Origin of the sequence: Streptomyces sp. NPDC002032 (assembly GCF_042890765.1) — a bacterium.
Taxonomy (GTDB): domain Bacteria; phylum Actinomycetota; class Actinomycetes; order Streptomycetales; family Streptomycetaceae; genus Streptomyces.
Genome location: NZ_JBIASM010000011.1, coordinates 1 through 109,048, shown reverse-complemented (window position 1 = coordinate 109,048; position 109,048 = coordinate 1). Strand labels below are relative to the sequence as shown.

General features: G+C 74.3%; 112 protein-coding genes and 5 pseudogenes (1 of these 117 cut by a window edge). 43 read left to right on the top strand and 74 right to left on the bottom strand.

Features of this window, described 5'->3' with window-relative positions:
* Both ACFYYT_RS24825 and ACFYYT_RS24820 read left to right on the top strand, forming a co-directional pair.
* Positions 1-67, top strand: the 3' portion of a protein-coding gene (locus ACFYYT_RS24825) for an ATP-grasp domain-containing protein (protein WP_351825206.1). Its footprint begins 2,492 nt before the window's first position; the window shows 67 of its 2,559 coding nt (coding positions 2,493-2,559); its start codon lies beyond the left edge, outside the window; it ends in the stop codon at positions 65-67.
* A complete protein-coding gene (locus tag ACFYYT_RS24820) occupies positions 64-1,377 on the top strand; it encodes an MFS transporter (RefSeq protein WP_351825209.1) in 1,314 nt (437 codons plus the stop codon). Before ACFYYT_RS24825 ends, ACFYYT_RS24820 begins: the two co-directional genes overlap by 4 nt.
* Positions 1,378-1,462: 85 nt before the next feature.
* Here the strand turns inward: ACFYYT_RS24820 and ACFYYT_RS24815 are convergent, their stop codons facing one another.
* From ACFYYT_RS24815 to ACFYYT_RS24800, 4 genes are all read right to left on the bottom strand, one after another.
* The gene (locus tag ACFYYT_RS24815; RefSeq protein WP_351825212.1) at positions 1,463-2,587 is read right to left on the bottom strand and encodes a hypothetical protein; all 1,125 of its coding nucleotides are present in this window, start codon (positions 2,585-2,587) and stop codon (positions 1,463-1,465) included.
* A gap of 253 nt (positions 2,588-2,840) precedes the next feature.
* Complete coding sequence (locus ACFYYT_RS24810) at positions 2,841-3,275, bottom strand: hypothetical protein (protein WP_351825215.1); 435 nt, start codon at positions 3,273-3,275, stop codon at positions 2,841-2,843.
* 87 nt (positions 3,276-3,362) lie between these two features.
* Positions 3,363-4,211, bottom strand: coding sequence for an aldo/keto reductase (locus ACFYYT_RS24805; RefSeq protein ID WP_351825218.1), 849 nt, complete (start codon positions 4,209-4,211; stop codon positions 3,363-3,365).
* A gap of 128 nt (positions 4,212-4,339) precedes the next feature.
* Positions 4,340-4,735 carry a MerR family transcriptional regulator gene (locus tag ACFYYT_RS24800; RefSeq protein WP_351825332.1) on the bottom strand — a complete coding sequence of 132 codons (396 nt, stop codon included), beginning with the start codon at positions 4,733-4,735 and terminating at the stop codon, positions 4,340-4,342.
* A gap of 116 nt (positions 4,736-4,851) precedes the next feature.
* Between ACFYYT_RS24800 and ACFYYT_RS24795 the strand changes: the two genes are divergently transcribed.
* Positions 4,852-5,517 (top strand): class II aldolase/adducin family protein, encoded by a 666-nt coding sequence (locus ACFYYT_RS24795; RefSeq protein WP_351825221.1) that lies wholly within the window; start codon positions 4,852-4,854, stop codon positions 5,515-5,517.
* Positions 5,514-6,002, top strand: a complete 489-nt coding sequence (locus tag ACFYYT_RS24790) for a carboxymuconolactone decarboxylase family protein (RefSeq protein ID WP_351825224.1) — start codon at positions 5,514-5,516, stop codon at positions 6,000-6,002. The genes ACFYYT_RS24795 and ACFYYT_RS24790 overlap by 4 nt, the downstream gene beginning before the upstream one ends.
* Here the strand turns inward: ACFYYT_RS24790 and ACFYYT_RS24785 are convergent.
* Positions 5,992-6,648 (bottom strand): maleylpyruvate isomerase N-terminal domain-containing protein, encoded by a 657-nt coding sequence (locus tag ACFYYT_RS24785; protein WP_351825227.1) that lies wholly within the window; start codon positions 6,646-6,648, stop codon positions 5,992-5,994. The two genes, ACFYYT_RS24790 and ACFYYT_RS24785, sit on opposite strands and share 11 nt — an antisense overlap.
* 9 nt (positions 6,649-6,657) lie before the next feature.
* The gene (locus tag ACFYYT_RS24780; RefSeq protein ID WP_351825230.1) at positions 6,658-7,650 is read right to left on the bottom strand and encodes an LLM class flavin-dependent oxidoreductase; all 993 of its coding nucleotides are present in this window, start codon (positions 7,648-7,650) and stop codon (positions 6,658-6,660) included.
* A 248-nt stretch (positions 7,651-7,898) separates the two neighbouring features.
* On the opposite strand from ACFYYT_RS24780, the gene ACFYYT_RS24775 reads away from it, so the two are divergent.
* Positions 7,899-8,615: an intradiol ring-cleavage dioxygenase gene (locus ACFYYT_RS24775; protein WP_351825233.1), complete on the top strand. Its 717-nt coding sequence runs from the start codon at positions 7,899-7,901 to the stop codon at positions 8,613-8,615.
* A gap of 46 nt (positions 8,616-8,661) precedes the next feature.
* Here ACFYYT_RS24775 and ACFYYT_RS24770 read toward each other — a convergent pair whose 3' ends face one another.
* The gene (locus tag ACFYYT_RS24770; protein ID WP_351825236.1) at positions 8,662-9,666 is read right to left on the bottom strand and encodes an aldo/keto reductase; all 1,005 of its coding nucleotides are present in this window, start codon (positions 9,664-9,666) and stop codon (positions 8,662-8,664) included.
* 189 nt (positions 9,667-9,855) lie between these two features.
* On the opposite strand from ACFYYT_RS24770, the gene ACFYYT_RS24765 reads away from it, so the two are divergent.
* Positions 9,856-10,842 (top strand): PQQ-binding-like beta-propeller repeat protein, encoded by a 987-nt coding sequence (locus ACFYYT_RS24765; RefSeq protein ID WP_351825239.1) that lies wholly within the window; start codon positions 9,856-9,858, stop codon positions 10,840-10,842.
* Between the two features lie 85 nt (positions 10,843-10,927).
* On the opposite strand, the gene ACFYYT_RS24760 is transcribed toward ACFYYT_RS24765, so the two are convergent.
* The 4 genes from ACFYYT_RS24760 to ACFYYT_RS24745 all read right to left on the bottom strand — a co-directional run bounded on the left by ACFYYT_RS24760 (position 10,928) and on the right by ACFYYT_RS24745 (position 15,713).
* Positions 10,928-13,036 carry a PE-PGRS family protein gene (locus ACFYYT_RS24760; protein WP_388609271.1) on the bottom strand — a complete coding sequence of 703 codons (2,109 nt, stop codon included), beginning with the start codon at positions 13,034-13,036 and terminating at the stop codon, positions 10,928-10,930.
* A 303-nt stretch (positions 13,037-13,339) separates the two neighbouring features.
* Positions 13,340-14,359: a hypothetical protein gene (locus tag ACFYYT_RS24755; RefSeq protein ID WP_351825245.1), complete on the bottom strand. Its 1,020-nt coding sequence runs from the start codon at positions 14,357-14,359 to the stop codon at positions 13,340-13,342.
* A gap of 11 nt (positions 14,360-14,370) precedes the next feature.
* On the bottom strand, positions 14,371-14,964 hold the full coding sequence (locus ACFYYT_RS24750) for a toxin-antitoxin system, toxin component (protein WP_351825248.1): 594 nt from the start codon (positions 14,962-14,964) through the stop codon (positions 14,371-14,373).
* Between the two features lie 110 nt (positions 14,965-15,074).
* Positions 15,075-15,713, bottom strand: a complete 639-nt coding sequence (locus ACFYYT_RS24745) for a helix-turn-helix transcriptional regulator (protein WP_351825251.1) — start codon at positions 15,711-15,713, stop codon at positions 15,075-15,077.
* 202 nt (positions 15,714-15,915) lie between these two features.
* On the opposite strand from ACFYYT_RS24745, the gene ACFYYT_RS24740 reads away from it, so the two are divergent.
* Entirely contained in the window at positions 15,916-16,131 is a 216-nt protein-coding gene (locus tag ACFYYT_RS24740) for a hypothetical protein (RefSeq protein WP_351825254.1), read from the top strand.
* Positions 16,132-16,172: 41 nt separating this feature from the next.
* On the opposite strand, the gene ACFYYT_RS24735 is transcribed toward ACFYYT_RS24740, so the two are convergent.
* A complete protein-coding gene (locus ACFYYT_RS24735; RefSeq protein ID WP_351825257.1) occupies positions 16,173-16,967 on the bottom strand; it encodes a hypothetical protein in 795 nt (264 codons plus the stop codon).
* 158 nt (positions 16,968-17,125) lie between these two features.
* On the opposite strand from ACFYYT_RS24735, the gene ACFYYT_RS24730 reads away from it, so the two are divergent.
* Positions 17,126-17,446, top strand: coding sequence for a CPCC family cysteine-rich protein (locus ACFYYT_RS24730; protein ID WP_351825260.1), 321 nt, complete (start codon positions 17,126-17,128; stop codon positions 17,444-17,446).
* Here ACFYYT_RS24730 and ACFYYT_RS24725 read toward each other — a convergent pair.
* Entirely contained in the window at positions 17,341-17,805 is a 465-nt protein-coding gene (locus ACFYYT_RS24725) for a hypothetical protein (RefSeq protein ID WP_388609341.1), read from the bottom strand. The genes ACFYYT_RS24730 and ACFYYT_RS24725 overlap by 106 nt on opposite strands.
* Before the next feature lie 94 nt (positions 17,806-17,899).
* Between ACFYYT_RS24725 and ACFYYT_RS24720 the strand changes: the two genes are divergently transcribed.
* A complete protein-coding gene (locus tag ACFYYT_RS24720) occupies positions 17,900-18,370 on the top strand; it encodes a hypothetical protein (protein WP_351825336.1) in 471 nt (156 codons plus the stop codon).
* 366 nt (positions 18,371-18,736) lie between these two features.
* Positions 18,737-19,417, top strand: a complete 681-nt coding sequence (locus ACFYYT_RS24715) for a hypothetical protein (protein ID WP_351825266.1) — start codon at positions 18,737-18,739, stop codon at positions 19,415-19,417.
* Between the two features lie 677 nt (positions 19,418-20,094).
* Here the strand turns inward: ACFYYT_RS24715 and ACFYYT_RS24710 are convergent.
* From ACFYYT_RS24710 to ACFYYT_RS24690, 5 genes and pseudogenes are all read right to left on the bottom strand, one after another.
* On the bottom strand, positions 20,095-20,502 hold the full coding sequence (locus ACFYYT_RS24710) for an SgcJ/EcaC family oxidoreductase (RefSeq protein ID WP_351825268.1): 408 nt from the start codon (positions 20,500-20,502) through the stop codon (positions 20,095-20,097).
* Between the two features lie 70 nt (positions 20,503-20,572).
* Positions 20,573-21,193, bottom strand: a complete 621-nt coding sequence (locus ACFYYT_RS24705) for a DUF4352 domain-containing protein (protein ID WP_351825271.1) — start codon at positions 21,191-21,193, stop codon at positions 20,573-20,575.
* Between the two features lie 116 nt (positions 21,194-21,309).
* A complete protein-coding gene (locus tag ACFYYT_RS24700) occupies positions 21,310-22,440 on the bottom strand; it encodes a 2Fe-2S iron-sulfur cluster-binding protein (RefSeq protein WP_351825274.1) in 1,131 nt (376 codons plus the stop codon).
* A 12-nt stretch (positions 22,441-22,452) separates the two neighbouring features.
* Positions 22,453-22,638, bottom strand: a pseudogene (locus ACFYYT_RS24695) (molybdopterin dinucleotide binding domain-containing protein); the annotation flags it as partial.
* A 499-nt stretch (positions 22,639-23,137) separates the two neighbouring features.
* Positions 23,138-24,829: pseudogene (locus ACFYYT_RS24690) on the bottom strand (molybdopterin-dependent oxidoreductase); the annotation flags it as partial.
* A 190-nt stretch (positions 24,830-25,019) separates the two neighbouring features.
* Here ACFYYT_RS24690 and thpR point away from each other — a divergent pair.
* Positions 25,020-25,640, top strand: a complete 621-nt coding sequence (gene thpR, locus ACFYYT_RS24685) for an RNA 2',3'-cyclic phosphodiesterase (protein WP_351825277.1) — start codon at positions 25,020-25,022, stop codon at positions 25,638-25,640.
* 151 nt (positions 25,641-25,791) lie between these two features.
* On the opposite strand, the gene ACFYYT_RS24680 is transcribed toward thpR, so the two are convergent.
* Genes ACFYYT_RS24680 through ACFYYT_RS24665 form a run of 4 tightly spaced genes read right to left on the bottom strand, consistent with a single transcriptional unit; the run spans position 25,792 to position 28,683 of the window.
* On the bottom strand, positions 25,792-26,304 hold the full coding sequence (locus tag ACFYYT_RS24680; protein WP_351825280.1) for a hypothetical protein: 513 nt from the start codon (positions 26,302-26,304) through the stop codon (positions 25,792-25,794).
* Positions 26,305-26,306: 2 nt separating this feature from the next.
* Positions 26,307-26,798 carry a hypothetical protein gene (locus tag ACFYYT_RS24675; protein WP_351825283.1) on the bottom strand — a complete coding sequence of 164 codons (492 nt, stop codon included), beginning with the start codon at positions 26,796-26,798 and terminating at the stop codon, positions 26,307-26,309.
* 47 nt (positions 26,799-26,845) lie between these two features.
* The gene (locus ACFYYT_RS24670; protein WP_351825286.1) at positions 26,846-28,177 is read right to left on the bottom strand and encodes a hypothetical protein; all 1,332 of its coding nucleotides are present in this window, start codon (positions 28,175-28,177) and stop codon (positions 26,846-26,848) included.
* Positions 28,178-28,185: 8 nt separating this feature from the next.
* Positions 28,186-28,683, bottom strand: a complete 498-nt coding sequence (locus ACFYYT_RS24665) for a hypothetical protein (protein WP_351825289.1) — start codon at positions 28,681-28,683, stop codon at positions 28,186-28,188.
* 201 nt (positions 28,684-28,884) lie between these two features.
* On the opposite strand from ACFYYT_RS24665, the gene ACFYYT_RS24660 reads away from it, so the two are divergent.
* Entirely contained in the window at positions 28,885-29,718 is an 834-nt protein-coding gene (locus ACFYYT_RS24660) for a class I SAM-dependent methyltransferase (protein WP_351825292.1), read from the top strand.
* A gap of 33 nt (positions 29,719-29,751) precedes the next feature.
* On the opposite strand, the gene ACFYYT_RS24655 is transcribed toward ACFYYT_RS24660, so the two are convergent.
* Entirely contained in the window at positions 29,752-30,225 is a 474-nt protein-coding gene (locus ACFYYT_RS24655) for a hypothetical protein (protein WP_351825295.1), read from the bottom strand.
* A 462-nt stretch (positions 30,226-30,687) separates the two neighbouring features.
* On the opposite strand from ACFYYT_RS24655, the gene ACFYYT_RS24650 reads away from it, so the two are divergent.
* From ACFYYT_RS24650 to ACFYYT_RS24640, 3 genes are all read left to right on the top strand, one after another.
* On the top strand, positions 30,688-31,020 hold the full coding sequence (locus ACFYYT_RS24650; RefSeq protein WP_351825298.1) for a MazG-like family protein: 333 nt from the start codon (positions 30,688-30,690) through the stop codon (positions 31,018-31,020).
* A gap of 81 nt (positions 31,021-31,101) precedes the next feature.
* Positions 31,102-31,554, top strand: a complete 453-nt coding sequence (locus ACFYYT_RS24645) for a helix-turn-helix domain-containing protein (protein ID WP_351825301.1) — start codon at positions 31,102-31,104, stop codon at positions 31,552-31,554.
* A gap of 40 nt (positions 31,555-31,594) precedes the next feature.
* Entirely contained in the window at positions 31,595-31,963 is a 369-nt protein-coding gene (locus tag ACFYYT_RS24640; RefSeq protein WP_351825304.1) for a DUF4180 domain-containing protein, read from the top strand.
* A 164-nt stretch (positions 31,964-32,127) separates the two neighbouring features.
* On the opposite strand, the gene bla is transcribed toward ACFYYT_RS24640, so the two are convergent.
* The 3 genes from bla to ACFYYT_RS24625 form a co-directional block, all read right to left on the bottom strand.
* Complete coding sequence (bla, locus tag ACFYYT_RS24635; protein WP_351825307.1) at positions 32,128-33,054, bottom strand: class A beta-lactamase; 927 nt, start codon at positions 33,052-33,054, stop codon at positions 32,128-32,130.
* Positions 33,055-33,196: 142 nt separating this feature from the next.
* On the bottom strand, positions 33,197-34,063 hold the full coding sequence (locus ACFYYT_RS24630; RefSeq protein ID WP_351825310.1) for a serine protease: 867 nt from the start codon (positions 34,061-34,063) through the stop codon (positions 33,197-33,199).
* Positions 34,064-34,183: 120 nt separating this feature from the next.
* The gene (locus tag ACFYYT_RS24625; RefSeq protein WP_351825334.1) at positions 34,184-34,645 is read right to left on the bottom strand and encodes a DUF6194 family protein; all 462 of its coding nucleotides are present in this window, start codon (positions 34,643-34,645) and stop codon (positions 34,184-34,186) included.
* A 61-nt stretch (positions 34,646-34,706) separates the two neighbouring features.
* Here ACFYYT_RS24625 and ACFYYT_RS24620 point away from each other — a divergent pair, with 61 nt between their 5' ends.
* A complete protein-coding gene (locus ACFYYT_RS24620) occupies positions 34,707-35,507 on the top strand; it encodes a MerR family transcriptional regulator (RefSeq protein ID WP_351825313.1) in 801 nt (266 codons plus the stop codon).
* A 421-nt stretch (positions 35,508-35,928) separates the two neighbouring features.
* Here ACFYYT_RS24620 and ACFYYT_RS24615 read toward each other — a convergent pair whose 3' ends face one another.
* On the bottom strand, positions 35,929-36,405 hold the full coding sequence (locus ACFYYT_RS24615; RefSeq protein WP_351825315.1) for a hypothetical protein: 477 nt from the start codon (positions 36,403-36,405) through the stop codon (positions 35,929-35,931).
* 386 nt (positions 36,406-36,791) lie between these two features.
* On the opposite strand from ACFYYT_RS24615, the gene ACFYYT_RS24610 reads away from it, so the two are divergent.
* The gene (locus ACFYYT_RS24610; protein WP_351825316.1) at positions 36,792-38,654 is read left to right on the top strand and encodes a M1 family aminopeptidase; all 1,863 of its coding nucleotides are present in this window, start codon (positions 36,792-36,794) and stop codon (positions 38,652-38,654) included.
* A gap of 122 nt (positions 38,655-38,776) precedes the next feature.
* Complete coding sequence (locus tag ACFYYT_RS24605) at positions 38,777-39,499, top strand: hypothetical protein (protein ID WP_351825317.1); 723 nt, start codon at positions 38,777-38,779, stop codon at positions 39,497-39,499.
* Positions 39,500-39,507: 8 nt separating this feature from the next.
* On the opposite strand, the gene ACFYYT_RS24600 is transcribed toward ACFYYT_RS24605, so the two are convergent.
* The 8 genes from ACFYYT_RS24600 to ACFYYT_RS24565 all read right to left on the bottom strand — a co-directional run bounded on the left by ACFYYT_RS24600 (position 39,508) and on the right by ACFYYT_RS24565 (position 49,658).
* The gene (locus tag ACFYYT_RS24600; RefSeq protein WP_351825318.1) at positions 39,508-40,173 is read right to left on the bottom strand and encodes a peptidoglycan recognition family protein; all 666 of its coding nucleotides are present in this window, start codon (positions 40,171-40,173) and stop codon (positions 39,508-39,510) included.
* A gap of 99 nt (positions 40,174-40,272) precedes the next feature.
* Positions 40,273-41,700 (bottom strand): GH1 family beta-glucosidase, encoded by a 1,428-nt coding sequence (locus ACFYYT_RS24595; RefSeq protein ID WP_351825320.1) that lies wholly within the window; start codon positions 41,698-41,700, stop codon positions 40,273-40,275.
* A 103-nt stretch (positions 41,701-41,803) separates the two neighbouring features.
* Positions 41,804-42,721, bottom strand: a complete 918-nt coding sequence (locus ACFYYT_RS24590) for a carbohydrate ABC transporter permease (RefSeq protein WP_351825322.1) — start codon at positions 42,719-42,721, stop codon at positions 41,804-41,806.
* Positions 42,718-43,680 (bottom strand): sugar ABC transporter permease, encoded by a 963-nt coding sequence (locus ACFYYT_RS24585; protein ID WP_351825324.1) that lies wholly within the window; start codon positions 43,678-43,680, stop codon positions 42,718-42,720. Before ACFYYT_RS24585 ends, ACFYYT_RS24590 begins: the two co-directional genes overlap by 4 nt.
* A 103-nt stretch (positions 43,681-43,783) precedes the next feature.
* Positions 43,784-45,094 carry an extracellular solute-binding protein gene (locus tag ACFYYT_RS24580; protein ID WP_351825326.1) on the bottom strand — a complete coding sequence of 437 codons (1,311 nt, stop codon included), beginning with the start codon at positions 45,092-45,094 and terminating at the stop codon, positions 43,784-43,786.
* Between the two features lie 235 nt (positions 45,095-45,329).
* Positions 45,330-46,373, bottom strand: coding sequence for a LacI family DNA-binding transcriptional regulator (locus ACFYYT_RS24575; RefSeq protein WP_351825328.1), 1,044 nt, complete (start codon positions 46,371-46,373; stop codon positions 45,330-45,332).
* A gap of 165 nt (positions 46,374-46,538) precedes the next feature.
* Positions 46,539-47,975 carry a cellulose binding domain-containing protein gene (locus ACFYYT_RS24570; protein ID WP_351825330.1) on the bottom strand — a complete coding sequence of 479 codons (1,437 nt, stop codon included), beginning with the start codon at positions 47,973-47,975 and terminating at the stop codon, positions 46,539-46,541.
* 57 nt (positions 47,976-48,032) lie between these two features.
* On the bottom strand, positions 48,033-49,658 hold the full coding sequence (locus ACFYYT_RS24565; RefSeq protein ID WP_388609338.1) for a beta-N-acetylhexosaminidase: 1,626 nt from the start codon (positions 49,656-49,658) through the stop codon (positions 48,033-48,035).
* A 418-nt stretch (positions 49,659-50,076) separates the two neighbouring features.
* Between ACFYYT_RS24565 and ACFYYT_RS24560 the strand changes: the two genes are divergently transcribed.
* The gene (locus ACFYYT_RS24560) at positions 50,077-50,928 is read left to right on the top strand and encodes a GntR family transcriptional regulator (protein ID WP_388609253.1); all 852 of its coding nucleotides are present in this window, start codon (positions 50,077-50,079) and stop codon (positions 50,926-50,928) included.
* 139 nt (positions 50,929-51,067) lie between these two features.
* A complete protein-coding gene (locus tag ACFYYT_RS24555) occupies positions 51,068-51,439 on the top strand; it encodes a VOC family protein (protein ID WP_351829906.1) in 372 nt (123 codons plus the stop codon).
* A gap of 31 nt (positions 51,440-51,470) precedes the next feature.
* Here the strand turns inward: ACFYYT_RS24555 and ACFYYT_RS24550 are convergent, their stop codons facing one another.
* Entirely contained in the window at positions 51,471-51,884 is a 414-nt protein-coding gene (locus ACFYYT_RS24550) for a ribonuclease domain-containing protein (protein ID WP_351829909.1), read from the bottom strand.
* Positions 51,885-52,103: 219 nt separating this feature from the next.
* Between ACFYYT_RS24550 and ACFYYT_RS24545 the strand changes: the two genes are divergently transcribed.
* The gene (locus ACFYYT_RS24545) at positions 52,104-52,358 is read left to right on the top strand and encodes a hypothetical protein (RefSeq protein WP_351829911.1); all 255 of its coding nucleotides are present in this window, start codon (positions 52,104-52,106) and stop codon (positions 52,356-52,358) included.
* Positions 52,359-52,419: 61 nt separating this feature from the next.
* On the opposite strand, the gene ACFYYT_RS24540 is transcribed toward ACFYYT_RS24545, so the two are convergent.
* Both ACFYYT_RS24540 and ACFYYT_RS24535 read right to left on the bottom strand, forming a co-directional pair.
* Positions 52,420-52,809 carry a VOC family protein gene (locus ACFYYT_RS24540; protein ID WP_351829912.1) on the bottom strand — a complete coding sequence of 130 codons (390 nt, stop codon included), beginning with the start codon at positions 52,807-52,809 and terminating at the stop codon, positions 52,420-52,422.
* 69 nt (positions 52,810-52,878) lie between these two features.
* The gene (locus tag ACFYYT_RS24535; protein ID WP_351829914.1) at positions 52,879-53,049 is read right to left on the bottom strand and encodes a hypothetical protein; all 171 of its coding nucleotides are present in this window, start codon (positions 53,047-53,049) and stop codon (positions 52,879-52,881) included.
* A 149-nt stretch (positions 53,050-53,198) separates the two neighbouring features.
* Here ACFYYT_RS24535 and ACFYYT_RS24530 point away from each other — a divergent pair, with 149 nt between their 5' ends.
* Positions 53,199-53,924, top strand: coding sequence for a ribonuclease H (locus tag ACFYYT_RS24530; protein ID WP_351829917.1), 726 nt, complete (start codon positions 53,199-53,201; stop codon positions 53,922-53,924).
* 114 nt (positions 53,925-54,038) lie between these two features.
* On the opposite strand, the gene ACFYYT_RS24525 is transcribed toward ACFYYT_RS24530, so the two are convergent.
* Entirely contained in the window at positions 54,039-55,022 is a 984-nt protein-coding gene (locus ACFYYT_RS24525) for an aldo/keto reductase (protein ID WP_351829920.1), read from the bottom strand.
* A 115-nt stretch (positions 55,023-55,137) separates the two neighbouring features.
* On the opposite strand from ACFYYT_RS24525, the gene ACFYYT_RS24520 reads away from it, so the two are divergent.
* Positions 55,138-55,770, top strand: coding sequence for a TetR family transcriptional regulator (locus ACFYYT_RS24520; RefSeq protein ID WP_351829923.1), 633 nt, complete (start codon positions 55,138-55,140; stop codon positions 55,768-55,770).
* 19 nt (positions 55,771-55,789) lie between these two features.
* On the opposite strand, the gene ACFYYT_RS24515 is transcribed toward ACFYYT_RS24520, so the two are convergent.
* Positions 55,790-56,164, bottom strand: a complete 375-nt coding sequence (locus ACFYYT_RS24515) for an STAS domain-containing protein (RefSeq protein ID WP_351829926.1) — start codon at positions 56,162-56,164, stop codon at positions 55,790-55,792.
* Between the two features lie 142 nt (positions 56,165-56,306).
* On the opposite strand from ACFYYT_RS24515, the gene ACFYYT_RS24510 reads away from it, so the two are divergent.
* Positions 56,307-56,828 carry a DUF4232 domain-containing protein gene (locus ACFYYT_RS24510; protein ID WP_351829928.1) on the top strand — a complete coding sequence of 174 codons (522 nt, stop codon included), beginning with the start codon at positions 56,307-56,309 and terminating at the stop codon, positions 56,826-56,828.
* Positions 56,829-56,893: 65 nt separating this feature from the next.
* Here ACFYYT_RS24510 and ACFYYT_RS24505 read toward each other — a convergent pair whose 3' ends face one another.
* Complete coding sequence (locus ACFYYT_RS24505) at positions 56,894-57,505, bottom strand: nucleoside/nucleotide kinase family protein (protein ID WP_351829931.1); 612 nt, start codon at positions 57,503-57,505, stop codon at positions 56,894-56,896.
* A 370-nt stretch (positions 57,506-57,875) separates the two neighbouring features.
* Positions 57,876-61,568 (bottom strand): hypothetical protein, encoded by a 3,693-nt coding sequence (locus ACFYYT_RS24500; RefSeq protein ID WP_351829934.1) that lies wholly within the window; start codon positions 61,566-61,568, stop codon positions 57,876-57,878.
* A gap of 89 nt (positions 61,569-61,657) precedes the next feature.
* Between ACFYYT_RS24500 and ACFYYT_RS24495 the strand changes: the two genes are divergently transcribed.
* Entirely contained in the window at positions 61,658-62,509 is an 852-nt protein-coding gene (locus tag ACFYYT_RS24495) for a GNAT family N-acetyltransferase (protein WP_351829937.1), read from the top strand.
* 15 nt (positions 62,510-62,524) lie between these two features.
* Here ACFYYT_RS24495 and ACFYYT_RS24490 read toward each other — a convergent pair.
* Positions 62,525-62,671, bottom strand: a pseudogene (locus ACFYYT_RS24490) (MBL fold metallo-hydrolase); the annotation flags it as partial.
* A 574-nt stretch (positions 62,672-63,245) separates the two neighbouring features.
* Between ACFYYT_RS24490 and ACFYYT_RS24485 the strand changes: the two are divergent.
* Positions 63,246-64,364, top strand: a complete 1,119-nt coding sequence (locus tag ACFYYT_RS24485) for a mechanosensitive ion channel family protein (protein WP_351829939.1) — start codon at positions 63,246-63,248, stop codon at positions 64,362-64,364.
* 47 nt (positions 64,365-64,411) lie between these two features.
* Here ACFYYT_RS24485 and ACFYYT_RS24480 read toward each other — a convergent pair whose 3' ends face one another.
* A complete protein-coding gene (locus ACFYYT_RS24480) occupies positions 64,412-64,843 on the bottom strand; it encodes a VOC family protein (protein WP_351829941.1) in 432 nt (143 codons plus the stop codon).
* 178 nt (positions 64,844-65,021) lie between these two features.
* Between ACFYYT_RS24480 and ACFYYT_RS24475 the strand changes: the two genes are divergently transcribed.
* Entirely contained in the window at positions 65,022-65,585 is a 564-nt protein-coding gene (locus ACFYYT_RS24475) for a hypothetical protein (RefSeq protein WP_388609245.1), read from the top strand.
* 73 nt (positions 65,586-65,658) lie between these two features.
* Here ACFYYT_RS24475 and ACFYYT_RS24470 read toward each other — a convergent pair whose 3' ends face one another.
* On the bottom strand, positions 65,659-66,525 hold the full coding sequence (locus tag ACFYYT_RS24470; RefSeq protein WP_351831000.1) for a hypothetical protein: 867 nt from the start codon (positions 66,523-66,525) through the stop codon (positions 65,659-65,661).
* 179 nt (positions 66,526-66,704) lie between these two features.
* On the opposite strand from ACFYYT_RS24470, the gene ACFYYT_RS24465 reads away from it, so the two are divergent.
* The gene (locus ACFYYT_RS24465) at positions 66,705-68,222 is read left to right on the top strand and encodes a glutamate synthase subunit beta (protein ID WP_351830998.1); all 1,518 of its coding nucleotides are present in this window, start codon (positions 66,705-66,707) and stop codon (positions 68,220-68,222) included.
* Positions 68,223-68,258: 36 nt separating this feature from the next.
* On the opposite strand, the gene ACFYYT_RS24460 is transcribed toward ACFYYT_RS24465, so the two are convergent.
* The 4 genes from ACFYYT_RS24460 to ACFYYT_RS24445 all read right to left on the bottom strand — a co-directional run bounded on the left by ACFYYT_RS24460 (position 68,259) and on the right by ACFYYT_RS24445 (position 71,361).
* Positions 68,259-68,759 carry a hypothetical protein gene (locus tag ACFYYT_RS24460; protein ID WP_351830996.1) on the bottom strand — a complete coding sequence of 167 codons (501 nt, stop codon included), beginning with the start codon at positions 68,757-68,759 and terminating at the stop codon, positions 68,259-68,261.
* A 139-nt stretch (positions 68,760-68,898) separates the two neighbouring features.
* The gene (locus tag ACFYYT_RS24455; protein ID WP_351830993.1) at positions 68,899-70,719 is read right to left on the bottom strand and encodes a phosphodiester glycosidase family protein; all 1,821 of its coding nucleotides are present in this window, start codon (positions 70,717-70,719) and stop codon (positions 68,899-68,901) included.
* A gap of 73 nt (positions 70,720-70,792) precedes the next feature.
* A complete protein-coding gene (locus tag ACFYYT_RS24450; protein WP_351831003.1) occupies positions 70,793-71,167 on the bottom strand; it encodes a PhzF family phenazine biosynthesis protein in 375 nt (124 codons plus the stop codon).
* Entirely contained in the window at positions 71,167-71,361 is a 195-nt protein-coding gene (locus tag ACFYYT_RS24445) for a hypothetical protein (RefSeq protein ID WP_351830990.1), read from the bottom strand. The genes ACFYYT_RS24450 and ACFYYT_RS24445 overlap by 1 nt, the downstream gene beginning before the upstream one ends.
* 158 nt (positions 71,362-71,519) lie before the next feature.
* Between ACFYYT_RS24445 and ACFYYT_RS24440 the strand changes: the two genes are divergently transcribed.
* Entirely contained in the window at positions 71,520-71,723 is a 204-nt protein-coding gene (locus tag ACFYYT_RS24440) for a helix-turn-helix domain-containing protein (RefSeq protein ID WP_351830987.1), read from the top strand.
* Between the two features lie 99 nt (positions 71,724-71,822).
* Positions 71,823-72,218, top strand: coding sequence for a response regulator (locus ACFYYT_RS24435; protein ID WP_351830985.1), 396 nt, complete (start codon positions 71,823-71,825; stop codon positions 72,216-72,218).
* Between the two features lie 3 nt (positions 72,219-72,221).
* Here ACFYYT_RS24435 and ACFYYT_RS24430 read toward each other — a convergent pair whose 3' ends face one another.
* Positions 72,222-74,639, bottom strand: coding sequence for a family 20 glycosylhydrolase (locus ACFYYT_RS24430; protein WP_388609239.1), 2,418 nt, complete (start codon positions 74,637-74,639; stop codon positions 72,222-72,224).
* Positions 74,640-74,855: 216 nt separating this feature from the next.
* Between ACFYYT_RS24430 and ACFYYT_RS24425 the strand changes: the two genes are divergently transcribed.
* Entirely contained in the window at positions 74,856-75,761 is a 906-nt protein-coding gene (locus ACFYYT_RS24425; RefSeq protein WP_351827856.1) for an alpha/beta hydrolase, read from the top strand.
* Between the two features lie 12 nt (positions 75,762-75,773).
* On the opposite strand, the gene ACFYYT_RS24420 is transcribed toward ACFYYT_RS24425, so the two are convergent.
* The 3 genes from ACFYYT_RS24420 to ACFYYT_RS24410 all read right to left on the bottom strand — a co-directional run bounded on the left by ACFYYT_RS24420 (position 75,774) and on the right by ACFYYT_RS24410 (position 78,951).
* Complete coding sequence (locus ACFYYT_RS24420; protein WP_351827854.1) at positions 75,774-76,172, bottom strand: DUF4440 domain-containing protein; 399 nt, start codon at positions 76,170-76,172, stop codon at positions 75,774-75,776.
* 69 nt (positions 76,173-76,241) lie between these two features.
* Positions 76,242-77,393 carry a cation diffusion facilitator family transporter gene (locus ACFYYT_RS24415; RefSeq protein ID WP_351827852.1) on the bottom strand — a complete coding sequence of 384 codons (1,152 nt, stop codon included), beginning with the start codon at positions 77,391-77,393 and terminating at the stop codon, positions 76,242-76,244.
* Between the two features lie 97 nt (positions 77,394-77,490).
* Positions 77,491-78,951 (bottom strand): MFS transporter, encoded by a 1,461-nt coding sequence (locus ACFYYT_RS24410; protein WP_385320291.1) that lies wholly within the window; start codon positions 78,949-78,951, stop codon positions 77,491-77,493.
* Positions 78,952-79,052: 101 nt separating this feature from the next.
* Between ACFYYT_RS24410 and ACFYYT_RS24405 the strand changes: the two genes are divergently transcribed.
* The 5 genes from ACFYYT_RS24405 to ACFYYT_RS24385 all read left to right on the top strand — a co-directional run bounded on the left by ACFYYT_RS24405 (position 79,053) and on the right by ACFYYT_RS24385 (position 84,313).
* Positions 79,053-79,931 carry a helix-turn-helix domain-containing protein gene (locus tag ACFYYT_RS24405; protein ID WP_351827849.1) on the top strand — a complete coding sequence of 293 codons (879 nt, stop codon included), beginning with the start codon at positions 79,053-79,055 and terminating at the stop codon, positions 79,929-79,931.
* A gap of 105 nt (positions 79,932-80,036) precedes the next feature.
* Entirely contained in the window at positions 80,037-81,095 is a 1,059-nt protein-coding gene (locus ACFYYT_RS24400) for a methyltransferase (RefSeq protein ID WP_351827847.1), read from the top strand.
* A gap of 149 nt (positions 81,096-81,244) precedes the next feature.
* Positions 81,245-81,895: a hypothetical protein gene (locus tag ACFYYT_RS24395; protein WP_351827845.1), complete on the top strand. Its 651-nt coding sequence runs from the start codon at positions 81,245-81,247 to the stop codon at positions 81,893-81,895.
* Positions 81,896-82,090: 195 nt separating this feature from the next.
* Positions 82,091-82,633, top strand: a complete 543-nt coding sequence (locus tag ACFYYT_RS24390) for an FABP family protein (RefSeq protein ID WP_351827842.1) — start codon at positions 82,091-82,093, stop codon at positions 82,631-82,633.
* 129 nt (positions 82,634-82,762) lie between these two features.
* Positions 82,763-84,313: an alpha/beta hydrolase gene (locus ACFYYT_RS24385; protein ID WP_351827839.1), complete on the top strand. Its 1,551-nt coding sequence runs from the start codon at positions 82,763-82,765 to the stop codon at positions 84,311-84,313.
* Positions 84,314-84,327: 14 nt separating this feature from the next.
* Here ACFYYT_RS24385 and ACFYYT_RS24380 read toward each other — a convergent pair whose 3' ends face one another.
* The 10 genes and pseudogenes from ACFYYT_RS24380 to ACFYYT_RS24335 all read right to left on the bottom strand — a co-directional run bounded on the left by ACFYYT_RS24380 (position 84,328) and on the right by ACFYYT_RS24335 (position 94,856).
* The gene (locus tag ACFYYT_RS24380) at positions 84,328-85,089 is read right to left on the bottom strand and encodes an SDR family oxidoreductase (RefSeq protein WP_351827836.1); all 762 of its coding nucleotides are present in this window, start codon (positions 85,087-85,089) and stop codon (positions 84,328-84,330) included.
* Positions 85,090-85,173: 84 nt separating this feature from the next.
* On the bottom strand, positions 85,174-85,758 hold the full coding sequence (locus tag ACFYYT_RS24375) for a TetR family transcriptional regulator (RefSeq protein ID WP_351827833.1): 585 nt from the start codon (positions 85,756-85,758) through the stop codon (positions 85,174-85,176).
* An 81-nt stretch (positions 85,759-85,839) separates the two neighbouring features.
* A complete protein-coding gene (locus ACFYYT_RS24370; RefSeq protein WP_351827831.1) occupies positions 85,840-86,502 on the bottom strand; it encodes a DUF2278 family protein in 663 nt (220 codons plus the stop codon).
* Positions 86,503-86,594: 92 nt separating this feature from the next.
* A complete protein-coding gene (locus ACFYYT_RS24365) occupies positions 86,595-88,145 on the bottom strand; it encodes an alpha/beta hydrolase (RefSeq protein WP_351827828.1) in 1,551 nt (516 codons plus the stop codon).
* 81 nt (positions 88,146-88,226) lie between these two features.
* A pseudogene (locus tag ACFYYT_RS24360) lies at positions 88,227-88,814 on the bottom strand (amidohydrolase family protein); the annotation flags it as partial.
* On the bottom strand, positions 88,799-89,023 hold the full coding sequence (locus ACFYYT_RS24355) for a hypothetical protein (protein ID WP_351827825.1): 225 nt from the start codon (positions 89,021-89,023) through the stop codon (positions 88,799-88,801). The gene ACFYYT_RS24355 and the pseudogene ACFYYT_RS24360, both read right to left, overlap by 16 nt.
* Positions 89,024-89,110: 87 nt before the next feature.
* Positions 89,111-90,583 carry a multicopper oxidase family protein gene (locus tag ACFYYT_RS24350; RefSeq protein WP_388609227.1) on the bottom strand — a complete coding sequence of 491 codons (1,473 nt, stop codon included), beginning with the start codon at positions 90,581-90,583 and terminating at the stop codon, positions 89,111-89,113.
* A gap of 198 nt (positions 90,584-90,781) precedes the next feature.
* The gene (locus ACFYYT_RS24345; protein WP_351827820.1) at positions 90,782-91,987 is read right to left on the bottom strand and encodes an anhydro-N-acetylmuramic acid kinase; all 1,206 of its coding nucleotides are present in this window, start codon (positions 91,985-91,987) and stop codon (positions 90,782-90,784) included.
* Complete coding sequence (locus tag ACFYYT_RS24340; protein ID WP_351827860.1) at positions 91,984-93,243, bottom strand: MFS transporter; 1,260 nt, start codon at positions 93,241-93,243, stop codon at positions 91,984-91,986. The genes ACFYYT_RS24345 and ACFYYT_RS24340 overlap by 4 nt, the downstream gene beginning before the upstream one ends.
* A gap of 176 nt (positions 93,244-93,419) precedes the next feature.
* A complete protein-coding gene (locus ACFYYT_RS24335) occupies positions 93,420-94,856 on the bottom strand; it encodes an Ig-like domain-containing protein (protein WP_351827817.1) in 1,437 nt (478 codons plus the stop codon).
* Between the two features lie 196 nt (positions 94,857-95,052).
* Here ACFYYT_RS24335 and ACFYYT_RS24330 point away from each other — a divergent pair, with 196 nt between their 5' ends.
* Positions 95,053-95,673 carry an L-threonylcarbamoyladenylate synthase gene (locus tag ACFYYT_RS24330; RefSeq protein ID WP_351827814.1) on the top strand — a complete coding sequence of 207 codons (621 nt, stop codon included), beginning with the start codon at positions 95,053-95,055 and terminating at the stop codon, positions 95,671-95,673.
* 161 nt (positions 95,674-95,834) lie between these two features.
* Here the strand turns inward: ACFYYT_RS24330 and cynS are convergent, their stop codons facing one another.
* The gene (cynS, locus tag ACFYYT_RS24325; RefSeq protein ID WP_351827812.1) at positions 95,835-96,305 is read right to left on the bottom strand and encodes a cyanase; all 471 of its coding nucleotides are present in this window, start codon (positions 96,303-96,305) and stop codon (positions 95,835-95,837) included.
* Between the two features lie 92 nt (positions 96,306-96,397).
* The gene (locus ACFYYT_RS24320) at positions 96,398-97,003 is read right to left on the bottom strand and encodes a carbonic anhydrase (protein ID WP_351827810.1); all 606 of its coding nucleotides are present in this window, start codon (positions 97,001-97,003) and stop codon (positions 96,398-96,400) included.
* Between the two features lie 125 nt (positions 97,004-97,128).
* On the opposite strand from ACFYYT_RS24320, the gene cynR reads away from it, so the two are divergent.
* Positions 97,129-98,064, top strand: coding sequence for a transcriptional regulator CynR (gene cynR / locus ACFYYT_RS24315; RefSeq protein WP_351827807.1), 936 nt, complete (start codon positions 97,129-97,131; stop codon positions 98,062-98,064).
* 16 nt (positions 98,065-98,080) lie between these two features.
* On the opposite strand, the pseudogene ACFYYT_RS24310 reads toward cynR, so the two are convergent.
* A pseudogene (locus ACFYYT_RS24310) lies at positions 98,081-98,215 on the bottom strand (MerR family transcriptional regulator); the annotation flags it as partial.
* A 65-nt stretch (positions 98,216-98,280) separates the two neighbouring features.
* Here ACFYYT_RS24310 and ACFYYT_RS24305 point away from each other — a divergent pair.
* From ACFYYT_RS24305 to ACFYYT_RS24295, 3 genes are all read left to right on the top strand, one after another.
* The gene (locus ACFYYT_RS24305) at positions 98,281-98,910 is read left to right on the top strand and encodes a hypothetical protein (RefSeq protein ID WP_351827804.1); all 630 of its coding nucleotides are present in this window, start codon (positions 98,281-98,283) and stop codon (positions 98,908-98,910) included.
* Positions 98,911-98,998: 88 nt separating this feature from the next.
* Positions 98,999-99,232, top strand: coding sequence for a DUF6296 family protein (locus tag ACFYYT_RS24300; protein WP_351827801.1), 234 nt, complete (start codon positions 98,999-99,001; stop codon positions 99,230-99,232).
* A gap of 127 nt (positions 99,233-99,359) precedes the next feature.
* On the top strand, positions 99,360-100,112 hold the full coding sequence (locus ACFYYT_RS24295; protein ID WP_351827798.1) for a carbonic anhydrase: 753 nt from the start codon (positions 99,360-99,362) through the stop codon (positions 100,110-100,112).
* Here ACFYYT_RS24295 and ACFYYT_RS24290 read toward each other — a convergent pair.
* The 4 genes from ACFYYT_RS24290 to ACFYYT_RS24275 form a co-directional block, all read right to left on the bottom strand.
* Positions 100,061-100,765 (bottom strand): DUF4328 domain-containing protein, encoded by a 705-nt coding sequence (locus ACFYYT_RS24290; protein ID WP_351827795.1) that lies wholly within the window; start codon positions 100,763-100,765, stop codon positions 100,061-100,063. The two genes, ACFYYT_RS24295 and ACFYYT_RS24290, sit on opposite strands and share 52 nt — an antisense overlap.
* A 176-nt stretch (positions 100,766-100,941) precedes the next feature.
* A complete protein-coding gene (locus tag ACFYYT_RS24285) occupies positions 100,942-101,301 on the bottom strand; it encodes a DUF6204 family protein (RefSeq protein ID WP_351827793.1) in 360 nt (119 codons plus the stop codon).
* A 127-nt stretch (positions 101,302-101,428) separates the two neighbouring features.
* Positions 101,429-102,025, bottom strand: coding sequence for a HutD family protein (locus tag ACFYYT_RS24280; RefSeq protein ID WP_351827790.1), 597 nt, complete (start codon positions 102,023-102,025; stop codon positions 101,429-101,431).
* A 156-nt stretch (positions 102,026-102,181) separates the two neighbouring features.
* On the bottom strand, positions 102,182-102,595 hold the full coding sequence (locus ACFYYT_RS24275; protein WP_351827787.1) for a hypothetical protein: 414 nt from the start codon (positions 102,593-102,595) through the stop codon (positions 102,182-102,184).
* Positions 102,596-102,807: 212 nt separating this feature from the next.
* Between ACFYYT_RS24275 and ACFYYT_RS24270 the strand changes: the two genes are divergently transcribed.
* Complete coding sequence (locus ACFYYT_RS24270) at positions 102,808-103,539, top strand: SDR family oxidoreductase (RefSeq protein ID WP_351827784.1); 732 nt, start codon at positions 102,808-102,810, stop codon at positions 103,537-103,539.
* Between the two features lie 99 nt (positions 103,540-103,638).
* On the opposite strand, the gene ACFYYT_RS24265 is transcribed toward ACFYYT_RS24270, so the two are convergent.
* The 4 genes from ACFYYT_RS24265 to ACFYYT_RS24250 all read right to left on the bottom strand — a co-directional run bounded on the left by ACFYYT_RS24265 (position 103,639) and on the right by ACFYYT_RS24250 (position 108,174).
* Entirely contained in the window at positions 103,639-105,375 is a 1,737-nt protein-coding gene (locus ACFYYT_RS24265; RefSeq protein ID WP_351827858.1) for a carbohydrate binding domain-containing protein, read from the bottom strand.
* Between the two features lie 160 nt (positions 105,376-105,535).
* Entirely contained in the window at positions 105,536-106,978 is a 1,443-nt protein-coding gene (locus ACFYYT_RS24260) for a VWA domain-containing protein (RefSeq protein WP_388609217.1), read from the bottom strand.
* Between the two features lie 106 nt (positions 106,979-107,084).
* Positions 107,085-107,288 (bottom strand): cold-shock protein, encoded by a 204-nt coding sequence (locus ACFYYT_RS24255; protein ID WP_030228921.1) that lies wholly within the window; start codon positions 107,286-107,288, stop codon positions 107,085-107,087.
* Between the two features lie 223 nt (positions 107,289-107,511).
* On the bottom strand, positions 107,512-108,174 hold the full coding sequence (locus tag ACFYYT_RS24250; RefSeq protein ID WP_351831805.1) for an NAD(P)-binding domain-containing protein: 663 nt from the start codon (positions 108,172-108,174) through the stop codon (positions 107,512-107,514).
* Positions 108,175-108,404: 230 nt separating this feature from the next.
* Here ACFYYT_RS24250 and ACFYYT_RS24245 point away from each other — a divergent pair, with 230 nt between their 5' ends.
* Positions 108,405-108,872, top strand: coding sequence for a hypothetical protein (locus ACFYYT_RS24245; protein ID WP_351831803.1), 468 nt, complete (start codon positions 108,405-108,407; stop codon positions 108,870-108,872).
* Positions 108,873-109,048 lie beyond the last annotated feature (176 nt).

The window sequence follows — 109,048 nt, the reverse complement described above, 5'->3', positions numbered from 1 at the left end:
CGAACGGCGACTGCGCGCGCTCGGGGAGTGGGTCCGCGAACACAGTGAGATCGGGGACGCACCATGAGCAAGGTCCGCCTGTCGGCGAAGACGCGCTACATGCTCGGCATGGTGGTCGACGCCACCGGTGCCGGCATGTACCTGCCCCTGTCCCTGCTGTACTTCCATCACGTCACCGGGCTCCCGCTGACCCAGGTCGGCACCCTGATGACGGCGGCCGCCGTGATCGGCCTGGTCAGCAACCCGGCGGCGGGCGTCCTGATCGACCGGTTCGGCGCCCGCGCGGTCGTCACCGGCGGATACCTGCTGCGGGCCGCGGGGTTCTGCACGTACCCGCTGGTGGACAACGGCGTCACGATGTTCGCCGTGATCCTGCTGGTCGCGCTCGGCGACACCTCGTACCCGCCCGCGATCCAGTCGTTCATCGCGGAGTTCGTCAAGGGCACGGAGCGGGACAAGCTGCTCGCCGCGCAGCGCAGCCTGCGCAACGCCGGTCTGGGCGTGGGCGGTCTCCTCGCGGGTGCGGTGCTGGCCCTCGGCAGCGACGCGTTCTACTACGTGATCGTGCTCTGCGCGGCCGCCGGTTACGTACTGGCGGCGGTGTGCTTCGGCTCGATCCCGATCCCGAAGGCGACCGGTCCGGCCACCCGGGTCTCCCGCAAGGGCGGCTACCGGCTGGTGGCGCGGAACCGGCCGTTCCTTGGCCTGACCCTGCTCAACGTGCCGACGGCCTTCGGCTACACGGTGCTCGCGGTCGGCATACCGGCATACGTGACCCAGGACCTGGGGGCCTCGACCTCGCTGGTGGGCGTCCTGTACGCGGTCAACACGGTCGGGATCGCGCTGTTGCAGATCCCGGTCACACGGGCCCTGGTCGCCTTCCGCCGCACACGCGCCGTCGCGCTGGGCGCGGTGGTGTTCGCGTCCTCGTTCGTGGCGTTCGCGGTCCTCGCGGCGGTGGGCAACAAGTCGGTGATCCTGATCGGGGTCTTCGTCGCGACGGCGCTGTTCACGGCGGGCGAGCTGATGCACGGCGCCACGGCCTCGGCCCTGTGCGCGCAGGCCGCGCCGGAGGAGACCCGGGGCCGTCACCTCGCGGTCTACCAGCTGTCGTGGGCGGTGCCCAGCGCCCTGGCCCCGGCCGTCCTGACGGCGCTGCTGACCCTGTCGCCGACGGCGATGTGGCTGGTGCTCGCCGTCGGGGCGACGGTCTCGGCCGTGGGCGTCCTGCGCCTGGAGCCCAAGCTTCCGGCGGAGGCGGTCCATCCGCAGCCGCGTCCGGGGCCGGACGCGCCGGCGACCGAGGCGGAGCCCGCCTCCGTATCCGTACCGGTATCCGTGACCGAGCCCGGCACCGCGGCGGCGGCCCGGACCTGACGGCTACGGCCCTGGCCCCCCGCCCACGACTCCGCCCGGACCGCTGTGACGCGGCCCGGGCGGAGTCGTTCCCCTCGTGTACGGGCTACTGCGGGGGCGCGGGCGGGGCGGGCGGGGCGGCCGGGGCGGGGGCCGGAGCCGGTGCCAGGTCCGCGAGGATCGCCTCGGCCAGGCCCTCGCGGCGGATCCGCTGGTCCACGTACAGCAGGCCGCTGACCAGCTGGCCGAAGCCGATCTGGAAGACCTGGCTGACGGCTGCGCCGACGACCGCGAGGAGGGCGGCGGCGACGATGCCGGCGATCAGCCCTCCCGAGGGCCCGCCGCCGTCCTGGGGCTGAGTGATCATGGCCGGGATCAGCGCGAACGTGCCGATGAGGTTGAACGGCAGCTGGATCACCCACGCGACCACCCCGGCGAGCAGGGCACCGACGAGGGTGATGCCGAGGATCCGCCACCCGTCGCCCCGCACGAGCGCGGCCGAGCGGCGCAGCGCGGTGAGCGGACCCGCGTTCTCCAGGACCACGGCGGCCGAGGCGAAGCTGAACCGGACGTTGAGCCAGACCGACAGCGGGAAGGCGATCAGGAGCAGCACGGGCAGGAGCACGAGGAGCAGGGACGCCCCGTCGCGGGAGTCCGTGGCGGCCACCAGCGGCACCCACACCGCCAGGACGACGAGCATCGGCGCGGCGGCCGTCAGGGCGCCGAGGAACACCGCACCGGCGACCGCGGGAGCCCGCCGCAGCGAGGCGCGCCACATCGGGCGGAAGCGGGTGGGGCGGCCCGTCACGGCCTCCTTGAGGACCGCGGGGCAGAGCGCGCAGATCACGGCCATGCCCAGCATGCCGATGACGAGGAGCAGCGCGAACACCGTGGCGCCCGCGACGAGCAGCGGCACGACGTGCTCGGACGCCGGGTCCTCGCCGTACGGCGGGTCGAAGACGGGGTCGAAGTGCTGGTGGACGGCTGCCACGGCGATGCCCACGACGAGGGCCATCACCGGCAGGACGAAGGCCTGCACGGCGAGGACGACCCCGAGGACCGCCTTCCAGTGGCGGCGGAGGGTCTGGAACGCTCCGCCGAGTATGTCCCCGAGGGCGAGCGGCCGCAGCGGGATCACCCCCGGCTGGGGCGCCGCCGGCGCCATGCCTCCCCACTGCGGGGCCCCGGCCCAGCCGCCCCCGTACCCGTGTGGCCCGCTGTTGTGCGTCATGCCTGTGCTCCGTTGCGTCGTCCCCCGATGGAACGCACAACATAACCCGGTTGATCAGGGACATGGCAGCCGCGGGTGGGGTCGGGCCAAGGAGCCGGGGATCACCGCCCCATGGTGTTCATCAGGACGATGGCCGCGATGTTGGCGAGGATGACGCCGATGACACCGATGATCGCCGCCCAGGCCCTCTGCGATTCGTCGAGCTGCACGTGCCGCCTCCTGCGTCACGGCGACGACGGGCCGTTCCCGGTCGTCACCACTTGTCGTGGCAGTTCCAGTGGCCCGGCACCCAGTAGCTGCTCTGGTGGCCGGGGACCCAGTGCTTCTCGTACCAGCCGTGGCTCTTCCAGCCGTGGTGCCACTTGCCCTCGTGCCACGTCTTCTCGTAGTGGCCCCTGACCCAGGTCTTGCCCCAGTGGCCGCGTTCCCAGGTACAGCGGTTGTTGTGGTGGTCCCCCCGGTTCCGGTTGCCGTCGTGGCGGTCGTCCCGGTTGCCGTTGCCGTTGCCGTTGTCGTTCCGGTTGTGGTCGTCGCCGGGGACGGAGGTGACCGGTGAGGAGGCGGTGGACGGGGCCGCGGCCGGTGCGGCCGACGCGCCGCCGGTGGCGCCGAGCGCGGCGCCCCCGGCGACCAGACACGTCGTGGCCACGCCCACGGCGGCGCGGCGGAAGCGGATGGAACGCTTCATGAATCTCATCTCCTACGCCCCCACGGATGACCTGCTGCGGCGCCGTTCGCGTGGAGGGTTGGTAAAACTCATGTAAATGCGTAGAAATTATACATTCAGGACGACACTCCCGAGCCGGCTGACCATCTCCGGGTCGCGGTGGTCGAAGAACAGCGACCTCCCGGTGTCCAGGGCGGCGATGGCTTCCATCTGGTCGTCCGTGAGCCGGAAACCAAAGACGTCGAGGTTCTCCGCCATGCGCTCCGCCCGGACGGACTTGGGGATCACGACCACTCCCCGCTGCACGAGCCAGCGCAGGACGACCTGCGCCACGGACTTGTCGTGCGCGGCGGCGATCCGCGTCAGCACCGGGTGGGTGAAGAGGCCGTTGCGGCCCTCCGCGAACGGGCCCCAGGATTCGATCTGCACCCCGCGCTCGCGCATCAGCTCCTGGTCCGCGGTGCGCTGGTAAAAGGGGTGGGTCTCGACCTGGTTGACGGCCGGGGTGATCTCGTTGTGGTCCATCAGGTCCACCAGCCGGTCCCCGTGGAAGTTGGAGACCCCGATGGCCCGGACGCGGCCCTCGTGCTGGAGCCGCTCCATGGCGCGCCAGGACCCGTACACGTCCCCGTAGGGCTGGTGGATCAGGTACAGGTCGAGGTGGTCCAGGCCGAGCTTGCGCAGGGAGGTCTCGAAGGCCCGCGCGGCCTTCTCCTCCCCGGCGTCGGAGATCCAGAGCTTGGTGGTGACGAAGAGGTCCTCGCGCGGGATGCCGCTGCTGCGGATCGCGCGCCCGACGGCCTCCTCGTTCCCGTACGCGGCCGCCGTGTCGAGGGAGCGGTATCCGGCGGCGAGGGCGTCGGCGACGGCGCGCTCGGTCTCGGCGGGCGGGATCTGGTAGACGCCGAAGCCGAGGACCGGCATGTCGACACCGTTGTTCAGGGTGACGGTCTCCATGGGGGCTCCTTGTTCCGTGTGCGCGGCACGTGACACCGGGCACGTGGCACCCGCGGCGCGGGCGCGTGCACACATACCCGCCCGGCGCCGGCGCCTCCCGGCCGATGCTCCATGTGGACACACCGGGGTCAGCCCGGGCCGCCCCCGGAGGCCGGCGCGTCCCACGACGCCATCTGCTCGCGGAACTTCGGGCACGCCACGATGTCCTCCTCGCCGCACTGGAGGGCGTGGGTCAGGAGCTGGTGCGCGTGGTCGAGGTCGACCATGCGCTGCTCGATCTCGGCGACCTTGTCCCGGATCATCGCCGCTCTGCGCGACCGCTCCTGCTGGAACTCGCGGATCTCGACCAGGGTCAGCCCCGCCTGCTGGCACTTGCGCAGCATCACGATCCGCTGGGCCGCCTCCGGCGGGTAGCGCCGCTGGCCGCTCTGGCGTTCGGGCTGGGGAAGCAGGCCGTGCCGTTCCCAGTAGCGGATGGCCGAGGCCGGCACTCCGGTGATCTCGGCCAGCCGGCCGATGGTCATGCGCACGTCCCGCACCTCCCGCAGTTGACTTGAACCTTAGTTCAAGTTGAAGAGTGGTCGGCACGTGGACAGCGGCGGAAGAGCGGCCGCTGACAACCGAGTTCGGAGATGGCGCGATGACCGAAGAACACCGGGTGAACGAGCGGGCCGAGGAGATCGTCGGAGCCGCCGGGATGCTTTTCGCGGCGGGGGTGATGGCGCACTCCGGGCACGCGAACCTCAGTGCCCGGCTGGACGGCGAGCGGTTCCTGCTGACGCCGGGATTCGTCCGCGGGCTGCGGCCCGGGGACCTGGCGACCGTCAGCCTCGACGGGCGGGTCCTCGGGGGTGAGCTGCGCTCCGTCAGCGCCGAGATCATCGCCATGCACAGCACGGTCTACCGCGCCCGCCCCGACGTGGGCGCGATCATCCACACGCACTCGCCCGCCGCGACGGCCTTCGCCGTGGCCCACCGGCCGCTGCCGTGCCGGACCGAGCCGATGCTCCGCTTCGGTCAGGCCGAAGAGGTGCCGGTGGTGCCGTGGGGGCCGCGCGGGTCGGACGTATCGGTGCGCGGCATCGCCGACGTCCTGGAGCGGCGCCCGACGACCGCCGCCGCCCTGCTGGCCAACCACGGGCTGCTGGTGTTCGGCCCGGACTCGGCGGCCACCGCCCACCTGGTGGTGGCGATCGAGGAGAGCGCCGAGGCGGAGATCGCCGCGGCGGCGATCGGCGGGGCCGTGGACTTCCCGGACGGCGCGCTGGAGGCCGTGCGCGCCTCGATCGCGCGGGTCGCGTCATGACGGACCCCACCCCGGATCCTGCCCCGGATCCTGCCCCGGCTCCGGCCCCGGGCACGGCCTCGCGGGCGGAGGCCGTGCGCGAGCGCTACCGGGCCACGCTCGGAGCCGTCCCGCGCGGTGTCGAGGACCGGCTGCGCCTGGCGCGGGCGTTCGACCGGCTCGCCACCGAGGAGGCGCTCGCGGCGCTGCGCCACATCGTGCTGACCGACAGTCCGCTGGGCGCGCGGGTGCAGCAGCTCGTCCACTTCGGACAGCTCCTCTCCCTCGGCCGGGACCATCCGGCCCGCCTGCACGCCCGGGGTGCGCTGCACGCCGGCGCGACCGTGGCCGACCTCATCGGGGTCGCCGAGACCGCGCTGATCACCTCGGGCGTGCCCGCCTACGCGCTCGGCACGGAGATCGTCGCCGAGCTCGTGGCGGACGTGGCGGAGGCGGCGGATCCGGCCCCGGCGGACGGGAGCGGCCGTACGGCCGTCAGCCGATGACGAAGGGGAGCCGTGGGGCGAGCGGGCCCAGCCGCTCCCTTTCCCCGGCCGTCGGGGCGCGCCGTCCGGTACCGGTCAGCAGGGCGTCCGCGTCGGAGAACGAGGCCGGGAAGGCGGCCCCGGCGATCGTCTCCAGTATCCGCCGGGAGCGGGCGAGCCCCTCGGCGGGCGGTCCGGCCACGCCGGGAAGGTGCGCGACCAGGTCGAGGTGGTGGAGCGTCCACTCCAGGACGTACGCACCGAGGTAGTCCCCGGCGGTGAGGACCATGTCCTGCGTGGCGACGCGGCGTTGTGGGTCCGCGAGTGCGGCCGCGCGGCCGGCGGCGGAACCGACGTCGTCGAGGTGGAACCTCAGCAGCGCCGGGTCCTCGTACGCGGCGGCCAGCCGGACGATCAGCGCGTCCAGCGGGTCGTCGCCGGCCGGCGGGGCCGTCGAGACCTTCCAGTACGTCACCGCGTCGCGGGTCGGTTCCGTGTCGGCGGGGGTGACGAGGGTGATCAGGACGTCCTGGGCGTCGATGACCAGATGGCACACCAGATCCCGGACGAGCCATCCGGCACAGCCCGACGGCCGTGCGAAGTCCTCGTCCAGGAGCCCGGCGACCGCGGCGCGCAACGCCGACCAGGAGCGGGAGAACAGGTCCACGACCGCAAACTAGCAGCCGCCCCCGGACGGCTGCCCCTTGTACTCCTTGATGAGCTGGTGGGAGCGGAGGCGGTCGCCGAGGTCGTAGACGGGCGTGGTCAGCATCAGTTCGTCCGCGCCGGTCTCCCGGACGAGCTGCGCCAGCCGGTGGACGACGGTCTCGGGCGTTCCGACGGCCTGCTGTGCCCGGAAGGCATCCAGCGCCTGCCGCTCGTCCTGCGTGAAGACGTGGGCGGCCGCCTCGGCGGGTGTCGGGAAGGGCGCCTCGCTCAGGCCCTTGAGCAGCCCGGCCTTGATGACGTCCATCGGCCCGATGCGCCACGCCGCCTCCTGCGCCGTCTCCGCGCACACCGTCTCCACGCACAGCAGCACCCGGGGCCGCTCGCACCAGCGGGACGGAGTGAAGTCCGCCCGGTAGCGCTCCAGTACCGCACGGGTGTGGTCCGGGCGGATGTGGTGGGCGACGGCGACCGGCAGGCCGAGCGACGCGGCGAGGCCGGCGCCGGCGGGGCTGGAGGCCAGCAGCCACGGCTCCGGCAGCGGGCCGAGGGCGACCTCGTCCACGAGGAAGGCGAGGATCGCGGCCACGTCGGCCTCGTACTCGGCATCGGTCGTCGGTCCGGCTCCTCGGCGCAGCGCGCGCGCCGTGGCCTCGTCGAAGGTCCCGGGACCGCGGCCGATGCCCAGGTCGATGCGGTCGGGGTGCAGGGCGGCCAGCGTCCCGAACTGCTCCGCCAGCATGAGGGGGGCGTGGTTGGGGGCCAGCACTCCGCCCGATCCGAGGCGGACGGAGGAGGTCGAGGCAGCGGCGTGGGCGGTCAGCACGACCGGGGGGAAAGCGCCGATCGCGGGCGAGTGGTGGTGCTCGGCGTACCAGATCCGGTGGTAGCCCAGCCGTTCCGCTTCCTGCGCGAAGGCGGTGGTGTCCCGCAGGGTGTCCGCGGCCCGGGTGTCCGTCTGGACCATCGCGACTTCGAGTACTGAAAGAGGTATGTCGAGCATGCCGCCAGCATAGGGACCACGCGTCGGGCGGACGGAGCGGTGATCGCTTTCGCGCCACGGAGCGGAGGCCCGGCCGCCGCTCATCCCGCGTGCGTCCCCGTTCGGCGCCGCCCGCCTCGGCCGGGGGGAGGTATCCGGAGCGGGGCGGCGGCGTGTCCGGGCGGACGGGGGCCCGGCTGCGCCACGGTGGGGACCGGCGGCCTGCGCCCCGGCCCCGCCCCAGCCCCGACCCCCGTGAAAGGTTGGCCATGACCGGCGCCGACAGCCCCTCACCCGTGAACTCCCACCGGCGCACGCTGCTGCTGGCCGTCCCGACCACCGCCGTGGCCGCGCTGGCGTCGGCCTGCGCGGGGAGGCGGAGCGGCCCGGAGGCGGCCGGCCGGGCCCCCGCCGGACGGGCGGGGACGCCCGGGCCCTCCGGCCCCTCACCGGCCTGCGTCCTCGCCGCCGAGACGGGAGAGGGCCCGTACTACACGCCGAAGAGCCGGCACCGCTCCGACGTCACGGAAGACCGCGTCGGGGTGCCGCTGCGGCTGGACCTGCACGTCGTACGGGCCTCGAAGGGGTGCGCGCCGCTGGCGGAGGCGGCCGTGGACATCTGGCACGCCGACGCCTCGGGCATCTATTCGCAGGACGGGGCCACCTACCTGCGCGGCACCCAGACCACCGACGGGCAGGGCCGCGTGTCGTTCCGGACCATCGTGCCGGGCTGGTACGCGCACATCGCACCGCACGTGCACTTCAAGGTGCGCACCGGCAAGCGCGCCGAGGTCTCCTCGCAGCTGTTCCTGCCCGAAGAACTGCTGAAAACGATCTACGCGCGCCAGCCGTACTCCCGTCGCAAGGCCCCCGCGCACCCCAACACCCGCGACGACCGCTTCGCCGCCAAGGGCGCCCAGTTGACCCTGAACCCGGTTCCCGACGGCGCCGGATACCGGGCCTCGTTCGTCATCGGCATCGCCTGACGGCCGGCGCCTGCCGGCTGACGTACGAGGGCGGGGCGGCGGTCGGTCAGTTGTTGACGTAGGTGAGGCTCGTCGCGTCGTAGCGGGTGCCCGCGACGTGCGCGGCCGGGGCGGCTGCCTCGATGGCGGCGAGGTCCTCCGGGGACAGCTCGACGCTCAGGGACCCGAGGTTCTCCTCCAGGTAGCGCGGGCGGCGGGTGCCGGGGATCGGTACGACGTCCTCGCCCCGGTGCTGGAGCCAGGCCAGGGCGAGCTGGCCGGCGGTGACTCCCTTCGCCGCCGCCCGTTCCTCCAGCTTCGCGACGATCGCCAGGTTCCGTTCCAGGTTGCCGTCGGCGAAGCGCGGCTGGCTGCGCCGCACGTCCGTCTCGTCCAGGGCCTCGACCGAGCGGTACCGGCCCGTCAGGAAGCCGCGCCCGAGCGGGGAGAAGGGGACGAGACCGATGCCGAGTTCGCGGCAGACCGGGGCGATCTCCGCCTCCAGGTCCCGGGTCCACAGCGACCATTCGCTCTGCAGCGCGGCGATCGGGTGCACCGCGTGCGCCCGCCGGACGGTGCTCGCGCCGGCCTCCGAGAGGCCGAGGTGGCGGACCTTCCCGGCCCGCACCAGCTCCGCCATGGCGCCGACGGTCTCCTCGATCGGCACCCGGGGATCGACGCGGTGCTGGTAGTAGAGGTCGATGTGGTCGACTCCGAGCCTGCGCAGCGACGCCTCGCACGCCTGGCGGACGTAGGCGGCGTCACCCCGGATCCGGGTCGGCTCGCCGAGGCGGTTGGCGAAACCGAACTTCGTGGCCAGCACCACCTCGTCGCGGCGCCCGGCGACGGCCCGCCCGATCAGTTCCTCGTTGTGGCCGCCGCCGTAGAAGTCGGCGGTGTCGAGGAGCGTCACCCCGAGGTCGAGGGCACGGTGGAGGGTCGCGATCGATTGCGCGTCGTCGGAGTCTCCGTAGCCGTGGCTCATGCCCATGCAGCCCAAGCCCTGCGCGGAGACGGCCAGGCCGCCCAGGTGCCGGGTGGGAAGGGGGGAAGTGCGGGAGATGTCGGTCATGCTGCGGACTCCTCGGTCGGGTGCGTCTGATCAGGACGCTAGGTGTTGGAGTGCACTCCATGTCAACGAAAAAAGATGGGCATGTCCCCGGCCACCTCGTGTGGGATGGCGGGCAGGCGGGACGAGGGCCGCCGGTCGGCACGCATCCGGAGGGCCGGGCGTCCGGGCCTCCGGGAGGGGAAGGTCACGATGGACATCACCGTGCGCTGGGAGCGCGAACTGCACCAGCGCGGGGGGCACTCCGCCGTGGTGACGGGCCCGGACTGCGTGGTCCTGCACGAACGGCGCACCAGGCTGGTCTGCCTGGAGCAGGCGGACGGGGCGGTGCGCTGGGACGTGCCCCTCGGCACGTGGCCGCGCGACCTCGTGCTCGCGCGGGACCGGGTCCTGGTGCTGCCGCAGACTCCGGACCGGCTGAGCTGCCTGGACCTGCGGACCGGCGCGGTGCTGTGGAGCACCCCGACGCCCCGATTCACCGGGAACCTCGCGGTCGCCGGGGACACCGTCGTGATCGGCGGCTGGCGCGGGTACACGCCGATGACGGGGCTCGCCCTGGCCGACGGGCACGTACGGTGGACCACCGGGTCGCCGGTGCGCTCCGCACGGCCCCTCCCGTGGGGCGCGGGGCTGCTGACCGGCAGCGGGAGCGAGGTCGTCCTCCTCGACCCCCGTGACGGCGCCGCCCTTACGCGGTGGCGGCTGCCGGAGCCGCTGCGCCCCGGGGACGGCAGGGTGTTCACGGCCCCGCCGGCCGGGGACCGCTTCGTGGCGGTCGCGGGGTGGGCCTCCCTCGTTTCCTTCGGCCCGGGCGCGCGGGAGCCCGAATGGCACGCCGCGTACGAGCCGTTCGCCTGGTTCGGGCACGTCGGGGACGCCGTCTGGATGCACCGGCCCGCCGGCGGGTTCCGCACCGTCGACCCGGTGGACGGGAGCCGCCTGTGGTGCACCGGCACGGGCGTGGGGCAGCAGCTGGTGGCCGGCCCGGTCCCGTACGGCGACGGGTTCCTGGTCGGCTCCGACAACGGCGGCGTGTATGCGCTGGGGCCCGACGGCCGGGCCGTCGCGCGCCGTTCGCTCGGCCGCCGCCTCGACGGCTTGCACCCGGCGGCCGACGGCGGCCTGCTGTTCGCGTCCAGGGGCACCTTCGGCGCGGCCACGGTCACGGTCACCCCGTGAACCCGGCCCCCCTTCGCGGCCGCCCCGCGGGACGCGTTCCGCGCTCCCCCGGCCCGGTCCGGGGACATCGGGCGGACGCGGCGCCCTAGCCGGGGCCGCCGGTCAAGTGGAGGGCCAGCGCCTCCATGACATGGGGCGGGAGGCCGGGGTTGCGAGCGGCGGCGGTGGCCGTGTCCGGGGCGCGGAGGCGGTCGGCGAGGAGGCGGGCGGGGAGGAGGCGCGAGCGCAGAACCGTCGCACGGACGACATCGCTCGGGTCCTCGGCCAGCAGCGCCGCCTCGGCGACGGGCAGGCGGGGGTCCTCGGCGGCCCGGCGGCGGACCTCCGGGTCGCGGTCGCGGGCGAAGCGGGCGACGAGTGCGGCGGAGGACTCCGGGTCGTCGAGCGCGAGTTGCCGCATCCGGCCGTGCGGGTCGTCCGCGTACCGCAGGAGGCCCTCGCGGGGGAAGTTGGGGTGCGTACGGGGGCGCCCCGGGGACGACAGGCTGCCGGTCCACCAGGTCCACACCCGCAACAGCATCTCCGCCGGAGCGTCGTCGCAGGACTCGGCGAGGAACAGCTGCACGGCCCGGTCGGGGTCCCAGGCCAGCCGCTCGACCACGTCCGGCGGGAGCTGCCGGGCCCGGGCCACGCTCCGGCGCACGACCGGGTGCGAGGAGGCCGCGAGCACCCGCATGGCCTCCGGGTCCTCGTGGCGCTCCACGACCCAGGGCAGTGCGTAGGACCTGAGGGACGGGTCGACGTCCACCCGGATCGCGGCCCGCTGCTCCTCGGTGAGGTCGGCGCGGAGGGCGACCGCCTGCCGCACCCCGTCGTCGGGGTCCTCGGCGAGCCGGGCCACGGTCCGCGGATCGAGGCGGGGGTTGGCGGCGAGGGCCCGGCGCAGGCGGGCGTCGCCGGTGGCGAGGAGGTGCTCGACCAGGTCGGGGCTGAGGAGGCAGGACTCGACGGCCTCCCGGTCCGGCTCCTCTCCGGCGAAATCCGCCAGGGAGAGCGGCACTTCCTCGTACTGGGCGAGCCGGGCCCGGGCACGCACCGACGGGGCCTCGTCGGTGAGGAGGGCCCGGCGGCGCTCGGGCGGGAGCGCGGGCCAGGCGCGTCGGCAGGCCATCGCCCGGACCCCGGCGTCCGGGTCCTCCGTCAGGGCGACGCGGTGGTGGACCGCCAGGACTGCCAGCCGCGCGGCCTCGGTCCGGACCCGGGCGGAAGGATCGGCGGCCAGCAGGGCGCAGGTCCGCTCCCCCAGTACGGCCCCGCCGTCGGAGGCGACCGTGGCCAGGACCCACCGCTCGCGCTCGGTGGCGGCGGCGCGGAACAGCCGGTCCCAGTCGTCGGAGCCGAGGGACGGCCCCCTCTCGACGGCCTGGATCCTGGCCTTCGGGTCGGGCTGCGCCAGAACGGCCTCCACCAGGGCGTCCGGGGGGAGCAGCCACATCAGCGAGGGCTCGGCGAGCGCCAGGGCCCGGCGTACGGGCTCGGGGGTGGCCGGGTTCGAGACGAGGCCCTCGGCCCAGGCTCGGTGGAGCGGGGCGTCCGGGCCGGCGGCGCTCAGGGACGCGAGGAAGCCGTCCCAGACGGCTGCGCGCTCCTCGCCGGTCTCCCGCGCTCCGGCCCTGGCCGCCGCCTCGATGCGCGCGCTCGTCCCGGTGAGGACCAGCACGACCGAGGCTCCGGGGCCCGGGTCCACGCGGGCGACGGTTTCGCCGTCCGGGGTGGCGACCAGCAGGCCCCGCGGGTCCGGGTCCGCCGCGCGGAAGAGGGCGGCCAGGGCCGGGACGGGGTCGGCTGCCGGTATCCGGACCCGGTGCCAGGCCCGGCCGCGGCATCCGCGCGGGGCGTGGGGTCCCTCGAACGCCAGCAGGAACTCGCGCCCACCGGCGAGGAGCAGCCCGGCCGCCGCCTCGGGCGAGACGGCCGAGGCGTGCCCGGCGGGATGCCCGGCGGGCGGCCCGGCGGCATGCCCGGCGGCATGCCCGGCGGCATGCCCGGCGGGCGGCTCGCAGGCGTGCCCGGCGGCCGGCCCCGTCGCGGGTTCGCGCTCCGCGGCCGCCGCCGCCGCCAGCAGCCGGCGGGCCGTCGCCGCCTCCCGTACGCCGGGCAGCCACCAGGTCCCCACGGGCTCCAGCCCCATCACGGCGAGCAGTGCCTCGTAGCCCTCTTGGTCCCGCAGCCGGTCGTCACTCACGTCCGCCACGCCCCCTCCCTCTCGTGCGTCCCGCCATCCTCCCCCGGAACCCGCTGGTCAGGTCGGGTGGGGCAGGCTCGCGGAACACCGCACCCCGGGGAGCGGGGGTACGCCGGTCCGCCGCGCGCTCCGCGACCGGCCGTCACGCGCCCGGCCCGGGGCGTAACCTGTCCGGTCATGACCGGGATCACGGACGCCAGGGGGCCCCGGGTACCGACCCACCCGCCCAGGACCCCGCCGCCCCCGAGGCGGCCGGTGGAAGCGCCGCGACCGCAGCCGGAGAAGGGGACGGCGGCCGCCGCCTGAGGAGCGTCAGCGGGCCGACGGCAGCGGGCAGTCCGCGCGCAGGAGGGTGCGTTCGCGGGTGGTGAGCTGCGGGGCGCCCAACGGCGGGAGCAGGGGGCCGCGTACGGCGCCCAGCAGTACGCGGGGCCTGACCAGGGTCGTGAGCGGGGCCTGCAGGGAGGTGACGTCGGTGAGGTCCCGGACCATGGCGAGGCTGCCGCAGCTGGTGCTGACCAGGCGGTCCACGTAGCGGGCGAGGATCCGGTCCCGCAGGGTCGGAGCCCCGCCCCGCACCTCCGGGTAGAAGACGTCCTGCCCGACGGCCAGGTCCCACGCCGCGGCCACCGGTACGGCCACGGCCCGCTGGACGCGGCGGGCGAGCCGCGGCGCGTCGACGCCCCGGGCCAGATCGGTGCTGAGGTAGTCCCAGTCCAGGCCGGCCCAGCGGGCGCCGATGGCGGTGAAATTGCACACGTCGAAGCAGACGGAGAGCGAGTAGCCCACCACGATGAGGGCGAGCCCCACGCGCAGTTCGCCGGACACCTCGCGCAGCCAGCGCCAGCACAGGAACGACATCAGGAGCGCCGAGACGGTGTGGACCAGGAGGTAGAGCACGATCATCTCGCGGATGTACGCGGTGCCCGCGTAGTAGGTGTCGAAGTCCCGCAGCCGTTCGACGGGGGCGCTGCCCAGGGCGAACAGGGCGAAGAGCGCGGCGCAGACGGCGCAGTAGGCGCCGATGCACCAGCGCTTCGCCCGCCGGATGTGTCCGGGCCGGCCGCCGCGCCAGTTGATGACCAGGACGAGGCCCGAGCCGGCGCAGGCCGTGAGCAGGGAGTAGACGAGGGGCGCCGCGAAGTTCGGCACGCCGGTGACCTCGTTGACCTTGGCGATCATCGGGACGGCGGCGAAGACGAACACCCCGACGGCGGTCAGCAGCAGCGCCCCCACCGACCGCAGCAGCGGGTCACGGGGGTTGCGCAGCAGGGCGGGCAGCCTGAGCAGGCCGACCAGGACGCCCAGTGCGACGGGGAGGCAGAAGTTCACGTCGAACACGGTCAGCCGCGCTCACCGAGGTGGCCGAGGGCCACCTCTATCCGGCCGGAGGTCGTCTCCCGGTCGAGCAGCTGGGGGGCGGTGCCGGACAGCAGGTGCCGTACGGCGTGGGCCAGTTCCAGGCCGTAGCGTTCCGCGGCCTGTTCCTGCCGCGCGTGGCTCCTGGCGGCCGTGCCGTCCTCGGCGACCAGTTCGGGACTCTGACGGCCCGCGACGGCGAGCACCGACTCGACGACGTGCTGTAAGTCGGCGTCGTGGCGCAGGAGCCGGGCGGCCAGGGAACGCTCGGCGACGTGCTGGTGGCAGTGCCCCAGTTCCAGGTGCCGCAGCTCGTGGCCCGTGATGATCAGCTGGTGGAGGGGGACGGTCCGCTTCTCCACGACGACGAGGTCCCGCTCGCCGAGGTCGAGGGCGAGCCCGCTGGCGGTCCCCGGGGGGAAGGAGGTCGTACGGAACTCGATCTTCCGGCCGCGGCGCTCCCCCATCGCCGCACAGAGCGCGCGGCACATCTCCTCGCCCGGCACCGGGGCCTGGAGGTGACTGACCGCGCCCACGAGGGCGCCAACCGACTGCCGGATCTCCCGCTGTTTGAACACGCCGTTCTCCCCTGTGGCCCTGCTCTGCCCTGTCCTGCCTGCCCTGCCTGCCCCGACCCCGCTGATACCGCTCGCCGCTCCGTGCGGCCGACGGCTCCCCGCCGCAGCCCTCAGGGCGGTCCCGCGGCCACGCCCGGAGCTCGCACCGGGCTCACTCCGGCCAGGGGTTCGGTCATGTAGGCGTCGAGCCACCGGAGCAGCCTCGTACGGTCCCGCTCGGACAGCAATGCCGCGCGCAGGGCGATTCCGTCGACGCCGTGCCGGGCGTACAGGGACGCCGGGGCGTCGCGCGCGGTCCATTCCCGCAGCAGCCCCTTCTCGACCTCGGCCAGCGCGCCCGCCAGCGCTTCCGCGTCCTCGGACTGGAGGAACCCGGCCGGGCGGTGGAAGAACTTCTCCAGCCGCGAGCAGTGGTCCATCGTGGGCCGCCGGTCGCCGCCGAGCAGCGCCTGGACCTGCTGGCGGGAGATGCCGCTCTGCGCGGCGATCTCGCCGTGCGAGTACTTGCGGCCGGTGTCCTTGCGGTGCGTGTCGTGGAGGAGGTCGAGGCGCTGGCGGAAGCGGCGGTGGATGTCCGGCTCCCCGGCCGGCCGTCCCCGGAGCAGTTCCCGGACCACGTCCAGGGGGACCCCGGAGGCGAGGCTCAGGGCCCGGGGGTCCATCACCTCCTCGCGCCCGCGTCCGAGCCGGGCGCCGAGGCCGGCGATCCGGTCCATGACCGCGGGGGGTATGGAGAAGGCTTCTGTCACCGGTCACACTCCCGCATCACGGACCCCACCGAACGAACACCGGGCCCTCACATCGGGCCCACACCTGACCCTGCCACAGTTGTGGCAGTTCAGCAGCAGTTCCCCGGCCAATCCGCCACGGCCGTGGCAGGTCTCGCCCCGCCCGGGTGCGCGGGGCCGCCAAGGGTCGTGACGTCGACGGGCTTGCCGCGTTGTTCTCCCCATGGACGAGATGCTGGACGTGTTCCTCGACGGGGTCACCGAGCCCCGTCTGAAGCTGATCAGCGCCGACGAGGCCCGGGCCCTGATGATCCTGCTCGGCGAACTCGACGACGGTGTGCGGCCCGAGGTGGTCAGGAGGGCGGCGGGCGAGCTGCGGTTCAGGCTCAGCACCCGGCTGGCCGCGCCCGTCGGCCCGCCGTCGCCGCGGCGCGGCTGAGCGACGGGCGCGGGGCGCGGGGCGCTGGGCGCTGGTCCGCGTCAGCCGATGGCCGGGCCCGTGAACCCGTCCGACGCCTCGGTCTCCTCGCCGGCCGGAGGGGTCACCCGTACCGCCTTGCCGAACTCGCTGAAGCCGACGGTGGTGACGGTCTTCGGCAGGTTCTTGATCTCCATGCCGACCCGCGCCCGTATCGCACGTCCCTGGGCGTCCACCCAGACGTCCGCCAGCGCCGGGATCGGGCCGCCGAAGGCCGTCCGCATCGTCGCGACCTTGTCCAGGGCGTCCTTCGTCATCCGCAGCGAGATCGCCTCGTCGGGCAGCACGCCCCGGTAGTGGACGGCCCGGACCCCGTTCACGTCCTCCGCCGGCAGCTGGGCGTACTCCTTGACCATGGACACCTGCCGCAGCACGAACTCCGGGTCGTTGGCCGGGGGCCGCAGCAGGTGGCGCGCCTCGGCGTCGCGGTGGGCCACGAGCCAGACGCCCCGGGCGGGACCGGTGGCGCCGCGCACGTAGACCTTGCCGTCGGCGAAGACCTCCTCGGTGCGGGTGCCCGCCAGTTCCACGGAGAGGTTCCCGCGGTCGTTGGCGAGGTCGAAGTCCCCCGCGCCCGTGATGGTGTACGTCGTGGTGCCGTCGCCCATCTCCGTCGTGTGCGCCAGCCGGGCGCTGGTGCGGCCCGTGGCCTCGACGGCCGCCCGTACGGTCCCCGCGTGCTCCGCCGACGGGGTCGGCGCCCCGCCGCCGGCCGCCCCGCCGCCGGGTGCGCCGTCGCAGCCCGCGGTCAGCAGGACGGCCGAAAGGGCGACGACGAGGAGAAGACGAGGACGCATGATGATGAGGACTCCGCAAGCAAGGGCAAGAACGGCCGGGGCCTACGCGCTGGTCAAGCGGGCCCCAGATGAAACGCCCATCCTATGTCGGCCCCCGCGCCGGGCGTTCCCCGCTCCCGTTTCTTGTGGATCATTCGGGCGCACGGGACGATGGCGGCATGACTTCTGAAGAACCGCTCACCATTGCGTCGGTCGACACCGCAAGCGGCCTTGTGGCGTGCCCGTGCTGTTCCGAGCGGACGTTGCAGGAGCGGGCGAACTTCGAGATCTGCCCCGAGTGCGGCTGGGAGGACGACGGGCAAGACGACGCGGACGCCCACTTCGTCCGGGGCGGGCCCAACGGCCGACTGAGCCTGGCGCAGGCCCGGCTGGACTATCTGGAGGAGGTGGCCGAGGAAGGCGATGAGTCCCTCGCACACGGCGGTGAGGGGTTGTGGCGGTCGGAAGCGCGACGCCGGATTCCGGACCTGCCGGCATAGGGCAGCGCCCGACGGGTCGTTGCAGGACGCGTACGGTGACGCCCGGCCGGCGTCCGCCCGCCGAGCCGTTCGAGGCCGAGCCGGGCTTTGAGGGTGTCGTTCACCGACTCGATAGGTTGCCGCACCGATTTCAGTAGTGCCTCGCCCTTGCGGCGCTTCTCCCGCTTGAACGAGGGTCGCAGCAGCTCTGTCCCGCGCATGGCCAGATCGGTCTCGAATTCCTTGGAGGCGAAGCCCTTGTCCGTGATCACCAGCAGGCGGGAGCGGTCGGCGACTGTGTCCGGTTCACGATCCAACATCGCCGTCAGCACCTCGCGCTCGTCCAACTTCGGGTTCGCAGGGGACCACAAGATCGGCATACCGGTTGGGGTGCACACCAGGGACAGCCTCAGAGCCCAGAACTGCCCGAACCCCGGCCCCATGTCCATGCCATCGATGTCATAGTCTGACGGTGTGTGGACAACGCTTGCACCGCTCATCGGTGTCCTGCTCGGCGGGCTCATGTCGATACTGACCCAGCGCTCGGCAGGACACGCCTTGGAACGCGGCGAGGCGCGTCGCAGTGCTCGTGAACTTGCCGAGACGCGCCGTAGCGAGCGTCTCACTCACCTCATCGAATTTCTGTCTGCGGTGCAGGAAGCAGAACGAGTCGCGGTGGACCGGCATCACCACAACCTGGCTGACGAGCAGTGGCAGGCCCGGGCACGGCAGGTCCTTGACAAGGTGTGGGTGACGCAGAAGACGATCCACGTACTGTGCGCGCCCGAGGTCAGCGAAGCGGCACGCAGCCTCGCCTGGGCAGTACAGGAGGTGATCAGAAAGGGCCCCGAAGACCCGGAAGATCCGCAGGACGAGAAGGTCTGGGCGCACATACATCCGAGCCGACAGGCATTCCTTGATCTCGTGCGCGAACAGCTGAGTTGAACCCCGGGAGGGATTCAACAGCTGTCGTGAGCGGCCCGGGACGAGCAGCACCAGCTCCGGCCTCCATCGCGCGGCGAGCGTCACCTACTTCGACGGCTTCCCGGGGGACGCAAAGCCGGCCTTGGGGCAGTAGGCGTGCATGCCCACGGACCAGCAGCACGCCATCGAATAGCCCCTTGGCCCATCGACAAGCTGATCACGATCACTTCGGAATGACTCGTCTAGTTGGCGACTGATCGAAGTGGTCGGTTCATGGCAGCTGAGCCGGGACACGATAGGTGGAACCTGGCCGCGCATGTGGGACTCGAGTGGCTCACGACGCCCCTGGCGGGTCGGAGTGTCGGTGGCATCGGGTTGGATGAACCTGTGACTGTCTATGACGTGGCCCGCCAGCTTCCCGCCATCGCCGACCTGCGGGACCTGTGCCGTTCACTGGCGATGCTCGATGCGATCCTGAGCCCGGACTGGGAGAGCCGGTACTACTCCTTCAATGCCGGTTGGGCCGACGGCGAGGAGATGGCCTCGATGCGCAACGGGTCGGGAGACGAGTACTCGATCGTGTTCTCGGCGGCCGGGGCCTATGCGCGGGGCTTCGACCACGAATCGCCGATGAGCCCCTTTGGCAACGATGGCGAGCCCTGGCCGGGTGTGGTCGACGAAGTCCCCGCGCCCTTCGAAGCCTTCGTCGAGGAGCCGGCGTTCACCGATCATGAGGGGGTGCCCGTCGTGACGGCCTGCTTGTGGCGGGGACCGACGGACGAGCGGTGGCACCACGGGACGATCGACTTCCCCGAGGGCGCTGTCGATCCTGACGGGGCGACGGGCCTGTTCGGCCTCCTGGTCGACCGGTCTCCGGAAGCGTTCCGGCGCTTCGCCGAGGACTACTACGAGGTCTCCGTCGACCTGGGCGCGGTGAGCCAGGTCTATGCCTTGCGGCCACTGGACCAGGAACTCGTGTCGTTGCTGAACCCTGAGGTCAGCCTGACGGACCTGGCCCAGGACATCTCCGAGATCGGCTATCCGCAGCTGGACCGGGAGTCGGTCTGACCGCTGTCGGTCTTTTGGATGCGCTGCTCGGCGGCGTGCTGGCGCAAGAGCCAGCGTAGTGCCGTGAAGTGATGGGTCCGGCCTGGGGGGGCGAGTATGGCCCAGGTGCTGCTGCGCTGGTTGAGCCATGCTCCGCGGAGTCCTTCGGGCTGTTCTGCCTCGGTCCTCCGTGGCGCGAAGAGCGGCTCACCGTGTGTGACCTGTGCCCAGACGAACCCGTATGCCGTTGTCACCAAGGCAGGCGTGCTGTCACCGGGGAATCCGGGCGGCGAGTGCCGAGCGGAGTTCTGGAGCGCGGCGGCGCAGTCTCAAATATCAAGCCCCGCTGCCCACTTGCGTCGACGCAGTACGTGGTCGCCGAAGAGGTGTCGGCTCCGGTCGAGCAGTTCACCCACCTCCACGTCGCCGCGTCGCCCGTCCGGCGACGGATGCCAGCGCTGCACTGACTGGGCGGCCCAGGTGCGCAGCTTGATATCCGGGTCCTCGAGCAGACCGACCGCTGCGCGTAGCGCCTCAACGCCACCGCGCGTGGCGAGCAGCCGGAATGCGCCGACGCGGACGTGCCGACGCTCCGTCGCACTCCCAGGCGGCCACGGTGGAGGAAGCGGCCCCGCTCCTGTCGTTCTCGTCGCACCTCGCAGAGGTTCCGCGTCGCCTGAGCGCCCGCATTGCATCGATCATCCGGCGGCGACGCCCGTGTTCTGGCAGGCGGCCAGCAGCCAACGGCCGTCGTCCTGTTTGGCCATCACGTACAGCGGGGCACCCTCGCTCTCGTCGTCCGGGCTCAGGTAGCGCTGACGAACCTTGACCGCCGCGACGTCAGGGCGGATGAAGAGCACATGGACCACCTCGTAGCTGACCTTGCCGTCCCAGTCGGCCGCGGGGAGCACCTTGCGGGTGAACTCCGATATCGCGTCGCGGCCGATGAGGACTTTGCCGTGGGCCGTGGTCCAGACCGCGTCGGCCTGGAAGAGGGTGAGAAATTCGTCGGGGTCCTTGTTCTGCTGGGAGTGCTCGACGGTGGCAACGACCCGCCGGATCGCTTCGATGTCTGCGGCGTACGCCGTGGCGTCTGCTGTGTCCATGTCGAGCATGGTGCAACCTCAAGTCCGGTTGAGATCAAGATGCGACCGCTGACCCCTTGGCATCGGTCAGCTAGCCGACCGGGGCGCTGTACGTCGTGCCGAGCAGGCCGTTCTTGAAGTAGACGGTCTTCGCGCGGAGCTTGCCCTTCACGGTGATCGTGCCGGTGACCTTTTCGCCCTTGGCGAGCTGGACGGTGTCGATCTGGTCCTCCGCCGCGGCCAGTTCGGTGTTCTTGCGCGTCCCGTCCTGCGCGGTGACCTCGAAGGAGAGGACGTTCACGCTCACTTCCGCGTCGCCGTTGTTGGTCACCGTGACCCGCACGGAGGTGAAGTCACTGCCCTGGGAGAAGACGGTGGGCTTGAACTCCGCCGCCGAGGCGGTCAGCTCCACGTCCGCCTTCTTCGCCGGTCCCGGGGCGGCGGACTTCACCGGCGCCGGGTCCTCGGCGCGCACGGCGGGATCGGCGGCGGGCGGCGCCGCGGCCGCCTTCCCGCTCTTGCCCCCGCCGTCCTTGACCGCGTCACCGCCCGCCATGAGCGCGCCACAGGCCGCGAGGAGCACCGACAGGCCGATCAGGCCGCCGCAGCCGATGCCGATGATCTTGCCGACGTTGTTCTTCTTCGGAGGCTGGGGCGGGACGGGGTAACCGTAGGGCGGGGGCGGGTTCTGGCCGGGGTACGGATTGCTCATGGAGGTTCCTTCGGTGCTCGGGGGCCGGCGCCCGTGGAGCAGTCAGCCTGCATGACGTGGCCGTGCACCGTGCCGCGCGGCACTTCGATCACCCGGATAGGGGGAGATGCCTCCGGTCAGGCGTCGAGGACGAGATCGCAGGCGGGTACGGACTGGCAGGTCAGGACGTCCGTGTCGGGAAGGTCCTCCGACGGGGTGACCAGGTGGTTCGCACGGCCTTCGAGGACGGTGCGGGCGCAGCTCTCGCACTGGCCGACCCGGCAGCCGCTGGGCATCGGGACGCCCGCGGCCTCGCCGAGGGCGAGGAGGGTGCCGTCGCCCTTGCGCCAGGTGGCCTCGCGCCCGGAGCGGGCGAAGCGGACCGTGAAGGCGGCGCCGTCCGGGAGGTCCACCTCGCGGGGTGCGGCGCGGAACTTCTCGCTGAAGATCTCGAAGCGGGGTACGCCGCGTTCTCCGAGGCCTTCGGTGAGGGAACGGAGCATCGGCTCGGGGCCGCAGAGGTAGAAGCGGGCGCGCCGCTCGATGAGGGCGGCGTCGATGTCGGCGGCCGTGATCCGGCCGGTGCGGAAGTGGTCGCGGCCGGCGAGGTCCTGCCCGGCCGGGTCGGTGTAGTGGTCGATGACGCGCAGGGCGGGGATCCGTGCGGCCAGCTCCCGCAGCCGCTCGCGGAAGGGGTGGTCGGCGGAGTTGGCGTTGCCGTGGTGCAGGACGACCTCGGGGACGGTGCCGCCGGTGTGGGCGAGGGTCTCCAGGTACCCGAGGAAGGGGGTGACGCCGATGCCGCCCGCGAGAAGAACCACGGGCCGGTCGGTGTGCGTGGGAACGGCGAACACCCCGGAGGGGGTCCCGAGGTGGAGCCGGTCGCCGACCCGCAGCCGCTCGTGGACGAGGGTGGAGAAGGATCCGCCGGGGACGTGGCGCACGGCGAACCGGTAGCCGGTGCGGCCGGGTTCGACGGCGGGTCCGGTGAGGGAGTAGCTGCGTGCCCCGGCGGCGTCCTGCGGGCTGCCGTCCGGCGATCCGGCGCGTACGGTCACGTGCTGGCCGGGCCGGTGGTCGGGCAGGGGCCCGCCGTCGCAGGGTTCGAGGCGCACGGCGCGCACCGCGGGGCTCACCTCGTCGAGGGCGGTGACGGTGAAGGGGCGGGTGCCGGCCCAGGCGCCGTCGGCGGGGGCGGGGCGGATCTCGCAGGCGGCGGCGCGCAGCGGCGCCGAGCCGCTGAGCGGGTCGGTGACCGCGTGGCCCACGAGCCGGTTGAAGTTGCTTCCGCCGGGGCCGGTGGGGTCGGCGCCGGGCAGGGCCAGGTCGGGGGCGTCCTGCCACCAGCCGTATTCGCCGATGACGACGGAGGGGTGGAGGGAGTCGTCGAAGCGGGCGCGCAGGCGGATGGCGCCGAGGGGGGTGGTGACCTCGGTCCACTGTCCCTCGGCGATGCCGCGGGCGGCGGCGGTGTCGGGGTGGAGGTCGAGCGAGGGGTCGGCGGCGCAGCGAGGACACGGAGCGGTGCTGGCTGTGGACGTAGTACCCGTGCTTGGCGCAGGTCAGGACGAGGGGGTGAGCGGGCGTGGTGGGGGCGGGGTCGCGGTGTTCGGGGACGGGCGGGTAGCCGTGTTCCAGCAGCCGCTGCGAGTAGAGCTCGACGCGGCGCGTGGGGGTGGCGAACCCGGTCACGGGCTCGTCCCCGCCGGCGTCTTCCCCGCCGGGGCCGTCCCCGGTGGCCACAGCGGCCGGGGCCGCGTACCCGCGCGGGGTCTCGGGGCGCGGGACGCGGATCCCGCCGGGGTGGGCGCGGAGTTCCTCCGTGGTCAGTCCCAGGGGTTCGAGCTGCCAGTTCCAGGCCGCCTCGATGTCCCCGTCGAAGAACTCCGCGCCCAGCCCGAGGCGGCGGGCCAGGTCGAAGACGACCTCGGTGTCGCTGCGGGACTCCCCCTGGGGCTCCACCATGCGCGGGCGCAGTTGGACGTGTTCCTGCGCCCGGTGGCCGGCCTCGAAGCCGAAGCGCAGGGCCTCGTGCTCGTAGGCGCTGTTCACGGGGAGGACGATGTCGGCGCTGGCGGCGGTCGGGTTCTGGAACAGGTCGAGGTGGACCTGGAAGTCGAGGGTGCGCAGGGCCCGCGCGGTGCGGTCGGAGTCCGGCTGGGCGACGACCAGGTTGGAGCCGAAGCCGATCAACGCCCGGACCGGGTACGGCCGCCCGGTCTCCACGGCGGTGCACAGGTCGCCCGCGTTGACGTAGCCGGACGCGGGCGGGCCGAGCGGGTGCCGGTCGAGGCCGAGGGCCTTGGCACGCTGCCCGGGGGCGATCAGGTCCGGGGAGGACGCGGCGCGGTAGGGCGGGGCGGGGGCGAGGCGGTTGCCGCCCGGCGCGTCGTACGAGCCGGTCAGCGCGTAGAGGGTGGCCAGGGCGCGCTCGGTCTGGGTGGCGTTGGCGCTCTGCCCGACGCCGGTCCAGCCGTAGTACGTCACCGACGGGGCGGCGGCGATCTCCGCGGCCAGCGCCCGCACCTCCCGCTCGGGTATCCAGGTCGTGGCCGCGACCCGGGCGGGCGGCCAGGCGGCGCAGGCCCGGGCGTAGTGCGCGAAGGCGGGCTCGCACACGGCGGCCGAGCCGTCCCGGAGCGTGATCTTCCGGGCGCCGCGCAGGGCGAAGCGTTCGGGGCGGCGGGCCGCGCGGGTGGTGTCGTACGCCTCGGCGCGGCCGCCTTCCTCGTCGAAGACGGCGAAGCCCGGGGCGGCGGGGTCCTGTCCGGGCAGTTCCCCGGCGCGCAGGAAGCGGCCGGTGTCGGCGCGGACGAGGAGCGGCCCGTTGGTCCAGGCGCGGACGAACGCCCCGTCGTAGCCGTCGCCCTCGATGAGCAGGTGGGCGAGGCCCAGGGCGAGCGCGGCGTCGGTGCCGGGGCGCACCCGCAGCCAGTGGTCGGCGCGCAGGGCGCTGGTGGAGCGGCGCGGGTCGACGACGGCGAGCTTCATGCCCCGGCTCTGGGCGGCGGCGATGGCGGTGGACTGGGCCAGCCAGGTCTTGGCCGGGTTGAAGCCCCACAGCAGGGCGAGGCCGGCGGCGGCGTAGTCGGGCGGGGGCAGCGGGGTGCCGAAGGTGAAGGCGTGGGCGGAGTCCTTGTGCCAGTTGCAGATCTCGGCGCTGTAGACGGTGTTCGGGCTGCCGAAGAGCCGGACGAGGCGTTCGATCCACTCGGTGGCGTCCGAGACCATCGTGCCCGAGGGGGTGGCGACGGCGAACGCGACCGCCTCCGGGCCGTCGGCGGCGGCGATGGCGCCGAGGCGTTCGGCGATCTCGCCCATGGCCTCGTCCCACGAGACCGGCACCCAGCCGGGGTCGGGGTCCGTCTTGGGGTTCGTCCGGCGCAGCGGCGTGGTGAGCCGTCGGGTGCTGTGCGCGATCTCCGGGGCGGAGCGCCCCTTGGGGCACATCGCCGCGCCCGTGGGGTGGCCGGGATCGGGGCGGACGCCGGTGAGCCGGCCGTCCTCGATGGTGTAGACGGCACCGCAGCGGGACTTGCACAGGGTGCAGAACCCCCGCTTCTCTTCCTTCACGACGTCCTTCACGACGTCCTTCACGACAACCTTCACGACGACCCTCCGGACGGGCACGGCTCCTGCGCCGGCCCCTCGTTCCATTGCACACCCGCCCGGTGGGCCGATCCGTGCGCCGTTCGCCCCGACTCCCGGGGCCCAAGGGCCCGGGGGCTCAAGGGCCCGCCGCCGTCCGCGCGCGGCGGGGGTCCCGGTAGACTCTCCCGGTCGATCGCGCCAGCGGCGCCCGTCCCGTGCCGCGCCGGACGGCAGCACGGCACGTACGGAACAGAAGATGACTGAAGCACCCGAGCACGACAGGCCGTCCCCGGTGGCCGGGCCGCCGCAGAGCCGGACCGTTCGGCTGTTCATCGCCCTCGCTCCGCCCGACGCGGCGAAGGAGGAGCTGGCCGAGGAGCTGCGTCCCGCGTACGAGGCGCATCCGCGCATGCGGTGGAACCGCATCGAGGACTGGCACATCACGCTGGCGTTCCTCGGGGAGCTGCCGGTGTCCACCGTCGCGCTCCTGCGGCCGCCGCTGGCACGGCTCGCGGCCGGGCGGCGCCCGCTGTCCCTGGCACTGCGCGGCGGCGGCCATTTCGACGAGCGGGTGCTGTGGAGCGGGATCGACGGGGACCTGGCGGGGCTGCACCGACTGGCCGACGAGGTGCGGACGCTGGTCGGGGAGTGCGGGGTCGCCTTCCAGGGGCGGCCGCTGCGGCCCCATCTGACACTGGCGCGGTCCCGCCGGGACACCCCCTCCTGTGCGGTGGAGGCCGCCGCCGGGCTCGCCGGGTTCGCCGGGCGCCCCTGGGAGGCGGAGCGGCTGCACCTGGTCGGCAGCAACATGGGCCGCGGCCCGGGGCCGATCCACTACCGGGACATCGAGGCCTGGCCGTTCACCGGCGGGGCCTGAGCACACCCGGCGGCCCCGGCAGGCACCGCACCCCACCGAAAAGCACCAGAAAGCACCGGGAAGCACCGGGAAGCACCGGGAAGCACCGGGAAGCCGACGGGGCGGTCGGCGTGGTTCCGGGCCCGCCGGGGCGCTTCCCGAGCCTCCGGCGTCAGCTCTTGCGCGCCCCTCGCCAGGTCCAGCCGGCGGCGAGGACGGCGTCGCGGAGCGGGTCCTTCATATCGCGGGTGACGTGCAGGTCGAAGGAGACCACCTTGTGCCGGCTCCCGTCGGGACCGCGCTCGTACGACCACTCCTTCTGTACCCGGCGGATGGGGCCCCGGCCGTGTTCGCGCTGCACGGTCCGGCCGGGCGGGGCACCGGCCCGCGTCACGGCCCACTGCTCGTCCATCGCGCGCACCTCGCGCTCACCGGGGACCAGCCGCAGCCAGATCTTGAAGGTGCGCTCGACCTGCCGGCGGGCCGGCCCGGAGCCCGTCGGGGGTTCCGTCACCTGCCACGACGCCACCAGGTCGGCCCCGCGGCCCCCGGCCTCGCCGACGGTGAACGGCACGTCCGCGGCGCCCACGGCGAGCAGGACCTCGCGCAGCTCGGCGGCCGTGACCGCCTGCACGGCGGGGTCCGGGCGCCTCGTGCCCAGGTACGCGTCCCAGAGCCGCCCCATGGCTACGCGCCTTCCCCGGTGTCCGGCCGTACGCTGCGCACGAACTCCTGGAAGTCGGGCAGGACGCTGTCGTGCTGGGCCGCGGTGGCGGTGAGGGCCAGCCGGAGCACGGCCCGCCGGCGGGGGTCGGCGGTGTCGACGAGAGCCAGGTAGACCTGGGACTGGACGAGGTCGCGGGTGTCGGCCCCGGCGACGGCGCGGAAGGTCAGCCGCTGGGTGAGCGCGGGCGAATCGGCGGTCCCGGCCTCGCGGCGGTGGACGAGGCGGACGGAGTCGGCGACCTGACGCAGCAGCTCCGCCGAGTCGTCGGCGAGTTCGACCAGGCTCGCCCCCTCGGGCGGGAACCCGCCGTCGATGGTGATGTTGGCGGCGAATCCGGAGTCGGGGTGCGGGTGGACGGCCGCGAAGGCCACGCCGGGGTCGACGTCGCCGCGGGCCGGGAGCCAGCCCTCGGGCAGACGGAATTCGATCGGTACCGGCAGTGCCGTGGGCATGTCGGGTGTTCCTTCCAGCAGGGGTACGGGGTGCGGGGGCGGGTCCGTCAGTCGAACCAGCCGCCGACGGTGTCCTTGACGTCGCCGGCGGTGTCACCCACGAAGTCCGCGACGTCTCCGGCGGCCTCGCTGACCTTGTGCGGGTCGACGGTGATCTCCAGTCCGACGGCGCCGCCCAGGCCCGGGGCGATCCCGGCCTTGCCGCCGATCTTCCAGGCGCCGGTGTCCGGGTCCTTGCGGACGCCCCACGAGGCCTCCGCGCCCGCGCCCGCCCAGCCCTCGCCCGTCACACCGACGCCGATGCCACCGGCCTCCACACCGCTGGCGCCGGATATCTTGCCGCCGGCGAACGCCTTCGCGCCGACGCCGACCTCGGTCTTGGTGGCCTTCGCGCTGACGGAGGCCTCGCCTCCGGCGAAGCCCTCGACCCGCGCGTAGCCGCCGACCTGACCGTACTGGACGCGGCCCTCGGTCAGTGCCCTGATGCCCGCCGAGGCCTCGGCCTTGCCGGAGACGCCCTGGTCGGTGAAGCCCCAGTTGGCGCTGGCGCGGGCTCCGGCGTACATGTCGTCGACGCCGGAGAGGGTCCAGCGTCCGTCGGTCACCGATCCCTTGGCCGTGGCGTGGAAGAGGTCGGCGTAGGCCTTGACGGAGCCTTCCTTGCCGTACTTGGTTCCGCTGATGGAGAAGCCGGCGTCGGGTCCGGTCACCGTGGCGGGGTCGGTCTTGTCCGGTGTCCCCGCGTCGGTGGGCAGGGTCTTCGGGGCCTTCGCGAGGTCGCCCTCGGGGTGGGCGTTGAAGCCGGTGAACGTCTCGTCGGCGCCCTTGCCGAAGGCGTCGCGGTTGCTGTCGACGACGGCGGCGCTCAGGGCCGCCCTGACGTGCGCGTCGAGCTCGGAGACGGCGCTCACCCGGTCGTCGAGGTGCTTCTGCCACTTGCCGACGGCCTCGGTGATCGCCTTCTGGCCGTCGGGGTCGTGGTGGTAGGCGCTGCGCTCGGAGGGCGTGAGCCGCGCGTAGTCGAAGGCGACGCGTCCCTCTTCGGAGACGGTCATCCCGGCGGCGACGGCGTCGGCGCGGGCACTCTCCAGCTTCTTCTTGAGGTCGGTGAAGCCCTCGTGGGCGTCGCGCAGCAGGCTGGCGATGGCCTTGGCCTGGGTCTGCGCGGCGGTGTACTCGAAGCGGGTCGCCTTGAAGCTGGTGTGGGCGGTCCCGGCGCTGACGCCGGACCAGTCCGGCCCCATGGTGATCTTCTGGACGGATTCGCCGTAGCGGGTCTCGACCTTCTTCAGCTCGCCCGCCATGGAGTCCCACTTGGCGGCGGCCGTGCCGAGCAGGCCCAGGTCGGTGTTCATGACCTCGTGGTACTTCAGCGCCATGACTCCCCCTACAGGCCGTTCAGCTTCGACTGGGACGTCAGGAACTGGCCGCGTACCCCGGTGTCGTTGCCGGTGATGAGGGAGTTCGCGCCGCGCAGTGCGGTCTTCTCGCCCGCCAGGCGGGACATGAGGGTCTTCACCTGCTGGTCCCACGTGTCGGCGACCGTCTTCAGTCCGGCGGCGGTCTCCCAGCCGTCGAAGCCCTTGCGGGCGGTCTCGGTGGTGGCGTCCGCGTGTTCGGCGGCCTTCTTGGTGTCGGGCTGGAGTTCGTTCTCTATCGTGTTGGCCGCGGTCTTCTTCTCCGCGGGCGTGGAGGCGAAGTCCGGGTTCCCGCCCGGGGATCCCGGGGATCCGGGGACCAATGGCCAGCCGGGGCCCTTGCCCGGCGCGTACGGCCCCATCGGGCTCTGACCCGGACCCGGCGCACCGTTCAGCCGTGTGCCCACCTGCTGGTCCGTCAGGGCCGTGTCCCCAGGGCCCCACGGCTGTGCGGATTCGTCTGGCATTTCGAATTCTCCCCCGTCGGCAGGCCACCGATCCTATGCATGACAACCAGCCACCGGTCCGGCGCCCCGGGCTCGAAAGCTCCGCACCCGCAGCCGTGCCGCCGACGGGGCGGCGCTCTGTCGCGACGGGGCGCCGCCGCGTCACACTGGGGTTCCGGTACGGAGCCGTCCGTCACCGGAGTCCACGGAGGTGATGGGGCGTTGACGGGTGACCCTGGAGGCGAGTCCGTACCGGCGGTGCCGCCCGCGGTGTGGGAGACGTACGGTCCGGCCGACCTCAGTGCCGTTCCCGTCTTTTCGGGAGGGTTCATCAACTTCGGGTACTGGGCGTCCGTCGACCTGACGGACCCGCTGTCGGAGGGCGACCGGATCCGCAGCGAACAGGACCTCTACCGGCAGGTGCTGGACGCGACCGCCCCCGGGGGCGGGCGGGCGGTGGAGGTCGGCTGCGGTCTCGGGGTGGGCTGCGCGCTCGCCCTGGAGGAGTACCGGCCCGAGGCGGTCACCGGGGTGGACATCCACCCCCAGCAGCTGGAGCGGGCCCGCGGGGCCAACGCGGCGCTGCTGGCGGCGGCTCCGGACCGGCTGCGGTTCGTCCTGGGCGCGGCCGAGGGTCTGCCGCTGGGCGACGGGGAGTTCGACTGCCTGTACAGCGTCGAGGCCGCCCAGCACTTCCCGGACCTGTCCGCCTTCGCCCGGGAGGCGGCCCGGGTGCTGCGGCCCGGCGGCCGGGTGGCCGTCGCGAGCTTCTTCACCGTCGACGGCGCTCCGGGCCACGCCGGCCGGCTCGCCGGGCTGCTGGACTCGTTCGCCAGCGGCCTGGACATCGCCCGGCCCGTGTCGCGGCTGACCGGCGCCCTCACGGACTCCGGTCTCGTGGACGTCCGGGCCCGCTCGATCGGAGCGCAGGTCTGGCCCGGCTGGGACCGCTGGCTCTCCCGCCTCTGGGAGCCGGGTACCTGGCCGCGCAACTTCCTGACCGCCTGGGAGCAGCGGATCCTGGACTACTACCTGGTCACCGCCACCCGCCCGTAGCGGCCCGGGCGCCGGCGGCGGCGCCCCGGGCGGTCAGCGGGCGCGGCGGGGTCCGCCGCGGTGGGGGCGGCGGCGTGCGACGGCTTCGGGGGCGGCCTCGGGGGACGAGAAGCCGCCTGCCACGGCGACGCGTTGGGGGGCGGCCGGGGCGCCGGCGGCCGGCTGTACGGGGGCGGCCGGGCCGGTGCGCGCCTCCGACGGGCCCTGGGCGCGCCCCAGGATGGTGATGTGGTGGATCAGGGAGGCGCAGGCCTGGCAGACCTCGGCGAGCGTCCAGACCTGCCCCACGGCGGGGTTGTGGACGAGGATCAGCAGCGGCGCGCCGGTGCAGGACGCCCGGGTGTCCTCGTGGAAGGCGCACTCGGCGGCCCGGCAGGCGCAGGCGGCGTTGGGGCGGACGGTGGCGAGCCGGGCGTGCGCCCTGATGTGCTCGGCGGCGAAGCGCCGCATGGCCCCGGTGTCCTTGGAGCGGGGCGGCATCCGGCAGGCCCCGGTGCTGCAGGTCACGGAGACGGTGTGGTCCGGGTGGCCCGTCAGGCGGACCGTCCAGGTCCGTCCGGGGACACGCGACGCGGGAAGCAAGGTCATGGAGGAGCCGTTCGTTCACGGAATGCGGTTGACGTGCCCTGAACGGCGGTACGCCGCCAGGTGCGGGGCGGTGGATCGGACGCGGCACGCCCGGCACGCTCGGCGGGCCCGGCGCGGGGCCGGGCGGGACCGGGGTGGAGACCGGGAAGGAGTCGTACGTCGAGGGCACGTGGGCCGAGGAGGCCTACTGCTGTTTTCGCACGTGGCCGGTGGACTGTCAACGGAGCTGCGCCGTGACGGGCGCCGAGGTCACCCGGGCACCACCCCGGAGGCCGGGGCGCGCGAACGGCAACACCGCTTCGCGCTGGCCTCGTTGAGCAGCGGGGGTGCCGTCGCGCACCTCGCGCCCGCCCGTACGCCCGTCGGAGAAGGGGAACGACCGTGCAGAACGTGTGGACCGTCATCGGGGAACTCGCCAGGACCTTCCAGGCACGCGCCGAGGAACGGGGCCAGTCGCAGGAGGAGCAGTGGACCCTGCAAGTCCTGAAGATCGGCGAGGAATTCGGCGAGGCGGCCCAGGCCGTCCTCGGTGCCCGCGGCAGCAACCCGCGCAAGGGGTACAGCCACGACTGGGCCGACGTCCAGGCGGAGGTGGCGGACACGGTGATCACCGGGCTGGTCGCCCTCGCGCGGATGCGTCCGGACGACGCCGAGGAGTACCTCGTCCGGCAGCTCGCCCTGAAGGCCGCGAACTTCCTGCCGCAGACTCCCTGAACTTCCCTTACCTTCCCTCACTGGGATACGTTGAGGGAAGGTAAGGGATAGGGCGCCGGATGTGCGGCCGGAACGGAGCGGGTGGACGACGTGGGACGGCAGCTCTACTACTCGGTGGACCAGGTGGCGGACCAGCTCGGACTGCACGTCCGGACCGTCCGGGGCTACGTACGGGACGGGCGGCTCAAGGCCACCCGCGTCGGCCGGCAGTACCGGATCACGCCCGAGGACCTGGAGGCCTTCACCGGCCTCCCCGCCCCCTCGCCCGCCCGCCGCGCGCGTCACACCGAGGTGTCCGGCATCGTCCAGATCGACGCGATCGACCCCGAGGCCGTGGGCCGCCTGACCAACCTGATCATGGCCGCCGCCACCGGCCGGCACGGCAACGTGCCGGGGCGCGGGGACGCCGACCGCCTGCGCGTCGAGAGCGTCCACGACGCGGAGCGGTCCACCCTCAAGATCGTCATCCTGGGCGGCCTCGACACCACGGCCGAACTCCTGCGCCTCATCGACGCGGTGGTCGAAGACCTGTGACGCACGCACCTCCGCACCCCTGCGAAAGGAAACGGCCCCCATGCCCGACACGATCGAGACCCTCGCCGGGACGCCCGTGCTCGTCCGGCCGCCCGACGGCGCCCCCGTCCGCGACGAGCGCGACGCGACCGACCTCGTCGGCGAGGGCTGGTACCGGGGCGCGGAATGGGTCCTGCTGCCGGCCGCCTGCCTGACCGAGGACTTCTTCCGGCTGCGCACCCGCCTGGCCGGGGACATCGTCCAGAAGTTCGTCAACTACCGGATGGGGCTGGCCGTGGTCGGTGACATCTCGCACCACGTCGAAGCCAGCGACTCCCTGCGGGACTTCGTCCGCGAGAGCAACCGCGGCACCCAGCTCTGGTTCCTCCCGGACGCGGAGGCCCTGCGCGCCCGCCTGACCCGCCCCTGAGGGACGGAAGCCGCCCCGGGGAACGGAGAGCCCGGGGCGGCGGGTGCACCCAGCCCTTCAACGAGCCGGCGCAGAATCGGTTCCGCAAGATTGTGGGAGATTTCACGAACGGCGGCCCGGGCGGCCCGGCACCGCCCGGGGCGGCCCGGGCCGGGCGGCCGGGGTCAGGACAGGGCGGCCGCCAGCAGGGCGGCGGTCTCGGCCACGAGCGGGTTGTCGGCGGTGGCCTCGGGACGGTCGTGGGTGGTCAGGACGGTGAGGACGATGGGCGGGCGGTGCGGGGGCCAGGTGATCCCGGCGTCGTTGTTCGTGCCGTAGTCACCGCCGCCGGTCTTGTCGGCCAGGACCCAGTCGGCGGGCAGGCCCTTGCGGAAGCGTTCGGTGCTGGTCGTGTTGGCCAGGAGCCACCCCGTCAGCCGTTCCCGGTCCCGGCGTGCGAGCGCGTCGCCGAGGGCCAGCGCGGCATAGGTCCCGGCGATGGCCCGGGGCGTGGTGGTGTCCGTCACCCGGCCGGGCTCCGCCGTGTTCAGCTCGGGCTCCCAGCGGTCGAGCCGGGTGGTCCGGTCGCCCAGGGACCGGCAGAACCGCGTCACGGCCTGCGGGCCGCCCAGTTGCCGCAGCAGGAGGTTGGCCGCGGCGTTGTCGCTCCGGCAGATCGCCGCCGCGCACAGCTGCTCCACCGTCAGGCCGCCCGCCACGTTCTCGGGCAGGCCGGTGACGGGTCCGAAGCCGGAGTCCTTCACGTCCTGTTGCGTGTAGAAGACGCGCCGGGCGAGGACCTCGCCGTCCCGGTCGAGGTCGCGCAGGACGGCGGCCACGGCGACCGTCTTGAAGACCGAGCACATGGGGAAGAGCTCGTCCGCCCGGTGGAGCACGGTCCGGCCGCTGCCCGTGTCCCGGGCGAACACGCCCAGGCGGGCGCCGTGCTCCCGCTCCAGGGCGCGCAGCCGGCGGCCGATCTCGGCGTCCTCGGCGGCGGCCGGCGAGGCGGCGGCCGACGCACTCCAGGGGGCCCCGGCCAGCACGGCCCCCGCCCCCAGTCCGGCGGTCAGTACGGCGCGGCGGGTCGGACGACTGCCTGCGGTCCACACGATCCGGTCTCCCCTGCGGTTTCGGTGTTCTTCGCTGCCTTCGGTGTTCTTCGGTCCTGGTCCTGCGCACTTCTTCCCTATGACATCAGGACGTTCCGGACGTCACGGCAGTTCCCGCCCGGGCCGGTCCACCGACGCGCCGTCAGCAGTGGCCGCCCGTGATGCCGGTGGACTTGGTGATTCCGGTGATCCAGCCCTTGTACGCGGACACGGAGGTCCAGACGCCGGGCCCGCCCCCGCACTTCGGGTCGACGTCGTAGTTCCCGTCGCCGGCGGTGACCCCGACGAGCTCCCAGCGGCCCCCGATCCGCTGGATCTGCGGCCCGCCGGAGTCTCCGTTGCACGCCATCGCGCCGGGAACGCGGCTGGTGGTGCATAGCTCCCCCGGAGCCTTGACGCCCAGGCAGCCGGTGGCGGCGGAGACGCGGGTGTCCAGTTCCTGGAGGCGCTCGGAGAACATCCACTCCTGGACGTCCCGCGCGTCCACGACGGTGCCGAAGCCGAGGACCCGGGTGGCGGCGCCGGCCCGGGGCGCCCGGTCGGCGACGGCGACCGGCCGCTGCGGGGCCGGGCGGTCCAGCCGGAGCAGGGCGATGTCGTCGTGCGAGCGGCCGTCCTGCCCGTCGTAGCCGGGGTGGACGGCCTTCCCGACGATCCTGCGCACCGAACCGCCGGAGTGCCGGTGCTCGCTGCCGATCCGGACCGTTCCGTCCGGGTGCGCGAAGGGGCCGTCCTGCGCGCAGTGCGCGGCGGTGACGACCCACTCGGGTGCGATCAGCGCGCCGCCGCACACGCCGCCCACCGTCTTCGTGCCGTCGGGGAAGACCATCGGGATCGACACCATGAACGGGTACGGCTCGCTGGAATCGCTGCCGCCCACGATCGCATGGGCGCCGGTGCTCGTCGCGGCCGCGCACAGGAGAGTGACCGCGCCGAGCACCGCGAGCCGCCCCCTGAGGCCCGTACGGGTACGGGCGTGGGCGGCGGCCGGGCGGGTCCGAGCTGACATGAGATCCCCTTCGCGAGGGAGGGCGGCCGGGCGGTACGAGGGCCCCGGCCCGTCCGGGCCGGTTCCGCGGCGCGCGTACCCCCCATCAGCTTGTGCCCTGCCCCGCGAAACCGGCCACCCCTAGGCGGTCCCGTGGCGGCGCTCGAACCGCGCGCGGGCGGCGGCGTGGGCCTCGCGCAGGAGCCGGTGCACGGTGTCCGCCGTCCGCCCGGCGGGATTGACCACCGCGATCCAGCCGTACGGGCCGTACACCGGGTGCGGTACCACGCGGTCGGCGGCCGCGTGATCGCGGGGCCGGACCAGGGCGTCCAGCTCCTCGCCGGTCAGCTCGCGGAACGTCGTGCGGTCCACGCGGATGCTGACGCGCCAGCGGCCCGGCGGATCGAGGTCGCCCGCGGTGTCGCCGGGATGGTCCTTGGTCACGATCGTCGCGTAGGGCTGGGCGTTGCGCGGCGGGTGCCCGTCGGGGGCGTAGAAGAAGAACACGTCCCCCCAGGCCACCTCGGGAGACCCGTCCCCCCGTTCGGGGCGGTTCACGTGCGCGCCGGTGAAGCCCCGCACGGTCGCGACGATCTGTTCCATACTCGTGTCCGTACTCATGGTTCAAGCATCACCTTCAAGTGCTTCTGTGGGGTTGGCGTCGATGGCAGAGCGGGCGGGCGGTGTGCGCGGGGCGGGACCGATGCGCACCGTGGACGTGGCCGGGGAGTCGGGGTACTCGGTACAGCAGGTACGCGACCTGGAGCGGCTCGGCGTCATCCCGCCGGCCGCCCGCTCCGCCAACGGCTACCGCTCCTACACCGCCCTCCACGTGCACGCCCTGCGCGCCTACCGGGGGCTCGCGGCGGCCGCCGGGCCCGTCGAGGCGCGCCGGATGCTGGCCGGGCTGCGCACCGGGACGCTCGCCGGGGCCGCCGCCGCGGTGGGAGGGGTCCACGTCCGGCTCGCCCGGGAGCGGGAGGAGGCCCTGCGCGCCCTGGCGGCGGTGCACGCGATCCGGGCCGAGCCCGGAGCCCGCGGGATCGACGGGGACGGGGACGGCGACGGAGCCGGAGCCGGAGCCGGAGACAGTGACGGCGACGCGATGACGATCACCGAGCTGGCCGGGGCGCTGGGCGTCCGTACGTCGGCCCTGCGGTTCTGGGAGCAGGAGGGGCTCGTCCTCCCCGAGCGCGTCACCTCGCTGCGCGCCCGCCGATACGGGCCCCCGGCCATCGCGGCGGCCCGTATCGTCGCGGCCCTGCGGAGCTGCGGGTACGGCGTTCCCGCGGTCCGGGAGGTGATGGGCTCCCTGGCCGGGCCGGGCGGTCTGGCGGAGGCGGAGCGCGTCCTCGGGCTCCGGCTGGAGCGGATCGCCGCCCGGACGGTGGCGCTCCTGCACGCGGGCAGCGACCTCGCGGCGGTCGTCGCCGCCGCGGGCGATGCGGCGGTCGGGGCCTCCTGAGGGCCCGGCGACGGGCCCCCGCGCGCGGCCGGGATCGCCACCTGAACCGGTCGGCCCGTACACCGGCGATGCACGGTCCGTTCACCGGCCGGGATCAGGATCGGACCGAGCCGAGCCGGGTGGCCGCCCGGCTCCGCACCCCCTGTCGATCACGCCCCGGACCGCGCCCCGCGCGACGGCCGGGGAGGCAACGCCGAACGGACCCTTCCCATGGCCCCCTCCCCCCTCGCCTCCGTCCGCCGCCCCGTGCGCCGCGTCCTGATGACCGCGGCGGCGGCCGCGGCCACGATCGTGAGCAGGCTCGCCGGCGCCCAGGCGTGACCCCGCCGCCCGACGCTCGTTGAACGGGGCGGTCAGCGAAGTGCACGAAGCCCCGGGACGGTCGAATCCCGGGGCTTCGTGGTGTCGCCGGACGGAGCCGTCAGTAGACGAGCGGGTACGTCACGTCCTTCCCCACGGGCGCGGGCGCGGTGTGGGTGTAGAGCAGCCGGATCGTGGTGAAGCGGCGCAGGTCGGGGGTGGCGGGCCAGGTCTGCGGCGCGCTCAGGGTGACCGTCACCGGGTAGGGGCGGAACCGGCCCGCCGCGCAGTTCGGGCGGCAGTCGTTGACCATGTCCGTTCCGGTGGCGGTGGCCTGGCGCGGCCCCCAGCTCTCCCAGCGCAGGCCGACGAGCCGGTTGTTGCCGTCCCCGCAGGCCAGCAGGTACTCCTCGGGGCGCGTCTGCGCCTTCGAGAAGCAGTCGACGAGCACGACGGGGCGGGACGGCGGGTCGGCCGGGGTACGCGCCGAGGCCGGCACGGCCGCCACGAGCAGGGCCACCGCCGTACCCAGCAGGCCCGCCGCCCGCATCCCGTGCCGGGGCGCGCGGGCGGCCCGGCCGTCTCCTGAAGCGTCCACCGGACCCCTCCTCAGTCGTGCGTTCACCGCCCCCAGCTTCCCCCACTCGTACGGAGGCCGCACCCGCAAGGGCAGCGACGGCCGGCCACGGCGGCAGCGCACCCGACGGCACCGGCACCCGGCGGCACCGGACGGCGGCGGATCTGCGGAGCGCCCGCCTCCGCATGCGGGGCGAACACTTTACCCACGCTTGATGGCATGCTCCCGACAAATCCGGAAGGCTTCCCCGCAGCCGTGCCGCCCTGACCCCAGAGCGGCGCGCGGACCTCTCACCTCCGCCATCGCGCGAGCGATGCGCCCAGCCCACGGCTGCCCTCGGCGCACCCTGGCCGGCCGGGCGGCCGCCGAGCAGGCCGGACACCCCGGCCGCCCCGAAGGAGATACGCGTGAGATCCACCCCCCACAAGGCCCTCGCCGCGACCGTGTGCGCCGTCGCCGCGCTGGCCACCGCCGTACTGCCAGCCGTCCAGGCCACCGCCGCACCGACGACGGCCCCCCGGGCCGCCGCGGCCTGCACTCCGGCCCAGGTCATCGCCAACGGCGGTTTCGAGGGCGGCACCTCGCCCTGGACCCAGTCGCAGACCAGCGTCATCACCGACCGCGCCGGTCAGAGCGCCCACGGCGGAACCCACTTCGCCTGGCTGGACGGCGTCGGCAGCACGCACACCGACACCCTCTCCCAGAGCGTCACGGTCCCCGCCGGATGCAGCTCCGCGACGCTCACGTTCTGGCTGCACGTCGACACCACCGAGACCACCACCTCGACCAAGTACGACAAGCTGACGGCGAAGATCGGTTCGACGACGCTCGCGACGTACTCGAACCTCGACAAGAACACCGGCTACGTCCAGAAGTCCTTCGACGTGTCCGCGTTCGCGGGCCAGACCGTCAGCGTGGCCTTCACCGGCACCGAGGACTCCAGCCTCAAGACGAACTTCGTCGTCGACGACGTCGCCCTCGACACCTCCGGCGGCACGACCCCGCCCGGGGACACCACCCGCACCCCGGCCTCGCCCGCCTACACGGTCAGCCTGAGCAGCAACGCGAGCGGAACCGTCTGGACCGGCCACGAGAGCGCCACCTTCACCAACGCCTCCGCCACCGCGCTGACGGAGGTGTACCTGCGGCTGTGGGACAACTACCACGGCACCTGCGCGGCCATGCCCATCGCGGTCAGCAACGTCACCGGGGGCACCGCCGGTTCCCCCACCGTCGGCTGCACCGCCCTCAAGATCGACCTGCCGGCCCCGCTGACCCAGGGGCAGAGCGCCACGATCGGCTTCGACCTGGGGATCACCGTGCCCAGCGGCGCCGACCGGTTCGGCTACGACGGGGCCTTCAGCATGCTCGGCAACGCCCTGCCCGTGCTCGCGGTCAGGGACGGCTCGGGATGGCACCTGGACCCGTACACGAACAACGGGGAGTCCTTCTACTCCCTGGCCTCCGACTTCAAGGTGACCCTCGACCACCCGAGCACCCTGCTCGTACCGGCCACCGGTGCCTCCGTCGACACCCCCGGCACCAGCGGGCGCACCGTGACGACCGCCACCGCCACCAAGGTCCGTGACTTCGCCTGGGCGGCGGGACCGTTCACCAAGATCTCCGGCACCTCGGCCGCCGGCACCCCGGTCAACATCTATTCCGTCTCGGGCATCAGCTCCTCCGACGCCCAGTCCATGCTCAGCACCGCCAAGTCCGCCGTGGACGCCCACTCGGCCCGGTTCGGCGCCTACCCGTACGGCGAACTGGACGCGGTGATCGACAACAACTACTGGTTCGGCGGCATGGAGTACCCCGGCTTCGTCCTCGACCTGGTCAGCACCACCGCCCTCACCCACGAGATCGCCCACCAGTGGTGGTACGGCATCGTCGGCGACGACGAGTACAACAGCCCCTGGCTGGACGAGGCGTTCACGGACTACGCCACCGACCTGGCGCAGAACAAGACCGGCGCGAGCTGCTGGAACAGCGTCTCGTGGGCTTCCGCCGCGGAGAAGATCACCAACCCGATGGCGTACTGGGACGCCCACTCCTCGCGGTACTCCACCGTCATCTACGGCTACGGCAAGTGCGCCCTGCACGACCTGCGACGGGTGCTCGGTGACACCGCCATGGCCCAACTCCTCAAGGACTACGCCGCTTCCCACTGGTACGGGGTCTCGACCACGGCCGAGTTCAAGGCGGCCGCCCAGGCCGCGACGACCACGGACCTGACCTCCTTCTGGACCCAGCACCGCATCGACGGCTGAGTCCCGCACCGGTCCGCCGCCGTGGACACCGCCCCGGGCGGCAGCGCGGCGGACCGGTGGCAGGCGCGCGCGGCGACCGTGTGAACATGACCCCGTCACACACGCACTTACGGGGGACCACCATGCGCACGCGCACCACCACCGCCGGGGCCGGCCTGGCCGCCGCCCTCACGGCCCTGCTCCTGCTGGCCGGCTGCACCTCGCCGGACCCCGCCCCGCACGGCACGGCGGGCTCCCCGGCCCCCGTCACCCCGCCCGCGCCGGCCGCGCCGAACGACGGGACCGGCTTCCAGGGCCCGCGCCCCCAAGACCAGAACCTCCTCGCCTGGACGGGCGACCCCAACGACGCGGGCCACGTCACCGCCCAGTCCGCCGCGGGCGTCGGCGGGCGGGTCACCCTGGTGCGGATCGTGCTGCGCGAGCGGATCACCTGGTCCAACCTCTGGCTGGGCCTGGCCGGAATTGACCCATCCGCCCAGCTCTCCCACTGCTACCTCGGCGTGTACGGCGCGGACGGCACCCGGCTCGCGTCCACCGCGGACGTCTCCCCCCAGCTGATGACCGACGCGGTGGCCAAGCCGCTGCCCCTGACCACGCCGTTCACCGCCGCCCCCGGGACGTACTTCATCGCGCTCCTGCTCAACGGCAACTGGGCCACGAACGGCCTCACCCTGAAGGCCACCGGGGCCGGGATCTCGGTCAACGCCGGACTGACGCCGCCGAACCTGCGCTACAGCACCGTCCTGACGGGGCAGACCTCCCTGCCGGACAAGCTGAACCTGGCCGAGCAGTCCACCAGCACCATCAACACCGGCTGGGCCAGCCAGTGGTACGCGGTGTCCTGAGGCCCGCGCTACCAGCCCCGCCGGCAGCGGGCGGCGACGTCCTCGCGCAGGCGCGGGAGGAGGGCGTAGAGCCGGTCGCCGGGGCAGGCCGTGGCGTTGTGGTCACGGTGTCCGTCGATCCCGGCCGGGTCCAGCCCGTACTGGTCGCAGACGTGGGCGCACAGATCGGCCAGGGCCTCGTACTGACCGGCGGGCGGGCCCACCCGGGTGTAGGTGCCCTCGACCTCGATGCCGATGGCCACGTCGTTCTGGCCGACGCAGTGGGAGGCGCGCACCTGCCGCCGGCCCCCGGCCAGTTCGCCGAGGCTGCGGTGCCGGCCCTCCGTGGTGTGGCCGCCGCGGCTCACGGTGAAGTGCTGGCCGGTGTCGATCCACCCCCGGCCGTCCATGTGCTGGGCCTGGACCGCCCGGGCGAGCGCGAAGGCGTGCTCCGGGGAGAAGTCGTCGACGTTGGCGGTGGCCGTGTGGTGCACCACGATCCGCCGGGGCGGTGCGTCCAGGACGGTGACCGGCCCGGCGGGCGGACGGGCACCCCACTCCTCGCAGCCGAAGATCTCCGGGCGGCGCGGGGCCGCCGCGGCGGCGCGTCCCGCCGAGGCCCAGGACAGCGGCCCCAGCCCGAGCACGGCCCCGAGGAGGGCCCGGCGGCCGAACGTCCGCCGGGGTACCGGCACCGGCCGTGCCTCATCGTTTTTTCTCATACGCCCCCAACGAACGGCCGCCCGGGAGGCAACGCCCGCCCGTACCCCCGCCCGGGGTACCGGGACGCTGGCTCAGGCGTCTCCTCCCGGGGCGTCGCAGGCGATCGGGCCGCCACGCGCGATGACGTCCGCGTACCAGCGGGCACTGTCCTTCGGGGTCCTGCGCTGGGTCGCGAAGTCCACGTGCACGATGCCGAACCTCTTGCCGTACCCGTACGCCCATTCGAAGTTGTCCAGCAGCGACCACAGGAAGTACCCCCGGACGTCGGCCCCCCGCGCCATCGCCCGGTGCACGGCGGTCAGGTGGGCCCGGAGGTAGGCGATCCGCTCCGGGTCACGGACGCTGCCCGCCGGGTCCACGTGGTCCTCGTACGCGGCCCCGTTCTCGGTCACCAGCAGCGGGACGTCCGGCAGCCGGTCGCGCAGGCCGGTCAGCAGCTCGTACAGCCCCTCGGCGTCGACCGGCCAGTCCATGGCGGTCCGCGGACCGGGCAGCCGGGGGAAGCGGACGTGCGCCTCGGCCCCGGGCCAGGGCGAGGGCGCCGGGCAGGTGCCGGCCGCGACGACGGTCGGGGCGTAGTAGTTCACGCCGAGGGAGTCGATGGGCTCGCGGGCCGTGCGCAGGTCTCCGTCACGGACGAAGGACCAGTCGGTGAGCGCCTCGGTGTCGCGGACCAGGTCCTGCGGGAGCCGCCCGTGGAACACGGGGTCGAGGAAGATCCGGTTGCCGAGCGCGTCGATCCTGCGGGCCGCGTCCCGGTCGGCGTCCGACCGCGTCAGGGGGCGGACGGCGTGCAGGTTGAGGGTCAGGGAGATCTCGGCCGACGGCGGCAGCGCGGCCCGCAGCGCCTGTACGGCACGTCCGTGGGCGAGGTTGAGGTGGTGCGCGGCGCGCAGGGCGGCGGCCGGCTCGGTACGGCCCGGGGCGTGCTCCCCGGAGGCGTAGCCCAGGAAGGCCGCGCACCAGGGTTCGTTGAGGGTGGTCCAGGTCGCCACGCGGTCGCCGAGCGCCTCGGCCGTGAGCTGCGCGTACCGGGCGAAGCGGTCGGCGCTCTCGCGCTGCGGCCAGCCGCCCGCGTCCTCCAGTTCCTGGGGCAGGTCCCAGTGGTAGAGGGTGGCGACGGGCCGGATCCCGGCTCCGAGCAGTTCGTCGGTGAGCCGGCGGTAGAAGTCCAGCCCCTTCTGGTGGGCGGGGCCGCGGCCGGTGGGCTGGACGCGGGGCCAGGCCACGGAGAAGCGGTAGTCGCTGACGCCGAGGCGCTTCATCAGGGCGACGTCCGCGCGCATGCGGTGGTAGTGGTCGGCGGCGACGTCCCCGGTGTCGCCGTTCCGGACCCGGCCCGGGGTGTGGCTGAAGGTGTCCCAGATGGACGGCGTACGGCCGTCCTCGGCGGCGGCGCCCTCGATCTGGTAGGCGGCGGTGGCCGTGCCCCAGCGGAACCCGTCGGGGAAACGCAGCTGTGTCGGCGGCGTACCGGTGCGTGCGTCGACGGCGGTCATCTGTGGAGAACTCCCTTGGAGGTGAGGGGACGTGGGTGCCGGCGCGGGCGGCGCGTCCGGGCGGTGGGTCCGCGGGTATGCGGGTATGCGGGTGTGCGGCGGGTCAGCCCTTGACGGCGCCCTGCATGATCCCGCCGACGATCTGGCGGCCGAGGAGGCCGAAGACGAGCAGCACGGGAAGGGTGCCGAGCAGGGCGCCCGCCATGATCACGGACTGGTCGTGGACGTAGCCGCCGCCGAGCTGGCGCAGTGCTACCTGAACGGTCGGCTCCTGCGAGGAGAGCGCGATGACGGGCCAGAAGAAGTCGTTCCAGGCCGTCATGAAGGTGAGCAGGCCGAGCACGGCCATGCCGGGCCGTGCGATCGGCACGACGACGGACCAGAAGATCCGGGCGGTGGAGGCGCCGTCGACGCGGGCGGCCTCGATGAGTTCGTCGGGCAGGGACTGGACCAGGATCTGGCGCATGAAGAAGACGCCGAAGGCCGATACGAGGCCCGGCAGGACGACGGCCTGGAGCTGGCCCACCCACTGGAGCCGGGCGATCAGCATGAACAGCGGGATCACCGCGAGCTGCGGCGGGATCATCATGGTCGAGACGGTGACGGCGAGCAGCAGGCCGCGGCCGCGGAAGCGGAGTTTGGCGAAGGCGAACCCGGCGAGCGTGGAGCACAGCACGGTGCCGACGGTGATCGAGCCGGCCACGATCAGGGAGTTGAGCAGGGCCTTGCCGATGTCGGCCTCTTCCACGACCTGCTGGAAGTTGCGCATCAGGTTCGGGCCGGGCAGCAGGGAGGGCGGTGTGCGGGCGAGATCGGCGTTGGAACGGCTGGCGGCGACGATGGTCCAGTAGAACGGGAACGCCGAGATGAGGACGGCGATGGTGAGGACCGCGTACACGAGCCGTCCGCCGTGCCGGCTGCCGGCGCCCGCCCCCCGGCCCCGGCCGCGCCGGCGACCCCGTACGGAAGCGGTGGGCGGGCCGCTCGCCGGCTCGTGGGGCGGGGCGGCGAGGGCGGTCATCGGGCTTCCTCCTGGCGGGAACGGCGGCGCGCGTACAGGGCGTTGGCCCCGACCAGCGCGAGGATCAGCAGGAAGGTCACCCAGGCGGTGGCGGCGGCCCGGCCGAGGTGGAAGAAGCCCCAGCCCTGCTCGTACATGTAGAGGCCGAGCGTCTGGTACTGGTGCGAGATGCCGCCGGATACGGAGCCCTCGAAGAGCAGCGGCTCGCCGAAGAGCTGGGTGGCCCCGATGGTGGAGACGACGGTGGTGAAGAGGATGGTCGGGCGCAGGCCGGGCAGCGTGACGTGCAGGAACTGCCGCCACCTGGAGGCTCCGTCCATCTCGGCGGCCTCGTAGAGCTCGGTCGGGATGGTCTGCATGCCGGCCAGGTAGATGAGGGCGTTGTAGCCGGTCCAGCGCCAGACGACGATCGAGGAGACGGCGAGCTGGGAGGCGACGGTCCCGGTCTGCCAGTCCACCGGGGCGATCCCGGCGAGGCCGAGGAGGTAGTTGGCGACGCCGAAGTCGCGGCCGAAGAGCTGGGCGAAGACGAGGGTGGCGGCGGCGACCGAGGTGGCGTACGGCAGCAGCATGGCGGTACGGAAGAAGGTCCGGCCCCGCAGCCGGTAGTTGAGGAGGTGGGCCAGGCCCAGGGCCATGGCGAGCTGCGGGACGGTGGACAGGACGCCGATGGTGAAGGTGTTGCGCAGCGAGGTCCAGAAGTAGGTGTCGGTGAAGAGGGCGGCGTAGTTGTCCAGCCCCCGCCACTCCATCCGGCCGGGGGTCTGGAGCTCGACGCGGTAGAGGGAGACGAAGGCCGTGTAGAGCAGCGGGAAGAGCCCGAAGGCGGCGAAGAGGGTGAAGAAGGGGGCCAGGTAGGCGTACGGGCCGAGGGCGCGCAGTGACCTGCGGGCCGCGGAGGGGCGGGGGGCCGGGGGCGCGGGCGGTGGCGGGGTGGGAGCGGTGCTGAGGAGGGTCATGCGGCGGGGCCCTTCGGGGGCGGCGGCTGAGGGGCGGTGGCGGGGGGCGGCGGCGGGGCGGCCGGGGCGGAGCACCGGTGTGCGGTGCGGTGTGGTGCGGCGGTCAGCCGGTGGCGTTGCGCACGCCCTTCTTCGCCGTCTCCCACGCCGTGTCCTGCGCCGTGCCCTTGCGCTCGACCTCGCTCAGCGCGTTGGTGATCTGGTCGGAGACGGTCTTGTCGCCGACTCCGGGCACCTGGACGGGAGCGGCCTTGGCGGCGTCGCCGAAGAGGGCGCCGATGGGGGCGTCCGAGAAGTACGGGTCCTTGACGTCGGCCACCCGGGCGATCGCCTCGGTGGCGGAGGGGAACGAGCCCTGCTTCTCGAAGAGCCGGGCCTGCTGCTCGGGGGCGGTGAGCCACTGGATCAGCGCGTAGGCCTCCTTCTTGTGCTTGGCCGCGCGCGGGATCGACAGGTAGGAGCCGCCCCAGTTCCCCGCGCCGCCGGGCAGCCGGGCGACGTCCCACTTGCCGCGGCCCGCGTCCCCGGCCTGGCCCTTGATGTAGCCGAGCATCCACGCGGGGCACGGCAGGGTGGCGAAGGAGCCGGCGGCGAAGGCCTGGTTCCACGGCGGGGACCACTGGTCGAGCTTGGCGCTCAAGCCGTCCTGGGCCGCGCGTACTGAGGTGTTCCAGGCGTTCTTGACCGCCGGGTTCGTTTCGTACACCAGCTTGCCGGAGGCGTCGTAGTAGCGCTCCTTCTGCTGGCCGACCATGACGGTGTAGAGGCTGCCGACGCTGTCCAGCCAGGCGCTCTTCTCGGGGGCGTTCGCCTTGTACTGGCGGCCCAGTTCCAGGTAGCCGTCCCAGGTGGACCACTTCGCCGCGAGCTCGTCGCGCCCGGTGGGCAGACCGGCCTTCTCGAACAGGTCCCGGCGGTAGCACATGGCCTCGGGGCCCACGTCGGTGCCCAGGCCCAGCACCTTGCCGTCGGCGGTGGCCGCGGCCTTCCATTTGGCCTCGGCGAAGGAGCCCTTGAGCGCGCCCGCCCCGTAGGCGGTGAGGTCCTCGAACTTGTCGGACTGCTGCTGGGTGACGGCGGCTATCCGGCCCACCTCGATCCCCTGGACGTCGGCGAGGCCGCCGCCGCCCGCGAGCCGGGTCTGGAGGGACTTCCAGTAGTCCTGCTCGTCCTCCGTGTCCGTCTGCTTGACGGTGACGCCGGGGTGCAGCTTCTCGTACTGGGCGTAGAGTCCGGCCTCCTTGTAGCCGAAGGTGCCGAACAGGTCGACGGTGACCGTGACCTTGCCTCCCGCGCCGTCCGCGGAGCCTTGCGGCGTACCGGATCCGCAGGCGGCCAGCAGCGTCCCGGCGAGGGCGGCCCCGCCGAGGCGGAGTGCGGCGCGCAGGGCGGTGGCGGCTCGGGCTGTGGGCATGGGTGGTCTCCCCTTGGCTTCGGCGTGGAACGGGTGGGTCGAGCGTGCTGAGAGCGCTCTCAGGCGTTGGGTCTGGAGCGTGCCCCCGGCCGGATCGTCCCGTCAAGACCTGAACGCGTAACGGCCGCGTGTGGAGGCGGAGTTGGCGCGGGGGCGACCGGTCGCGCCGGGGCGGCCCGCGCCGGAACGGGCCGCCCCGGGACGGGCCGCGCCGCCGGCGGGGAGCGCCACCGCCTCAGGCCGAAGCGCGGCGCACCAGCCGGGTGGGCGTGATCAGCGCGGACGGGGCGGCGGGGGCGGTGCGTTCGCGGTCCAGGTCGTTCAGCAGCAGCCGGGCCATCATCCGGCCCATGCCCTCGATGTCCTGGTGGACGGTGGTCAGCGGCGGCTCCGCGCGTTCGGCCACGGACGGCATGTCGTCGAAGCCGACGACGGCGACGTCCTTCGGCACGCTGCGGCCCCGCTCGCGCAGGACGCGCAGCGCGCCGACCGCCATCTGGTCGTTGGCGGCGAAGACGGCGTCGAGGTCCGGGTGGTGTTCCAGCAGGTGCGCCATGGCCCGCGCCCCGCCCTCGACCGTGAAGTCCCCGTCCGCCACCATCACCGGGCCGGCCTCGGGCAGGGCGTCCCGGTAGCCGTCGAGCCGGTCGGTCGCCGAGGTCTGGTCGTCCGGGCCGGCGATGTGCGCGACGCGGGTCCGGCCGCCGGCTATCAGGTGGCGGACGGCCTCGGCCGCTCCGCCGCGGTTGTCGGCGTCGACGTACGTCACTCCGGCCGCCCCGCCGGGGGCGGGGGTCCAGGCCGGGCGGCCGCCGTACACGGTGGGCAGGCCGATCCTGCCCGCGATGGCGGGCAACGGGTCGTCGGTGTGCAGGGAGAAGGCGAGCGCGCCGTCGACGTGGCCGCCGGACAGGTAGCGGGCGATCCGGTCGTAGTCGTCCGGGCCCTCCACGAGCAGCAGCACCAACTGGGTGTCGTTCTCCGTCAGTTCCTTGCTGATGCCGCGGAGCTGCTGGGAGAAGAACGGGTCGGAGAAGATGCGGATCTCCGGCTCGGCGATGATGACTGCCACCGCGCCGGTGCGCCGGGTGACGAGGGTCCGGGCCGCCGGATTGGGTACGTAGCCCAGCTCGGCCACGGCTTCGCGCACCTTCTCCGCCACGGGCTGGCGCACCCCGGCCCCGCCGTTGACCACCCGTGAGACCGTCGCCCGGGAGACCCCGGCGCGCGCGGCGACGGCTTCCAGGGTGGGGCGGTGTCCGGTGGGACGCTCAGGCACGGGGTCTCCTCGTCTGTCGCGGTCGGCAGCAGGGCGGCTGCGTCGGATCTGAAGGGTATCCGGTGATCCGCATCCCGGGAGAGCGCGCTCCCGCGCCAACACCCGTACGGTTTCCGGCCGCAGGAGGCGCGTCCTGCGGCCGGAGGGCCTGGAACTGACGGCTGCTCAGCCGTTGGGGACGGTGTCCTGGAAGGTGGTGCCGGCCGCGCGGAGGGCCGCCACCCGGGCCGACACCTGGGCCGGGGTCAGCACCTGATCCTTCACGTGCAGGACGTAGTCCACCTTCTGGTCGTAGGCGCGGGGCGTCGTGCCGGGCTGCCCGTTCAGGTCGATCAGCCACTGGTTGAAGTTGATCGACATCGGCCGCTCGGGCAGGTAGCGGGCGTCGTGCGTGGCGAAGGTGCGGCCGTCGACGGAGTAGGTGATGGCGTTGTCGTCGATGGTGAGGACCAGGTCGTGCCAGCCGGCGTGGCTGCTCCGGTCCTCGGTGTGCTGGTTGACGGCCTCCCAGGGGTCGGGGCGGTAGGTCTCCCACGAGGTGGTGTACAGGATGTTGCCGGGCTCCCCCCAGCCGCCGTTGGGGAGGTACTCGAAGTCGTACTCGGCGTAGTCGTCGGCCATCGGGGCCTTCAGGTCGTTGATGGTGAAGAAGGTCTGGACGAGGTGGTCGCCGTCCGGGCCGTAGGCGGGGGCGTCGGAGAACTTCACCCGGGCCGCGTAGGTGCCGTTCTTGAACTTCGTCGCCCGGGTGAGGACTTCGGTCTGCTTGGTGGTCTCGCCGGAGCCGGCCGTGGAGGTCCGGAGGTTCATGACGGAGGAGTCGGCGCCCTCCGCGCCGAAGGTGACGTTCTCCGGGGCCCAGGAGGCACCGGGGACCCCGGGGCCGCCCGCGTTGGAGCGGACGCTCCAGCCGTGGGCGGCGATCGCCGGGTCCGCGGAGGTGGCGTAGGCGAAGTCGTCGAACAGGGTGGCGCCGGAGGGGGCGGGGCCGGTCGGGGTGGGGGTGGGCGTGGGGTCCGGGTCGGGGGCGTTGCCGCCGGGCGCGGTGCCCCAGACGGTGGCGCCGCCCACCTGCGCGGTCACCTTGGCGGAGTCCCCGTACGTGGTGCGGGCCGGGTCGAAGGAGTAGTCGTCGGCCTGGTTCAGGGGCTGCCAGTCGGCGCGATAGAAGCGCAGTTGCATGTCACCGGTGTCGGCCCCGGGGGCGAGGGAGCCGGCGGCCGCCGTGAAGGCGATCTCCAGGTAGCGGTCGGCGGTGGCGGTGGGCACCGCCGGGGTCCCGAAGGTGCCGGTGATCCCGGCGCAGCCGCGGACCGCCCACGAGCAGGCGAAGCGGTACTGGGTGCCGGCGGAGTCGGCCTTGAAGTAGTAGCGGAGCCTGACCTGCTCCAACGGCACGGCGCTGGAGCCGGTGTTGACCACCTTGAACCAGGGTTCGGCCTGGTCGGCGGTGGCGCCGGGAGCGCTGGTGCGGTACTGGACCTTGACCGCCCCGGCGGCCGCGTCGGCGGTGGCGGGCAGCGCGCCGAGGGCGGCCGAACCGAGTCCGGCGGCCAGGGCGACGGCGAGGGCGGCGAAGGAGCGGCGGTGGGGGGTGCGCATGGGGGTTCCTCTCGGGGTGGGGGGAGCACGGGGTCGGGAGGGGCGCGGTGCGTGGGGCTACGGGGCCGCCCGGACCGGGTACGGGCCCGAAGTCCCGGCGCCGGCGGTGGGCCCCGCGGGGCGGGACGGCCCGGAGCTGGGCGGGGCGGGCGCGGGCGCGGGCGGCGCGGGCGCGGGAGGGGCGTACGGGCCCTGGGCGCGGACGCCGAGGGCCGCGAGGCGGGGGCGGTGGGCGGCGAGGCGGCGCAGGAAGTCCGGCCGGTCGCGGTGCGCCGACCAGGCGCTCTCCGCCAGGGCGCACAGCCGGGGGAAGGCCAGGTATTCCAGCCGCTCCGGGGTGGCCGCGTACTCGGTCCACAGCTGGGCCTGCGTCCCCAGGACCCGCGCCGCCGCCTCGGGCTCCCAGTGGGCGGGGGCCGGGTCGTTGTCGTACGCGGCGCGCAGGTCGACGATGCCGTCCCGGGCACGCGGCTCGGCGGGGTCGGCGGACTGCGGGAGGTCGAGGTAGGTGGAGCGGAAGGGGGCCATCACCACGTCGTGCCCGCGCAGGGCCGCCGTCCGGCCGTGCGCGGGGTCGAGCCAGGCCATGGCGGTGAATCCGGGCGGGAGTTCGCCGCCGGTCTCGGTCCAGCACAGGGGGCGCCGGCCGAGGGCGGTGAGGTGCGCGCCGACGGTGCGCAGGAACCAGCCGCGCAGGGCCTGCGGTCCGGCCAGCCGCTCGGCGGCGACCCGGGCGCGGGCGGCCGGGGAGGCCTCCCACGCGGTGCGGGGGCACTCGTCGCCGCCGAGGTGGACGTAAGGGGCGGGGAAGACCCCGGTCACCTCCTCCAGCACGGTGCGGCAGAAGTCCAGGGCCCCGTCGTGGACGCCGAGGACGTCCTCGCAGATCCCCCAGCGGGTCCATGTCTCCAGCCGGGTGCCGGGACGAGTGCCGAGGCCCGGATAGGCGGCGAGCGCGGCCCGGGTGTGGCCGGGCATCTCGATCTCGGGGACGACCGTGATCCCGCGCCGGGCGGCGTACGCGACGAGGTCCACGAGTTCGGCGCGGGAGTAGGCGCCCTCGTGGGGGATCCCGTCGCCCTCGCTCTCGCGGCGCCGGCCACCGATCTCGGTCAGCAGCGGGTACGCGGCCACGGGCATCCGCCAGCCCTGGTCGTCGGTGAGGTGGAGGTGCAGCACGTTGAGCCGGTGCAGCGCGAGGAGGTCCACGAACCGCCGCAGGTACGCGGCCGGCTGGAAGTGGCGCGCGACGTCGAGCATGGCTCCGCGCCAGGCGAACCGCGGCCGGTCGCGGATCCGTACGCAGGGCAGGTCCCAGCCGGTGCGCCGGTACGGCCCCGCCGCGAGGGCCTCGGGCGGCAGCAGCTGCCGCAGGGTCTGGATCCCGTGCAGCAGCCCTTCGGGGCGGGCGGCGCGCAGTTCCACGCCCTCGGGGGTGACGGTGAGGGCGTACCCCTCGGCGCCGCCCTCGTCGGGGTCGAGCAGGAGGGAGACCCGCCCGTCGGGCGAGGGCGGCAGCGGGAGCCCCGTGGCGGGGGCGAGCAGCTCCCGCAGCAGGGCGGCCGCGGCGCCGGTGCCCGGGCCGCAGCGCAGGGCGGTGGTGGCGTCGAGGGTGAAGCGGCCGGGCGCGGGGGTGACGGAAGCGGGGCGGGGGACGAGCGCGAAGTCGGCGCGGGGGTTCATCCGGAGTTCCTCACCTGGCGGGACGTGCTCGGGCGGGGTGCTGCGGGCCGTGCTGCGGGCCGTGCTGAGGGCCTTGCTGCGGGCCGTGCTGAGGGCCTTGCTGAGGGCCGTGCTGAGGGCCTTGCTGAGGCTGGTGCTACCGGCCGTGCGGGGACGGTGCTGCGCTCCGCACCGGGCCGTGGTGCGGTCCGGCGGAACCGGGGTCGGTGCGCGGACCGAACCGATCCGAACCACCGTCGAGAGCTGACCAATTGGCAAAGTGGTCAACCGGCTGGCACGAAGGTGGCACGCCTCCCTCCACCCGTCAACCCTCCGTGCCCATCAAGCGAGTTCGGCGAAACCCTCGCGCACCGCATGGCCGTGTGATGGGATGCGGCTGACCAGTTGAAGAGCAGACCGGACCAGTGGAGGGAGGGCCGTGCGCGAGGACTCCCCCGAAGCGGTCGGACCGGGCGGCGCGGTGCTCAAGCGGGAGCGGGTCCGCGAGCACCTGCTGGGGCTGATCGACGCCCGGCGCCCGGGGGACGCGATCCCTTCCGAACGGACCCTGTGCGCCGCCCTGGAGGTCTCCCGGCCCACCCTGCGCGCGGCCGTGGACGAACTCGTCGCCACCGGGCAGCTCGTACGGGAACACGGGCGCGGCATGTTCGTCGCGCCCGCGAAGATCACCCAGGAACTGTCCCCCGACGGGACCCCGTTCACCGCTCACCGGGCCGCGGGCCACTGGTCCAGCACCGTCCTGGAGCACGCGACGGTCGGGGCGGACGCCCGGATCGGGCGCCGCCTGCGCATCTCACCGGGGGCGCGGCTGCTCTACGTGGCCCGGCTCAGGCTCGTCGACGGGGCGCCGATGGCCATCGAGCACCTGCACATCCCGGCCTCCCTGGTGCCCGCCCTGTCCCCCGCCGAGCTGGAGGCGGGCGATCTCTACGAGCACCTGCGCGAACGGCACGGGGTCCACGTCCACGAGGCGCGGCAGTCCATCGAGCCGACGGTGGTCAACGAGGCGGAGGCGGGTCTGCTCGACGTCCCGGTGCTCTCCCCCGCCCTGCTCATCGAGCGGCTCACCACCGATTCCACGGGCCGTCCGGTCGAGTACGTGCACTCCGTCTACCGGGGCGACCGGTACCGGATCGTCTCGCACCTGGCCCTCGGTCCGGCCCCCGGCGCGGGGCGGCCGGGGCACCATCCGGGGATCCCTCCGGGCGATCTGGGCCGCCGGGGCATCATCACGTCGACCACCACCGGCGACGTGCACACGGACGGCTGAGCCGGCCGCGCGGCGCTGCGCCGGGTGGGGGAATCCGAGGCCGGCGCCGGTTCGGAGCCGGGGACCGGTACCCGCCGGGCCGACACTCGTAGCGGCCGGCCGCAGGAGCGGCGCGGCGGACGAGGAGAGGACGGGGCGCGTGTTCACCGACACCAAGGCGTTCAGCGGTTTCGCCGTGGACGACATCCAGCGGGCGAAGGAGTTCTACGGCGAGACCCTCGGCCTGCGGGTCAGCGAGGAGAACGGGCTGCTCAGGCTGCACATCGCGGGCGGCAACGAGGTCCTCCTGTACCCGAAGGAGGACCACGCCCCGGCCGTGTTCACGGTGCTCAACTTCCCCGTGGACGACATCGACGCGGCGGTCGGCGAACTGACCCGGCGCGGGATCCGCCTTGAGCGCTACCCCGGGTTCGCGCACGACGACAAGGGTGTCGTGCGCGACGAAGGGGGCCCGCAGATCGCGTGGTTCACCGACCCGGCCGGCAACATCCTGTCCGTACTCCAGGGCTGACGGCCGGGGCGGGGCCTGTGGTGTCCTCGGGTCAGCAGCCGAAGACGACCCGCCGGAACGAGGCGTAGTGGTCGGCGGTGTAGTAGTCCTCCTGGACCTGGAGGCCGGTGATGATCCGGCGCGCGCCGCGCGTCGGCGATCCCGGGGTGATGACCGTGTACTCGTGGTAGTAGCCGGTGCTCTGACCGGGAAGCAGCCGCTCGCGGTTCTGGAAGACGACGCCGTCCTGGGAGTACGGGAACGGGCCGCCGCGGTCGATGAGGTCGAGGGTGTCGTGCGCCTGGGAGGGCAGCGCGGAGTAGCAGACGCTGCCCACCGCCTTCACCGGGACGGCGGAACGGGTGGGGCCGGCGGCGGGGGCGGCGGAGGCCGAGGGTCCGGCCAGGAGGGTGGCGGCTACGGCCGCGGCGCCGACGAGGGCCAAGATGCGCGGGGGGATGGTCATGCCGTCATGATGACGCGCGTAGAGATCGGGTCGTCAACGCCAACTGGGTTGATTTCCCTGCCTGTTCACCGTGCAGGCACCGGGCGGAACGCGAGCGCCGCCGCCCCTTAACGCCGCCGCAACCTCCGGCGGTTCCCGGCCGGCGGGCCGCCCGCCCGGGAACCCGGGGCGCCGCTCCCCCGGGATGCCGCTGCGGCGCGGCTCGGGCAGGCTGGGCCCATGGAGCACGCGCCGATCGTCGTACACCGGATCTCGCCGTCGGGGGGCCGCCGGGTGACGATCCGCGTCCAGGGCCACGAGACGGTCCTCGGCATCGCCCGCTCGGACGCCGACGTGATCGAGTTCCTGCGGCGCATCGAGGTGCCCGACCCGGACGAGGTGCTCCTCGGGGGTCCGCGGGTGATCGAGTGGCAGGGGGACGGCCCGCACCAGTACGAGCCCGAGACCGGGCCTCCCCCGCCGGACCTGCCCTGACGCCAGAGCCCGGCGGCGCGGGCCCGGCGACGCGGGCCCGGGAGGTGCGCCGTCGCGCCGGTCAGACGGACCAGCTGGCCGCCGCGATGCTGAAGGAGTGACCGGCCGGGTCGCTGAAGACGCGGACCTCGCGCGGTCCGTCCCCGGCGTCGGAGTCCACCGGGACCGCGCCGAGCGACACCGCTTCGCGCTCGGCCTCGTCCAGGTCGGCGCTGTCGACGAGGATCCGCAGGTGCGCCTGCTGGGAGTCCTCCGGGCGGGGCCAGCTGGGCGGCGCGTAGCCGTGGTCCTTGCGGATGGCGAGGTGCACCCCGGCCCCGCCGACGACCTCGACCAGGTCCGGCTCGTGGCCGGCCTGGGCATCGGCTCCGAGGAGCCGGGCGTAGAACAGCGCCAGCGCGTGGGGCTCGGCGCAGTCCAGTACGAGAACGCTTGTCTTCTTCACGGTCATGGCTCGCTCGTACCCTTCCCGCGCCCCCGCATGCCCGTCGAACGGGCGTACCCGGGGGCGCCGGGGCCGTCAGTGTTCGGAGCGGTGACGGCCACCACCGCGCGGCGCGGGGACGGTCGTCAGGCGGGTGCCGGTGCGCCGGACGGAGGGGTTGCGCCGTACCGGCACCGCCGGAGCGGCGACGATCAGGGCGATGACCACGACGACTACAGCGAGGATGAGGAGGGTGGCCAGGTTCATGTTCCTGCCTTTCGTCCGGTCCTGATGACGTGTCACTACTTCGTGTCACCGAAATCCGCCGCGATAAACACGTGGCGTGAGGAAACGCCTGTGCGCCGCTTCACCACACCGGGGCCGGACCCGCCGCGCCGGTGGGGCATGATCAGGGCATGTCTGATCGCATCATTGCCGCCTGCGACGGGGCGGCGAAGGGTAATCCCGGGCCCGCCGGATGGGCGTGGGTCATCGCCGACCCCCAGGGCCGCGCGCAGCGCTGGGAGGCGGGCCCGTTGGGCCGCGCCACCAACAACGTGGGGGAACTCACCGCGCTGGAGCGGCTGTTGGAGGCGCTCCCGCCCGGGACCGCCGTCGAGGTGCGGATGGATTCCCAGTACGCCATGAAGGCGGTGACGCAGTGGCTGCCCGCGTGGAAGCGCAACGGCTGGAAGACGGCCGCCGGGAAGCCGGTGGCCAACCGGGAGCTCGTCGAGCGCATCGACGGGCTGCTGGACGGGCGGGACGTGGAGTTCCGCTACGTTCCGGCCCACCGCGAGGACGGTGACCACCTCAACGCCATCGCCGACCAGGCCGCCAGCGACGCCGCGCTCACCCAGCAGGCCGCGGGTACGGCCCTGGGCCACGCCGAGCTGCCGGTGCCCGCCCCCGCGCGCAGCGCCCCGGCCCGCTCCGGCGCCCCCCGCAAGGCCTCCGGCGGCGGTACGGCGAAGAGCGCGCCGGCCGGGCGCACGGCGGGCGGCTCCGCCCGGGGACGGGCCTCCGTCAAGGCGAAGTTCCCCGGCAGCTGCCCCTGCGGGAAGCCGTACGCGGCCGGGGAGACCATCGTCAAGCTGGCCACCCGGTGGGGCCACCCGGACTGCGCCACCTCCGAGGACTGAGCCGGGGCGGGGGCCGGGCCGGGGGCCGAAACCGCGGCCCGGGGCCGGGGCGGGGCCGAAACCGCGACCCGGCGCCGAAACCGGGGCCGGGGCCCCGGGCGGCGGCCGGAGCCGTCAGCCGCCCAGCGAGGCCATCAGCTCGGGGGCGTAGCGGTCCCCCGCGACCACCCCGTGCGGGGCCACCGCGTCGAGGGCGGCCAGGTCGGCGTCGGTGACCGTCACCACCGTGGCGGCGACGTTCTCCTCCAGGTAGGGCCGCCGCTTGGTGCCGGGGATGGGCACCGCGCCCTGGCGCAGCGTCCAGGCCAGGGCGAGCTGGGAGGGGGTGACGCCCTTGGCCTCGGCGAGCCGGCGGACCTCCGCGACCACGGCCAGGTTGCGGGCGAAGTTCTCCCCCTGGAAGCGGGGGTCCGTACGCCGGAAGTCGTCCGGCGCGAAGTCGTCGGGGCTGGTCACGGCCCCGGACAGGAAGCCCCGGCCGAGCGGGGAGTAGGCGACGAGTCCGATGCCCAGCTCCCGCAGGGCCGTCAGGACCCCGTCGTGCTCGATGCCCCGCTCGAAGAGGCTGTACTCGGTCTGCACGGCGGCCAGCGGGTGCACGGCGTGGGCCCGTCGGATGGTGCCGGCCGCCACCTCGCACAGGCCGATGTGGCGCACCTTGCCCGCGGTCACCAGCTCGGCGAGGGCGCCGACGCTGTCCTCGACCGGCACCGCCGGGTCGACCCGGTGCAGGTAGTACAGATCGATGTGGTCGGTGCCGAGGTGGCGCAGGGAGCGGTCGGCGGCGCGCCGGATGTACTCGGGGGTGCCGTTGAGGCCGCGGAAGGTGCCCTCGTCGGTGAATTCGACACCGGTCTTGGTGGCGACCACGGCCGCGTCGCGCCGCCCCGCGAGGGCGCGGCCGAGCAGCCGCTCGTTGGCGAAGGGTCCGTAGCCCTCGGCCGTGTCGAGGAGGGTGACGCCCAGCTCCAGCGCCCGGTCGATGGTGGCGAGGGACTCGGTGTCGTCGGTGGCGCCGTAGTGGGCGCTCATGCCCATCAGGCCGAGGCCCTCGGCGCCGACGGTCAGGCCCTGTCCGCCCAGTGCGCGGATATCCATGGTGATGCTCCTCGGTGCGGGGGTGAAGAAGAAAGTAACTAACTGGATAGGTCAACCATGAACCAGGTCCGCCCCTCATGTCAATAACCAGATAGTTACTTGCTAGGCTGGGGCCATGGCACGTGACTCCACCGCAACGAAGGCCCGGCTGCTCGACGCGGCCTTCTCCGAGTTCGCCGCGTACGGCATCGCCGGGGCGCGGGTCGACCGCATCGCCGAGGCCGCGCAGGCGAACAAGCGGCTGATCTACGTGTACTACGGCAACAAGGAGCAGCTCTTCGACGTCGTGCTCCAGCGGGCGCTGGAGACGGGCTCGGAGTCCGTGCCCTTCGACGCCGAGGACCTCCCCGCGTACGCGGGCTCCGTCTTCGACCACCTCGTCGCCCGGCCGTCACTGATGCGGCTCGTCCAGTGGAAGCAGCTGGAGCGGCCCGGCTTCCCGGAAGCGGAGGCGGCGTCCTACCAGGGCAAGATCGAGGCACTGGAGCGGGCCCAGCGGGCGGGGCTCGTCGATCCGGCCCTGGCTCCCGCCGACATCCTCACCCTGGTCATGGCCCTGTCCCAGGCCTGGTTCGGCGCGGTCGGCGGCCCGGCAGCGGGCCCGGACGGCGCCGGCTGGGCGCCGGAAACGCTGGCCCGGCACCGCGCGGCCGTCGTGGAGTCCGTACGGCGCCTCGTCGCGGCCCCGCCCGGCACAGGAACCGGAACCGGAACCGGCACAGGAACCGGCACCGGCACCGGCGCCTGAGCCCCGGCCCGGGGTCGGCTCACGCCCGGCGGGGATGCGGCGGAACCGCCATCACGCGGGCCTGCTCCACCGAGGGGGCCATCGTGAACACCCGGTTCGCGCCGGTCAGTTCGAGGAGCCTCTTCAGGTGCCGCGGCAGCTCCCCGGCCAGGATCACCGGCCGGGTCAGGGCGGGTTGCAGCATCAGGCTCAGCGCGGTCGAGTCGGTGAAGGTGACCCCCGAGACGTCCAGGACGTACCGGCTCACCTCCGGGGCCATCGGGTCGAGGGCTTCGCGCAGCCCGCCGAGGTGGTCGATGTCGAACTCGCCCGTCATCACGACGACGCGCGCGCCCTCCCGCGACAGCACCTCGACGCGGCTCGGCGCCCGGTCCGCACCCATGTGTTCCTCCATGATCGCTCCGATTCGTCAGCGGGCCGCGTCCGGCCCGGGGGCCCGGTCAGGTGTGCCGTGGGATAGTGGAACGGGATCCAACCGACACCGAACGGGGTGGGCCGGATCCTGGCGGCGCCCCCCGGTCGGGGGAGGAGCATCCATGAAGGCCACTCGCAGTACCCTCGCGCTGCTCGCGGCAGGCCTGCTCACCGCGAGCCTGTCGGCCGGCACCGTCGAAGCGGCGGCTTCGACGCCCCGGGCGCCGGCGCCCGCCTGCACCAGCAGCAGGCTCGTGCCCGGCGGCGCCCAGCGCGTCGGGGCGACCCAGGTCCGGGTCACCGTGATGAACGAAGGCCCCGGGCCGTGCGTGTTGAAGTCCTTCCCGACCGTCGCCCTCGCCGGTTCGGGTTCGCCGGGCAGCGGAAAGGCCCTGACCGTCGTCCGCCAAGGGCAGGCGCGCGCCGTGCAGTTGCCCCCGGGCGGCCGGGCCACGACCCAGCTGACCTTCACCCCCGTCCTCGGCGAGGCGGACGGATACTGCGCCTCCGGCGGCCATCCGGTCGTCGCGCCCTCGATCGTCGTGGGCGTCGCCGGCAGCGGCGGCGGAGTCCAGATGGCGCCGGACGACGGCGGCGAGTTCGCGCTGTGCGGCGGCAGCGTCCGCGCGACCGCGTTCCACTGACGCGGCGCGTGCCGGGACCGCCGCACCCCTGAGGGCGGTGGCCGGACGGGTCCCGGTGGCGCGGCTCATTCCACCACCAGGTCCGCGCGCTCGCGCCCCGGGGCGACGGCGCGCGCGTTGGCCTCGTCGGAGCGGGACACCCACCGGGCCGCGTCCGCCTCGGTCCGGCCGTGGCCGACGTGCCGGGCCACGAGGCGGCGTACCCGCAGGGCGTCGTCGGGCGCCAGGTACCAGGCCTCGTCCAGCAGGGGGCGCACCGACGCCCACTCCCCCGCCTCGTACAGCAGGTAGTTGCCCTCGGTGATGACCAGCGGCACCCCAGGAGCCACCGCGATGCTCCCGGCGACGGGTTCCTCCAGCGAGCGGTCGAAGGCCGGCGCGTAGACCGTCCCGGGGCCGGCCGCGCGCAGGCGCCGCAGGAGCGCCAGGTAACCGGCGGCGTCGAAGGTGTCGGGGGCGCCCTTGCGGTCGGCCCGCCCGAGCCGGACCAGTTCGGCCTGCGCCAGGTGGAAGCCGTCCATCGGGACGACGACGGCCAGTTCGGGGCCCAGGACGCGTGCCAGGTGCGCCGCCAGCGTCGACTTGCCCGCGCCCGGCGGTCCGGCGATGCCCAGCACGCGTCGTCCGCCCGAGGTGGCCAGGGCCCGGGCCCGGTCTTCCAGTTCCGCCCACTCCATCCCCGTATGGTGCCACCCCGCCCCGGCGGCGCCCCGGGGCGGGGGGCGGCGCCCGGCCCGATGCGGGGCAGGGGCGAGGCGTACGAACCGTGCGGGGGCCGGTGGAGCCGGCCGGTGGAGCCGGCCGGTGGAGCCGGCCGGTGGAGCCGGCCGGTGGAGCCGGCCGGTGGCCGACGCGTTCGCGCGGCGGCCGGACCGGTCCGGCTGGTCCGCCCCGGCGGGGCGGTCGGGGCCTGGTTCCGGGACTACGCCGAGGTCGGCACGGGCTTGCTGTGCCGGTTCCGGGAGGCCGCGGCCGCCCGGGGCCCCGGCTGCCGGGCGGCACCCTTCTCCGCGCGGCCGACGGCTCCGGCCCCCGTACCGCCGGCGCTCAGTCCAGCAGCGCCGCCACCGGGGACATCGGATCCCAGGCGGGGTCCCGTCCCGTCAGCCGGTCGGCCACCAGCGCCCAGGCCGCCGCGTCGGAGCCGAGCCGGGCCGCGACGAGGGCGGCGAGATCCGCCAGCGCGGTGTGCGCCTCCGGCGGGGCGTCGGTACGGCGGGCGGCGGCGTTCAGGTAGGCGAGGACCAGGGCCGCCGGAGCCACGACGTGCAGCAGGTCGGCCGCGGTGAGCGGCCCCTCGGCGAGCAGGCCGTCGAGCTGCGTGGTGAGCGGGCAGTGGTGCAGCCGGCCCAGCCCGTACCGGGCGCGGGCCCGGGTGAGCGCGGCGCCGTCGGGCAGCCCGTCCGGTCCGGGCTCCGGCACCAGGGCCGCATGACGCAGGCGCAGGTCCGCCGGGGCGTCGCTCCGGTTGACGATCCGCTCCCAGTGCGGGATCGGCTCCCGGCCGTGGGCGGCCTCAAGCGCCCCCCAGTCGATTCCGCCCGGCACCGGCGACAGGCCGGCCGGTACCTGCCAGGCGTGCCGGATCCGCCGCAGCCGGGTGACGGCCTTGGCCGGGTCCAGCTCGCGGGCGGCCCGCGCGCGGAGCACGGCGGCCGGGTCCGCCGCCGCCAGCGCCTTCACGCAGAGCCGGGCCGCGGCCGGGCCGAGCGTGCCGCGCCGGACGAGGGCGGCCAGCCGGTCGGCGCCACCGTGTTCGAGCAGGTGCAGGCAGCCGACGACCTGCTGGACGAGGCCCAGGTCGGCGCCCTGGCGTGCGAAGACCTCCTCGATCAGGTCGGGTTCGGCCGAGTACAGCCAGTGGGATCCGCCCGCCGGCGGCGCGGACGGCTCTTCGCGTACGTCGGCCAGTACGAGCGCTCCGACCGTCGCGGCCCCCGCCCCGGGCCGGGGCAGGGAGCGGGCGACGATGCGGCGGGCCGTGCGCGACGTGGTGCCGTGCCGCAGCAGGGCGAGGTCGACCCGCGGATCGGCGAGATCGGCCAGCCGTTCCTCCAGCCCGTGCCGCAGCCAGCGCGACTGGGCGGCGAGGACGTACAGGGCCTGCGGATCGCGCTGCGCCAGCAGGTGGTCGAAGGCGACGCGGGGCGTCCGGTCGTAGCGCAGCAGATGGGCGGCCAGCAGCCAGGGGCCGTCGGGGCCGAGGCGGGGCAGGACGGCGTCGACGGTTGCGGCGTCGGCCAGGCAGAGCAGGGTGCCGATCGGCCAGGCCCAGCCGTGGTTGCCGCGTGCCAGCAGGCCCAGCGCCTCCTGCGGGGTGCGGGGGCGGGGCGCGAGCGAGCCCACCGGTTCCGACGGGGGGTGGTCCGCCCCGCCCGCCGTTCCGCCTGCCGCCCGGCCGGACCGCGACAGCTCCAGCAGCTCGGTCCAGCTCGGGCCGGCGGCCGTGCGGCGGTCGGCGGGGCCGGCGGCGGCCGAGGCCGTATCGGCCAGCCGCAGCCAGCCGTCCGGGTCGGTACCCAGCTCGGCGCGCAGCAGGCGGGCTACGGCGGCGCGCCAGGCCTCGGCGAAGGCGAGGCGGCGCCAGTCGTGCGGGAGGAGGATGAGCCGGTGCGCGGGCAGCAGGGCGGGCAGTTCGTCGGCCGGGAGGACGCCCTGGGTGTACGCGCTGTCGATGAGGCCGACGCCGGAGCCCCAGGAGACCGGCGGCTCGGCGCGGACCTGCGCGAGGTCGGGCGCGGTGTGCCACGGGCCGCCGCCGGGCGGTTCGACGCCCTGGGCGGCGCAGGCGCGGGCCAGCCAGCCGGGGGTGGCGAGCCCGGGGGCGTCCTCCTGCCGGTGCCGGGCCAGGAATCCGAGGACCCCGGGGCCGGCGGCCACAGGGACCTCATCCGGGGCGGCGGCGAGGGAGCGCAGCAGGTCGAAGGCCGCCAGCCCGGCCCGCTCATGGGGCCGGCACGGTGCCTCGGGCGCCTCGTACGACGCGGCCGCGGCTGCGGACCCCTCGGCCTCCGGGTACGGGTCCACGGCAGCCGGAGCGGCAGGGGCAGCGGGGCCGACGGGGCCGCCGGCCTGCGCGGCGGGAGCGGCCGGGACGGCCAGCGCGGTGGGGTCCGTCGGAGCGGCCGGAACGGCGGGGTCGGCGGGGTCGGGGTCGGCGGGGTCGAGGTTGGCGGCCGGGGGTGGTGTTGTGGGGCGGGCGGCTTCGGTGATCCACTCCTCCACGGTGCCCGCGTACCCCGGCAGCTGCGCGTCCAGCGCGCTCCAGGCCCCGGGGCGGTCGCCGAGGTGGGTCTCGGCCAGCGCGCGCAGGGCCGCCGGGGCGGCGGTACCCAGCAGCCCCCGGCCGTCGAGCCGGGCGAGCGCGTCCAGGGCGCGGGAGGCGGGGTGCGCGGTGTGAACCAGTTCGACCGGGTCCAGCAGGCCCGCGCCGGCCATTCCCTCCGCCCAGCGGGCCGCGCTGTCGTCGAGCGGCTCCCGGGCGAGCCGCTGCGCGGGCGGGTCGACGTTGCCGACGCGGCGTCCGCCCCGGCGCCAGGGCTCGTTGAGGGCGCTCAGCCGAAACGCCAGGCGCTGCGCGTCGCTCGCCGCCTCGTGCCGCGCCAGCTCTTCGGCCGCCCTCGGCATGAACGGGGTCTTCGCGTGCGCCTCGGCCAGCGCCCGTACGTCGTGGACGTACGGTTCGCCGAGCAGGTCGCGCAGGCTGCTGGTGCCCCGGGTGACGGCCAGCAGGGCGGGCAGCCGTGCCGGGTCGCCGTACGGTTCGCACCGCGCGCGCAGCCGCTCCCATGCCTCTGCGCCGCCATCGTTCAGGGCCTCGGCCACGGCCGATACGACGGGGCCGGTCAGACTGCGGTAGACCTCCTCGTCGTCCAGGAGCGCCCTCACCGCCGCCGGTCCGGCGCGTTCCCACACCCTGACCAGCGCGTACTGCTGGGCGGCGCCGCGGCACTCCAGGCGCAGGGCCCGGCCGGTGAGGGCGGGGTCCCCGGAGCAGAGCAGCGGGACGAGCCAGGTGCGCGGGGGCTGGCCGCCGGGGGCGGTCAGTTCGGCCCGGAGGTCCTCGTCCATCGGTATCCGGTCCAGATCCCGTACGAGTGCGCGGCGCAGGGACGGTGTGCAGCGCGGGTTGCGGTAGACGGCCGCGCCGACCCGGGCGTCGCCGGCGGCGAGCAGCCGCGCCAGCACCCGGGAGTCGACGCGGGGGTGACGGGCCAGCGCGGTACGGGTACGGGTGTCCCCGTACTCGGCGACGGCGGCCGCCAGCGCCGGGCCGGGCGGCGTGCCACCGGCGAGCACCGCCTCGACCGCCGCGTCGGGCAGGGCCGAAAGGGCGCGGGCCGCGTCCTCGGGGCGGGCGTGCTCCAGGAGCAGGGCCAGCGTGGCGTGGACGCTGCGCGGGACGGGGGGCCGCAGTTCCCCGGCGCCGGCCGGCGGCGCCGGTGGCGGTACGTCGGCCAACAGGGCGGGCAGGGTGCCCCGGTGGCCGGCGAGGGCGTCGTGCAGGCCGAGCCACCGCTCGGCCGGTCCCGCCAGGTGCTCCCGTACCCACGTGCGCAGCAGGTGGGCCGCCTCGCCCCGGGCTCCGCCGGCGGCGGCGACGCCCGCCCCGGCCGTGCGCGCCGGACGCCCCTCCCGGAGCACCCGCAGCGGATCCCCCGTACTGGCCTCGGGCGGCGGAGGGGCGAGGAGGAGGCGCCGCAACAGGGTTGCGGCCGTGCCGTCTTGCGAGTGGTTCATGGGCTCCATGCTAGGAAGCCCCGCTGACAGTCCCGCTGCCGTGGCGGCCGGCCGGACGCGTTGTCAGTGGGCCTGCCTACGCTGGGCGGATGGACGAGATGTGGATCGTGAGCGATCGGGCGCGGTGGCGGGCCGACTTCGAGGAGCGGGTGCTCGCGGGGTACCGGGCGGCGGGCTGCGCGGAGCCGTTGGCCCGGGCGCTGCTGGAGCGGGCGGTGCGGGGGATCGAAGACTGGACGGTGGCCACGGACGGCTCCGGCTGGGTCGCGGTCGGGGTGACGCAGGACGACGGTGCGGCCGTGGGCCGGATCCACGATCTGACGGCGCCGCAGGGGCGGGCCTGGGCCGAGCGGTGGTGCGCCGAGCGGGGCGCGCGGCAGGTGGCGGTACGGCTCACCGGCGGAGCGGGCGCCTTCGCCGACTACCCCGTACGCGGACAGAACCGCATACGCACGGCCGCCGAGCGGCCATCCCTGCCGCCGGGCCTGACGGTCCGCCCCCTGACGGAGGAGGAGTACCCCCGGTGGTACGCCGGTGAAGTCGCCGCGTACGTCGCGGACATCGTCCGGGCGGGCGCCCTGACCCCGGAGCAGGCGCGGGAGAAATCCGACCGGGACTTCGCCGAGCACCTCCCCCAGGGGTACCGGACCCCGGGTCACGCCTTCTACGCCCTGGAGGCCGACGGCCTGGTGATCGGCACCGGCTGGCTGAACCACGGCTTCCTGCCGGGCGTGACCTTCGGCTTCTCGCTGGAGGTGTATCCGGAACACCGGGGCCGGGGCTACGGCCGGGCCGCGATGGCCGTCGGTGAGTGGGCCACCCGGCAGGGCGGCGACGAGGCGCTGATGTTCAACGTCTTCGGCGGCAACGACATCGCGATGAGCCTGTACGACAGCACCGGCTTCACCGTCCTGGAGGAGTACCGCTCCATCGACCTCTAGGGGGTGTCCGGCGGGTCAGGCGTCCAGCGGCCGCCGGGCCGGGCCGGGCCCGTCGTGGCGGACCCGGCCGAAGACCACGTCGGCGAAGTGGACGCCGAAGCCGCTCGTGCCGGACCCCGCCGGCTCGGCGAGGAGGCGCCGGCGGTGGCCGGCGGAGCCCGCCCCGTGGATCACCGCGACGGAGCCGCACGTCGCCGTCGGGTACGTACGTCACCTTCGTGTCGCCCAGCCGTATCGAGCTGATTCCGGCCGGGCGGGACAGCCGCTCGTCCCGGCGTCACATCAGCCAGGGCGGCATGACGACATCACCGGACCCGGACCCGCCGACACAGGCGCAGGCGCAGGCGCAGGCGCAGGCCATCGCCGAGCACGTGCGCGAGCTGGTTCGCCGAGCGCATGAGCTGCGAGCCGTCCAGCCGACGGCGCTGCCCTGCGCGAACGCCTCCTCGGCCTCCTCTGCGTCGGCTCCCCCCCCTGGCCGGCCTCACCCCCGGGACCAGCAGGCCCTCCACCGCTCTGGAACGGGCCATCACCTCGCCGTAGCCAGCCGACGGTCGGCCCACCTGCGGAGTCTCGGCTTCCATGGGAGAGGATGGCAGCTCGCTTCGCTCGCGTACGCACGCGTGAACGAAGCCCGCACGCAACACGACCCGACAGGTGGCATGGTGACGACACAACACATACGGCGGACGGCAGCGGAACCCCTCATCGCGTTCCCGGCCCCGGAGGCGGTCCGTTGACCCGGGCGCTCGTCCTGCACGACTGGCTGGTCGCCGGCATCGCGCTGGTCTCGGGCGGTGTGGCGGGGCTGCTGCTGCGCGCACTGCTGAAGTGGCTGGCCAAGCACGCCCTGCGGACGCGGTGGACCGGCGACGACATCATCGTCGACGCGCTGCGCACCGTCGCCCCGTGGGCCGCCCTCATCGCGGGCGGGGCGGTGGCGGTCTCGGCGCTGCCCCTCACCGCGCGGCTCGCGGGGATCGTCAACCAGTCCCTGGCCGCCGTGCTCATCCTGATCGCCACCGTCACGGCGGCCCGGGTCGTCGCGGGTCTCGTCCAGTCGCTGGCACAGTCGCGGACGGGCGTCGCCGCCTCCGCGAGCATCTTCGTCAACATCACGCGGATCGTGGTCCTGACGATGGGCGTACTGGTCGCGCTGGAGACCGTCGGGGTGTCCATCGCGCCGCTGGTCACCGCCCTCGGGGTGGGCGGCCTCGCGGTCGCCCTGGCCTTGCAGGACACCCTGGCCAACCTCTTCGCCGGAGTGCACATCCTCGCCTCGAAGACCGTCCAGCCGGGTGACTACATCCGGCTGAGCAGCGGCGAAGAGGGCTACGTCGTCGACATCAACTGGCGCAACAGTGTGGTGCGCAACCTGTCGAACAACCTGGTGATCATCCCCAACGGCCGCCTGGCGCGGACGAACATGACCAACTACACGCAGCCGGAGCAGAAGCTGTCGATCCTGGTGCAGGTCGGGGTGGGCTACGAGAGCGACCTGGAGCACGTCGAGCGGGTCACCCTCGACGTCGTGGACAGCGTCATGGCCGACATCACCGGCGGGGTCCCCGACCACGAGGCGGCCGTCCGCTTCCACACGTTCGCGGACTCCAGGATCAACTTCACGGTCATCCTGGGCGTGGGCGAGTTCAGCGACCAGTACCGGATCAAGCACGAGTTCATCAAGCGCCTGCACCAGCGGTACCGGGCCGAGGGGATCACCATCCCCGCCCCCGCGCGGGCGGTGTCGCTCCAGGAGGCGCAGCCGCGGGCGGAATCCGTGTCCGTCCCTCCGCTCCCGCACCAGCGGGACGCCTCGTCGTCGGCCACCCTCCTGGCGGACAGCCAGCGCTGAGGAACGGGCGCGGGTGCCGGGACGGGGGAGGCCGGCGCCCGCGCGGCTCAGCGTTCGGCGAGCTCCGACGGGGCCTCCTGGACCACCCAGCCGTTGCCGTCCGGGTCCTCGAAGGACATGAACGAGTTCCAGGTGCCGCCCTTGCCCTCCGCCCAGCCCGTCGCGCCCACGTGCCGGACCGGCGAGACGTCCACACCCCGGGCCACCAGCTCCGCGCGGGCCGCCTCGATGTCCGTGACGCAGAACTGCAGACCCTGGAGGGAGCCGGGCGCCATCGCCTTCGTGCCGGGCGCGAGGGGCATCCCCTGGAGCATCGCGAGGGAACACCGTGAGCCGGGCGGGGTGATCTGGACGACCCGCACGCCCGGCGCCACCTCGTCGTCGAGGTCGACCGTGAAGCCGGCCTTGTCGGCGTAGAACTCCTTCGCCCGGTCCAGGTCGGTGACGGGGACGGGCACGACTTCCAGCGTCCAGTTCACGGGGACTCCTCACACACGCGGCGCTCAGCGGGACGGTCGGGTCCACAGTCGCCCACCGGGTCGCGCACGCGCACGCCGCAACGCCCGTACGGGGAAAGCCGGAACGGCACGATTGTGCGGAGATCCCCGCACGGGCGGATATCAGTTCCTATGATGTTGCTTCTTTAACCAAATCCTGGTGGGGGTACCTGTGCACAGCGCGAACGAGGGCGACATGGCGGCGAACGGCGGCAGAGCCGGGCGGGGGGCAGGGCGGAGGCCCGGGCGCGTCCGGCTCGCGTTCGTCGGACTGCTGGCGGCGGGCGTCGCCGTCGCCTGCGGACCGGCGGAAGGAAGCGCACCGGCGGTTCCGCCGCCGCCCTCCCTCACGTCGTCGGCGCCGACGACGGCCACCCCCACCCCCACTCCGACTCCCACGCCCACCGCGTCGGCGTCCCCGACGGCGGTCCCGAGCCCCTCCGTACCGCCCGCCGCCGACACCGACGCCAAGGCGTCCGCCGACCCCGCCCCGGCCCGGCCCGCCGCCACCACCAGGCCCGCGCCGGAACCGACGACGAAGGCGCCGACCACCGCGCCGGACGAGCCCGCGAAGGCCGACTGCGAGATCGTCTCCAACGCCGGGAACTGCTACAACGCGGGCCAGTTCTGCCGGAAGGCGGACGTGGGCCGCTCCACCCACGCGGGCAACGGCCGGATGATCCACTGCCGTCAGGACGGCGGCCAGCCCCGCTGGGGCTACTGAGCCGGCCCCCGGCGGCGGTACGGGCCGAGCCACGGGCCGTACCACCGCCGGGGTGCGGGCAGGTGAACCCCCGTCAGAGCGGCGTGCGCTCGACGGGAATCCGCGGGTCGCCCTGCGGCCGCTCCTCTCCTTCCGACCGGGCGTGGCGTTCGCGCATCTCGGCGACGACCCGCTCCCGGCCCAGTCGCTTCGCCCGGCGGAGCTTGGCCTCGGCGGCCAGGAGCGGGATCCACAACAGCCAGCCCCACAGGCTGCGCTCCAGCGCACCGCTCAGCACCAGCGCCGTGTTGCAGCCGTAAGCCAGGACGAACGTCACCCCGTACGCGGCGACCCGGTGGGCGAGCACCAGCCGCAGCAGGGCGTTGCGGCGCCCCTGGAGGAGTTCGACGGCCGCGGCCGTTTCGGCCGCCGCGAGGTCCTCCCCGGGGGCCGCGCCGGGCTCGCCCCGCGCGCTGCGGCGCAGCGCGTCGGTGACGAGCACGCTCTGTTCCTCGGTCTCCGCCCGCTGCCGGCGCCCGCGCTCGGCGGCGCCCTTCAGCTCGTCCCAGTAGCCCCGTCCGGCCCATCCCAGTACGGCGTCCACGCGTTCGCGTCCGGCGGATCCGGGCGGGGCCAGTTCCTCGATCCGCGCCTTCATGAGCTCCGCGCGCCGCACGCGCGCCGGGTGGTCGTAGGAATCGGACCGCAGGCACAGCTCCAGGTACGACACCAGGAGCCCGAGATCGTCCGGCGCGAGCTCCAGGCCCTCGCGGTACGCCGCCTCGGCCTCGCGGTCGTGGTCGTCGTCGTCCTGTGCCGCGTGGGCCTGTCCCAGCCAGCGCAGGAGGACGGGATCGGGGCCGTGGGCGTCGAGCCCGGCCCGCGCCGTCGCCTCGACCGCCTCGTAGCCGCCCACCTCGTAGAGCTCCGAGCACCGCTCCACGTACCGCTGCCGTTCCATGCGCACCCCACCCCTGTCGTCCGAGCGGCCACTCTCCGTAACCTCCGGGGTGTTCGTCAAGGTCAGCTCGCCGCGCGGCCTCACCCACACGGCGTAATCTGGTCGAAAGGTCGCATACGGCGGGCACCGCGCGCCGGGGCGCACCCCCACCCGCTCGCACGTCGGCCAGGAGGCGGCGCGTGACCGATCCGTTCGGCTTCCTCAGGATCCCCCGCAAGCCCGTCGCGGCCCGTCCGGTCGCCGAGCGGCTCGGCGACTGGCACGAGGTGTACGCGGGGCAGGCGCTGCTGCCGCTCGTCTCGGAGCAGGCCGACCGCTGCATGGACTGCGGCATCCCGTTCTGCCACACCGGGTGTCCGCTCGGGAACCTCATCCCCGAGTGGAACGCGTACGCCGCCCACGGCGACTGGGGCGCGGCGTACGAGCGGCTGCACGCCACCAACAACTTTCCCGACTTCACCGGCAGGCTCTGCCCGGCGCCCTGTGAGGACGCCTGCGTGCTCACGATCAACGACGATCCGGTGACCATCAAGAACGTCGAGCAGACGATCGCGGACGAGGGCCTGCGGCGCGGTTACATGCGGCCCCGCCCGCCGGAGCGGCGGAGCGTCAAGTCGGTGGCCGTGATCGGCTCCGGCCCGGCCGGGCTGGCCGCCGCGCAGCAGCTGACCCGGGCCGGACACCGCGTCGTCGTCCACGAGCGGGCCGACCGGATCGGTGGTCTGCTGCGCTACGGCATCCCCGAGTTCAAGATGGCGAAGGCACACCTGGACCGCCGGATCGGGCAGATGCGGGACGAGGGCACCACCTTCCTGACGGGAACGGACGTCGGCGGGGCCGAGCGGGCGGACGAGCTGCGCGGCCGGTACGACGCCGTCGTCGTCGCGGTGGGCGCCGGGGAGCGCCGGGAGCTTCCGGTCCCGGGGCGCGCCCTGTCCGGCATCCACCAGGCCATGGAGTACCTGACCTGCGCGAACCGGGTGTGCGAGGGCGACTACCCGCTGTCCCCGGTGTCCGCCGAGGGCAGCCATGTGGTGATCGTCGGCGGTGGGGACACCGGCTCGGACTGCCTGGGCACGGCGCTGCGGCAGGGCGCGCTGTCGGTGGTCCAGCTCGACATCAATCCGGAACCGGGACCCGGCCGGTGCGACGGCGAGCCCTGGCCCGTCTATCCGAAGGTGTACCGGATCTCCCACGCCCACGAGGAGGCGCGCGGGCGGTCGGGCACCGACCCGCGGCTGTTCTCCAGTGCCACCCTGCACTTCGACGGGGATCCGGCCGGCCGCGTACGGGCGCTGCGGCTGACCTCCGTCGAGCCCGGGGCCCGCAGCCCCGTGCCGGGCAGCGAACGGGTGATCCCGGCCGGGCTGGTCCTGCTGGCCCTCGGTTTCTCCGGCCCGGAGCTGGCGGGCGGGCTGGGCGGGCAACTGGGGCTCGAACGGGACGGGAACGGCACCTACGCCCGTGACGCGGACTTCGCGGTCGCCGGCGGGCGGGCCCCCGGGGTGTTCGTGGCCGGGGACGCGGGGCGGGGCCAGTCGCTGGTGGTGTGGGCCATCGCGGAGGGCCGGTCGGCGGCCTCCTCGGTGGACCGCTACCTGACCGGCTGCACCGCCCTGCCCGCCCCGGTCGCCGCCCACGACCGGCCGATGTCCGCGCTGGGGCGCCTGCGGTACGGGGCCGACGACGACGGGTAGGCGGGGGGGGGCCGGGGGGCCGGGGGGGCCGGAAGCTCATCCCGGGCCGGGAGACCCCGTGGACACGGGGGCCGCCGAGGCTGCCGGGGATGCCGGTGACGCCGGGGGCGTCGCGCGCCGGCCGTCGCAGACGAGGGTGATCACGACCGGTGCGGCGGGGACTCCGGCCGGCGGGTGGGCGTCGATGCGGGTCGTCGCCGTCCAGTTGCCCTTGCTGACGCTGAGGTACCCCTCGTCCGGGCCGGTCGCGGGCTGCCAGCCGTAGCCGGAGCGGGCCCGGTCGAAGGCGGCCCGCACGGCGGCCGGCGCCGTCGCCGGGGGGTGTTCGGCGCCCAGGGCCTCGTGGCATTCGGCCCCGCTCGGGTCCACCGGCATCCGCCGCACCGCCACGCCCTCCGCGGCCAGCGCCGCCGTCAGGTCCGCCACCACCGCGTCCGCGGGCAGCACCGGACCCGTGTACCTCGGGGGCAGCGGGCCCAGGTCCCGCAGCGGGAGGGAGCAGCCCGAGGCCATCGCGGCGACCGCGGCCGCCGCCAAGGCCCATGCCGCGGACCTGCGGTGCCGCCCCTGCCGTCGCCGTCTCCGGGGCCGGAGTGGCCCCGGACCTGCCGTGCTCTTCGTACCGTTCACAGCCGGTCAGTTTCGCACCGGCCGTCCTCCCCCGGCCCACCGGGGCTCAGTCGGAAGGGGCACCGCCGCGTCCGGCGATGATCGCGATGCCGTTCGGAACGCGGCGCTCCTCCCCCTGTTGGAGGTGGTTGCGCACCGAGACCTTCCCGCTGCCGGGGTCGCGGGTGGCCAGGGTGGAGGAGGCGCCGCCGTCCATGTAGAGGCCCTCGGTGCAGCCGAGCGACTGCAGGACGCCGGCGAGTTCGCGCACCGTCAGGCCGGTGGAGGTGCCCTCCCGGCCGTCGGTGGCCAGCAGGAAGAGGCTGTTCCCGGCGTCGGCGATGCCCACGGCCGTACGGGGCTCCGCGGTGCGCGCGTCGAGGCCGGACAGCACCCGGCCGCCCCGGAGCACGGCGTGGGCGCCCAGGGCGAACCGGAACGGGGTCTGCGAGCCCGCGTCGAGCCCGTAGTCGACACGTACCCGCGTGCCCGGGGCCAGGGCGCGCAGCAGGCGGGCGCCGGCTTCCCGGCCGAGCAGGATCTGGGTGCCGGCGCCGACGGGGCCGCTGCCGGGGGCGGCGGTGCCGGAGACGACCTCGCCCCGGCGGACGGTCACCTCGTAGACCTCGTCGGCGCAGGGCCCCGAACGGTGCTTGTCGGTCCCGCACACCGCCCGCGCGCGGGACGCGGAGCCCCACCCGCTGGTGAACAGTCCGACGGAACCGACCGGCAGGGCGTACTGGTTGTACCCGCCCAAGCGGAATCCGCCGGTCCTGGTTTCGACGCGGCCCGACAGCCTGAGCCGGCCGGTACGCGCCTTGCCGTCCGTGCCCACGCCGACCACGTCCTGGGCGCTGTCGCCGGGGAGCGGCTTCCAGCCGAACCGCTGGCCTTCGGGCACCGCGGCCTTGAGGGGGCGGCCGTGCATCACCTGGGGGCCGGAGGCGGATCCGGTGGCGGCGACTCCGGGGTGCTGGCTCTCCAGCATGTAGAAGAAGTCCCCGTTGACGGCGGCCACGGCCCCTTGGCGGCGGGCCATCTGGGAAACGGGGGCCCGGTCGGTGACCGAGCCCGGGTACAGCAGATCGGCCCGTACGCCGGGGCCGCTGAGGTCGGCTTCGACGAGGTGGACGCGGGCGCTGCCGTGCGGGGTCGAGACGGAGAAGGCCCGGTAGGTCACCCCGGGGGCCGGCTGCGCCGGGAGCACCCAGCCCGGCCGGGCCTCGACCGGGACCATCCGGGTCCCGCGGTCCCGCGCCTGGAGCACCCGGGCCGGCCGTGCCCCGGCGGAGAGCAACTCCACCGGTTCGGCCTCCGGCACCCGGGCCCCCACGAGCGGAAGCTCCCTCGTGAGTCCCTCCGTCGTAAGCCCCTCCCCCGGGCGGCCGTCGTCCGTGGCGCCCTCCGTTGCGGGCTCCGCGCCGGCCCCGTCCGGCCGGGCCCGCGCGGTGCGGATCGCGGCGGAGCGGGCGTCCTGCGGCGGGGTCCCGGCCGGGTCGTCGCCCTGCCCGCCCGCTCCCGGCGGACCGGCCCTTACGGCGCGTCCTTCCGCCGGGCCCGCGCTGTCGTGGCCGCCGTCCTCGTGGCCGCCGTCCTCGGGGCCGTCCTGCGGCCCGGCCGCCTCCGGGTCCGTCTCCCCCGGGCGGGCGTCCGAGGGGAAGGAGTCCGGGGCGGCCGTCTTCGCCAGGGGGTCCGGGGCGAGGGGCTCCGGTGGGCGGTGCTCCGCCGGGGCGGCCGGCTGCCGGTGGGTATCCGCCGGGCGCGCGTCCGTCGGGGGGATCTCCGTCGAACGGCCGGGGCCGGAGCCGAAGCCGGAGCCGGGGGCGGCTGCGGCGACGCCCGCCACGACCAGGGCGGCGACGGCCGCGAGGCGGGGGAACCTCTTCATCGCGTCATCGTGGGTGATGATCCGTCAATAGGCCCGCAGACGCGCCGGGTCAGACCCCCCGTTCCCACCGATATCAGGGCAGTTCGGCAAGCGTCCCCTCCCCCACGATCACCACCCCGCCGCCGACCCGCACACGGTGCACCGCCCGCCCTCGGCCGTACGCGCTGACGGTCATCTCGGCGCCGCGCCCCGTGAAGCGGCCCTGCCGCAGTACGTACGGCTCCCCGTCGGCGATGCGGCCGTGGCGGCGGAGGTACGCGGCCGCGCAGCCCGCGCCGCTGCCGGTGGCCGTGTCCTCCAGGGCGCCGTCGTTGGTCCAGTGCCGTCCTTCCATCGCCCCGGCGTCGAGGAGACAGACGTAACCGGCCCCGGCCAGCGGAGCGTCCAGCGCCGCCGTGGCGGGGACCGAGAGGAGCGGGGCGGCGCGGCCGAGGTCGCCCGCGATCATCACGGGGCGGCGGTGCGGCCGTACTGGCCGCGCATCCGGGCGCTGCTGGAGGCGGACATCGCGTACCGGACCCGGCAGCTCGCGGAGGACGGCATCCAGGAGGTGCTGGCCCGGCTGCATCCGGCGCTGCGCTGGACGGGCGACCGGCTGGTCTCCCCGGACCTGGCCCCGGCCGTCCTCGATCTGGACGGCACGGGGTTCACGCTGGCCCCGAGCGCCTTCGCGGTCCGCTGCCGGCTGCTGACGGGCCCGGGGCCGGCGCCGCCCGCCGCCGTCTGCCCCGCGCGGGCGGTCGGCACCCTGTGGGAGCGGCGCGGCGCCTCCGGCGAGGGGCCGGGCCGGGCTGCCGGCGTTGACGAGCTCACCGGCCACCACGACGCGGCTGGCCGCCCGGACGGGGCTGAGCCCGGGCGCGGTCTCCCAGCACCTCGGGGTGCTGCGCGAGGCCGGTCTCGTCACGAGCCACCGCTACGGGCGTGAGGTGCACTACACGACGAGCGAGCTCGGCGACGCCCTGCTGGAGCGGACGTGGGGAACCCGGGCCGGAGGGGAGTAGCCGGAGGAGCAGCGGGAGGGAAGTGCCCGCAGCGGAGTGAGGGAGGATGGGCACCGGTGCCGTCACGAAGGCGGCACGCGTCGGAGCAAGAGGCACATCATGAGCAGTGACACCCCCGTCAGGGTCCTCCTGATCGTCAAGGACCGCCGGCTGTGGGGGCTGCTCGAACGGCTGCTCGTCGCCGGGGGCTACGCGGTGGTCGACGGGGGAAGCGGCAGGGACACGCTGGGCCTGCTGGAACGGGAGGGCCCGGTCGCCCTGCTGGTGTGCGAGCGCACCGGGCCGGGGCTGGACGAGGTGGCTCTGTTCGAGGAGATCCGCAGGGACCCCGGCCACGGGTCCCTGCCGATCCTGGCCCTGCCCCCGGCCGATCCCGAGTGCACCGTGCAGGCGCTGAAGGCGGGCGTGGACGAGGTCCTCGCGAAGCCCTTCCATCCGGCCGAGTTCCTCGACCGGGTGCACCGCCTCGCCCGCGGGGGCGCGGCGGCCGGGTGACGGTCAGGCGATCTGCCACCGCTGGTACTCCGAGCCGGTGGCCGGCTGCTGCGTGACCGGGGCTCCGTCCGCGGCGGAGGCGGTGGTGAGCCGCAGCCCGCTCTTCTCGTTCGCCACTGCGTGTCCGCCGCCCGGCAGGTCGCTGACCGTCCAGCGCTGGCTTTCCGTGCCGGTGCAGGCCGCCTGGACGACGGCCGCTCCCGGCGCCGTCGAGCCGCCCGCCACGTCGGCGCACAGTCCGGAGGAGAGGTTGGCCAGGGTGAGGGCGCCGTCCGCGCCGGGGGTGAGCCGCCACTGCTGGTTGGGGCCGCCGTGGGGGGTCCAGGTGATCAGCTGGGTACCGGGGGCGGTGGAGCTCGCCGGGTCGTCGAGGGCCCGGCCGGCCGCGGTGAGGGTGCGGACTCCGTCCGAGGGGCCTGCGTACACCTCGAACTCGTAGAGGGAGTAGCCGTAGGAGGTGCCGCGCTGGGTGGCGTACATCCGGACGTAGCGGCCGGTGCCGCTCAGGCCGGTGAGGTCCTGGACTCCCCCGGTGGCGTCGGCCGTGCTCCGGACGGTGCGCCAGGTGACGGCGTCGTCGGAGAGCTGGATCTGGAAGGACTTCCCGTACGCCGCCTCCCAGCGCAGCACGACGCGGCCGATGTCGCGCACGGCGCCGAGGTCCACCCGGAGCCACTGCGGGTCGCCGTAGGCGCTGGACCAGCGGGTGCCGGGGTCGCCGTCGGTGGCGGCCGCGGCCGGGAAGGCCGCGGTCTCGGTGCTGGAGGCGGTGGCCGGGCGGCCCAGGGCGAGGTTCCCGGAGGGGCTGCCCCCCGGCCAGGCCGGGTTGTGGCCGACGGCGGCGACGAGGGGGGTGAAGGCGGCGTACGTGGCCACCGGCTTCGGGGAGCCCCAGGTCTGCTGGGCGAGTGCGCGCAGCGGGTACATGATCCCGGCGGCGATCTGCTGCTCGGTCTCGGCGCCCGGATCGTCGCACCAGACGTGGAGCAGCGAGCCGGGGTTCTTCGCCGGGTCGGCGAGGGTGGCGCCGCCCTCGAAGCGGTCGGCGGTCCAGGTCTCGTACATCCACTTGGTGTCGGGTTTGGCGCCGCCCAGTACGTAGTAGGTGGGTGTCCAGGAGGCGTTGGCGACGGTGTGTCCGGCGGCGGCGAGCTGCTGCGGGGTCAGGCCGTAGGTGTACCAGTACTCGACGAGGATGCCCGGGTGGGGGGTGAGCGTCCCGTCGCCGGACTTGATGCCGTCGTTCCACATGCGGGTGGTCTTGCCGGCCGCCCGGACGAGGTCGTCCGCCCAGTTCACGAACCCGTAGTAGGTGTCCTTCGCGGTGGCGCCCGCGCCGTAGTGGGCTCGGGCGTAGCCGAGCAGCTGCGGGTACGCGGCGTAGTCGGTGACGTATTCGTCCGCGCCGATGTGCCAGTAGGGGGCGGGGAACAGCGGGAGGTACTCGTTGACCAGGTCCTTGATCAGCGCGTACGAGGCGGGCAGCGAGAGGTCGATGAAGCCGGGGCTGAGCGCTCCGGAGCTGCTCTTGAGCCTGAGGTCGGGGTGGGCGGCGAGGACGGCGTTCATGTGCCCGGGGGTGTCCAGCTCGGGGACGATGGTGACGTGGTACTTGCGGCCGAGGGCGACGAGGTCGGCGATGTCCTGCTTGGAGTAGTGGTCGGCGGAGACGATCTCCGGGTGGGTGGTGCTCTCCAGGCGGAAGCCGAAGGTGTCCGACAGGTGGAAGTGGAAGTAGTTGAGCTTGAGGTAGGCCAGTTCCCTGATGTGCTGCTTCAGCCAGTCGACGGTGAAGAACTTGCGGCCCTGGTCGACCATGAGTCCGCGTTCGGACTTGTCCGGCCAGTCCACGGCGGTGCCGGCAGGTACCGAGGGTGACTGGTGGAGGAGTTGGAGGACGCTGCGGGTGCCGTTGAAGGCGCCGGTGCCGGTGGCGGCGCGCAGCGTGAGGGCGGCGGCCGCGGTCATCCGGTAGCCCTCGGCCGGCAGGGCCGTCTCGCCGAGGCCGAGGCCGATGTCACCGGCGGCCGGGCTGCCGGTGACGACCGGGACGGCGTGCCCGGTCAGTGCCGTGAGGTCCTCGGCGAAGGTGGCTGCCTCGTCGGCGAGCCGGTCGGCGGAGGCGGGGTCGACGACGATCCGGCTGGTGGCGGTGAAGGTGTAGGCCGCGCTGCCGGAGGGGGTCCACTGGCGCAGCGCCGGGACGGTCGGCGGAGCCGCCGCTACGGCCGTGGGCCCGGTGGCCGTGGGCCCGGTGTCGGCCGTGGGCCCGGTGTCGGCCGTGGGCCCGGTGTCGGCCGTGGGCCCGGTGTCGGCCGCCGCGACGGCCGCGCGGGCGGGTGGCGGCGCGGCGGCGCCGGCGGGCGCCGCCAGCAGGGTCACCGCGCAGGCGGTGGCGACCAGTGATCCGAGCAGACGCATGGCTGCCTCCAGCCGGGTGGGACCGGGCGGGGAAGGGGCCACCAGTGCAGCGCAGACGGCGCGTACATGTCAATAGATGCTCGGAACGGGGCCGGATCGAGCACGCTCGCGCAGAACGGCGGCCCGCGCGAGCGCCCGGAACGGCCCGCCGCGCCGGGCGCCGCCACGGACCTGCCGTTCGGCCGGGTGCGGACGGTGCGCCTCTATCGTGGGCGCATGAGCGAACAGAAGGCGTTCGAGGTGGGCCCGTCGGGGATCGAGGTGGCCTACGAGCGCTTCGGGGATCCGCGCGATCCGGCCGTACTCCTGATCATGGGCATCGCCCTGCAGATGCTGGGCTGGCCGGAGGGGTTCTGCGCCGAACTGGCCGCGCGCGGGGTCCAGGTGATCCGGTTCGACAACCGCGACGTCGGCCTGTCCTCGCACTTCCCGGACGCGCCCGTGCCGGACGTGCGGGCCGCGCTGGCCGGGGACCTGTCCTCGGTGTCGTACAACCTCTCCGACATGGCCGCCGACAGCATCGGCCTGCTCGACGCGCTGGGGATCGACGGCGCCCACCTGGTCGGGCTGTCCATGGGCGGGGCCATCGCCCAGACGGCCGCGCTCGAACACCCCGGCCGGGTGCGGTCCTTGACGTCCATGATGTCCTCGACGGGCGACCCGCGCGTCGGACGGCCGAAGCCCGAGGCGCTGGGCGCGCTGGCCGGACCGGTCGCGACGGAACGCGAGGAGGTGATCGAGCGGATGGTGCGGACCGTACGGGTCCTCGGGTCCCCGGGCTTCCCCTTCGACGAGGCCGCGGTCCGTGACCGGGCCCGGCGTTCCTTCGACCGGGCCCACGATCCGCTCGGCGTCGCCCGCCAGGCGGCGGCCGCCATCGCCTCCGGTGACCGGACGGCGCGGCTGGCCTCGCTGACCGTGCCCACCCTGGTGATCCACGGCTCCGACGACGTAATGTGCGACGTCAGCGGCGGCCGGGCGACCGCCGGGGCCGTGCCCGGCGCCGAGTTCGTGACCTTCGAGGGGATGGGGCACGACCTGCCGCGCGCGCTCTGGCCCGAGATCGCCTCGCTGATCACCGACCTGGTCCGGCGGGCGGAGGCCGTCCCGGCGGTCCGCTGACGGCGCGCCCCGTCAGGGCCGGTCGAACCAGGAGAAGGCGGCGATCCGCCAGCCGTCCGGGGTCCGGACGAACTGGAGGGCCTTGGTCCCGCCGCCTTCGAAGGGGGCACCGTCCAGGACGCCGGACTTGCGGTACTCGCCGAAGCGTGACGCGATGTCACCCACGATCTCGGTGCGCTCGGAGGTCTCCCATTCCGTGAACTCCACTAGCCGGCCGTCGTTCAGCAGCCGCTCGCGCGGCTCGATGAACTCCTCCAGCGTGTAGGCCGTGAACTCCGGACCGGTCTTGACGATCACGCCGCCGGGCAGGACCAGCCGGCGGAGCCGGGCCACGTCGGCGGGCGTGCCGCCCCGGTTGTCGAAGGCGGCGAAGAACTCGGCGGTCACCGCGTCTATCTCGGGCTTGGACATGGGCGCGACGGTAACACCCCGGGGCCCGCGCCCATCGGGGACCGCCGTGTTCCCCGGTGCGTACGGGCCTCAGCCGCCGGTGTGGTGGCCGAGGGCGGCGTGCGGGTCGTGGCCGCCCGGATGGGAGTGGTCGGTGTGGACGGTCGCCGCCGTGAGCCGGGGCAGCGCGTGCATCAGGGCGTGCTCCGCGGCGACCGCCACGTCGTGGGCCTCGACGACGGTCAGCCGGTGCCCCACCACGATGTCGGCCTCGGCCCGCAGGCTGTGACCCAGCCACCGCATCCGCAGCTGCCCCACGTCCAGCACGCCCTCCACGCGGCGCAGCGCCCGCTCGGCGGTGTCGACGAGCGCCGGGTCGACGCAGTCCATCAGCCGTCGGCCGACCTGGCGGGCGGCGTCGCCCAGCACCACCAGGATGGCGAGGGTGATCAGCAGTCCGACGGCCGGGTCGGCGGCCCGCAGGCCGAGCGCGGAGCCGCCCGCGCCGAGCAGGACCGCGAGGGAGGTGAAGCCGTCGGTGCGGGCGTGCAGTCCGTCGGCGACCAGCGCGGCGGAGCCGATCCTGCGGCCGGTGCGGATGCGATGGCGGGCCACCCACTCGTTCCCGGCGAACCCGGCCAGCGCGGCGGCGGCGACCGCCCAGAGGTGGGTGACCCCACGGGGATGGAGGAGCCGGTCGACGGCCGCCCAGGCGGCGAAGGCGGCCGACGCGGCGATGGTCAGGACGATGAGCACGCCCGCCAGGTCCTCGGCCCGGCCGTAGCCGTAGGTGAAGCGGCGGTTCGCCGCCCGCCGGCCGAGGACGAAGGCGATGCCCAGCGGTACGGCGGTCAGCGCGTCGGCGGCGTTGTGCACGGTGTCGCCGAGGAGCGCCACCGATCCGGACAGGGCGACGATGACGGCCTGGACGACGGTGGTGGCCCCGAGGACGGCGAAGGAGATCCACAGGGTGCGCATGCCCTCGCGGGAGGCCTCCATCGCCGTGTCCACCTTGTCTGCGGCTTCGTGTCCGTGCGGCCGGAGCAGGTGGCCGATCCGGTGCCGGAGCGGGGCGCGGCGCCGGTGCTCGTGGCCGGGGCCGTGGCCGTGAGCCTGCTCGTGGCCGTGGCCGTGGCCGTGACCGGGGCCGTGACCGGGGCCGTGACCGGGGCCGTGACCCTGCTCGTGGCTGTGGCCGTGGCTGTCAAGGTGGTGCGTGCGGGTGCTCCGGTTGCCCTCCATGGGCTCACGGTGACACAGCGAACCCCTTGCGGCTACAGCCGTCGTACGCCCCGTGACCAGGTGCGATGCCCTCGCAATTGCACCCGCGGAGCGAGGGTCAGCGCATGCCGCGCGGCAGGCGCAGGCTGAGCAGGACCGTCAGCACGATCAGGCCGAGCTGCACGAGCAGCGTCACGCCGAGGGCCGTCCGCATCCCCGCCGCCGGGATCAGCGCGAGGAAGAGGCTGCCCAGGGTCGCGACGCCCAGCGCGAGCGCCGACTGCTGGGTGGTGACCATGACGCCACCGCCCACCCCGGCCCGGTCGGCCGGGACGTCGGAGAGCATCAGCCGCATCAGCACGGGCAGTTGCAGGCCCTGGCCGAGGCCCGCGACCGCGACCCCCGGGGCCAGCGAGGCGAGCCCGAGGTCCGGCCAGCCGCTCCGGACGGTCAGCAGGAGCAGCAGGATGCCCGCGCCCTGGAGCAACCCGCCCACGGTGACGACACGGCTGCCGAAGCGGCCGACCAGGCGCGGTCCGGCGAGGGAGGCGGCGAAGAAGGCGAGGGCCATCGGCACCAGGGCGAGGCCGGCGGCCACCGGTCCCATCCGCAGGCCCTGCTGGAGCGCCACCGCCACCACGAACATGAAGCCGCTGAAGCCGATGGAGAAGGGCACCAGCATCACCAGCCCGCGCCGCAGCGACTCCAGGCGCAGCAGGCTCGGCGGTACGAGCGGGGTGCGGCCCATCCGGTCCGCACGGCGTTCGGTCAGGTAGAAGGCGGCGGCCGCGAACGGGAACACGGCCAGCGACACCCAGGTCCACAGCGGCCAGCCGGTCGCCCGGCCCTCCGTCAGCGGCAGCAGCAGGGACACCAGGGACAGCGCGAGCAGCAGCGTGCCCGGTACGTCGACCGAGGCGGGGCGCTCGGAACGGGTCTCGGGCAGGACGCGGGCGGCGAGCACCAGCCCGAGGATCACGACGGGCACGTTCACCAGGAACACCGAGCGCCAGCCGGAGCCCGCGACGTCCGCGGCGACCAGCACGCCGCCGAGGATCTGCCCCGCGACCATGGACAGCCCGGCGGTGGCCCCGTAGAGGCTCATCGCCCGGGCGCGGCGCGGGCCCTGCGTGGTGGCCTGGATGGTGGCGAGCACCTGCGGCAGCATCAGCGCCGAGGCCGCCCCCTGCGCCACCCGCGCCCCGACCAGGGTCCAGGCGGTGGGGGCCAGTCCGCAGGCGAGCGAGGTCAGGCCGAAGGCCGCCATGCCGATCAGGAAGAGCCTGCGCCGTCCGGCCGTGTCGCCGAGGCGGCCGCCGAGGACGAGGAGCACGGCGTAGGCGACTCCGTAGCCGCCGACGATGAGTTCCAGCGTGGCGGGGCCGGCCGCTAGGTCGCTGTCGATGGCGGGGAGCGCCACGTTGACGATGAAGAAGTCGATCAGCGGCAGCGCCGCGCCCAGGAGCACGGTGAAGAGTCCCAGCGGGCGCAGTGCGGCTGCCGCCCCGGCGCCCGGGGTGGCCGGGTCCGCGCGGTGGGAGGGGGAAGAGGGGTGGGTGCGTACGGTTGTTTCGCTCACACCGGGAACGATGCGGCACAGCCCAGTGGGGTACCAGAGTCTCTTTATCCTGGTAGTGGAGGTACCTGGCACCCGGATGCGGGGTGCGGCACCCTGGTGCCATGAGCACTGTGGCACCCGAGAGCGACGTCCGCCGGCACGAGCTGGCCGAATTCCTGCGCAGCCGCCGCGAGCGGATCACCCCGGAACAGGTCGGGCTGGTGCGCGGGCGGCGCCGGCGCACCCCCGGACTGCGCCGCGAGGAGGTCGCGCAGCTCTCGGCGGTCGGGGTCACCTGGTACACCTGGCTGGAGCAGGCCCGTGAGATCCGGGTGTCCCCCCAGGTCCTGGACGCCCTGGCGCGCGCCCTGCTGCTGGACGCCAGTGAGCGAGCGCACCTGTTCGCGCTGGCCGGCAGCACCGATCCGGCGCAGCACACGCCCTGCCCGACGCTGACCCCGGCGCTGCGGGCGATGCTCGACCAGCTGGACCCGATCCCCTCCTGCGTCCAGAACAGCCGCTACGACATCCTCGCCCACAACACCACGTACGGGCGGCTGCTGTGCGATCTGGACCGGCTGCCGCCCGAGGACCGCAACTGCCTGTGGCTGGCGTTCACCGATCCGGACTGGCGGGCGGCCGTCGTCAACCTGCCCGAGTCGAACCGGACGATGGCGGCCAAGTTCCGGGCCGCGATGGCCGAGCACCTGGCCGAGCCGGCGTGGAAGGCGCTGCTGGCACGGCTGGAGGCGGCGTCGGAGGAGTTCCGGGAGGTGTGGGCGCGGCACGAGGTGGTCGGGCAGGGCGGGAAGGCGAAGTACATCCTCAACCCCCTCGTGGGCCTGCTGCACGTGGAGCACACCAACCTGTGGCTGGAACCGGCCTCCGGGGCGCGGCTGGTGAGCTACGTGCCGCTCGACGAGGAGACGCGCGAACGCCTCGTGCGGCTGGGGGAGCTGGCCGCCCGCGGGGCCGGGGCGGACGCGGTCCCCGTGCCCTGAAGTCGCCTTGACGGGGGGTCCGTCGCGGTGAAAGCGCCCCGGCGGGCCCGGTACCGGGGCGACCATGGCGGTGCGGCACCCCCCTGACCCGACAGGAGCGCGACTGTGGCCAGCCCCGGCGAGCACACCGACCGCACCGACCCCTTGGCCCGCTCCCGCCGCTCCCGCCGCTCCGCGCCGTCCGTACTGCACGAGGTGATGTACGGGCACTTCCACGCCGCCGCGCTACGGGCCGTGGCCGTCCACCGGATCGCCGACCACCTCGCCGGCGGAGCGCGCACCCCCGAGGACCTCGCCGCCCGGACCGGCACCGACGCCGGCGCCCTGCGGCGCGTCCTGCGGCTGCTCGCGGCGCACGGGCTGTTCCACGAGGACGAACGGGGCGCGTTCGTACTGGAGGAGGCCGGGCGGCCGCTGCGCACCGACGCGGTGGACTCGCAGCACGCCGCAGCGGTGATGGTCACCGATCCGATGCTCTGGCGGGCCGCCGCCGAGCTGCCGGGGACGCTGAGCACCGCCCGGCCGTCCTTCGAGCTGGCCCACGGGGTGCCGTTCTTCGAGCACCTGCTCGTGTCCCCCCGGGACCGGGCGGTCTTCGACGCGGGAATGGCCTCGCTCTCCGGGCGCGACGACGAACCGGTCGCGGGGAGCTGCGCGTTCCCCGAGGGCGCCCTGGTGATCGACGTCGCGGGCGGCCGGGGCGGGCTGCTGCGGGCGGTGCTCGACCGGGGGCCGACGCTGCGCGGGGTGCTCTTCGACCGGCCCGCGACGGTGGCCGGCCACGTGCTGGACGGCCCCGGACGCGCGGGCCGGTGGCGCACCGAGGGCGGGGACTTCTTCACGGCGGTGCCGTCCGGCGGTGACTTCTACCTGCTCAAGCACGTCCTGCACGACTGGCACGACGAGGACGCGCTGCGGATCCTGGGCTCCGTACGCCGGGCGGCGGCGCCCGGGGCCCGGCTGCTGGTCGTGGACGTCGTCCTGCCGGGGGGCGGGGTGCCGCATCCGGGCGTGGAGATGGACATCGTCATGCTGACGGTCGCGACCGGACGTGAGCGCACCGCGGCCGAGTTCGAGGGGCTGCTGGACCGGGCCGGGTTCCGGCTGCACCGGATCCTGCCGACGCCCGCGCTGTCATCGGTCATCGAGGCCGTCGCCGTGTGAGCGCCCGCGCGCGGCGCGCGTCAGGCACGCGGGCGTGTGTCGGCCATCCGGGTTGATCCCGCCCCGGGGAGCCGCGTCCCGCTCCTAGGATGGGCCCCGCCGCAGCTCAGGAAGGGTTCGGCGAGGTTCTGCCCAAGGGGAGTTGACGCATGAGGCGTTTGCCGGCGCTGGTGACGGTCGGGGTCCTGGCGATGGGTCCGGCGGGGGCGGGCACCGCTTCGGCCGCCGACGCGGGGTGCCCGACGGCGGAGGTCTTCGCCACGAACAACACGGCGGTCATCACGGATCCGGCCGACCCCCGGCTCAGGACCCGCCTGTCGGGCTTCGACCGAGAGGTCCGCGGCATCATCCGCGCGCAGGGCGCCCGGCCCGGCGACTCGACGCTGCTGGACGGGGTGTTCTGGTCCGGGGAGCAGCAGCAGGCCACGTACGAGCGGTCCCGCCGGTTCGACCTCGACCGGGTCGGCCCGGCCGGGCTGCACCAGCTCGCCGAAGTCATCGGCAAGCGGTACGACCAGGAGTCTGTGCTGACCTTCCGCTGCCTGCCGCGCACGTCGCCGGACGTCGACGCGGTGGAGATCCAGGCCCCCGGCGTCAGCCCCACCTGCCTGCGCGACGCCCTGCTCGCGGACCCCGAGGCGCGCGAACACCTGGGCGGCGGCTCGGTCACCCTCGACGGCCGCCTCGTGCTCATCGCCCCGCTCCCCGACCTGCCCCTGGCCCGCAAGCTCACGGAGTCCCTCGGCGTGGACTGGACCCGCGCCGAAGTCCACTACGGAGACGAGGAGTTCGTGGCCTGACCCGCGGCCGGCCCGGCCCCCGCCCCCAAGGGGCAACGGCCCTCGCCTCGAAGCGGACGTGGCCGACGCCGCTGTGCCGCACGTTCCAGTCCACCCCGCACAGCGGATTTCGGACCCGCGCCCCGGCCGGGCGGGCGGGGGTGGCAGCGCCTAGGCTGCGTGCCGCCAGGCACTTCACACACAGGCAAGGTGAGCATGTTCGATCCGGTTCAGGACAATCCGTACCCCGACACCCACGTCCTCGGCGAGGGCCCCGAGCCGCACCCGCAGCTCGCGCCCGTCCTCGGGCTGATCGGCCGGTGGCACGGGCGCGGGCGGGGCGAGTACCCGACGCTGGAGCAGGACTTCCGCTACGAGCAGGAGGTCACCTTCAGCCACGACGGGCGCCCCTTCCTGCGCTACGAGGCCCGCGCCTGGCTGATCGACGGCTCCGGGGTGCCGGTACGGCCCGCGGGGCGGGAGGCCGGATGGTGGCGGGTGGCCCCGGACGCCTCTCTGGAGGTGGTGCTCGCGCACCCGACCGGCATCGTGGAGACGTACACCGGGCGGGCGTCCGGCGCGGAGATCGAGATCGGGACCGAACAGGTGGCGCTGACCCCGAAGGCCAAGGAGGTCACCGGGACGCGGCGGCACTACGCCCTCGACGGTGACCGGCTGATGGTCGTACACGACATGGCGGCGGTGGGGCAGCCCCTCCAGCACCACCTCACGACGCACCTGGTCCGCCGCCCCGCCTGACCGGGGCGGGCGCTCGCGGGGGTGGCACCAGCACCACCCCCGGAACGGGTGCCAGGGGGATCGTCCCGGGCGGCGCGGGCCGGGAGGGTGAGGGGTGACCGATCCACTCCCACGGGGGGACACCTTCCCATGCACCTCTTCAGGAAGCCCGCGCGGTGGGCCACGGCCGCCGCGTGCGGGCTCCTCGCCCTGGCCGCCCTGCCCGCCGCTCCCGCGAACGCCGCCGCCGCGGCGGCCGCCGGCGCGCCGCCCGTACCCGCCCGGTACGCGCAGCAGCGTCTCGACTGGCAGCCCTGCCAGTCCGGTTCGCTCGAATGCGCCCGGATGACGGTGCCGCGGGACTGGTACCACCCCGGCACCGGCCCCGACCTCACCGTCGCGGTCTCCCGGCACCGGGCCACCGGCCCCGCCGCCCCGCGCGGCGTCCTGATGATGGCGGCCGGCGGCCCCGGCGCCTCGGGGCTGGGCCGGCCCGCCGGGCTGGCCGCGTACGCGCCGGAGCTGGCGGCCACGTACGACATCGTCGGCTTCGACCAGCGCGGGGTCGGGGCCAGTACGAACGTGGTCTGCTCCGGCCAGGACACGGTCGACGCCATGTTCGCGGGCGGCGACCTGCGCGACCGCTCGCCGCGCGCGGTGGCGGCGACGCTGGAGCGGGCGCGGGGCTTCGTGGCCGACTGCCGCCGCGCCTCGGGCGGTCTGCTGCCCTTCATCACCACCGACCAGGCCGTCCACGACATGGACCTGTACCGGGCGCTGCTCGGCGCGCGGCAGGTCTCCTACTACGGGCCGTCGTACGCGAGTTTCCTCGGGGCCTACTACGCCACGGAGTTCCCGCGCCGGGTGGACCGGATGGTCCTCGACAGCAACGTCGACTTCGCCGACGGGTGGGAGTCCTTCATGACGGGGCAGCCGCTGAGCTTCCAGCGGCGCTTCGAGGAGGACTTCCTGCCGTGGCTGGCGAAGAACGACTCGGTCTACCACCTGGGCGCCACCCCCGCGCAGGCGAAGGCGAGCTACGAGCGGGTGCGCGCGGCGCTGCGCGAACGCCCGCTGGACCTGGAGGGGACGCCGGTCACCGCGGACCGCCTCGACGCCGCCGCGACGAGCATCCTCTACGACGGCGACCGCTTCCCCGACCTCGCGGCGGTGCTCGGCGTACTGGAGCACCCCGAGGCGGCCCCGCCGGCCACCCGGCAGGCCCTCGCCGCGAAGCTGAAGCACCCCATGGGGGCGGAGTTCGCGGCGGACTTCTTCGCCGTCGTCTGCCAGGACACCCCGTGGAGCCGTGACCTGGGCGGGTGGGTGGCGCGGAGCGCGGCCGACTCCGCCGACCGCCCCCTGGCCGGGGCGCGGGAGCTGGCCTACGCGGCGGTCTGCGCACAGTGGCCCCGGTCCCGGGCGCCCCGCGTCGAGGTGACGGGACGCGGGCTGCCGCCCGTCCTGATGCTCAACTCCACGCACGACCCGGCGACCCACTACGAGGGCGCCCTGCGCGCCCACCGGGCGCTGGCCGGCTCGCGCCTGGTCACCGTCCGGGGCGGGGACCACGGCGCCTACCAGGCGGGCAACGCCTGCGTGGACGGGTACGTGATGGGGTTCCTGGCCGGCGGCCGGCTGCCGGCCGCCGACGCGGAGTGCGAGGGGAACCCGTTGCCGGATCCGGCCCGCCGGGGCTGAATCCGGGTGCGGGGTCAGGCCGAGGAGCCGCTGTCGACGACGAGGTCGGCCCCGACGACCGAACCGGCGGCGGGCGAGGCGAGGTAGAGCACGGCGGCGGCGACCTCCTCGGCCTCCGCGACCCGGCCGAGCGGGTTCTCGTTCTTGACCCGCTCGGCGCGGCCGGCCTCCGTCTCGCCCGGCTTCAGCGACATGGGTCCGGCGGCGGCGCCCGGGCTGACGGCGTTGATGCGCACGCCGTCCGCGATGTGGTCCAGGGCGGTGGCCCGGGTGAGGGCGGCGACGGCCGCCTTCGAGGTGATGTACGCGGCGGCGCCGGGGATGCGCTGGTGGGCGCCGAGGTTGGAGGAGACGTTGACGATGGCGCCGCCGGCGTTGTCCCGCATGTGGGCGATCTGATGCTTCATCGCCAGCCAGACGCCGGTGACGTTGGTGCGCAGGACGGCGTCCCAGTCCTCCTGGGCGATGTCGGCGGCGGGTCCGGTGCCGCGCAGGATCCCGGCGTTGTTGACGGCTATGTCGAGGGTGCCGAAGCGGTCGGTGGTCGCGGCGACGAGGTCGCGCATGCTGTCGGAGTCGGTGACGTCGGCGGTGACGGCGGCGGCCGTGCCGCCCGCCGCCTCGATGAGGGCGACCGTCTCCTCCAGCCGGGCGGCGGTGCGTCCGGCGGCGACGACGGACGCCCCCTCGGCGGCGAAGGCGAGGGCGATGGCGCGGCCGAGGCCGGTGCCCGCGCCGGTGACGAGGGCGGTCCTGCCGGTGAAGCGGTCCTGCATGTCAGTGGCTCCTATATTTGAACGTTCGGTCTAGTATGGAGTCCGGAAAAAGGGAGCCCGAAGGCTCCCCCGTACGGACGGTGTTCAGTCCAGCAGGGCCAAGGCCTGCTCGGCCGCGTCGCGCACCCGGGCCGGGTCGTCCGAGGCCTTGCCGACGACCCGTACCCCTTGCAGCACCACGAGCAGCAGCCGGGCCAGTGCGCGGGGATCGCGCCGCTCGGGCAGCTCGCCCTGCGCCCGGGCCCGTTCGAGGGCGGCGTGGAGCAGGGTTTCGAGCCGGTCCCAGCTGGTCTCGACGCGGCGCGCCGCGGCCGTGTCCCGGGAGGCCAGTTCGGCGGCGGTGTTGGTGACGAAGCAGCCGTTTCTCCGGTCGGCCGGAGAGGCCGCCTCGGCCGCGAAGCGCCGGACCAGCGCCCGCACCCCGGGCAGAGCGGGCCCGGGCCGGGACAGGTCACCGAGCAGCAGGGGGTCGACGGACTCGGCGTACCGGTCCAGGGCCCGCAGGTACAGCTCGTGCTTGCTGCCGAAGGTCGCGTAGATGCTGGCGCGGCCGATGCCGAGGTGTTCGACGAGGTCGGCGACCGAGGTCGCTTCGTAGCCGCGCCGCCAGAACAGCTCGAGGGCCGACTGCAGCACGGCGTCCGGATCGAATTCCTTGGTCCTGGCCATGCACAAGATCATAAGACCGTCTGGAACGATCGGTCAAGAATTCTCTGGCGGCTCGGATGGCTCGGACCGGCTCGGACCGGCTCAGAGGGGATGGCCGTCCGGGCCGGTCCGGTCGGCCTGGCTGGAGAACCTGTTCAGGAACACGTCGTAGCGGCCGTCGGGGCGCCGGGTGAAGGTGGCCCCGTCCTGCCAGGTGCCGTTGTCGGCCCACCACCGGCTGCCGTACGGATCGCCCTGGTTCTGGTGGATGTTGTGCATGCCCAGGCCGCCGTGGTCGAAGGGCTGGCCGAGGACCAGGACCGGCCGGCCCGGGACGAGGATCGGTTCGAGGGCCGCGGCGGCGTCGAGGTTGGAACCCGAGACCCAGGGCCGGGGCGGGTCGAACCGGTCCAGGAGGGACTGGAGCCACGCGGGCGGGCGGCGTACGAAGAGGCAGCCGGGGCGGTCCGCGAGGGCCGGGTGGCGCAGGTAGTCGACGGCGCCCGAGCCGGAGGAGGCCGACAGCTCGTGGTAGCCGGGGGCCAGCGCGGGCAGCGGGTCGAGCACCGAGGCCGCCAGGACGAAGGCCTTCCACCGGACACCGGTGGCGGACTCCTTGCTGTCCACGTCGACGGCGCAGCGGTAGCGGCCGGCGGGCGCGTCGACCTCCAGGTTGACGTGGAACCACTGCCCCTGGGTGTCGGGCTGGTCGCGGAAGTGGCTGCGCAGGGTCCCCGAGAGCACCCCGTAGGTGTCGAGCGGCATGCGCACCAGTCAACCACCGCGGTCCGGGCCGCGCCCGTGACGCGCGCGGCGCGGGATCAGGTGCGGGATCAGGTGCGAACTCCGGCGCGGGCTCAGTTGGCGCAGGTGGTGTCGTGCGCGGGGCGCTCGCCGGTGGTGAGGAAGGTGGTGACGGTGCGGTCGCCACAGGCGTTGCCGTTGCCGAGGTAGAGGCCGTGGCCGCCCTGCTCGACGGTGACCAGGACGGCCCGCGCGCCCAGGGCCTCGCGCATCTTCAGCCCCTTGGACAGGGGCGTGGACGGGTCGCGGCGGCTCTGGATCATCAGGATGTCGGAGGGACCCTCCGCCGTGATCCGGGTCGGCTTCTGCGCGGGGGCGGTCTTCCAGAAGGCGCAGGGCAGCACGTTCACCGGCATACCGGCGGTGAGGGGGTGCCGCGCCCGGTCCTCGTCGACGGCGCGCTGACCCGCGGCGGCGCTGTCGCGCGGCCAGGACACGTCGTTGCAGAGCACCCCGACGAGCTGGGCGGCGTCCTCGTCGCGCATCGGCCGGGCCAGCTCCGGCGGCAGGACGGGGGTGGCCGCCGGGTCGTCGAGGGAGACGAGGAGCCGCGCGAGGGCGGGGAAGGCGGAATCGCTGTAGAGCGCGTTCTGGAGGGTCTGGCGCAGGCCGTTGCCGGTCAGGGGGACGCCGGGGGTGGTGGACGGCCTCGGCGTGCGGTCCAGGGAGGCGGCCAGGGCCAGCAGGCGGGGCTCCACGTCCTCGGCGTTCCGCGCCAGGCGCAGGCCGTCCTTGTCGCGGTCGGGGTGGGAGGCCCAGGCGGCGAAGTCGGGGAAACGGTCCTCGGCGCCCTGCGCCATGTTGGCGAGCCAGCCCCGGGCGACGCGGGCCGGGTCGGGGTCGCCGCTGCTGTCGAGGACCCAGCGGTCGGTGCGCTGGGGGTACTTCTGCGCGTACACGGCGCCCACGTAGGTCCCGTACGAGACCCCCCAGGCGGAGAGCTTGCTCTCCCCGAGGGCCTCGCGCAGCCGGTCCATGTCGCGGACCTGGTTGGCGGTGGTGAAACTACGCAGCACGGGGCCGCCGTTGGCGGCGCAGGCCTCGGCGATGCGCTGGGCGCGGGCCAGGTTCTCGGAGACGTCCCCGTCGGCGGCCGGCCAGGCGCGCAGGCTGGTGAGGTAGCGGTCGCCGGGGGCGAGGCCGCACGAGGCGGTGGTGCTGGCGCCGACGCCGCGCGGGTCGAAGGTGACGAGGTCGTAGGCGCCGCCCAGTTGGCCGCGCAGCGCCTCGCCCTTCTGCGTCAGGCGCTGGACGCCCGAGCCGCCCGGGCCGCCGGGGATCACGACGAGCGCGCCGCGGCGGGCCGCGGGGCGGTCGCTGCGGACGCGGGAGACGGCGACCTTGATCTGGGGGCCGGAGGGGTCCGCGTAGTCGAGGGGGACGGGCAGGTCGGCGCACTCCTGGGTGGCGGGGCCGCCCGCCTTGGCGCAGGGGTGCCAGACGAGCCGGGGCACCGGGGCGCCCGCTCCGGCCGCCGCGTCCGCTCCGGCCGCCGTGGCCGTGGTGGTGGCGGTGGCCGCCGCCGGGAGCGTGGCGCTCAGGGTGGTGGCGGCGGTGGCGGCGCAGAGGGCGAGGAGCAGGGCCTTGTTCCTGGAAGTCGTCATGGGGCAAGCCTCGTTGCCCGCGGCCTCCGGCCCCATCCGGCAGCCCGGTCGCCCCGGGGTGGGGATAACCCCCCTGATCCGTCAGGGCCGGTAGCCGGGGGGATGCGGGGTGCAGCAGCCGTCGCGGAGCATCTGGCGCAGGACCGGCTGCCAGTCGGGGGCGGGTCCGGCGGTGCGGGCGGCTCCGGCCACCGTGCGCTCCAGGGCCCTGCGTTCGTGGACGGCTCCGCCCGTCACCGCCGCCCGGACGCGCACGAGGTCGTCGAAGTCGCTGAACGGGTCGCCGTCGATGACGGTGAGGTCGGCGAGCTTGCCCGGTTCCACGGTGCCGAGGCGGCCGGCGACGCCGAAGACCCGGGCCGGGGTGCGGGTGGCGGTGGTGAGGGCCTCGGCCGGGGTGAACCCGTAGCGGTGCAGGGCGCGCAGGGCGAGGTGGAGGTGGAGGCCGACCGGGGTGAGGGGTGCGTCGGTGCCCAGCGCGACGCGCCCGCCGCCCGCGAGGATCCGCCGCTAGACGCCGGTCTCCCGCTCCAGGGAGGCGAGTTGGACCGCGGTCGGCGGCTGGGCGGCGGCCGCGCGGATGACGTCGGCGTCCCAGGGCGGCATGAGGTCCGTGACCCGGGGGTCGGCGGCGAGAGCCGGGTCCGCGCCGATCAGCGGCCCTGCACTTCGGCGACGACCCGGTCGGCGGTGGCGGTGGCGGCCCCGTTGGTGGCGCGGGTGAGCCGCAGCCGGACCACTCCCCCGGCACCGGCACCGGCCCCGGCCCCGGGAGCAGGGCTCGCGGTCGTCCCCGTCCCCGTCGCCGGGCGGCCGAGCAGCGCCGTCAGCGCCCCGGCCGACGCGACTCTCAGTACCGTCCTACACCAAACGATCAAGGCCGGGCTCCGGCAACGGCCTCGCCCCGGCGGACGGTACGTCCACCGGGGCGGGCGGGGGCGGGCAGGAGGAAGAGTGCGGGAGCGTCAGGAGATGCGCATGTTCGCCATCATGCCCATGGCGCCGTGGTCGAACAGGTGGCAGTGGTAGACGTACGTACCGCGGTACCCGGTGAAGGTGGCCTGGAGCTTGACGGTCTCGCCCGGCTTCAGCGGGACGGTGTCCTTGAGGCCGGTCTCGGAGCCGGCGGTCACCGGCTGGCCGTTGCGCTCCAGCACCCGGAACTGCACCAGGTGCATGTGGAAGTTGTGCGGGGCGAACCTGTTGCTGTTCTTCACGGTCCAGATCTCGGTGGCACCGTAGGCGATCTCGGTGTCGATCCGGTCCATGTCGTACGTCTTGCCGTTGATGTACGCCTGGCTGCCCGGGCTGCCGGTCTCGTCCATCCGCATGTCGAAGTCGCGGGTCACGGTGGCGGCGGGGAGCGGCGGCAGGGTGCGCAGGGTGTCGGGGACGACGCTGTTGTCGTGCGCGGCGCGGGTGATCCGGAACTGGATGACCTTGCCGACCGTGTCCGCCGATTCGAAGGGTGCGACGTCCTTGTTGACCAGCTCGATGGTGCTGCCGACGGGGTAGCGGGAGAAGTCGATGACGACGTCCGCGCGCTCGCCCGGGCTGATGGCGACCGTGTTCGTACGGTGCGGGGCGGGCAGCAGGCCGCCGTCGGTGCCGATCTGCACGATCTCCGAGTCGTCGGCGAGGCGCAGGCCGAAGAACCGCTGGTTGGCGGTGTTGGTGAAGCGGAAGCGGTACTTGCGGGCCGCCACCTCGAAGTAGGGCCAGGGCTTGCCGTTGGCGAGGATCGCGTTGCGGTTGTGGAAGTCGCCCATCTCGTAGATGAGTTCGCCGCTCGTGTCGAAGCGGGCGTCGCGCAGCGAGATCGGGATGTCGTAATTGCCGGAGGGCAGGCGCAGGCGCCGCTCGATGTCGTCGGTGAGGATGTAGGTGCCCGTCATGCCGCGGAAGACGTTCTCCGACTCCATGTGGTGGGCGTGGTCGTGGAACCACAGGTTCGCGTGCGGCTGGGTGTTGGGGTACGTGTACGTCTTGCTGCCGCCGCCCGGGGCGATCACGTCCATCGGGGAGCCGTCGCTGTCCTGCGGGACGTGGGCGCCGTGCAGGTGGATCGAGGTGGGCACGGAGAGGGAGTTGGTCTGCCGGACCACGACGCGGCGGCCCGACTCGGCCTTGATGACGGGGCCCGGGAAGGAGCCGTTGAAGGTGCGCACGCGGGTGGTCAGGCCCGGCACGATCTCCTTGGAGACTTCCTTCAGGTCCATCCGGTAGTAGCTGGTGGTGCTGGTGGTGAGGTAGGGCTGGAGGACGGGCGCGAGCGGCATCCGCTGGGTGAACTTGGCTATGCCGGTGACGTCGAGCTCGGCCGCGGCGGCGCGGGGCTCGGTCGCGGTGGCGGTGACGGCGGGCAGCAGCATGCCGCCCGTGCCGACGATGCTGGTGGCGGCCACGCCTGCCCTGAGTGCGGTCCGTCGAGTGATCACTGTTCCCCCGTGGTGGGTCTCCCGGCGCCTCACGTGCCGGAGGGCTGGACGCGTGGGTACGCGGATGTGGACCCCGGAAGTCTTTTCGAGCCCACTGGTGGCGCACTCGTGCCGTCGTGGTGCCGCGGCGATATGGCCGCCCGCGCGTGCCACCCGGCGCGATCACCGCGACGTGTGAGCCGTAAGGGAAAAGGCCGTTCAGCCGGAGACGGGAGCGGGAGCGGGAGCGGGAGCGATGGTGAGGGTGTGGGGCGGGCGGGCCGGGGTGGGCGGGAGGCGCAGCGGACGGCGGCCCGGGGTCAGGGAGCCCAGGACGCGGGGGCCGTGGGCGCCGGTGCAGTCGGGGACGTTGCCGGGCAGGCCGTGCAGGGTGAGGAAACCGAGCACGGCGAAGGCGTACGCCTCCTTCGCGGCGGCGGGCAGACCGAGCGCGTCGGAGCCCAGCAGGGCCGTGTGCGGGGGCAGTTCCTCGCGCAGGGCGGCCATGAGCACGGGGTTGCGGGTACCTCCCCCGGAGGCGATGACCTCGGTGGCGCGCAGGGGGCGCAGCGCGTCGGCGACGGTGCGGGCCGTGAGCCGGGTGAGGGTGGCCAGTACGTCCTGCGGCGGCAGGCCGGGGAAGGGCGCCAGGGCGGTGCGCAGGTGGCCGGGGTGGAAGAGCTCCTTGCCGGTGGTCTTGGGGGCGGGCCGCCGGTAGTACGGTTCCGCGAGCAGGCGCAGCAGGAGCGGTTCGTGGACCCGTCCGGCGGCGGCGAGGGCGCCGTCCTCGTCGTAGTCGAGGCGGCCCGCGGTGAGTTCGCGTACGGCGGCGTCGAGCAGGGCGTTGCCCGGGCCGGTGTCGAAGGCCACGGGCGGGCCGCCCGGCGGGAGGGCGGTGAGGTTGGCGATGCCGCCGACGTTGAGGGCGGCGGGGGTGCCGGGGCGGCCGCGCAGCAGCATGAGGTCGATCAGGCTGACGAGCGGGGCGCCCTGGCCCCCGGCGGCGACGTCCCGGGGACGGAAGTCGCTGACGACGGGGTGGCCGGTGGCCTCGGCGATCCAGGCGGGGCTGCCGAGCTGGAGGGTTCCGCGGACCTGTCCGGCGTCCACCCAGTGGAAGACGGTCTGCCCGTGGGAGGCCACCAACTCGGCTTGCCCGTCGCACAGTTCGCGGTCCGCGCGGAGCGCGAGGGCGGCGAAGGCCCGGCCGATGCGGGTGTCGAGGCGGCATACGTCGCCCAGGGTGGTGGGGGCGGGCGGCAGGGCGGCGGCGAGGGCGGCCCGCAGGGTGTCCTCGTAGGGGGCGCTGACCATGCCCAGCGGGACCAGGCGCAGGGTGGTGCCGTCCGGGTCGAGGGTGAGGTCGGCGGCGGCGGCGTCGACGGCATCGTACGAGGTGCCCGACATCAGGCCGATGACCCTCATCGCAGCGGCCGCAGGTGGTCGTCGCCGCGCAGGGTGGCAAGGGCGGGGACGCTGAGGGCGCACAGGCCGCCGGCGTAGTAGGCGGGGACGTCGGGGTCGCCGGTGGCGGCGGTCAGGGCGGTAATGACGAGGCCCGCGCAGCCGGCGAAGACGGCGTTGGCGAGGGCGTAGGAGACGGCGAGGCCGGTGCAGCGCACGGACGCGGGGAACATCTCCGCGAGCATGGCGGGGCCGGGCCCGGCGAGCAGTCCGACGGCGGCGCCAGCGGCGAGCAGGGCGGCGGCCTTGGCGGCGGCGGGGGTGGCGGGGTGCTGGAGGAGGTGCAGCAGCGGCAGCGCGCAGCCGGCGACGAGGAGGGCCCCGCCGAGCATGACGGGGCGCCGGCCGACGCGGTCGCTGAGCATCCCGGCGGGGAGGATCGAGGCGGCGAAGCCGAGGTTGGCGAGGGCGGTGGCGGTCAGCGCCTCCCGGAAGGAGGCGCCGAGCGCGGACTGCAGGTACGAGGGCAGCACCACGAGGAAGGTGTACCCCGCCGCCGACCACCCCATGACCCGCCCGACCCCCAGCACGACGGCCCGCCCCACCCCGCTCCGGGCGCCCGGCCCGGCGGCCGGAGGCGGCGCGGGGGCGGCGGGCGGGGGCTCGGGGAGGGTGGTGCGCAGGGCGAGGACGGCCAGGCCCATCGGGAGGGCGAGGAGGAACGGGACGCGCCAGCCCCAGGCGTTCAGGGCCGCCGGGGAGAGCAGCGAGGCCAGCAGGGCGGCGACCGCCGCCCCGGCGAGGAGGCCGAGGGCGACGGTGAGGGACTGCCAGGCCCCGTAACGGCCGCGCCTGCCCGGCGGGGCGTGTTCGGTCATCAGGGCCACGGCGCCGCCGAACTCCCCTCCGGCGCAAAGGCCTTGCAGGGCGCGCAGCAGGACGAGCAGCCACGGCGCGGCGGCGCCCGCGGTCTCCCGGGCCGGCAGGAGGCCGATCAGGGTGGTGGCGAGGGTCATCAGGCCGATCACCAGGATCAGGACGGGGCGGCGGCCGGCCCGGTCGGCGAGGCGGCCGAAGAGCAGGGCTCCGGCGGGGCGGAAGAAGAAGGCCACCGCGAAGGAGGCGTAGGTGGCCAGGAGCGGGGCGGCCGGCCCCGACGGGTGGTCCGCCGACGGGTGGTCCGGGGTGAAGAAGCGGGCGGCGATGACGGTGGCGAAGGAGCCGTAGACGCCGAACTCGTACCACTCGACGAAGTTCCCGGCCGCGCCCGCGAACAGCGCGCGGCGCGGCCGGCACCCGGGCCCGGGGCCCGCGTCCGGGGCGGTACCCGGGACCGGGCCCGCGTCCCCGGCCTGCGTCGGCGCGGAGGGCCGGACCGGGGGCGGGGCGGCGAACCGGGGCCGGGGGCCGGGCGGGTCCGGGGGGTGGCGGGGGGAGGGGTCGTGGGGGTGGGTCACGTCGTCGGGGTGAGACGGGAGGCGGTGAGGCGGGAGGGGGTGAGGGCCGCCGGGGTGGTGGACGGGGACAGGGCGCTGCCCTCGGTCCAGGCGGCCCAGTCCATGTTCCAGTCGCCGAAACCGTTCGCGAAGGGCGGCATCCGCTCACCGCCGCTGTTGACCACCTCGACGATGTCCCCCTCGCGGACCGTGTCGAAGAACCAGGCGGCGTCCTCGGTGCTCATGCCCGTGCAGCCGTGGCTGACGTTCTCCTCGCCCTGCGACTCCACCGACCAGGGCGCCGCGTGGATGTACTCGCCGCTCCAGGTCACGCGGGTCGCGTACTGGACGGGCAGGTCGTAGAACTCCTTGGTGCCCTTCTGAATGCCGACCGTGTCCCCCCGCATCCGGACCTTGGGCTCCTTGCCCAGCACGACCTTGATGCCGCTGCGGGTGAGGAACCCGGCCTTGCCGGTGGTGACCGGGATGGTCCGGATGACGCGGCCGTTGCGGCGCACCGTCATCTCGTGGGCGGCGGAGTCGGTGACGGCCTCGATCCGGTCGGCGACGGTGAACTCCAGGGGCTCGGAGGGGCCTCCGTACCGGTGGTCGCCGAGCTCGACCCCGTCGAGTCCGCTGCGGACCCTGACCACGGCGTGGGCGGGCCAGTAGGTGCGCGGCCGGAAGTGCAGGGTGGAATCGTCGACCCAGTGCCAGGCGCCTTCGACCTGCGGCTCCGAGGTGACCTGGAGGGCGGCCTCGACGCGCGCGCGGGCGTCGGCGTCCGCGCCGGGGACCGGGTGGCTGAGGGCGGCCGTCACGATCTCCCCCGCCCCGTACGCGCCCGGGCCGGGCCCGAACTCGGCGGTGAGCCTGCCCCCGTCGGCCGGGGGCGCGGTCCGGAAGGCCAGGGTGACGCCGACCGGGGTGCCGCCGCCGTCCTGGGCGCCGACCCGGACGGTGTAGTACTCCCCCGCCCGCAGGGGCTCGGTGTTGCGCCAGTGGCCGCCGCCCCGCGCGAGGGCCCCCGCCAGGTGGCGGCCGTGTCCGTCCTGGACGGTGACGTCGGTGAGGCTGCCGGCCCGGGCCGTGGCGAGGGCGATCTCCAGCGGGCCGCCGGCATCGGTGGGCAGGGTTTCGGTGCGGGCGCCGGCTGGGTCGTGCAGGACGGATCCGGCTCCGCGGGCGGTGGCCAGCACCCGTTGCTCCCGCCAGTCCCCGCACCTGCCGAACCGGAAGGCCCCGGCTTCGCACCAGTCGGCGCCGCCGGCCCGGCCGCTGTCCACGGCCCGGCCCACGAGCAGGGTGACCGCGGCTTCCCGGCCCGGCCCCGCAGCGGCTCCTTCCGGGGCGCCCTGGAACACGGCGGGCTGGCCCGGCGCGGCGGCGACGGTCAGTACGGCGCCCGTCACCGCGGCCACCGCGCTCCATGCTTTGGTCCGTGACTTCGCCACGCAGCCCTCCCAGATCGCCCACCGCCGGATGGCAGCATCAAAACGACCTGAAGCCGAAACGATGATCGTAAACTCGGCCCTGGGGCCGAACGGGCGCCCCAAGAGAACCCGTACGGAGCAGGCCCCCTGCCCCGGACGTCCCCGCCGGGCCCACGGGATGGCGGAGGGGGCGGATCCGGTCACGTAGGCTCGGCGGATGGCGAAGTACTTCGACGTGCACCCCGAGAACCCTCAGCGGCGCACCATCAGCAGCGTGGCCGACAGCATCCGCGCGGGTGCGCTCGTCGCGTACCCGACCGACTCCTGTTACGCATTGGGGTGCCAGCTCGGCAACCGGGACGGGCTCGCCCGGATCCGTACGATCCGGGCCCTCGACGACCGGCACCACTTCACCCTGGTGTGCCAGAACTTCGCGCAGCTGGGCCAGTTCGTGCACATCGACAACGACGTGTTCCGGGCGATCAAGGCGGCGACGCCCGGCGCCTACACGTTCATCCTGAAGGCCACCTCCGAGGTGCCGCGGCAGCTGATGCACCCGAAGAAGAAGACGGTCGGCGTGCGGATCCCGGACCACCTGGTCACCCAGACGCTGCTCGCCGAGCTCGGCGAGCCGCTGGTGTCCAGCACGCTGCTGCTGCCGGACGAGGAGGAGCCGCTGACGCAGGGCTGGGAGATCAAGGAGCGGCTGGACCACGTGGTGGACGCCGTCCTGGACTCCGGGGAATGCGGCACCCGGCCGACGACCGTCATCGACTTCTCCGGCGGCGAGGCCGAAATCGTACGCCGCGGAGCGGGCGACACGGCCCGCTTCGAGTAGCGGCCCGGCCGGCTTGCGGCCGGCGCCGCCGCAGGCCCGCAGGTCCCGCTTCCCACGAGGGGTGGATTCCGGTTCAGCCAACGGAATCCACCCCTTCACGCATACGGATCCGGCGCGTGCGGCCCGTGCGGCCCGTGTGGCCCGTGCCTTCCGGCCTCCGGTCAGAAGGGCTTGGTCGGGAGGTACTTGCCGTCGAGGGTGATCACGGCGCGCTCGCCGCCGTCGGGGTCGGCGACCTTCCGCACGTCGAGGCGGAAGTTGATGGCGCTGATGATGCCGTCGCCGAACTCCTCGTGGACCAGGGCCTTGAGGGTGGTGCCGTAGACCTGGAGCATCTCGTGGAAGCGGTAGATCGTCGGGTCGGTCGGGACCGAACCCGGGATGGAGCCCCGGGTGGGGATGGTCCGCAGCCACATCGCGGCGTCCTCGTCCAGGCCGAGGAGTTCGGCGACGGCCTTCGCGGCGGGCTCGGGCAGCGGGTGCTGGCCGAGGACGGCGGCGGTGACGAAGGCCACGGACAGGCCGGTGACGTCGGCGATCTGGCGCCAGGTCAGGTTCTTGCGGACCTTGGCCTCGACGGCCGCGTCGGCGATCCGCTCACGGACGGCGGGGGCGAACTGGGCGTGCGTCATGGGACGGGTTCCTTTCGAAGGCGTACAGGGCGTACGGGGCGTGCGGGGTTTACGAGGGCGTGCGGGATTTACGAGGGCGTGCGGGGCGGCGGTCAGGCCGCGAGGGTGACGGGACGGCCCGCGCCGTCGAGCCGCTCGACGGCCCCGGAGGGGATGTCGTAGACCCAGCCGTGCAGGGTCACCTCGCGCCCCGCGAGCGCGCGGGCCACCGAGGGGTGGGTGGCCAGATTGGCCAGCTGGGCCCGTACGTTCTCCCGGATCAGCGCGTCCACCGCGTACGGGGCGTCCCCGGCCGGGGCGGTGCGGGCCACGGAGGCGTCCGCGTGGCGCAGCCACTCGGCGACCGCCGGGGCGGCGCTGAGGTCGTGGCCCTCGGCCAGGGCGGTCATCGCGCCGCAGGCGGAGTGGCCGCAGACCACGATGTCGCTGACGCCTAGGACGGCGACGGCGTACTCGACGCTGGCCGCGACCCCGTCGGCGCCGGGCGTGTGGGCGGGAATGAGGTTGCCCGCGGTGCGGATGACGAACAGCTCGCCCGGCTCGCTCTGGGTGATCAGCTCGGGCACCACGCGGGCGTCGGAGCAGCCGATGAACAGGGTCTTCGGGCGGTGGGTGGCCGCGAGCTCCGCGAAGAGCGCCGCCTTGGCGGGGAAGACGTCGTGCCGGAACCGTTCGACGCCCTCGGTGAGATCGTGCATGGTCACTCCCGTTCTGCTGGGATCCACCCCGTGGGGCTGACGTGTTTCACCATGCATGACCAGCGGTCATAGTGTCCAAGACATGAAATCGATGCTTCTCATCGATGCCATCTATAGTTGTCCGCATGACCTTGGAACTGCGTCATCTGCGCTACCTGCTGGCGGTCGCCGAGCACCGCAACTTCACCCGCGCCGCGGAAGAGCTGCGGATCTCCCAGCCGACGCTGTCCCAGCAGATCAAGCAGCTGGAGCGGACGGTGGGGGTGCAGCTCCTAAACCGCGGGGGGCGCTCGGTGCGCCTCACCGACGCGGGCGCCGTCTACGCGGAGCACGCGCGGCGGGCGCTGCGCGACCTCGCGGCGGCCGAGCGCGCGGTGCGCGACCTCGCCGACCTCACCCGGGGCCACCTGCGCCTCGCCCTGACCCCCACGTTCACCGCCTACCTCCTCGGGCCGCTCCTCGCGTCCCTCCACGAGGCGCACCCCGGCATCACCGTGGAGGTGCGGGAGATGCCCCAGGACCGCATCGAGTCCGCCCTGCTGGCCGATGACACCGACCTCGGCATCGCCTTCCGCGGGGCGCACCCGCCGGGCATCGCCGCGACCGGACTGTTCACGGAGACCCTGGGTCTGGTGGTCGCCGGGGCCACCCCCGCGCCGGGGCCCGGCCCGCTCCCGGTCTCCGCCCTGGCCGACCGGCAACTCGCGCTGCTGAGCGGTGACTTCGCCACGCGGAAGCACATCGACGCCCACCTCGCGGCGCACGGGGTCCGGCCGCGCATCGCGGTGGAGGCCAATTCCGTGCAGGCGCTGACCGAGCTGGTCCAGCGGACCCCGCTGGCCACGGTCCTGCCCGACGCGGTGACAGACGACCACCCCCGGCTGGCGCGGGTCCGCCTGACCCCGCCGCTGCCCCCGCGCACGGTCTGCCTGCTGCGCCGGGACGGCGGGTACCTGAGCGCCGCCGCGCGCGCCTTCGCCGCCCTGGCCCCCGAGGTCGCCGCCGCCCGGGGCTACGGGCCGCCGGGTGACTACGGGCCGCCGGATCAGGAGAGGCCGTAGCGGCGGGCCGATTCCTCCCACCGACCTGGACCAGCGTGCGGACCAGGCGCAGTCGGCGCAGGTGCGTCTCGTCGTAGTCCGCCGTCGTCGCGCTGACCCGGTGTCCGTTCGCCAACAGGCCTTCGCGAAGGTAGTACTTGACGGTCGCGATGGTGGCGCCACTGCGTTACTTGCCGCGACCGGCGCACCGCAGACCACGCACTGATGAGGAGCATCATGGTTCAGCACGGCACCACCCCCGGCGACGCCCCCGGCCACCGGCGCGAGCGCGGGGTCCCCGGGGCGGTCGCCCTCGCCTCGGTCCTCGCCCTGTCCGCCGCCCTCGCGCTCTCGGGCTGCTCGCCCTCGTCCGGCTCGTCCTCGAAGGACAGCGGTTCCTGGGAGGTCGGCACCTGCGGCGGACCCGACCCCGCCAACGCCCCGGACGGCTACCGCAGGTTCGACTGCGGCGACTCCAAGGCCACCTTCAAGGCCCTGGAGATAGGAGCGGCGGGCATCCTGGCCGGTTCCGTCCAGTGCCCGGCCGGGACGGACGTGATGATCCGCGTGTCGGTGTCCTACGGCAAGAACAGCCACGGCGGGATCCCCACGAGCACCGTCTGCGGGCGCAACCTCTCCGGCAGCCACCCCGGTGACGCGGGCGCCGGCGGCGGGCAGCTGGTGAAGGGCGACTGCGTCAGCTCCACGGCCCAGGAGGTGGCCTGCTCCTCCGCCGGGTCGGGCGGCTTCCGGGTGCTCGACCTCGTCAAGGAGAAGGGACAGTGCCCCGCCGGGACGACCGAGCCGATGGAGCTGACCCTGTCGGTGGGACGGCCGTACGACGTGATCTGCGCGACCGGGGTGTAGCGGCCGGCGAGGGGGTTCCGACGGGCGGGAAGGCCGGGGGCGGCCCAGGATGGGAGGCGTAGGAGGGGGCACCGACGGGAGTGCGCAGATGAGCGTGAGACGGTACGAGCTGGCCTTCCCCGCCGCGAGCGGAACGGGCGAGGACATCGTCGTGGTCGACCGCACGGACGCGTCGGGGCCGGGCGGCCACCCGGTCTACGCCGACGCCAGCGGGATCGTCCGCGCGGAGATCAGCGATCAGGGCGAGGTGCGCATGATGCCCTCGGGCGGCCACCAGGCCCCCGCCCATCCGCTGGAGGCCCGCCCGTTGCCCGACGGGTGAGGCCCCCTGCCGCCCGTGTGGGCCGTCGGTGGTAACCGCGGCGGCCCCCGCTCGCGCCTGCGCCCGGACCGGCCGGTCCGCGTCCGATAGTCACCGGGACGTAGCCGCGTACCGGGAGGGACCCGCGATGGACACCTCAGGACTGTGGCGCCGCCGGGCCCTGCTCGCCGGCGGCCTCACGCTCGCCACGGGCGCCCTGTCGGCCTGCTCCGGGGTGAGCCCCCCGCCGTCGTCGGCCCGCCGGACCCGCCCCGAGGCCGCCGCCCCCAATCCCCGGCCGAGCACCCCCGACGCGGCGTACGCGCGGCTGATGGAGGGCAACCGGCGCTGGGTCAGCGGGAACCTCCAGCACCCCGACCGCGATCCCACCCGGCGCGAGCAGGTCGCCCGGACGCAGGAGCCGTTCGGGGTGGTCCTGTCCTGCATCGACTCCCGGGTGGCGCCCGAGCTGCTCTTCGACACCGGCCTCGGCGACCTGTACGTCCTGCGTACGGGCGGCCAGGCGGTGGGCCCGGTGGTCACCGGCTCCGTGGAGTACGGGCCGCTCACCTCCGGCACCCCGCTGATCTTCGTGCTCGGGCACCAGCGCTGCGGCGCCATCGACGCCGCGTACAAGGCGGCCCGCGACGGCACGACCCTGCCGGGCCAGCTGGACGCCCTCTCGAAGGCCCTGCGGCCCGCCTACGACCTGGCGGTCAAGGAGGGCGGCCCGGATCCGGCCGACCGGATGATCCGCGCGCAGATCACCCTGACCGCCGACGAACTGCGCGCCAACACCGACCTCGCCCCCCTGGTCAAGAACGGCTCCGTGGGGGTGGTCGGCGGCTACTACTCGCTCGACACCGGGGCGGTGGAGGTCCTCACGGGCGCTCCCGTCTGAGCGCCGGGCGAGCCGCCGCGGACCGCCCGTGTCAGACGGACGGCGAAGTGCATCGCGGCCGCGGCGGCCAGCGCCTCCAGGACTCCGTGGAGCATCAGCCGGAGCAGGACCTCCTGGAGCTGCCCGGGGGTCTCGGCGTTCGCCTGGAGCCGCCGGGTGTAACCGCTCGACAGCCCCGTGCAGACGAACAGCCCCCACCACAGGTTGACCGGCAGGAACGAGGTCTTCACGGGCCGGCCGGGCCCCGGGGCCGGCCGCACGCAGGCCGCCCACATCTCGATGGCGATCCGGTACGGCCGCCACAGGTTCAGCAGCGGAACGAACCAGGAGCCGATGGCCCAGCCGGGCCCCGACGTGAAGCCCTGCGGTGCGAGCGCCCCCGCGCAGCGGCGCATCCGGTGGAACCAGAGGACGAAGACGAGGACGCACAGCGAGAAGGCCATGTCGTGGAACAGGCCCGCCCGGTCGGCGAGGAGGCGGGCGGACGCGTAGCTCCGCTCGGGCGCGAAGGCGAAACCGGCGTCCCCGCCGATCAGCGCGTAGGTCCGCGCGTCGGCGAGGACGCCGAGCAGATCGGTCAGCGCTACCGCTGTCAGCAGCGCCACCACCACGGGCAGGAGGACGCGCGGCACCCCCGGGAACGCGAGCGGCACGGACGGCCGGGGTCCCGGCCAACGAACGGACGGAGACATGACGAAGGACCCCCACGGGCAGGTGCGACAGACGGGAACCGCTCGCCGCGGTGGGCGCCGGGAGGAGGAACATACGCTGCCGGGTGCTGCTCCGTCCATCGCGTCCGTGCAGGTCGCAGGCCTATGGGGGGCGTCGGTCAGGGGGTCTCGCGGGCTGCCGCCTGGCGCTGGCGCTTGCTCTGCTTGGCCAGGGACAGGTCCTCGGCCGAGGAGCGCAGGCGCTTGAAGCCGTACCCGCGCTCCGTCAGCCAGGCTTCGGCGGCCAGTTCCGCGCGGGCGGCGGCGTCGAGGATGTCCTCCTCCGTCTCCCCCGATTCGAGGAAGCGGAAGGAGAAGGAGTTGCGGGCGGCGAGCTCGTAGGAGAGGTGGCCTTCGGTGGTGAAGGTGGCCCGCAGAAGGTCGTGTTCGGGTGCGGCGGCCGTCAGCTCGGCGCGCTGCTCCGCGCTGAGGCCGTCGAAGAAGCCGCGGACGGTAATGCGGAAGGTGCGGGTGCTCATCCCTCCACCGTAGGGCGCACGCCGCGCCCCGCGCACCGGGATTTCCCGCTGACCCGGCCCGGTTCCGCGGCTCCGGCCCGGTTCCGCGGCTCCGGCCCGGTTCCGCCGCCCCGGCCCCGGCGGCGCGTCAGCCCCCGGCCGCCTCCACGGCCAGCCGGACCACGGCCGTGTGCCCCTGCGCGCGCAGCAGGACGGTGGCGGGCCCGGTCAACAGGGCCGCGTCGTACGGTCCGAGGGCGGTGGCCGGGCCGGGCTCGGCGGCGAGGGCGGCCGGTCCGTCCAGGGCGCAGACCAGCAGGGTCTCCTCCGGCCTTATGCCGAGGGCGAGTTCGCCCCGGACGACGGCGGTCCGCACCCGGGTGCCCGTCCGCCGGTACATCACGTTGAAGTTCACGACGGGCCCGTCCAGCAGCCGGCAGCCGGTCGGCACGTCGCCCGGAAAGTCGCGGGGCGCGAAACGCTCGTCGACGAGGCGGTGTTCGCCGCCGATGGCGAGGTCCATGCCCGCGCCCTCGGCCAGGGTGAGCGTCCGGTCGATGCCGGGGAACTCCGAGAAGGGGCCGTCGGCGGCCACTTCGGCGAGGCTGATCCGCCAGTCGAAGCCGGTGGTGCCCGCGTCCTCGGGCCGGGCGGCGATCTCGCGGGTCACTCCCCCGCCGTTCTTCCAGGGCACCGCCGGGCGCCCTTCGGCGCGCAGGATCCGGATGTCGGCGGTGCCGGGCATGCGGCGTTCCTTCCCTCGGGTCCGTGCCGCGGGCGGGCGCTGCGGTCCCGGGCGGCGGTGCCGAGCCTATCGGGGGCGCCGGGGCGGGGCGGCGCGCGCCATTGGGCCCCGGCCGCGCGGCGACGGGGGCCCAATGGCGGCGGGGTCACTTCACGTTCACTTCACGGTCACGACGACGGTCGGGGAGATCGTGTTGTCGTCGCCCATGACGCGCAGCTCTTCCTTGCCCTTGGTGTTGAGCTTGCCCTTGAGCGAGTAGCTGCTGCCGTTCTTGACGGTGGTGTTCGACTGGAGGGTCGTCCACTTGCCCTTGTTGTTGTGCTGGAGCACCAGCTTGCTGCCGACCTTCAGGCCCTTGGTCCGTCCGATGAAGGTGACTTCGTCACCGGCCTTCACCTCGGACTTGTCGGCCTTGATGGTGATCTGACCGGCCGGGCTCGCGCTCGGGGTGGTGGCGGGCTTCGGGGTGACTGCGGCGGAGGCGCCGGCGGCTGCGCCGCCCAGGAGGGCGGTGGACAGCAGGACTGCGGCGACGCCCTGGGCACAACGGCTGCGCGGTATGGACTTCACGGTGGCTCCCGTCTCGGGTGTTCCTCCCCCCTCGTGTGAAACCTCTGTGAGGCTATCGACCACCCGGAAGGCCCGCGACCACAGGGGCGGCGGACTGGGCCGAACGGGGGTGGGCGCCTGGCGAACGCCAGGTCGGATTCCTGCCAGCACGGGTGATCCGCTCCGCGTTTCATTGAAACCGCAACCAATGAAGCGGACATGAGGAGCGGGACATGAACGGCAAGACGGTTCTGGTCACGGGCGGCAGCCGGGGCATCGGCGCGGCCATCGCGCTGCGCCTGGCGGAGGCGGGCGCCGACGTGGCGATCACCTACACCTCCGACGAGGCGGCCGCGCAGGCCGTGGTCGGCAAGATCCAGGCGCTGGGCCGCCGGGCCGTCGCGACCCGGGCGGACGCGGGCGGGGCCGGTGACGCGGCGGGCGCCGTGGACTGGGCGGCCGACACCCTCGGCCGGCTCGACGTGCTCGTCAACAACGCGGGCGCCGGCGTGCTCGGCCCGCTGGAGGACCTCACCCTCGCGCAGGTCGACCGCGTGCTCGCGGTCAATGTCCGGGGGGTGTTCCTGGCCTCCCAGGCCGCGGCCGGCCGGATGGGCCCGGGCGGCCGGATCATCACCATCGGCAGCTGCATGACCCAGCGCGTGCCCGGCCCGGGCGGGACCCTGTACGCCATGAGCAAGTCGGCGCTCACGGGCCTCACCAAGGCGCTGGCCCGCGAGCTCGGCGGGCGCCGGATCACCGCGAACATCGTCCACCCGGGCCCGGTCGACACGGACATGAACCCCGCCAACGGCCCGTACGCGGACCCGCAGGCCGCGATGACCGCGCTCGGCCGGTTCGGCCGGCCCGAGGAGGTCGCGGACACGGTCGCCTTCCTCGCCGGGGACGGGGCCGCCTACGTGACGGGCGCCGAGTTCTCCGTCGACGGCGGCCACGCGGCCTAGTGCCTGACGCGGCACTAGTCGCAGGTGCGCCGGACCGCCCGTCGCGTTGCGCGGCGGGCGGTCCGGCGGTGGTGGCGGGGGCGGGCGGCCGGGGGCGGGTCAGCTCACGGCGAAGTCGTCGCCGTGGACGGCGCCCTGGCCGTACCAGCCGTGCAGGTAGACGGTGACCGCCCCGGAGGCACCGGTGGTGAAGGGCACGCTCAGCTTGGTCCAGCCGGTCGAGCTGGTCCACGTACTGGCGCTCGCGCCGCCCCGCACGCCGAGGTAGGCGTAGCTGCCCTGGACCCAGCCGCTGAGCGTGTAGGCCGTGTTCGGGGCCAGGGTCAGGTTCTGCGCGCACTCGCCGGTGCGGTCACCGGCCGGGATGCCCTGGACGGCGTACGTCCCCCCGTGCACGGGGGAGGTCACGACGGTGCCGCCGCCCTCGCAGGTCCACGGCCCGAGCGAGCCGCTCTCGAAACCGCCGTTGACGAGCGCGCCGCTGCCGCCGCCGGGGCCGGAGACGGTCAGGGTGAAGGCGGCGGAGTGGCTGAGCGCGCCGGCGGTGCCGGTCACGGAGAGCGCGTACGTGCCGGGCGCGGCCGAGGCGGCGGCGGTGACCGTCAGCCGGGCCGTGCCGCCCGCGGTGACCGAGCCGGGCGCGACCGAGGCCGTCACTCCGGCCGGGGCGCCGGTGACCGTCAGCGCGACGGGCTGGGCCGTGCCGGAGGTGACCTGGGTGGAGACGGTGGCGGTGGCACTCGCTCCGGGCGCGACGGAGGCCGAGCCGGGGGCGACGGAGAGGGAGAAGTCGTCGGCGACCGGTCCGCCGTCACGGGTGAAGGGGGCGAAGGTGTGGGTGAAGTACCAGGGGTCCTGGGCGATGCCGGAGCAGGTGTCGGAGCCCCCGGTGCCGGAGCAGCCGCCGTTGTCGCGCTGGAGCGCCCAGAAGGAGAGGGTGTTGATGCCCTTGGCGACGGCCCAGTCGTAGACGGCGGTGGCATCGGCCGTGGTGAAGGTCTCGGCGGCCCCGTAGTCGTCGATGCCGGGCATCTCGGTGACGCCGATCATGCCCCACAGCTGGGCGGGGGTCTTGGCCGGGTAGAGGGCGGCGAGCTGGTCGTAGAGGCCGGTGGCGGCGCTCTTCGTGTCGTTCGCCATGTTGTGGGCGGCGCCGTCGTAGTAGTCGAAGGTCATCAGGTTGACGACGTCGACCCGGGCGCCGGCCGTCTTCGCGCTCTTGAGGACGGCCAGGCCGCTGCTCGCGAGGCCGCTCGTGGTGGTCGGGAGGGTGTAGGAGACCTGGAGGGGACGGCCGTTGGCGGCGGCCCAGTCCTGCACCTTCTTGATGGCCTGGTTGCGGCGGTCGATCCCGGCCTTGTTGGTCAGGGAGTTGTCCTCGATGTCCATGTCCAGGCGGGTCACGTCGTAGGTCGTGATCACCTTCTGGTAGGCGGCCGCGATCGAGTCGACGCTGGTGCAGCTGTCCGCGATCTCGGTGCCGCCGTTGTCGGCCGCGTAGCCGCCGAAGGAGGGGATGACGTCGCCGCCGCGCGAGCGCAGGGTGGCGAAGTCGGCGCCGAAGACGGAGGAGGCGATGGGCTGGGACGTGGAGCCGTTCCAGTACGGGGTGCAGGAGCCCTTGGCCTCGGTCTGGACGAAGGCCATGGTCAGGTACCGGGCGCCGGACTTCTGCGCCAGGTCGGCGGGGCTGTCGGAGGAGTACGCCTCGAAGTACGGGGCGAAGACGTGCGCGGGCAGCGGGGTCGGCGCGGCCTGCGCGGGACCCGCGCCGGCCGTGACGAGGAGCCCGGCGCAGGCGCCGAGGGTGGCGAACGCCGCCGTTAAGGAGCGCAGGGGGCGGGGACGGCCGACGGAACGCGAAGGGTGTCTCAACGAAGCTCCCGGTGGGGCGCGAGCGAACGGACGGACGCCCCATGATTGGTCTGGACCAACCCTCCGGTCAAGGGCCCGGGCCACCCCGGATCCGTCCGTCCGCCGCGCGGCGCAAGGGAGTTCAGCGCAGGATGCCCGCCCGCCGGGCATCGCGCAGCCAGGAGGGGAACTCCGAGAGCAGCCGGTCGTACAGCTCGGCGTCGGAGAGCCGGTCGATGTCGTCGACGGCGAAGAAGCCGACGTTGTCGACCCGGCGCCCCGTCATCGTGTCGAAGCGCTCCAGCACCCCGAACCCGGACCGGCCCAGGCCCACGAACTGCCAGAACACCGGCTCCTCCGCGGCCTCCCGCAGTTCCCGCTCGATCTCGGCGTCGCGGTGGACGCCGCCGTCGGAGAAGAACAGCACGAGGGTGGGGACGGCCACCGGGTGCGCGCGCACGTAGGCGCGCACCTCGGCGATCACCTTCTGCTCCTCGTTCTGGAATCCGACCTCGCGCATGTCGATCTGGCCGGGCAGCAGGCCCCGGGCCGGCTTCCGGCGGCCGAAGAGGCTCATCTGGCCGACGCGCACGTGCAGTCGGATCCACTCCGGGAGGTCCCCGATGACGAGGTCGGGCAGCCGGGCGGGGTTGCTGGCGAAGGTCCACGCCTGCACCTCGCCGTCGTCGTCGAGCTGCGCGGCGACGGCCGCCATCCGCTCGACGACCGAGGCGACGGTGCCCCGGGTGTAGAGCGCGGCCATCGATCCCGAGGCGTCGAGGACGAGGACCACGCGGGCCGTCACACCCGCCGCACCATTCTTGTCGAGGCTGACGGCCACCTGTTGCTTGCGCAGCGAGAGGCGGCCGCGCATGTCGGCGGGCAACCGCTCCTCCCCCTTGGTCATCCGGACGGCGGCGCCGGCCGACGACGGCACCGGAGGGACGGGGGCGGTGAAGGGGGCGACTGCGGGCCTCGGGGCGGGCTGCGCGGCGGGTGCGGGCGCGGCGGCCCGGACCGGCGGCGCCGCCGGGGCCGGGGCCGCCGCCGGGGCCGTCCGCGCGGGCGGTTCGTCGTCCACGGTGATCCCGAAGTCCGTCGCCAGCCCCGCGAGCCCGCTCGCGTACCCCTGGCCCACGGCCCGGAACTTCCAGATGCCCGCCCGCCGGTAGAGCTCTCCGCTCACGAAGGCCGTCTCCGGCCCCGCGCTCATGTCGAAGCGGACGATCTCCGCACCGGAGGACGCGTCGAGCAGCCGCAGGTGCAGTCCGGGCACCTGCCCGAAGGTGCCCCCGTCCGCGGAGGCGCAGAGCACGACGCGTGCCACGTCCGACTCCAGGGCGGCGAGGTTCACCTCCAGCGTGTCCGCACCGGGCCGCTTGCCGCGGTGGCGCACGGCGCCGCGGGCGTGCACCGGCTGGTTGTAGAAGACGAAGTCGCCGTCGGAGCGCACCCGTCCGCCGGCCGCCAGCAGCAGGGCGGACGCGTCCACGTCCGGCACGCCCGGTCCGGGCCGCCAGCCGAGGACAACGCTGACGGAGGAGGCCGGGACCGGCAGGTTGGCGCCTTTGCTCAGTGTCGTCACGCCGGACAGTCTGCCGGGTGGGCGACGAACGCCGGTAGGCGCGGTGAACAACGGGCCGGGGCCCGCACCGTTCGGTGCGGGCCCCGGCTCTCGGCTGCGCTCGGCGTCAGGCGGGCACGATGTTCTCGGCCTGCGGGCCCTTCTGGCCCTGCGTGACGTCGAAGTTCACCTTCTGGCCCTCCTGAAGCTCGCGGAAGCCCTGGGTGGCGATGTTCGAGTAGTGGGCGAACACGTCGGCGCCGCCGCCGTCCTGCTCGATGAAGCCGAAACCCTTTTCCGCGTTGAACCACTTCACGGTGCCGGATGCCATATGGATTCTCCTTCGGGGCTGTACCCGGGGCCGCACTGTGCGACTCCGGCGTCGCCGTGTTGATTGACCCTGTCCGAAAGCATCCGGAAATACAAAGTGCTCCCGCCGGACGGAATCCGACGGCCGCGCTTGAAATATCTGGGAACCACACCTGCAACTGAGCAGCACCGTAGCACAGCGCAAACGGGGGGACGCGGAGCGTTAACACCCCTGGCCGAAGGGGTCAGCCGCGGAATTCCTCCGGGCGGGCCGGCGAGGCCTCGGACAGGGCCCGGGTGACCTCCGCGACGCCCGCGCGCAGCCCGTAGACCGGCGTGTCGGGCTGCTGGCGCCAGGACTCGTCCAGGCCGCCCGCGTCGACGGTGTCGAAGCCCATCTCGTCGATCAGGGCGCGGACGGTCTTCTTGGCCGCCTCGTCGTCGCCGGCGACCGGCAGGGCCATCCGGTCGGGGTCGCCGGCCGGGCGCGGCCGGTCGAGGATGTCGGCGGCGTACGTCCCGTTGAAGGCCTTGATCACCGGGTGTCCCAGGTGCTGTTCGGTCCAGCGGCTCTCGGTCAGGCCCTCGTCCTCGATCGCGGCGATGCGCCCGTCGCGCTGACGCGGGTAGTAGTTGCCGGTGTCGATGACGGCGAATCCCTCGGCGGCCCCGTCGAAGAGTCCGGCGGGCAGGTCGGGCACGTTCTTGAGGGGGACGGTCACCACGACGACCTCGGCGCCCCGCGCGGCCTCGGCGACCGTGACGGCGGTGGCACCGGTCTCCTCGACGAGGGCGGTGAGGGTTTCGGGACCGCGGGAGTTCGCGACGGAGACCTGGTGCCCGAGGGCGGTGAGCCGGCGCGTGAGGTTGCCGCCGATGTTGCCGGCGCCGATGATGCCGATCTTCATGAGCTCTCCAGTGCGTGCGGTGCGGATGCGGATGTCGCGTCTTTCCGAACCACTGCGCCGCCCGCCGCATTCCGGCTGCCGCACTCCGGGTTTACGGATTCCTCCGTACGAGCGAATTTCGGCCATTTCCTTTACGCCGAGAACCGGATGACGCCGAGCGCCCGTCGTCCAGGGCAGTGCCGGGGACCGTACCGGCAGGCAGCACTCAGCACGGGGAAAGGTTCCTACCGATGTCCAAGCTCCCGACCAAGCGCGCCACCTCCTTCGCCCTGGCGGCCACCGCCGGCGTGGCGGCCCTCTCCTTCGCCCTCGTCACCGGCACCTCCGCCACCGCCGCGGCTCCGCAGTCCGTGTCGGGCAGCCCCGAGGGGGCCTTCAACCGGATCGCCGACTTCTACGGCTCCTACATCGACGCGGTCTACGACGGCGACGGGAAGACGGCCGACCAGCTGCGTTCCTTCTACCTCTCCGAGCCCCTCCAGCGGGAGCTGCGGCAGTGGGAGGAGACCAACCACGCCAACGGCGTCCTGCGCGCGCAGAACGTGCCGCTGCGGTGGAAGGTGACGTCCAACGGGAGCGGGACGGGCAAGACCAACGCCACGGTGACCCTGACCTGGGGCGGCAGCGGCGACAACACCACCCAGATCCACGTGCAGGCCGACCTGAAGACGAAGAAGATCACCTCCATCGCCGACTGATCCGGGGCCGGTACGGGGTTCGGTACGGGTGCCCGGGCCCGGACACCCGAGTGGGGGGCCGCGGGCGCGGGGGCCCCCCCCCCCCCGCCCCCGCCCCCGGCGCCCCCCCCCCCCCCCCCCCCCCCCAGCCCCCCGCCCGCGCCCCCCCGCCCCGCGGCCCCCGCCCGACCCGCGGC

Coding starts and splice junctions, on each gene's coding strand:
- cynS (WP_351827812.1), bottom strand. CDS start 96,305: ATGACGCACGCCCAGTTCGCCCCCGCCGTCCGTGAGCGGATCGCCGAC.
- ACFYYT_RS24675 (WP_351825283.1), bottom strand. CDS start 26,798: ATGCCCACGGCACTGCCGGTACCGATCGAATTCCGTCTGCCCGAGGGC.
- ACFYYT_RS24320 (WP_351827810.1), bottom strand. CDS start 97,003: ATGCACGATCTCACCGAGGGCGTCGAACGGTTCCGGCACGACGTCTTC.
- ACFYYT_RS24605 (WP_351825317.1), top strand. CDS start 38,777: ATGCGCACGCGCACCACCACCGCCGGGGCCGGCCTGGCCGCCGCCCTC.
- ACFYYT_RS24500 (WP_351829934.1), bottom strand. CDS start 61,568: ATGAACCACTCGCAAGACGGCACGGCCGCAACCCTGTTGCGGCGCCTC.
- ACFYYT_RS24380 (WP_351827836.1), bottom strand. CDS start 85,089: ATGCAGGACCGCTTCACCGGCAGGACCGCCCTCGTCACCGGCGCGGGC.
- ACFYYT_RS24595 (WP_351825320.1), bottom strand. CDS start 41,700: ATGACCGCCGTCGACGCACGCACCGGTACGCCGCCGACACAGCTGCGT.
- ACFYYT_RS24415 (WP_351827852.1), bottom strand. CDS start 77,393: ATGGAGGGCAACCGGAGCACCCGCACGCACCACCTTGACAGCCACGGC.
- thpR (WP_351825277.1), top strand. CDS start 25,020: ATGACTGAAGCACCCGAGCACGACAGGCCGTCCCCGGTGGCCGGGCCG.
- ACFYYT_RS24795 (WP_351825221.1), top strand. CDS start 4,852: ATGACCGAAGAACACCGGGTGAACGAGCGGGCCGAGGAGATCGTCGGA.
- ACFYYT_RS24550 (WP_351829909.1), bottom strand. CDS start 51,884: ATGACCATCCCCCCGCGCATCTTGGCCCTCGTCGGCGCCGCGGCCGTA.
- ACFYYT_RS24820 (WP_351825209.1), top strand. CDS start 64: ATGAGCAAGGTCCGCCTGTCGGCGAAGACGCGCTACATGCTCGGCATG.
- ACFYYT_RS24580 (WP_351825326.1), bottom strand. CDS start 45,094: ATGCCCACAGCCCGAGCCGCCACCGCCCTGCGCGCCGCACTCCGCCTC.
- ACFYYT_RS24520 (WP_351829923.1), top strand. CDS start 55,138: ATGGCACGTGACTCCACCGCAACGAAGGCCCGGCTGCTCGACGCGGCC.
- ACFYYT_RS24515 (WP_351829926.1), bottom strand. CDS start 56,164: ATGGAGGAACACATGGGTGCGGACCGGGCGCCGAGCCGCGTCGAGGTG.
- ACFYYT_RS24735 (WP_351825257.1), bottom strand. CDS start 16,967: ATGCGTCCTCGTCTTCTCCTCGTCGTCGCCCTTTCGGCCGTCCTGCTG.
- ACFYYT_RS24365 (WP_351827828.1), bottom strand. CDS start 88,145: ATGACGACTTCCAGGAACAAGGCCCTGCTCCTCGCCCTCTGCGCCGCC.
- ACFYYT_RS24705 (WP_351825271.1), bottom strand. CDS start 21,193: ATGAGCAATCCGTACCCCGGCCAGAACCCGCCCCCGCCCTACGGTTAC.
- ACFYYT_RS24805 (WP_351825218.1), bottom strand. CDS start 4,211: ATGGAGACCGTCACCCTGAACAACGGTGTCGACATGCCGGTCCTCGGC.
- ACFYYT_RS24430 (WP_388609239.1), bottom strand. CDS start 74,639: ATGCGTCTGCTCGGATCACTGGTCGCCACCGCCTGCGCGGTGACCCTG.
- ACFYYT_RS24570 (WP_351825330.1), bottom strand. CDS start 47,975: ATGCGCACCCCCCACCGCCGCTCCTTCGCCGCCCTCGCCGTCGCCCTG.
- ACFYYT_RS24800 (WP_351825332.1), bottom strand. CDS start 4,735: ATGACCATCGGCCGGCTGGCCGAGATCACCGGAGTGCCGGCCTCGGCC.
- ACFYYT_RS24625 (WP_351825334.1), bottom strand. CDS start 34,645: ATGGAACAGATCGTCGCGACCGTGCGGGGCTTCACCGGCGCGCACGTG.
- ACFYYT_RS24765 (WP_351825239.1), top strand. CDS start 9,856: ATGGACATCACCGTGCGCTGGGAGCGCGAACTGCACCAGCGCGGGGGG.
- ACFYYT_RS24670 (WP_351825286.1), bottom strand. CDS start 28,177: ATGGCGCTGAAGTACCACGAGGTCATGAACACCGACCTGGGCCTGCTC.
- ACFYYT_RS24565 (WP_388609338.1), bottom strand. CDS start 49,658: ATGAACCCCCGCGCCGACTTCGCGCTCGTCCCCCGCCCCGCTTCCGTC.
- ACFYYT_RS24300 (WP_351827801.1), top strand. CDS start 98,999: ATGAGCGTGAGACGGTACGAGCTGGCCTTCCCCGCCGCGAGCGGAACG.
- ACFYYT_RS24405 (WP_351827849.1), top strand. CDS start 79,053: ATGAGCACTGTGGCACCCGAGAGCGACGTCCGCCGGCACGAGCTGGCC.
- ACFYYT_RS24725 (WP_388609341.1), bottom strand. CDS start 17,805: ATGCCGATCTTGTGGTCCCCTGCGAACCCGAAGTTGGACGAGCGCGAG.
- ACFYYT_RS24770 (WP_351825236.1), bottom strand. CDS start 9,666: ATGACCGACATCTCCCGCACTTCCCCCCTTCCCACCCGGCACCTGGGC.
- ACFYYT_RS24295 (WP_351827798.1), top strand. CDS start 99,360: ATGGACACCTCAGGACTGTGGCGCCGCCGGGCCCTGCTCGCCGGCGGC.
- ACFYYT_RS24305 (WP_351827804.1), top strand. CDS start 98,281: ATGGTTCAGCACGGCACCACCCCCGGCGACGCCCCCGGCCACCGGCGC.
- ACFYYT_RS24255 (WP_030228921.1), bottom strand. CDS start 107,288: ATGGCATCCGGCACCGTGAAGTGGTTCAACGCGGAAAAGGGTTTCGGC.
- ACFYYT_RS24455 (WP_351830993.1), bottom strand. CDS start 70,719: ATGAAGAGGTTCCCCCGCCTCGCGGCCGTCGCCGCCCTGGTCGTGGCG.
- ACFYYT_RS24815 (WP_351825212.1), bottom strand. CDS start 2,587: ATGACGCACAACAGCGGGCCACACGGGTACGGGGGCGGCTGGGCCGGG.
- ACFYYT_RS24470 (WP_351831000.1), bottom strand. CDS start 66,525: ATGGAACGGCAGCGGTACGTGGAGCGGTGCTCGGAGCTCTACGAGGTG.
- ACFYYT_RS24790 (WP_351825224.1), top strand. CDS start 5,514: ATGACGGACCCCACCCCGGATCCTGCCCCGGATCCTGCCCCGGCTCCG.
- ACFYYT_RS24245 (WP_351831803.1), top strand. CDS start 108,405: ATGTCCAAGCTCCCGACCAAGCGCGCCACCTCCTTCGCCCTGGCGGCC.
- ACFYYT_RS24495 (WP_351829937.1), top strand. CDS start 61,658: ATGGACGAGATGTGGATCGTGAGCGATCGGGCGCGGTGGCGGGCCGAC.
- ACFYYT_RS24535 (WP_351829914.1), bottom strand. CDS start 53,049: ATGAACCTGGCCACCCTCCTCATCCTCGCTGTAGTCGTCGTGGTCATC.
- ACFYYT_RS24425 (WP_351827856.1), top strand. CDS start 74,856: ATGAGCGAACAGAAGGCGTTCGAGGTGGGCCCGTCGGGGATCGAGGTG.
- ACFYYT_RS24730 (WP_351825260.1), top strand. CDS start 17,126: ATGACTTCTGAAGAACCGCTCACCATTGCGTCGGTCGACACCGCAAGC.
- ACFYYT_RS24710 (WP_351825268.1), bottom strand. CDS start 20,502: ATGGACACAGCAGACGCCACGGCGTACGCCGCAGACATCGAAGCGATC.
- ACFYYT_RS24740 (WP_351825254.1), top strand. CDS start 15,916: ATGGACGAGATGCTGGACGTGTTCCTCGACGGGGTCACCGAGCCCCGT.
- ACFYYT_RS24665 (WP_351825289.1), bottom strand. CDS start 28,683: ATGCCAGACGAATCCGCACAGCCGTGGGGCCCTGGGGACACGGCCCTG.
- ACFYYT_RS24385 (WP_351827839.1), top strand. CDS start 82,763: ATGCACCTCTTCAGGAAGCCCGCGCGGTGGGCCACGGCCGCCGCGTGC.
- ACFYYT_RS24450 (WP_351831003.1), bottom strand. CDS start 71,167: ATGATCGCGGGCGACCTCGGCCGCGCCGCCCCGCTCCTCTCGGTCCCC.
- ACFYYT_RS24345 (WP_351827820.1), bottom strand. CDS start 91,987: ATGAGGGTCATCGGCCTGATGTCGGGCACCTCGTACGATGCCGTCGAC.
- ACFYYT_RS24680 (WP_351825280.1), bottom strand. CDS start 26,304: ATGGGGCGGCTCTGGGACGCGTACCTGGGCACGAGGCGCCCGGACCCC.
- ACFYYT_RS24285 (WP_351827793.1), bottom strand. CDS start 101,301: ATGAGCACCCGCACCTTCCGCATTACCGTCCGCGGCTTCTTCGACGGC.
- ACFYYT_RS24545 (WP_351829911.1), top strand. CDS start 52,104: ATGGAGCACGCGCCGATCGTCGTACACCGGATCTCGCCGTCGGGGGGC.
- ACFYYT_RS24780 (WP_351825230.1), bottom strand. CDS start 7,650: ATGCTCGACATACCTCTTTCAGTACTCGAAGTCGCGATGGTCCAGACG.
- ACFYYT_RS24590 (WP_351825322.1), bottom strand. CDS start 42,721: ATGACCGCCCTCGCCGCCCCGCCCCACGAGCCGGCGAGCGGCCCGCCC.
- ACFYYT_RS24280 (WP_351827790.1), bottom strand. CDS start 102,025: ATGCCCGGCACCGCCGACATCCGGATCCTGCGCGCCGAAGGGCGCCCG.
- ACFYYT_RS24640 (WP_351825304.1), top strand. CDS start 31,595: ATGCCCGACACGATCGAGACCCTCGCCGGGACGCCCGTGCTCGTCCGG.
- ACFYYT_RS24270 (WP_351827784.1), top strand. CDS start 102,808: ATGAACGGCAAGACGGTTCTGGTCACGGGCGGCAGCCGGGGCATCGGC.
- ACFYYT_RS24810 (WP_351825215.1), bottom strand. CDS start 3,275: ATGAAGCGTTCCATCCGCTTCCGCCGCGCCGCCGTGGGCGTGGCCACG.
- ACFYYT_RS24390 (WP_351827842.1), top strand. CDS start 82,091: ATGTTCGATCCGGTTCAGGACAATCCGTACCCCGACACCCACGTCCTC.
- ACFYYT_RS24630 (WP_351825310.1), bottom strand. CDS start 34,063: ATGTCAGCTCGGACCCGCCCGGCCGCCGCCCACGCCCGTACCCGTACG.
- ACFYYT_RS24250 (WP_351831805.1), bottom strand. CDS start 108,174: ATGAAGATCGGCATCATCGGCGCCGGCAACATCGGCGGCAACCTCACG.
- ACFYYT_RS24585 (WP_351825324.1), bottom strand. CDS start 43,680: ATGACCCTCCTCAGCACCGCTCCCACCCCGCCACCGCCCGCGCCCCCG.
- ACFYYT_RS24505 (WP_351829931.1), bottom strand. CDS start 57,505: ATGGAGTGGGCGGAACTGGAAGACCGGGCCCGGGCCCTGGCCACCTCG.
- ACFYYT_RS24420 (WP_351827854.1), bottom strand. CDS start 76,172: ATGTCCAAGCCCGAGATAGACGCGGTGACCGCCGAGTTCTTCGCCGCC.
- ACFYYT_RS24375 (WP_351827833.1), bottom strand. CDS start 85,758: ATGGCCAGGACCAAGGAATTCGATCCGGACGCCGTGCTGCAGTCGGCC.
- ACFYYT_RS24370 (WP_351827831.1), bottom strand. CDS start 86,502: ATGCCGCTCGACACCTACGGGGTGCTCTCGGGGACCCTGCGCAGCCAC.
- ACFYYT_RS24620 (WP_351825313.1), top strand. CDS start 34,707: ATGGCAGAGCGGGCGGGCGGTGTGCGCGGGGCGGGACCGATGCGCACC.
- ACFYYT_RS24530 (WP_351829917.1), top strand. CDS start 53,199: ATGTCTGATCGCATCATTGCCGCCTGCGACGGGGCGGCGAAGGGTAAT.
- ACFYYT_RS24330 (WP_351827814.1), top strand. CDS start 95,053: ATGGCGAAGTACTTCGACGTGCACCCCGAGAACCCTCAGCGGCGCACC.
- ACFYYT_RS24395 (WP_351827845.1), top strand. CDS start 81,245: ATGAGGCGTTTGCCGGCGCTGGTGACGGTCGGGGTCCTGGCGATGGGT.
- ACFYYT_RS24775 (WP_351825233.1), top strand. CDS start 7,899: ATGACCGGCGCCGACAGCCCCTCACCCGTGAACTCCCACCGGCGCACG.
- ACFYYT_RS24435 (WP_351830985.1), top strand. CDS start 71,823: ATGAGCAGTGACACCCCCGTCAGGGTCCTCCTGATCGTCAAGGACCGC.
- cynR (WP_351827807.1), top strand. CDS start 97,129: ATGACCTTGGAACTGCGTCATCTGCGCTACCTGCTGGCGGTCGCCGAG.
- ACFYYT_RS24510 (WP_351829928.1), top strand. CDS start 56,307: ATGAAGGCCACTCGCAGTACCCTCGCGCTGCTCGCGGCAGGCCTGCTC.
- ACFYYT_RS24525 (WP_351829920.1), bottom strand. CDS start 55,022: ATGGATATCCGCGCACTGGGCGGACAGGGCCTGACCGTCGGCGCCGAG.
- ACFYYT_RS24540 (WP_351829912.1), bottom strand. CDS start 52,809: ATGACCGTGAAGAAGACAAGCGTTCTCGTACTGGACTGCGCCGAGCCC.